The organism is uncultured Phascolarctobacterium sp., from assembly GCF_937920985.1.
Lineage (GTDB): Bacteria > Bacillota > Negativicutes > Acidaminococcales > Acidaminococcaceae > Phascolarctobacterium_A.
The window spans coordinates 1-115,343 of record NZ_CALDXR010000043.1; the positions used below are offsets into that span (position 1 = coordinate 1).

Genomic DNA, 115,343 nt, shown 5'->3' on the forward strand with positions numbered 1-115,343 from the left:
CGCAATGGCAATGGCTCTTGGTGTAACCGCATCCGCTTACGCTGCTAACCCGTTCTCTGACGTTCCTGCTGGCCACTGGGCTTATGACAGCATCAACAAGCTGGCTGCTGCTGGCGTAATCGAAGGCTACGGCGACTCCACCTTCGGTGGCGACAAACTGATGACCCGTTATGAAATGGCTCAAATCGTTGCTAAAGCAATGGCTAAAGGCGCTAACGTTGACAAACTGGCTGCTGAATTCGCTGACGAGCTGGATAACCTGGGCGTTCGCGTTGCTAACCTGGAGAAAAAAGCTGACAATGTAAAGATCACCGGTGAAATCCGTGCTCATTACGAAGACTACAAAGATACCGCTAACAAAGATAACTCCAAACTGCGTTCCCGTATTTGGATTAAAGGCCAAGTAAACGATGACTGGTCCTACACCGCAATGCTGCAAAACGAGCAAACATTTGTAAAAGATGGTAACAGCGATAACAAAGGTGACGAGGATACCAAATTCCAACGTGCATTTGTAAATGGTCGTTTGGGTGGTCTGGCTGTTGAAGCTGGTCGTAACAATGCTTCTCTGCTCGGTGGCGAAGTTCTCTCCAACCGTGCTGACCGCGTAAAGGTTACCTATGGTAAAGATGTAAAATTGGCTGCTGAATATGGTAAGCTGGCTAATAAAGATAAAGTAGAAGATCTTGGTCATGAATACGCTGCAGTATCTCTGTCCGGCAAACTTGGCAAACTGGGTGCTGAAGCTCTGTATGTTGATGTAAACGAAGATCTGAAACTTGAAGAAGATAACGATATTTGGGCTATTGCTGCAAACTATGCATTCGATAAGAATGTTGCTGTAAAAGCTGCTTACCTGAAGGGTGACGTAGAAAACACTAAAGGCGAAGATGACGGCTGGTTCGCAGTTCTGAACTACAAAGGCGCTAAAGCTGCTAAAGCTGGTTCCTTCGGCGTATATGCTGGCTACTATGACATGGCAGCATCTACCTTGATTGCTAATGGCTGGAACACTTCCTTTGCTAATACTCTGCGTAACGATAAAGGCGGTTTCGAAGGCTGGAAAGCTGGCGTAAACTACACCTTCGCTAAGAACATCGTTGGTACCGTTGAATATGTTGACCTGGATGGTAAGGACGATTCCACGAAAGACGACAAGACTCTGTGGTCTCAAGTAGTATTCACTTTCTAATTCCAACCACATACAACAACTTAACATTTAACACGCGCGTATAAGAAGACGGCCGCCCGCATGGGCGGTCGTTTTTTGATGTGGTGGGGGTGGTTTTGGGTAATGGGGATTTTAGTTAACAAGTGAAATAAGAACTGAAATAAGAAGTGAAATATTTCAGTTCTTATTTTACTTGTTGCAAAGAACTGAAATTAATGCTAAAATCTAAAATATAATAGTAAAATGTGAAATTTTGAAAGGAGAATCTTAAATGACAAATGAAGAACTCTTACAACAACTAAAGTACATTCAAAACATAAAGTGTGAAACACAGACTTTAGAATTGAAAAGTGCTGAAAAAGGCTGTCCTACTCGCTTGTATGATTCTTTATCAAGCTTCTCCAATCAGGATAATGGTGGCATAATTATCTTTGGTGTTGATGAAGCACAAGGCTACAAAGAGGTAGGCGTTTATGATGCGCAGGATATTCAGAAAAAGATAAATGAGCAATGTCTGCAAATGGAGCCGATTGTTCGTCCTATTTTGACAGTTGTTGAAAAGGATGGCAAGACTTTTGCTGCTGCTGAAATACCAGGTGTTGATCTTGCAGAACGCCCCTGCTATTACAAAGGTAAGGGACGCTTGAAGGGTTCATATACCCGCATTGGTGATAGTGATGAGCCAATGACGGAATATGAAATATATAGCTATGAAGCTTATAGGAAAAAATATCAGGATGATATACGCGAAGTAAAACGCGCTTCGCTGCAAGCACTCGATAAAACTGCTTTGAGTAAGTATATACTTTTGCTTAAAGAGGGCAAGCCCAAGTTGGCTGCTATGGATGAACAAAGCATTTATGAACTGATGAGTATAACCCGTAATCGCAATGTAACCTTGAGCAGCGTGCTTTTATTTGGTCTTTACCCTCAAGCTTATTTTCCGCAATTTTGTATTACTGCTGTGGTTGTACCGGGAAAAGAAATTGGCGAGGTTGATAGTGAGGGTGCACGTTTTTTGGATAATGCGCGGATAGAGGGAACAATACCTGAGATATTGGAAGAGGCTATCGCATTCGTAAAACGAAACATGCGCAAAAAAACAATAATAAACCCTGAAACAGGCAAAAGAGAGGATCGCACTGATTATCCTGTTACCGCAATCAGAGAAGCAATTTTGAATGCACTTGTTCATAGAGACTACAGCATACATACAGAGGGAATGCCCATACAGGTTTTAATGTTTGAAGATAGAATAGAAATACGTAATCCTGGTGGAATTTATGGGCGCATGAGCATAGACCAGCTTGGCAAGGTTCAGGCAGATACAAGAAATCCGGTACTTGCTTTGGCATTAGAGGTTTTAGGCATAACTGAAAACAGATATTCCGGCATACCAACCATCAGACGTGAAATGAAGGCTTATAATTTAGTGCCAGCAGAATTTTTGGATGAACGAGGTAATTTTATCGTCAAGTTTTACAAAAAAATGCTGGAAGAATCTAATGCTGATAATAATCTAATTGATTTTTGCCGCACGCCCAGAAGCAGAAAGGAAATATGTGAGTTTCTTGGGGTAAAATCTGTATCATACGCTATGAAAAGATACATCCAGCCATTAATTGAAAGAGGAGAAATAAAATTAACTATGCCTGATACTCCTAAAAGCACTAAGCAAAAATATTTCAGTTAAAAGTTTTACTCCCCATGACTCCCCAGTCAGAAAATTTTTAGCAAACACTGTATTTTTCTATAGATTTATGTTAAAATATACCTATATTCTGCATTACAATAATGCGTCTGGAGGAATAAGAATGAAAAAGGTTTTACGTTATTTATTGATGACTGTTATGGCTATCTGCTTCAGCATCCCCTGCTTTGGTGCAGCTGAAGCTGCCAGCGTTGCCCTGCTGCCCTTAATCAACAATGTTGAAGGTGGCGACGAGCTGGCAAACCAGGTTTTCTACAAAAACGCTCTGGCTGTGCTGAACAGCAAAAAAGGCTTTGTAGTAGTAGAAAACGACAAACTGACCGCTGTTATTGATGCTGCTAAGATCGGCAACAAGGTTCCTGACGCTGCAACCCTGGCAAAGATTGCTAAAGATGGCGATGTTGATATCGTTATCGCTGTTCAGCTGGACAAGCTGGATGACAAAGCTATCGATTCCAGCGAAGAGCGTAAACTGCAAATCGACCTGCAAGGCTATGCAGTTGCTTACAACAAGCTCACCGGTAAAGCTTACGAGCACCGCATTTACAGCGACAAAACCATTCCTGAAGCTCTGACCAGCCGTTGGGATTGGACTCATGAAGAATTTGGCCGTGCAGTACGCATCGAAGTAGACCGTGCTCTGCGTGTTAAATAATTCCACATTAGCTTAAAGCATCAGGCCGCTTCTGCAAATCTTGCAGAGGCGGTTTTTGTATTGCGAAGAAAGGCTTGCAGATAAATGATTGTTTGAAAAATAAAGTTTCTTTATTTGCATGAATTAAGAAAATTTTGTGAAGGACTTGTAGAGTTATTAAAAAAGTGGTACAATAGAGTCATGAAAAATTTGCTTATGCTAACTGCTGAGGGCAGCGAAAAATGCAGGCTGCAAAGAGTATGGTAGAGGAAACAAGGCAACTCTTACTGAAAGCTGCGGCGAGCCGAGTATCAAAGCCAAGGCGAAGAAGCATAGCAGAGTTTTTCAAATGTATTTTCCTAAAGGAGGAAATTAAAATGAAAAAATCTTTAGTATTAGCTATGGCTATGGCTCTGGGCGTAACTGCTTCCGCATACGCTGCTAACCCGTTCTCTGACGTTCCTGCTGGTCACTGGGCTTATGACAGCATCAACAAACTGGCTGCTGCTGGCGTAATCGAAGGCTACGGCGACTCCACCTTCGGTGGCGACAAACTGATGACCCGTTATGAAATGGCTCAAATCGTTGCTAAAGCAATGGCTAAAGGCGCTAACGTTGATAAACTGGCTGCTGAATTCGCTGACGAACTGGACAACCTGGGCGTTCGCGTTGCTAACCTGGAGAAAAAAGCTGACAATGTAAAAGTAACCGGCGAACTGCGTTACAAATACATGAGCAAAGAAAAAGATGCTGATGATGCAAACGGCAACTGCAAATCTTTTGAAAATGATCTGCGTTCCCGTATTTGGGTAACCGGTCAAGTAAATGATGACTGGTCCTACACTGGCATGATTGAAAATACCCAAGATTTTGCTGGTACCCCTAACTCCGGTGACGAAGAAACTTCCTTTGCTCGTGCATATGTTGAAGGTAAAATCGGTGGTTTGAACGTAACTGCTGGTCGTTACAATGCATTCCTGGCAAACGGCAACATCTATGATGCAAAAGCTGATGGCGTTGAAGTTTCCTATGGCGATAAAGTTAAAGTAACTGGCTTTGCTGGTAAAGGTACTGATGATGCTGAAGATGGTGCTGTTTCTTATGGTAACTACTGCGGTGGTGAACTGAGCGGTGCATTTGATAACCTGAATCTCGCTGCTGGTTATGTAAACTTTAAAGACATGGGTACCGATGGCACTGATACCAATGTTGATAATGCTATTTGGTATGTTGGCGCTGATTACACCATGGGTGATGTAAATCTGTCTGCTATGTACCTGAAAGGCGATATGAGCGAGAATGATAAAGATGTAACTGGCATTGATGACGATGGTTGGACTGCTGGTCTGACCTACAAAGGTGCTGAAGCTTCTGAAGCTGGTTCCTGGGGTCTGTTCGCTAACTACTATGATCTCGGCGGTCAAACTTATGTTGCACATACCACTGATGCTAACAGCTTTGGCGATTATGGTGTTAAAAACCAAGGCTTCAAAGGCTATGGCGTTGGCGCTAACTATACCTTCGCTAAAAACATCGTTGGTACTGTAGTTTACTACGACACCGAATCCAAACTGGACAGCAAGGTTGATGACCAACTCGTTTGGGCTGACCTGACCTTCACTTTCTAATTTAACGATTAGCAAGTAACACAAAATAATACACGCGCGTATAAAGGCCCCCTCGCCGCAAGGTGAGGGGGCTTTGGTTTGCAAAAATATTTGAATGTGGTATAATAAAAATAGAAAGACAACCGCCCACAAGGTGGGTTGCCGGTTCAAAGTGTAAAGAAAATCCGCCTCGGTGAACAGCAAATTACAGAGGCGGTTTTTCTATGTGCCTAGATTACTGTATTGCAAAAATATATGAATGTGGTATAATAAAAATAGAAAGACAACCGCCCACAAGGTGGGTTGCCGATTCATAGAGTAAAGAAAATCCACCCCGCTACCGGCAAGTTTTGGGGTGGTTTTCTTATGTCTGGATTATTTGCTGAACTGAAATATAAATGTCAGTAACGCCAGAATAAATACGCCAAAGGCCATAAGATCTTTGAAGTCGTAATTTTTCATAAGCATCACCTCCATTCCAACGGAATTTCGGCAACGCCACCCTGCAACACGGTTGTCTTTATTATTGTACCATGTAAACAAATTTTTGACAAGCAAGACAAAAAATGACCGTCCTCGCAGCTTTTGCTGCGCAGGACGGTCGTTTTGCTTTGTCAAATTACAGGCCGGCCTGCTCAATACCGCTGAACAGGAAGCCTAAATGATTGGTGGAGTTCAGCAGCACTACGCGCCAAACGCCTTCGTTATATTCCAGCACATTAATGCAGGTGTTATCCTGCTTAATCTGCCAGAAGTGCGACATATCAAGACCCAGCAAATCGCAGATAATAGCCTTGTTTACTGCATCATGCGCAGCAACCAGCACAGTTTTGCCTGCATATTTTTCCGCATAGTCATCAAAGGCAGCGCGCGCACGCTTGCGCACATCCTCCAGACTTTCACCGCCGTCAGGCATCTGCACCAGGTGCGGCTTGGTGTGCCACAGAGCAAACTCCTGCGGAAATTGCTTGGCAATTTCCGGCGCCAGCACGCCTTCCCAGCTACCATGATTGATTTCCAGCAGACGCTCATCTGTTGCTACCGGCAGCTGGTGCAGGTCAGCGCAGAACTTGCAGGTCTGATAGGAGCGCTGCAGCGGGCTGGAGATGCACACATCAATAGGGATGTGGTGCAAGCCCTCGGCCAGCAGGTGGCCTTGGCGCAGGCCACGCTCGCTCAGCGGCGTATCCTCCTGCCCTTGGTATCTGCCTTCAATATTCCAGGTTGTTTCGCCATGTCGGACTAAAATTATTCTCATAAAACTTCCTCACTGTACTTTATTTGGCTGTTGACCTTAGCCTTCGCAGTTGATAAGCTTAACATCGATAATGCCTTCTACACCGCGCAGCTGCAGCATGATATCGTTCGGAATGTCGTCGCCAACAGCAATCGCCATAATGTTGGTGTCGGATTTAGGAGTGCTGCCAACCTGCATGCCGTTGATGTTGATGCCGGCGCTGCCTAAAATGGTAGCCATTTGGCCAATCATATTAGGCTTGTTGACGTGCGGTGCCAGCAGCAGATAGCCTTCGGGATTGAAGTCAACATGATATTGGTCGATTTGGACAATCTTAGGCTGCTTGCCATCGAACAGGGTGCCTTCGATTTTATGTGTGCCCTTGGCAGTAGCGATTTTTACATTGATAGCGGTAGTGAAGTAACCTGGCTTGTTAGCCTTAACCTCTTTAACCTCCAAATTGCGTTTTTTGGCAATGCCGGGAGCATTGACAAAGTTAACGCTTTCCTGCAGAATCGGGTTCAGCAGGCCTTTGAGGAAGGCGGTGGTGAGTGCCTGGGTTTCGGTTTCAGCAAGCGCACCGGTGTATTCCACTTCCACGCTCTTAATCGGTCCGTCTGCCAGGTAAATGCCCACGGTACCCATGCGCTCTGCAAGCTTAAAGTAAGGTTGGATAACTGTTGCCACGCTTTTCGGGATAGGTGCCATGTTAACTGCGGTCATAACCGGACGTCCTTCGAGTGCATCGATTACGCCGTAAGCAACGTCAACAGCTACGCCGATTTGCGCTTCAATGGTGGAAGCACCAAGGTGCGGAGTTTGGACAACATTGAACAGTCCCAGGAAGGGGTTATTTTCTTTGGTAAGCGGTTCGGTCGGATAAACGTCGATAGCGGCGCCGGCAATTTTACCTGATTTAACGCCCTCAGCAATAGCCTCGGGATCCATGCAGCCGCCGCGGGCGCAGTTGACGATGCGCACGCCGTCCTTCATTTTGGCAATAGCTTCGGCATTCAGCATCTTTTCCGTTTCCTTGGTGAGCGGAGTGTGAATGGTGATGTAGTCGGATTTAGCCAGCAGAGTGTCAAAATCAACCAGCTCAACGCCAACCTGATGCGCACGTTCTTCGGTAATATAAGGGTCATAACCAATGGTAGTCATTTCCATAGCCTGCATACGTTTGGCAACGCGGCTGCCGATACGGCCAACGCCGATAATGCCCAAGGTTTTGCCCTGTACCTGGATGCCGTCAAAGGATTTGCGGTCCCATTTACCTTCCTGAATGGATTGATGGGCCTGCGGAATGTGACGAGTCATAGCCATCATCATAGCAACGGTGTGCTCGGTAGCTGCCATGGTGTTGCCTTCCGGGGTGTTGAGTACAACAATGCCTTTAGCAGTAGCGGCGGGGATGTCGATGTTATCAACGCCAACGCCGGCGCGGCCAATAACCTTCAGACGAGTGGAGGCTTCGATAACCTCCTTGGTTACCTTGGTCATGCTGCGGGTTACCAGGCCATCGTAATTATTGATAACCTTGATAAGCTCCTCCGGCTTCATGTTGGGCATTACATCTACATCAAAATGTTCGCGCAGCAGAGCTACGCCTTTTTCGCTGATATCGTTGCTGACAAAAATTTTCATGGTGATTTATCTCCTTTATGTATAATTTGTAGGTTATTGAACAACCCTCAGTCATCGCCTTTTGCGATGCCAGCTCCCTTGACACTAAGACCCGGTTTGCCGCAAACACAACCCTCAGTCAAAATCACTGCGTGATTTTGCCAGCTCCCTTTCATGGAGCATATAACAGATAGGCGAGCTTGTGAACGTCAATATTGGGCAAGAAGTTTATATCTTCCCTGAAAGGGAAGGTGGCTGCGAACGAAGTGAGCAGACGGAAGGGTTGTGTATATCTGATAGATTATGAATTGAAAATTATTTATTAGTTTTGTTTGCTTTCATATACTCTTCCATAAACTTCGCCAACGCCTTGCAGGCCTCCAGCGGCACAGCATTGTAGGCACTGGCGCGGCAGCCGCCTACCAGGCGGTGACCGCCGATGCCTACGAAGCCGGCAGCCTTGCCCTTAGCCACGAAATCCTTCTCCATTTCCGGTGTAGCCAGATTAAAGGTAATATTCATGTTGCTGCGAGCTTCGGGAACCGCATGGCCCTTGTAAAAACCATTACTGTTGTCGATAACGTCATAAATGAGCTTAGCCTTCGCTGCATTATTTTTGGCAATAGCATTTACGCCACCCTGCTTTTTAATCCAGTGCAGAGTTTTGTTAACCATATAAATGGCGAAGACAGGCGGTGTATTGTACAGCGAATCGTTATTGGCGAAGGTGCTGTACTTCAGCATCGTGGGCAGCTCCTCACGTGCTGTTGCCAAAAAGCTTTTTTTGGCGATGACGATGACTACACCTGCAGGACCAAGGTTTTTCTGCGCTCCTGCGTAGATGAGGTCAAAAGCCTTGACGTTCACCTTGCGTGAAAGAATGTCGCTGGACATATCGCAGATAACAGGAACGTCGAACTTGGGGAAATCCTTGTACTCGGTGCCGTAAATCGTGTTGTTGGCAGTAAGGTGTACATAAGAAGTGTCGGGGCGGAGATTGAACTCCTGCGGAATGTAGCTGTGGTTTTTATCGGCGCTGGTAGCAGCCTCGTAAACCTCGCCGTAGAATTTTCCTTCCGCCATTGCCTTCTTGGCCCAGACGCCAGTGTTGACATAAGCGGCGTATTTTTTAGTGTGGAAATTAGCCGCTGTCATCAGAAACTGAGTGCTGCCGCCGCCCTGGATAAACATAATCTCGTAATCCTCAGGGATTTCCATCAGCTCACGCAGCAGCTGCTTTGTTTCAGCATGCAGGGCAGCGTATTCGTTGCTGCGGTGGCTCATTTCAATGATGCTCATGCCGGTGTTTTTGTAGTTTAAGAACTCCTCCTGCGCTTCCAGCAGTACCTCGAGCGGCATAGCGGAGGGACCGGCGTTAAAGTTATATGCTCTTTTCATTTGTTTCTTCCTTCTTCCTGAAAATAAATATGGCAAGCACATCCCTTTGGGACGAGCTTGCCTTTATCTCGCGGTACCACCCAAATTGCCACAGCTAAATTGCTTCACCTAAAAAAATAAGCCCTTCATCCCTATCTTGGGACGAGGACTGCTCGCGGTGCCACCCAATTTGCCTATGGCCAACTCTGAACGCTGTATCGGGCGCACCCGTCAAATTCGTCATTTGCCGCTTCGGAGCGGAACTAGTGTGCTTCGCTGCTGCCTTGCATCAACCGCCAGCTTTCTGAAAAGACCTGCACATTGCTTCTCCATCATTGCGTTGCGTAATGTGATTTGTAGATGATTATAGCACGCCTGCTTTTAGAGTCAAGTGTTTTGGTAAAGATTTTTTATGTATACAATTTTTTAAGCTGTTTTGTAACGTAGGTTACAGAGTGTTGCTAAAAATATGTTTATATGATAAAGTGATTTTGACAACCGTGGTACAGGGTGGCGTTGCCTTCATTCTTAAAGAATGGAGGTGATGTCTATGGTATATTTTACATTCCAGGATCTTATGATTTTCGGTATGTTTATACTGGCATTGCTGACGTTCGTGTTTCAGAACCGTAAGTAAAATGCACATAGAAAAGCTGCCCCAATACTTTGACCGGTAAGGGCAGCTCTTCTGTTTCTTAGCGGGCAACCCACCTTGTGGGCAGTTGTCACTTTTCATCTATAATATAGCACACTGCCGTTTTTTTTGCAAGTTGTGCATATTTAACTTGCGTATTTTCGCTGTTCATGTTAAAGTAAGCATGTAAACAAAATAACGTAACCGCTAGGGGCGCAATTTGCTGAGAGGACTGACATCCGACCCTTTGAACCTGAATCTGGTTAAAACCAGCGTAGGAAAGCGAGCAGATTTCTGCAAAAAGATAATTCAACCGCTTTCCGACAGGAAGGCGGTCTTTTAATTATAAGGAGGAAAAATTATGGCAACACAAATGCAATTGGCACGCCAGGGCGTGATTACCGAGGCAATGAAAATTGTCGCAGAGCAGGAGCATGTAACTGCAGAATTTATTCGCGAAGGCGTAGCAAACGGTACTATCGCCATTCCCTGTAACATCAATCATAAAAATATTATTCCTCGCGGTGTAGGTACCGGTCTTACCGTAAAGGTTAACGCTAACATCGGCACCTCCAGCAGCTATCCTGATCCGGAACCGGAGCTGGCAAAGCTGCAGGCTGCAATTGATGCAGGTGCAGATTCTGTAATGGATCTTTCCACCGGCAACAATATCAGTGCCTCCCGCCAGGCAATTATTGCGGCTTCCACTGTAATGGTTGGTACTGTGCCGATGTATCAGGTAACGGTAGAAACTATCAAAAAGCGCGGCGCAGTAGTTGAAATGACCAAAGAGGATATTTTCGATGTCATCCGCCAACAGGCTGCAGATGGCGCTGACTTCATGACCATTCATTGCGGTATCAACAAAAATGTGCTGAAGGCACTTATTGACGAGGGCCGCGTTATGGACGTTGTCAGCCGTGGCGGCAGCTTTATCACCGGCTGGATGCTGCACAATGACGCTGAAAACCCGCTGTATGAATACTATGATGAAATTCTTGATATCTGTGCTGAATATGACGTAACTATCAGCCTGGGTGATGGCCTGCGTCCCGGCTGCATTGCTGATGCTACCGACAGAGCGCAGATTCAGGAGCTGCTGAACCTGGGCGAATTGACACAGCGCGCCTGGGATAAGGGCGTACAGGTTATGGTGGAAGGCCCCGGCCACGTGCCCTACAACCAGATTGCTGCCAACATGCAGCTGCAAAAACGCCTGTGCCATGGAGCACCGTTCTATGTGCTCGGACCTCTTGTAACTGACGTTGCTCCCGGCTATGATCATATTACCAGCGCTATCGGCGGCACTCTGGCTGCAGTAAGCGGTGCTAATTTCCTGTGCTACGTAACTCCGGCGGAGCATTTGGGCCTGCCTGACTTAAATGACGTGCGTGAGGGCGTCATCGCTACCCGTATCGCTGCTCATGCTGCTGATTTGGCTAACGGCAACAAGCAGGCATGGGAGTGGGACCTGAAAATGGCCAAAGCACGTAAGGTTCTGGATTGGCCGGCGCAGCTTGATCTGGCGATTGATCCGGTGAAGGCTAAGGAGTATCGTTGCCGCAAGAACAAATCTGATGACGAAGCTTGCTCTATGTGCGGTGATTACTGCGCTGTTAAAATTGTCGGTCAGTACCTGGAAGAGCATATGAGAAAGAACTGAGCCGTTACTTGAAAAAATAATATGAATGTGCTATATTAAATATAGAAAATGACAACCGCCCACAAGGTGGGTTGCCAGTTGAATTGACTTGAAAAGCCGCCTCGGAATCTGGTAAATTACAGGGGCGGTTTTTCTATGAGCAAATTACTTTTTGTTCTGAAAAATGAACGTCAGTAATGTCAGTATAAACATACCGAAAATCATAAGATCCTGGAATGTAAAATATACCATAGACATCACCTCCATTCGTTAAGAATGAAGGCAATACCACCCTGTAAAACGGTAGTCATGAAAATTTTAATACATAAACATATTTTTAGCAAGAATGCTTGGTGCTTATCATTCTGAATTATGCTATAATATAGGTAATAATAATATTTCTAGAGGTAACTGATGGAGAAAAATATTTTAGAATATGTTGGCAAAAGCTTATATCAGACACATATTTTGAAGGAAATGAAGCGTTACGTTGTATTCCGCACGCGTTGCGCTATGCATAGTGGCAAGGTTGACGAACTGCTGCAGTTTTTTGCTGCGAATAGCAAGCGTCAGGCGTGGCTGCAGGGAACACCTGCGCTTTTGGAACAGACTACCAGAGCGTTCTTCTATAAAGGCTCAACCTGGGATGAACGTGTAGAGCTGGTGCAGAATCATCTGCTGATTATGGAAGAGCTGTTCAAGCCGGAGCTGATGGATAAATTGTATAGCAAGGGTGAAATGGTGCAGCTGTGGGAGGACTCCTATGATGACAGACCGCTGACGCTGCAGCTGTGGTTTCATTCCGGTCAGCGCAAGGAAGGCTGCCTGTCACTGGCATTGTTTTATGAAGGTGAACCCTTATATCAGATTATGTTCTGGCTGGCTAAAAATAAAACAGATGGCAAGAACGTTATTTATATCGGCGCCCTGCAGGGACCGCAGAACGGCAGCGAGCTGATTAAAGGCATGACGAAGGCCTTCTTTGGCTATCGTACTAAAAACCTGATGTTCTATGGCCTGCGTTGCTTTGCTGATGCTGTAGGCATTGAAAATATTTTTGCTGTTACTAACGATGGTTACTATGCAATGAACCATCTTCGTGTAGACCGCAAGCTGAAAACAGATTTCGGCGCCTTTTGGCAGGAGTGCGAAGGCGTGATTTGCTCTGACCGCCGCTTCTATATTATGCCGACCGCAGAGCACCGTAAATCTATGGAGGAGCTGAAGCCGTCGAAGAGAGCACAGCACCGCCGTCGTTTTACTAAAATGGATGAGATGAAGGCAGCGGTTAAGACTGCTGTTGGCGGTTATAAAAAGTAAAGCTGGTGTGTTGCTTGTGATATAGAGGCGCAAGTTGCTTGTAATATTATTTATAGTAACAAACGATGCAAATTTTACATTGGATAAAGCAGAGGTTCAGAAGAGAACCTCTGTTTTTTTTAGACAAAACATGCTATAATAAAAATATATAGCTCTGATTGGAGGTAAGAAAATTGAAAAAACAGCTTGCAACTTTATTGTTGACCTTTATCTTTTGCTTTACAACGGTAATCCCGGGATTTGCAGCTGATGCTGCTGTTCCCATGGCTGAAAAAATTGGTGCTATGGAAAAAATGCTTTACGGTACAGAGCAAAGCGGTTCCCTGCTGCAGCGTATGGACAGCCTTGAGGATGACGTTTACGGCACTATTACAAGTGATGCAATAATCAACCGCGTTGATAATATGTACGATTACCTTGAGGGTACTCCTGATAACGGAGAGGCTTCCTTTGCTACTAAGCTTAATGTAGTAGAATGGAAGATGAACGAAAGCATGTCCGGTGGCGCAGCCAAAAACCGTATTGAAGCAACTGAAAAGCTTCTCTATGGTCAGAACCAGACCGGTTCTTTGAGCGGACGCCTGGAAAATCTGCTGAAGCTTGCTTCCTATGAAGATGGCAATGTGCCTGTACAGGAAGTGACTTTGCCGAAGGATTCTGTTTTGAAAATCACTTTTACTTCCGAGCTGAGCACTAAAATGAGTCGCCAGGGCGATACAGTGCACTTCAAAGCTGCTGATAACCTGTACGTAAACGATGTACTGGTGCTGCCGAAGGGTGCAACCGGTGTCGGTGAAGTAAAAAAGGTTGTTCAGCCTGGTATCTTTGGTAAGGATGGTCGTATTGATATCAACTTTACCTATATCTATGGTATAGATGGTACTAAGATTCCTGTTACCGTAGGCGAGCTGGCTAAACAAAAGGCTGAAAGCATCGCCGGTGCAGCCGGAGCCGCTATTGGCGGTATGATTATTCTTGGTCCTGTAGGCCTGGTTGGCGGTGCCTTTGTTAAGGGCAACAGTGTAACTATCCCGGTTGGCTGTGAAACCTATGTGCAAACTGCTGCAGATACTACCCTGCAGGGTGCAGTATATCAGGAATAAAATCGAAAATTATACGTGAAAAGCTCACTCTTTCGAGTGAGCTTTTGCTTTTTTTATGGTATAATGTTAAGTGGATTATTATGAAATTTTTCATTTGCAATTATAGAGAAGGAGTTTTTTCGTATGAATAAGACTTTTATAGCTGCCACATTAGCTTTGGGCATGTGCATGCCTGTTTATGCAGAACAGTTTAGCAACAGCAACAGCGATAGTATGCTGAGTCCGGTTTCTGTCAGTGAGCCGAATGCTGCATTGCCACATCGCGAAAAGCTGGATGCAGAAAAGCAGCAGGGACTGCCAATTCACCTGACAGGTGAGCATGCAGTATATGATACTGTCAGCGGCGATTTTCATGCCGAGGGTAATATCAGGGTATCACAAAATGGTCAGGATATTTATACAACGCAGGTAAAAGGCAACATGAAAACTGGCGATATCTGGTTATTAGAGGGTGGTAAGCTGGTAGAGGGAGAAAGTGAAACTCAGGCTGCCTGGGGCCATTATAACTTTAACAATAAGACCGGTGAAATGAAAAAAATGACCGGCAAGAACGGTAAGGACTTCTTTGCTGCTCCGCATGCTGCCATTTATCCGGACAAAATGATTCTTGATGAGGGTGGCTCTACCAGTCGCTGCCCTGCTGTAAAGCATCCTAAATGTTTGGAAATCAAGGCTAAGACCTTTGAAATTTATCCGCATGATAAAATGGTAGCACGCGACGTCAAGGTTTTTGTGCGCGGTAAGCATATCTATTCCCGTGATTATTGGGAAAACAGCCTGACGGAAAAATCCAAGGAACGTATCCTGCCGCATATCGGCTTCAAGGACAGCGATAAGGGAACTTATGTCAATGTTTCCTATGAGCGTCCGTTAGGTGACAAGGACACAATTTACGCTGATATAAATTATTACAGCAAGGCTGGCTATAAGCCTGTTTACGGCCTGGAGCATAACGAGCGTAACTTTAAGGTTACCTACGAAAACGGCTGGTATGAGGACGATGACGAATGGGTAGAGAAGCAGAACAATATACGCTTTAATTATAAAAATCATCATATCGCTCCTGGTTTACCTTTGACTTACAGTGCTTACTTTGAACGTGGCCTGTGGAAGAATGATGATACCGGACGTAAGAGCTGGCATACAGAATATGGCGCCTTCCTGAACCATGATCGTATTTATCTGTTCAACAGCAAGAATACATCTCTTGATCTGACAATCGGCAAGAAGTGGACACGTGAGAGTGCAGAGGATTCTTTGCAGTCTACCAATGTTTATTATGCAACCTTGGGACAGAAAATCAGCCCGAAGTGGAATACTTGGGTTGGCTATTATCGTGAAGATTTTACGACAGATGTATTCACCTATGATCAGCCTGATATGGCCAAAGAGCTGCGCAATGGTCTGCAATACATTATGGATGACAAGAACAGCTTTACCATTGTCAACCGCTATGATTTAGACCAAAAGGAAAATTACGAAACAAGATACAGCTGGACGCATAAGTTCTGCTGCTGGCAGCTTTCCTTGATTTATAAGCATAAAGATATTGATAGTAAAGACAGTGCTTTTGAAGCTAAATTTGATTTTGTAAACTGGTAATGAGGTAGAAAATGAAAGAGATTATTAAGCAACGCTTTCTGGACCATCTGCAGGTGGCAAATGCTGTGATGAACAGCGATATCCTGGCACAGATTGAGCGCATTGCTGTAGAAGTAAAAAAGGCGTTGGCCAATGGCAACAAGGTTTTCTTCTGCGGCAACGGCGGCAGTGCCGCTGATAGCCAGCATCTGGCTGCCGAATTTGTCGGCCGCTTCCAAAAGGAACGCGCTGGTCTGCCTGCTATCGCACTGACGGTGGATACCTCCATTTTGACTGCTGTCGGCAACGATTACGGCTATGATAAGGTTTTCGTGCGTCAGGTGCAGGCGCTCGCACGTCCCGGTGATGTGCTGGTAGGCATTTCTACTAGCGGCAACAGCGCTAATGTTGTGGAAGCTGTTGAGCTGGCCAAGAGCATGGGCGTGTTCTGCGTAGGCATGACGGCTGAGGGCGGCGGCAAAATGAAGCTGCTGTGCGACGAGTGCATCGCTGTGCCGGTGAAGGTTACTGCCCGTGCGCAGGAAATGCATATTTTGATAGGCCACATTTTATGTGAGCTGGTGGATGGTGAATAATTTGGCTGATTTAGCTGTAACAACTTTTTTAGCGGAACAGATTAAAAATGTACGTATTGCTGTTATTGGCGATGTGATGCTGGACAGATACTTCCAGGGCGAGGTAAAACGCATTTCGCCGGAAGCACCTGTACCGGTAACACGTATTACAAAGATAAATTCCGTGCTGGGCGGTGCGGCAAACGTTGCTGCCAACCTGGCACATCTGGAATGTCAGGTTTTTATGGGCGGTGTGACAGGTGATGATGAAAACCGTCTGCTGCTGGAAAAGCTGATGGATGATGCAGGCATCAATCATCAGGGACTGGTGAAAAGCAAACGCCGCAAGACCATTACCAAGCTGCGTGTTTTGGGCGGCAATCAGCAGATGCTGCGACTTGATTTTGAAGAAACCGGCGATTTATTCCCGGAAGAAATCATTGAGCTGCGTCATTGGCTGGCAGGACTGCTTGATGAAGGCTTGGATGGCATTATTGTTTCCGATTATGCCAAGGGTGTCTGCTCGGATGATTTTTGCCAATGGGTAATTGCTCAGGGCAAGGCCTATGATATACCGGTTTTGATTGATCCTAAGGGAGCAGACTGGTCTAAGTATGACGGCTGCGATTTTATTACGCCTAATCTAAAGGAAATGTGTGAGGCTGCAGGCTGTCAGCGTGAAAACTCTGATGAAGCCGTTGTCAGCATGGCGCAGACTGCACGCGAAAAATTTCATATTAAGAATGTTGTTGTTACCCGCAGTGAGCGCGGCATGAGTCTGGTTAATGCTGAACAGGTGCTGCACAGCCCTGCTACCGCCATTGAGGTGTTTGATGTTTCCGGTGCTGGTGATACGGTGGCGGCTACGCTTCTGGCAGGTGTTGCAGGCAAGCTTTCGTTGGCTGATGCTGTTTATATGGCAAACCGTGCTGCAGGCATTGTTGTGGCCAAGGTTGGCACTTATCCGGTGCACCGTGACGAGCTTTTGAAGGACCTACTGACGGAGGAACGCAAACAGGGCCGTGGCTATCGCACACTGAGCTGGCAGGAGATTGCATCTCTGGCAGCAACCTGGAGAGCATGCGGCGAAAAGATTGTGTTCACCAACGGCTGCTTTGATATTCTGCATGTTGGCCATGTAACGTATCTGGAGAAGGCACGCAATCTTGGCAAGCACTTGATTGTGGGCCTGAATACGGACGCCTCCGTTCGCCGACTGAAGGGTGAAACAAGACCTTTGGTGCATGAGCTGGACCGTGCGCGTGTACTTGCAGCGCTGGCCTGCGTAGATGCGGTAGTACTGTTTGATCAGGATACGCCTACCGAGCTGATTGAAAAAATTCGTCCCGATATTCTTGTCAAGGGCGGCGATTACAAGCCTGAGGAGGTTGCCGGACGTGAATATGCCGGCGAGGTGCGCATTATAGAATTTGAGGATGGTTATTCCACAACCGGTGTGGTGGAAAAAATTGCCAAAATGGTTAAGGAGGGCAAATTATGATTATCGTAACTGGTGGTGCCGGCTTTATCGGCAGTAATATTGTTAAAGGCTTAAATGACCGTGGTATTGATGACATTCTTGTTGTTGATAACCTGACCAACATGGTTAAATTCAAAAATATCCAAGGCCTGAAGGTTAAGGATTATATGGATAAGTATGCTTTCATGGATGCACTGAAGGAAGGCAAATTCAATCACGAAAAAATCGACGTTATATTCCATGAGGGCGCTTGCTCCGATACTATGGAATATAACGGCAAATACATGATGGAAAACAACTTTGAGTATACTAAAAACGTGCTGCATTTCTGCCTCGACAGAAAGATTCAGATGATGTATGCTTCCTCTGCTTCCACTTATGGCAGCGGTGCTCATGGCTTCCGTGAAGAGCCTGCGTGCGAGGAAGCGCTGAACGTTTATGCTTTCTCCAAGCTGTTCTTTGACAACTATCTGCGCCGTCTGCTGCCGCAGGCACAAAGCCAGGTAGTAGGCCTGCGTTATTTTAACGTATACGGTCCGCAGGAAAACCATAAGGGCAAAATGGCTTCCATGATTTACCAAATGTACAATCAGTGGAAGGCAGAGCACAAGGTGCGCCTGTTCGGTGAATACGCTGGCTATGGCCCGGGCGAGCATACACGTGACTTTGTGTATGTAAAAGATGTTGTTAAGGTAAACTTCTACTTCTGGGATCATCCGGAAATCAGCGGTATTTTCAACTGCGGTACCGGCCATGCGCATCAGTTCAATACTCTGGCTAAGGCTGTGCTGAACCATTTTGGTAGCGGCGAGCTGGAATATGTACCGTTCCCTGAAGTACTGAAGGGCAAATACCAGAGCTTTACCGAAGCAGATGATACCAACCTTTTGGCAGCAGGCTATGACGGAGGCTTTACTCCGATTGAAGAGGCTGCAGAGGAATATTGCCAGCTTCTCGACAAGACCGGCGGTTATTACGTTTATGAAGGCTAAGGCGGTATTTTTTGACAGAGATGGCGTGCTCAATGTTGATGTAGCCTATCTCTACAAAATTGAGGACCTGCGCTGGATTGAAGGTGCACGCGAGGCTGTGGCGTATCTGTCGCAGCTTGGCTATAAAATTTTTATTGTAACGAACCAGAGCGGTATTGCGCGTGGTTATTATACAGTAGAGCAGATGAATGAGCTGCATGCTTATATGCAAAGTGAAATTGCTGCGGCAGGCGGTAAAATAGAAAAAATCTATTACTGCCCGCATCATCCAGAGGGCAGCGTGCCGGAATATACCGGTGTGTGCGATTGTCGCAAACCCAAACCGGGAATGTTGCTGCAGGCGCTGGCAGAATATTATATCGACAAGGAGCAGAGCTTCTTGGTCGGCGACAGCAAGCGTGATGTGGAAGCAGCGGAGGCTGCTGGTGTAAAAGGCTATCTTTACACAGGGGGCAATCTGCTGGATTTCGTAAAAAATATTGTAAGCGAGAGATGATAATGGAGTATCAGAATATCCTGTTAATCAAAATGAGTTCGTTGGGTGATATCCTGCATACGCTGCCATTTGCGGCAGCGTTGCGCAAGCGTTATCCCAAGGCGAAAATCACCTGGCTGGTACATCCGCAGTTTGCGGGCTTTGTACCGGACCCGCCGGTGATTGACGAGGTGCTTTATTTTGATAAGGTAAAATTTAATAAGCTGGGCTTCAGTGATAAGCTGAAATATTTTTGCGAAATGCGCTCTTTGCTGCACAGCAAGCATTTTGACCTGGTGATAGATATGCAGGGCCTTTTCAAAAGTGCGATAATGGCTGCAATCAGCGGCTGTGATAACCGCATCGGCTACTGCGAGATGCGTGAGGGCAGCGGCTTTATCAGCAAGGCAATTGGTGGCAGTCATAGTAAGGACCATGTTATTGAGCGCTATCTTGACGTGGCACGTTATCTTGGTGCTAAGGTAGATTCGTTGGATGATGTGGAATTCCCAATGCCGGATTTGAGCAAGGAAACCGCTTCGGTGCAGCATAAGCTGCAGGAGGCAGGCTGGAAGGGCGGCGATTACGTTGTTATTGTCCCCGGTGCGCGCTGGTGGACGAAGGAATGGCCCGTAGAGCATTATATCGAGCTGGCGAAAAAGCTGACGGCTGACGGTACTGCTGTAGTGCTGGCAGGCGGACCTGATGATGCTGTCAAGGGGCAGAAGATTGCCGAAGGCACAGCGAGCTCACTGGTTATCGATTTGACGGGACAGACAAGCCTGCGTGAGCTGGCAGCGCTGATTAAGGGCTGCAGCTTCTACATCAGTGCGGATACCGGACCGCTGCATTTTGCGGCGGCTTTGAAAAAGCCTCTTGTGGCAATGTACGGCCCGACGAAGGCTGACCGCACAGGCCCGTATGGCAGCAAAAATTCCATGGTACTGCTTTCACCGGCTAAGTGTGCAGGCTGCTTGAAGAAAAAATGTGATAACTGGCATTGTATGCATGATATAACGCCGGAAATGGTTTATAAAATTTATCAGGAAAAGGTGGCAAAGGGCTGATGGCACAAGCTGTAGAATTAAATGGCAAAAAAATATTGGTAACATTTTTGATGCATCTGGGAGACCTGACGCTGACTACGCCTTTCATCCATGCGCTGCGTAAGGCAGCACCGGATGCGCATATTACTTTTCTGGCAGATGAGAAGCTGAAGGATGTAGTACTGCATAATCCGTATCTGGATGAGGTTATCACGATTGACAAGAAGGGCAAGGACAACAGCCTGCTGGCGCTGATGGCCTGCGCCCGTCGTCTGAGCAAGATGGATTTTGATGTGCTGATTAACCTGCATCCGAATGAGCGTTGCAGCTTTATTGACGCTTTCACCAAAGTGAAATTGCGTTGTGGTACAACACACACTTTGTTCAAACCGCTTTGGGATGTGTTTACACCGCTCAACCGCAAAATTCATGCGGCTGATATGTATCTTGATGTGCTGACGCAGCTTGGCGTACAAAAGCTGGAGCATAACGGTCTGGAAATTTTTCCGAGCGAGGAATATCAGCAGCATGCAGAGGAATTCTGGCGTGAGCACGGCGTGTTCGCTACCGATAAGCTGGTAGGCTTTAATATCGGCAGTGCTGTTGTTACCAAGCGCTGGGCGCCGGAGCGCTTTGCCAAGGTAGCAGATATTCTTGCGGAAAAGGGCTATAAGCCTGTATTCTTCGGCGGTACGATGGACGAAGAAATGGTGCAGGAGGCAGTCAGCTTTATGAAGACGACACCTGTGGTAGCAACCGGCAGCTTCCGTATTGGCGAGCTGGCGGCGGCAATGCGTCGCTGCAGCCTGATTATCACCAACGACAGCGGCCCGATGCACGTAGCAATCAGCCAGAAGGTGCCTATCGTAGCGATGTATGGCCCGTCCAGCCCGAAGCTGTACGGTCCTTATACCAAGGATGCAACTATTGTGACAGCGTTGCCGCCCTGCCCGGGCTGTGCAGGTGGCATGAAGCATAAGTGTGATGATATGCAATGCATGACACGTCTGACGGTAGAGCAGGTTGTGCAGGCTGCTGAGCAGATGCTGCAGCAAAAGGAGAAATAATATTGAGTAAGCAAAGCATTATTACCGGAGAGGTTTTATTGCTGTGTGAAAGAGTGGAGATGGCGCAGTTTATGCACGCTTATCTCCGGCATTTATTTAAGCAGGGTATCAGCTTGCCTAACATGCAGATTGTAAATTATCAGAGTATCGATAAGTTAGACTTGCTGACTAAACGCCTTATACAGCTGGAAGGCAGAGAAATAGTGCAAAAAGCAGTATTCTTTGCCGACGCGGCTGATGAGCGCGAACGCCGAATGCAGAAATTTTTTGCGGTGCGTGACAATACTTTCTTTAAAGGAGTGGAGTATTGCACGCACTTTTTCTTTCCCGGCAAAAAAGCTACTAAACGTTGGCAAAAGGGTTATCTTGAGGATATGCTGCTGCAGTCGCTGCGGCGGGAAAGCTCGGAGTGCAGTGATTATTATAATCTGTATAATATGAGCGCGGAGTATCTGCAGTCAGTAAATTGCTGCCGCGGGCGTGAGAACAGATTAGTGAATTATAGCAGGCATTTACTGTACACATATCTGGCAGGAACAGACAGGTATGTGGGCATGCGCTTGGGCGAGGCTGCCCTGGCAGGAGCCTTTGATTTGGAGCATCCGTGCTATGCAAGTCTTAAGGAATGCTTGCAAGGCTTAAACTAGAGCAGCAGAATGCGAGGTTATCAAAATCACTTAATTGATTTATTATATCGTGCTAAAGTGTTAGCTTTACAGGCCATCGTCCTTTCTGAATTTTGGAAAAGCAAATAAATATGTTATAATTAACAAACAAACTAAAAAAGGGGGAGCAACATTTATGTTCGGAGAAATCATTGGAGCAATCAGCAATTTTATGTATAGTTATTTGCTGATAATCATGCTCATCGGTGTAGGCCTGTACTACACTCTGCGTACTCGTCTGGTGCAGGCGCGTATGTTTAAGGAAACTATTCGTGTTATTTTGGAGAAGCCTGTTGAATCCGGTGCGGTATCATCCTTCCAGGCTTTGATGGTATCTACTGCGTCCCGTGTAGGTACCGGTAATATTATCGGCATTTCCACAGCTATCTGCCTCGGCGGTTATGGTGCTGTGTTCTGGATGTGGGTTATTGCTGTTGTCGGCGGCGCTTCTGCTTTTATTGAAAGCACCCTGGCACAGATTTACAAGAAACGTGGTCCGCACGGCAGCTACGGTGGCCCCGCATATTACATCGAAGCTGCTTTGGGCAGCCGCGGTCTGGCAGTGCTTTTTGCTGTGGCTTTGATTGTAACCTATGGTTGTGGCTTTAATATGCTGTGCTCCTACAATCTGCAATCCACCTTTGCTGCTCTGAGCTTCTATAATCCGGATACAACTCCCTGGATTATCGGTGCTGTAGAGGCTGTGCTCGTAGGCTATTGCCTGCTGGGCGGTGGCAAGCGCGTTATCAAAGCAACCTCTACTCTGGTTCCTTTGATGGGCGTTATCTACATTTCTGTAGCATTTATCCTTACTATTATGCATATCAACCTGGTTCCTGGCGTTGTAGGCAGAATTTTTGCTGAAGCATTTGACTTCACTGCAATTTTCGGCGGCTTTGCCGGCAGCTGCATGATGTTCGGTATCAAGCGCGGTTTGTACAGCAACGAAGCAGGTGTTGGTTCTGCGCCGAACGCTGCTGCTGCTGCTGACGTTTCTCACCCGGTTAAGCAAGGCCTGGTACAGATGCTGTCTGTATTTATTGATACTCTGCTGATCTGCACAGCTACCGCTTTCATGTGCCTGAGCTCCGGCATCGAGCCGACTAAAGAGCTTGCCGGTGCGCCCTATGTACAGGCAGCTTTGGCAGCAAGCATGGGCGATTATGCTAAGCTGTTTATCACTGTATCCATGGTACTGTTTGCCTTCACTACGCTGCTGGGCAACCTGTATTATGTAGATAATGCTTTTGCTTATGTTCTGAAGCATGTTCCGGGCAAAACCTTTACCCTGTGCTACCGCATTCTGGCTTGCGTACTGATTTTCATCGGTGCCGGCTCCAGCATGGGCACCATGTGGGATCTGGCAGATGTTACCATGGGCTTCATGGCAATTATCAACTTGCCGGTTATCTGCATTCTGGGCGGTCCTGCTCTGCGTGCTCTGGATGATTACACCGAGCAGCGCAATGCCGGTAAGAATCCTGAGTTTAAGGCCAGCAAAATCGGTCTGACTCAAAAGCTGGACTACTGGCAGGATTAATATTTGTTTATTGGAGCTGTTACGAGATTTCGTAGTAGCTCTTTTTTGCTTGTAAAGTTAATTTGGATATAGGATTAGCTTCTCCTTAGGGAGATGTGGACGTCGGTATATAACAAAACTTCGGTGAAAACAACATCGCGATGTCATTTTCACCGTAAAATAGTGATAAAAGCTTTGCTTGCTAATTATCATAGTGAATGATAAAATCATAAGTAAGAAGAATTTTTAGGAGGGCATGATGGGCAGATTTGTAAATCCTGATAATAGTGCGTTTCAGGTAGCAGTTGCTTCAGAAATATATATAGATAAAACTGGTATGCTGGCTTATACTAATAAAGTGCTGGGTACGAAGCAGGCTCTTATCTGCAACAGTCGTCCGCGGCGTTTTGGTAAATCAACCACTGCAGATATGCTGACAGCATATTATAGTAGAGGGGCTGATTCTAAGAAGTTGTTTGCTGGTTATGAGATTAGCAATGACAAAAATTTTTCTAAATACTTGAATAAATATGATGTGATTCATCTTGATATTCAGTGGTGTATGATGGACGCTGGTTCAGCAGAGAATATAGTTAGTTATATAAACAAAAATGTCATTGGTGAATTGAAAAAATTATATCCGGAGATAGAGTTTGCGGATGTTCAGCATCTTTATGGTGCGCTTTCCAAAATAAATGCTGCCTTAAAGCAGAAATTTATTATTATTATTGATGAATGGGATGTTTTGGTGCGTGATGAAGCCACAAATACTGCTGTTCAGGAAGAATATATTAATTTTTTGCGAGGCTTGTTCAAAGGAGCAGAACCGGAAAAATATCTTGCATTAGCTTATCTTACAGGTATTTTGCCGATTAAGAAAATTAAAACACAGTCCGCATTAAATAACTTTGAAGAATTTACTATGCTTGCACCTGGCGGTTTAGCTTCCTATTTTGGCTTTACGGAAGCAGAAGTACAGGGATTGTGCGCTAAATACAATGTTGATTTTACAGAAGTAAAGCGTTGGTATGATGGTTATTTTTTAGGCAATGAGCATATCTATAATCCTAAAGCGGTTGTCAGCGTGATGCTGCGCAAGGAATTTCAAAGTTATTGGTCACAGACAGGAACTTATGCAATGATAGTTCCATTGATTAATATGGACTTTGATGGCTTAAAGGCTGCTATAATAGAGATGCTGTCAGGAGATATTGTTAGCGTCAATGCTAAAACTTTCCAAAATGATATGGTTAACTTTACAGATCGTGATGATGTGCTGACGGTTTTGATTCATCTTGGCTATCTTGCTTATAACCAGAAGCTCAAGGTGGCGTTTATTCCTAACGAAGAAATTCGCGAGGAGTTTTTGGCAGCAGTAAAGCGAAAAAAGTGGAATGAGTTAGTTGATTTTCAACGTGCTTCAAAAGCTCTTTTAAATGCTACGTTGGATATGGATGCAGAAGCAGTTGCAAAATATGTTGAGAAAATTCACCAGGAATATGCGTCTGTTATTCAATATAACGATGAAAACTCTCTTAGCAGTGTTCTGGCGATAGCTTATCTGAGTGCTATGGAGTATTATTTTAATCCAATTAGAGAGCTGCCAACTGGTAGAGGGTTTGCTGACTTTGTGTTTTTACCGAAAGCAGAGTATGCTGAAGGCTATCCTGCGCTATTGGTAGAGCTTAAATGGAATCAATCTGCTGAAGCTGAGCTTGCACAGATAAAAGAGAAGAAATATCCTGAGTCACTTGTGCAGTACACAGGAAATATTTTGTTGGTAGGCATTAATTACGATAAGAAGAACAAAAAACATCAATGTTTGATTGAAGAGATGAAAAAATGATTTTCGCTGCGGCTTATGCCGCAGCTTTTTTCTTGCAAAAGTAAACTTTAGCTATACTGTTTTTACCATATCACTTATCGTATACTATTTTCACAAGGTTCTTTGAAAACTAAATAGCACAAAACATATTTAGTGAACTACTATTTTTGCCCTAGCCTGCTTGTTATAATGAATGCAAGAAGTAAGACAAATACTGAGTTGTTGGTAGAAGTTTTATATGTATGAGATAAGAGAGGGTGCAAAACATGAACTTAAAAAAGGCATTTCAATATCAAAAACAGATTGGCAAACTTATGACTGATATTGTTGGTGATGACTTGGAGATTATAAAAACACCTGTTAACACTAAAACAACAGCAGCTGCTAATCCCAATAAGTTTCTAGTGAATAAGGAAGTTTATAAACGTAGCGAATTAAACTACCTTTTTCCTACGGAGCAGCAAATCTATAAGGATGAAGTAAAGGTATTAAAATCATATAATACCAAAGGTTATGCATTGCCAAAACTGATTGCTGTTTATAATTATTTGGCAGATTGCCGCAGACTTTTGGCGGAAGCGATTGCTAAAACTAAGCTTAGTTTAAAGATTGGTGCTAATGCTTACAGTTATGATGCAGCAGTTATTTATGCTAATGATTTGCGTAAGACGCTTACATTATACGATTGTATTGCAAATATGGGCGAAACGGAAAAGGACGAGGTTCAAAAGCTTGCCTTTAGCCGTAATAATGAGAAGCTGATAGCAGAATATACAGTAACGCATGTTAAAACGCCTATACTTGAAGCGGTACAGGCTGCTAAAACTGAATATGACCGTCTTTTAGAGCTGACGAGTGAGTTGAGTGATGCGATTGAAGCAGCTGCGCTCACAAGCAGGATAGATAACAAGGCTGTACCTGCTTTCCCTGTTACTGCTGATCTTGATTATATTTACACACATCTGGAGAAGCTGCAAAATAAATAAACTTGTTTATACGTAGGCGTAATTTGTTTATGTCTGCAAGCAATTAAATATTGATAGTAAAGCTAACTGCAAACAGCTTTTGATTTATAGATTGCAACCATATTTCTTCCTAAATTATGGGAAACAAAGAAATTTTGGCTATATTAAGCTGTCTTGGCGGAGAGGTTAAGATACCTATGCTATGATTATTGGTCGTTAAAAGTGCAGAGCTAGGATAAAAATCGCAACTTGCTTGATGATATAATAAATATGCTGGATGCATATTATTATACTGCCAAACACCAAGCGACTAAACACGATAATCGTTATTCGTAGTTACGTTAAGCGTAAATAGCTAATCTTTGGTTTACATGATATACAGAGGCTGTTTTGCAGAGGACTTTATTATAACTGCTGGACGTGGGATGGGCAAGTCATCCTGCGTCTGGCTTTTGTTATTTTGCGGATTGCGTTTTGTTTACCGAAAATAAGCAAACATTATACACGTTACATCGCGCCATTTTTGCCACAGCTGTTGCGCTAAAATGAAGCTATAAAAATTTATTGCAGAAAATAGCTCAAGGAGGTCGCGCAATGCTGATTAAAGGTTTAGGACGTGTAGAAGGAACGGTAGAAGATTTACAACCTGTAACATTGAAGCAACTTATTCCGCTAGATTTGCTTGATTCGTTTATAGGGATTTATTGGCACGTAGGCAAGGGTAAGTTTATCATTTATAAAGCTCCATTGCTTGATGAAAAGTATGCTGTGGTGGAGAGGGGGCAGGATTATGATGAGCAGAGCAATACAGATGATTTGCAGATAGATTATAATGTCTTTCACATGGATATTTGGTATGAAGATGTATTAAAAAAATATCCTGAGTTTACAGGTTACGAGTTTGACTATCTTTCGCGTGGCAGAATACTTTACGAAGTGCAGCAGAAGAAGTTTGTGATTTATGGCTCTAAGAGGTTGTTAAATTCTGCAAAGGTAGTGGAATTTTTGGCGCGGGAGTTTATGCTGCCAAAAGGCGGATTTTTGGTTAATGATAAGATTTATAAGGATAAAGATGATGTGAGAAGTGTGGGAGATGGGGAGTGTGGGATTTATTCTTGAGAAAAGAGTACCTCCGCAAAATATAGAAGCAGAGCAGGCTGTATTGGGTGCAATGCTTATTGACTTGGAGCAGGATGCAGACATTGTTACTTTTCTTTATCGGGAGGATTATTATAAACCAGATACGGAGAACAAGCATACAGAGCTGATTATCGCCAAGCATCGTAATGGACCTGTTGATACGGTTAATTTGTTTTTCGATAAGAAGTGTACTAAATTTGTAGGATTTAGTAAAAGAGATGAAGCTTGTTAAATTAATAAAAGTGGAATGGTGGCAGGAGTTCCAGTTGATTGCGGAGAATATGTAAGTATCTTAGTTGTGATTGGAGGTTTTGAAGATGGCAAGAGCGATTTCTAAAGATTTTTTAGATGATTTGTTAACTGGTGAGTTGAAACCATTGTTAGATATGGTGCATATTGATGATACTTTGGATTTAGAGTTGCGTGGGAAATGCATCAATATTTATTATCGTGGTGGCAGCCTTTTTAGAATTACAGAAAAGGTGAGCAGAACGTATGAAATTTTTTTTGATTTAAATTATTGCGATACAGAGGCTTGGAGAAATACTGGGATTATAGTAATTTGTAACCCTACAATACAGCAAGCTGTCAAGGATATTCCGTATTATAAACAAGCGATGGACATGTGGCTTCATAAGAATCCTAAGTACGAAAGGGAATGTCAGCAGTTATTAGTGAGAGAAAACAATAACCAAGGAGATATTTCCAAATCAACAGACTATTATATACTTGATATTGAATATACAGATGATAGCGATAGAAGTAAATCACGTTTTGACATTGTGGCATTAAAATGGGAATCAAAGTCTTGGATTCGTAAAGATAATAGGAAATGTTCTGTTGTGCTGATGGAAATGAAATATGGAGACAAGGCTTTGGATGGGACTGCTGGTATAGAAAAACATCTTGAAGATTTTAAGAATTTTTTTGCCAAACCGTTAAGTGAGCGTCAAGCGATATATACGGACTGGGAAGAAGTATTTAAGCAAAAATGTAAGTTAGGTTTGGTTGATGGGCTTCAAGAGAAGCAATATGATGTAAAAATAAAATTCAATGAGCCGGAAAATGAGTCGGAAAATAAGCCTGAAGTAGCTTTGATTTTTGCGAACCATGACCCTGATAAAACGAAACTGGGAGATGTGTTATCTAAAATAGATTGTAATAATTACACGTTTAACATTTTGATTGCTAATGCGTCTAATGTCGGATATGGATTGTATGTTGATAAAATGCGTGATATTACCGAATATCAGGCATAAATAAAAGCAAGTATGAACTTCATTCGCTGCGGCTTAGTGCCGCAGCTTTTTTCTTGCAAAAGTAAACTTTAGCTATACTGTTTTTACCATATCACTTATCGTATACTATTTTCACAAGGTTCTTTGAAAACTAAATAGCACAAAACATATTTAGTGAACTACTATTTTTGCCCTAGCCTGCTTGTTATAATGAATGCAAGAAGCATAAATAAACTGTTCACGTGCAGGCGTGAGGGAGAGGGAGTGCAGAAGTTTCAGTTGATGGTGGAGAATATGTAAGTATCTTAGTTGTGATTGGAGGTTTTAAAGATGGCTAATCAAGATGCAGTTAAAATTTTGAAAGAAAATCTAGGAGTAAAATTGAGGGCTTTCCCTAGAGATATTACGATAGCTTATGATGATTCAGAGCATATTTTAACTATGACTCTTTTGCCTAAAGCTGTTGGATTAGGTAAAGGAGATGCTGTAAATATGCAAGATAATGCAGCAGCATTTGAAGCATGGTGCTTTATTATAAAAGCTTATACCAATATTAAGAACTTAAAAATTATGCTAGATATAGATGGCGTAGTTAATGATAGATATGTTGGTGGAATACCATCGAATGGGCATTTAGGCAGATTTTTGTATCGTATTTTAAAATTTAAAGAGCAATATGGCAAATGGTTTTTCTTATCTGATGAATTAGAAGCTATGAGAAAAAATTTTGCTGATTTTTTAAGTAGTGGTAAATTTGTCAATAATGAACCTTCAAAAGAAGCAGAAGATGATGAAGATGTGTTGGGTACAGAGGGCTATGTTGAAAAACGTTTTTGTGATGATGATAGTCTTGGAAAGTTGATATTAGATTTTTCAGATAAAAATGTTGTTATGAACAGACAACTGCCTGTAGGGTTGTTTAAAGATAAAAAGTCTGATGCAACTGCTGTTTTTACTGGTAAAAAGTCTGCAATAGATTTTTGGGTATTAGATGGAAATGAATTTAATATCTATGAGTTGAAGGCTAAAAACAAAATGGTGGGGATTTTGACAGAAATATTTTTCTACAGCAATTATATGCGCGATGTGTATTGGCATAATAGCTTGGAAACAAAACAAAATGTAACGATTCGTAGTCCTAAAAAGACAGATAGAAGCTACAATAAGCTATGTGATGGAATTAAAAATATTACAAAGATAACAGGCTGGATTTTAGCTGATGAGTTTCATCCTCTTATTACAGATGCTACAGATGCTGTGATAAATATTATGAACGATAATGGAATAGAAAGTGAATTACAGTATAATAAAAAGCAATATGATTTAAAGATTGATATAAACGTTCATAAATAAGAATAGCCACTCGCCCCGCGCTCGGGGCGTTTTCTTTACCCAAAAACAAGCATCAGCTATACCATTTTTGCCATATCACTTATCGTATACTATTCTCACAAAGTGTTTTGAAAACAGCATAGTTGATGCAACTACTAAAATGTTTTTTGTTAGGAAGGATGGAGCTAAAATGCAAAAGATAAATTTTCATAAAAATGATAATACAGAACAAAAATGTGAGCCTGATTATATCACAGCGCATGAATATTCTATGTTTAACAGAAGAATGCTTGAACATGATAAAAGATGTGGATGTTTTCATTGTCTTAAAGTTTTTGACACTAAAGAGTTAGAATAGGTTGATTTTGGCTTAACTGCACTGTGTCCATATTGTGGCATAGATGCTGTTATAGGCGAGAGTGCAGGCTATCCATTGACAGAAGAATTTTTGCAGAAGATGAGAGATTATTGGTTTAGCTGCTAAGATACAATGATAGTTTGAGATAAATAATAGGGAGCAATAAGATGTCTACTAACATAGAATTTCTTCATGCCGACCAGATTGGCGGCTGCGTTACTTTAATTAGCACAGACACAACGAAGATTTGCATTGATTTTGGCGAGAATCTGCCGGGCAGCAAGCATAAAGAAGAGCTGGAGGTCGAAGGCTTGACTTCTGGCGAGGTGCAATACGATGCGGTATTCTTCACGCATTATCATGGCGACCACATCGGGCGGTTCGATAAAATACTGCCTGGGATTCCTCTGTACATGAGTCAGATGTGCCGCTATGCGCTGCTCAATATTTACCACGCTTTGGCGAAGCACGATGCGCAGTACAAGAAGCAGATTGAGATTTTGGAAGACAAAACGCGTAATCATGTGCTTTGGCCCCAGCAGGCTGTGCAGGTTGGCGATATTAAAGTCACGCCTTACACCATCGATCATTCGGCAGAGGCGGCGATGATGTTTCTGATTGAAACGCCGGATAAGCGTATTTTGCATATGGGCGATTTCCGCACGCATGGCTTTATGGGCGAGAAGCTTAAAAAGCTGCTGCTGCATTATGTCTTGGGCTTGGAGCTGCGTTCTAAGCCTGTAGATATTCTGATTACCGAAGGCACAAATATGACGCGCGAGGAGGGCGAGCTGCTGACGGAAGATGAACTTCTTACGCAGGCTTGTGCGTTGATGCGAGAGCATAAGCTGGTCTTTTGCATCTGTTCGTCGACGAATTTTATCCGCCTGCGCAATTTTTATCGTGCTGCACGGGATGCGCATAAAATTGTGCTGGCAAGCAGATATATGCTGGAGCAGGTGAAGAGCTATTATCAATATAAGCAGGATTTGTATGCTTATCTGAATAATTGCCAACAGGACAGTCATGTCAGATTGCCGGGAATGTACAGCCTGCTGCTAGACAAGGAAGTGTTAGAGGATAAACTGGCCTACAAGTTGCAGGAAAAAAAGCTGCGTGAACGTGGCGCACTGATTTTTCTGAGCGGAACGCAGGCTGCGGAGAAGCTGCAAAAGCTGGCGACGCAATATAGCGACCTGCAGCCACTCGTGATTTATTCCCAATGGTCAGGCTATATTAAGGACAAAGGTGCAGAGTATTATAATGCGGAGCTGGCTGAGGCCTGTGCTGCTTGCAATACAGTGCAGCTGCATACGAGCGGGCACGCGTCAAAAGAGGTAGTGGAGGAGATTATCAGGTTTGTGAATCCACGCGAGTATGTGGCGATAATTCATTCAGAGCAGGCGGAAATCAGGTACAGACAGTATTGATTTTCTTAGCAGTTGCGTATATTATGAAAAGCAGAGTAGTGTGTTATTATCTACGCAGAGCGTTTCACTGGAAGTGAGGTTGATAGCATGGCAGAGCAGAACGCAAAATATCTTAACAAATGCCGCTTATTGCGCGTGTTTGAATATATGCAGAATACGGATGAGCAGCATCCGCTGAACATTACGCAGATTATTACGAAGCTGCTGGAGGACGGTGTGTGCGATCATGAGCCGGACCGCAAGTCGATTATGCGCGATTTGCAGACTATTGAGGCGTGTGGTTACAAGCTGGAAGCCTGTGAAAACCATAACGATGGCAAGTATCTAAATTATGAGAATAAGCCGTTCGGGTGTGACCAGCTCAAGATGTTGGCAGACGCAGTTGCTTCAGCCCGCTTTTTGACAGCGGAGGATGCGAAAAAGCTCGTGAATAAGATTTTTCAGTTGGGTACACCTTCTGACAGAGAGTTCCTGAAGGAGGTTGTTATTTGTGACGAAAGCTTGAATGTGGCTCTAAGTAAGACGAAGTATAACTTTGATAAGATTATGGAGGCGATTAGGGATAAAAAGCAGATTAGCTTCCAATATAACTATAAGTTTGTGCCCAATCCCCAGCAGAAGGATTTGAGCCATGAGGGAATGGAATATTTTGTGAGTCCGTATTATTTCGTGCCAATGAATGATGATTATTATGTCATTGGCTGCACGGGGGAATACAAAAATTTCAGTCACTACCGCCTGTCGCGTATGGTAAATGTGCGGGTGCAGGGAAAAGCAGCGAATAAGCTGACGGATAGCACGGATTACAAAATGCTTAAGGATTCTTGCAAAAATATCTGCGATTATCTGCGCGAGCATATTAATATGCGTTATGGTACGACGCAGCGAGTTAGTCTGCATTGCAAGCAGAAATGTCGCCTTGATATTCTGGCAAGGTTTGGTAATAGGATTAATATGTACGACTGCCCGGATGATAAGGCTTATTTTTCTACGAGCGTTGAAGTGCAGTCTGACGCGGGCTTTTTTGGCTGGGTGGCAGGTTTTGCCGGCGATGTAATTATCGCTGGCCCAGACAGCGTACGCGAGTCGTATAGGGAATATTTGCAAAAGCAGCTTGAGCTGTATAACAGCTAAGCTAAATAATTTTATCAATAAAGCATCGTTTGTACTGCGTTTTTGCAGTGCAGGCGGTGCTTTTTTGCTGTGGATAATTTGCGCTTTTACAAGCTTATAGCAATCACGTGTAGTGCTCCTATATGTTGCAGGCATTATTTCAGAAAATTTTTCTTTGCTACTAGCAGTATTTTCAGAATTAATGTAGAATAGATACGTAATAAAGCAATTTTTTGGTCAAGGTTGTTTTATGTCCTTTGCGAAGGAGGGAAAGACGATGATTTATAATTATTATCCTGGCTGTACGCTGTCAACGAAGGCGAAGCAGCTGGATATGGCAGCACGACGCTGTGCTGAGGTGCTGGGCTTTCCGCTGGTGGAGCTGCCAGAATGGCAGTGCTGCGGCGCGGTTTACCCGATGGCGCCTGATGCTATTGCCGAACGCCTGAGTGCGGTGCGTGCGCTTGTGGCGGCGCGTGAAAACGGCGGCGTTCTGGTGACGCTGTGCAGTGCGTGCCACCATGTCATCAAACGTGTGAACCACGATATGGCAACGAATGCGGAGATTCGCCAAAAGGTGAATAATTATCTGCAATTGGAGGAGCCTTATGCCGGTGAAACACGGGTTTTGCATTACCTGGAGGTTTTGCGTGATGAAATCGGTTGGGAAAAGCTGGCGCAGCTGGTGAGCCATCCTTTGAAGGAACGCAGGGTTGGCGCTTATTATGGCTGTTTGCTGCTTAGACCGGGAGCGGTTTTGGCCCTCGATGACGTAGAGGGTCCAACTGTTATGGAAGGCTTTATTAAAGCGTTGGGTGCAGAGCCGGTTATCTACAGCATGCGCAATGAATGCTGCGGCGGTTATCTGGCGCTGAAGGATAAGGCGCAATGCGAAAAGCTCGTCAGCGAAATTAAAAATAATGCTGCAAGCTGTGGTGCGCAGGAGCTGGTTACGGCCTGCCCGCTGTGTACATATAACCTGACGGCTAATGGTGCCGCAGGCAGCCTGCCGACGCGTTACTTTACGGAGCTTCTTGCTGAAGCACTTGGTGTTGCGGAGAGCGAAGGAGGTGCGGAATAATGGCTGTTGATGAAAAGCAATTGACAGAAGCTATTTTGCGCCTTGCTGCTACCGACGTGCGTCGCTGCATGCAATGCGGCCACTGCAGTGCGAACTGCGAAGCTGCGTCTAAAATGGACCTTTTGCCTCACCGCGTAGTGTGGGACTTAAACAGTGGTCATGCGTCCGAGCTGCTGGAGGCTGACGCACCGTGGCAATGTCTGTCATGCATGGCGTGCGAGGAGCGCTGCCCGCGCGGCGTGAGCCCGGCGCGCGTTATGGAGGCGCTGCGCCTGCTGCAGATTCGTCAGCAGGGCAACAACAAGCTGCCTGCCGAAAGCGTAGAGCATTATCCAAGCGATATGCCGCAGCAGCTTTTGGTGGCAGCCTTTAGAAAATACAATAAATAGGGGGAAGCTACGTGCAAAAGATTGGTGTTTTTGTTTGTTGGTGTGGCAGCAACATCGCCGGCACGGTAGATGTTGCCCAGGTGGTAGAGGCAGTGCGCCAGATTCCGGACGTTGCTTATGCCATCGATTATAAATATATGTGCTCCGAGCAAGGCCAGGAGCTGATTCGCAAGGCTGTTGCTGATTATAAGCTGGACAGAATTGTTGTCTGTAGCTGCTCGCCGCGTATGCACGAGGCAACCTTCCGCAAATGTGCGGAGGGCGTTGGCATCAATCCCTACATGGTGGAGATTGCCAACATCCGTGAGCAATGCTCCTGGGTGCTGAAGGATAAGGCCGAAGCGACAGCGAAGGCGATTAAATTAGCCAAGGCGGCAATTGCCAAGGTGCGCTTTAATGGAGCGCTGAAGCCCGGCGAAAGCCAGGTAGTGAAGCGCGCACTGGTTATCGGCGGCGGTATTGCCGGTATTCAGACGGCGCTGGATATTGCGGAAGCAGGATATAGGGTAGATATTGTGGAGAAGGAGCCGACAATCGGCGGCCGTATGGCGCAGCTCGACAAAACCTTCCCGACACTCGACTGCTCTGCCTGCATCCTGACACCGAAGATGGTGGATGCGGCAAATCATGAAAATATTACGCTCTATACCTATAGCGAGGTAGAAAGCGTAAGCGGCTTTGTGGGTAATTTTGATGTGACCATCCGCAAAAAAGCACGCAGTGTGAAGGCTGATATGTGCAGCGGCTGCGGTATCTGTACCGAAAAATGTCCGTCACGCAAAACTCCGAGTGAATTCGATATGGGATTGAAGAATCGCGGTGCAATTTATATTCCCTTTGCGCAGGCGATTCCCAAGGTGCCTGTTATCGACCGTGAGGCCTGCATCAAGTTTAAGACCGGTAAATGCGGTATTTGCTCCAAGCTCTGTCCGGCAGGAGCCATTGATTACACGCAGCAGGACGAGCTGATTACGGAAAAATACGGCGCGATTGTACTGGCAACAGGCTTTAAAACGATTCCTCTCGACAAGTTCGGTGAATATGGCTACGGTGCCAGCAAGGACGTTATCACCTCGCTGGAGCTGGAGCGTCTGACGAACGCGGCAGGACCGACCGAAGGTCATCTCGTTTGTCCGTCTACCGGTAAGGAGCCGAAGAAGGTTATCATCGTTTCCTGCGTAGGCTCGCGTGATGTGAGCGGCCGCGGCAAGAGCTATTGCAGTAAAATCTGCTGCATGTATAATGCCAAGCATGCGATGTATATTCGTGAAAAATATCCTGATGTGGATGTAACTGTATTTTATATAGATGTACGTACTCCTGGCAAGGGCTTTGACGAGTTCCAACGCCGTGCGGTGGAGGAATACGGCGTGCATTATGTACGTGGTCAGGTGGGCAAGGTTGTTGTCGACGGCGATGGCAAGCTGACGGTTTTCGCCAGTGATTTGAACAGCGGCCGTAAGCTGATGTTGAATCCTGATTTAGTAGTGCTGGCAACGGCTGTGCAGCCTTCTCCTGATGCACGTAAGCTGGCAACGATGCTGACTGCCAGCATTGACAACGATGACTTTTACGTAGAGGCGCACCCGAAGCTGCGTCCGGTTGAAAGTCCGACAGCAGGCATTTTCCTCAGCGGCATGTGCCAGGGACCGAAGGATATTCCGGAAACTGTTTCGCAGGCCGGTGCGGCGGCTGTTAAGGTTGTCGGCCTGCTGGCGAAGGATAAGCTGTTGACGAACCCCTGTACTGCGCAGTGCGATACAAGCATTTGCAGTGGTTGCTTGGCTTGCACGCATGTCTGCCCCTACGGCGCAATTACCGGCGAGAGCAAGCAGGTTATTACTAAGTTGGGCGTGCGCGAAACACGCACCGTTGCGGTGGTAAACAATGCGCTGTGCCAGGGCTGCGGTGCCTGCACGGTAGCCTGCCCCTGCGGTGCTATGGATTTGCAGGGCTTTACTAATCAACAAATTCTGGCAGAGGTGGATGCATTATGCTAGAGAAGAAAAATTTTGAACCGAAAATCGTTGCCTTCTGCTGCAACTGGTGCAGCTATGCCGGTGCTGACGGCGCCGGAACGGCCCGCAAGCATTATCCTGCTAATATCAAAATCATCAAGGTTCCCTGCTCCTGCAGAGTGAATCCGCTCTTTATCCTGCGCGCGTTTCAGCGTGGTGCGGACGGTGTCATCATGTGCGGCTGTCATCCCGGTGACTGCCATTATTCGACAGGCAACTATTATGCGCGTCGTCGTATGACGCTGCTGCTCAGTATGCTGGATTATCTGGGCGTGGCCGGTGAACGCTTCCGTGTAGAGTGGGTAAGTGCGGCTGAAGGCGCACGCTTTGCACAGGTGATGAACGATTTTGCCGAGCATATTGCGGCATTGGGTGAGAATGTAAAGTTGAGGGATTTGCGATGCAAAAAATAGAAAAGCTGCTGCAGAAGCGTGCAGCCGAACTGTTGGCAGAGGGCACAGTAGAGTGTGTGCTGGCTTGGCAGGCAGGCGAATTCTTTTACGATAACGCACCTGCTGCTGTAAGCAGCGCGGACGAATGCGACAAGCTGGTTTATAACGAGTTCTGCCCTGCCAATCTCTGCAAATATTTAATCGAAACAAGCCATGCAGGCAAGAAGACGGCTGTTTTCTTAAAGCCTTGCGATACATACGGAGTAAACCAGCTGCTGAAGGATAACCGCATTAAGCGTGAGCTTGTTTACGCCATCGGCACACCCTGCAGCGGTATGCTGGATATCAACAAGATTAAGGCTGCCGGTGCTAAGGGTATCATCAGCGTGAGCGTAGATGGTGAAGAGGTTGTTGTCAACACTGCTTATGGTGAAAAGCGTCTGGCGAAGGCTGACGTGCTGCTGAACAAATGCCTGATGTGCAAGGGTGCTGCTTATAAAATTGCGGACGAGGAGCTGGCTGAGCCGTTGCCTGTACCGCAGTTTACCGGTGATAAATTCGCTAAGGTCAAGGAGATTGAAGCGATGAGCGCTGAGGAGCGTTTTGCCTTCTGGCAAAGCGAGCTTTCCAAGTGCATCCGCTGCAATGCCTGCCGTGATATCTGCCCGGCGTGCAGTTGTGAGCAGTGCATTTTTGATAAGCCCGATACTCCGGTAGCAGGAAAGGCGTATGCCGACGAGGTTGAGGAGCAGATGTATCATATTATCCGCGCTTTCCACGTTGCCGGTCGCTGCACCGGTTGCGGCGAATGTGCGCGTGTTTGTCCGCAGGGAATTCATCTGGAGCTGCTGAACATGAAATTTATGAAGGATATCAACAGCTTCTTCGGTCAGTATCAGGCCGGAGCGGACAGCGAAACGCCTGCACCTCAGGTAAGCTTTAAGCAGAATGATCCTGAGGCCAACAGTGCGGTAGAAGGGAGGGAGCAGCATGTATAAGATAGCAAAGGATAAGCTGCCAAAGTTATATGACGCCCTGCAAAATATCGGTATACTGCTGCTGCCCTGCAAGAATAAGAGCGGTCATGCGGACTTCGCACCGTATCGCGAGGATGCGGAGATTGCGCTGGATGCATCGCTGACAAACCGCAGCGCGAAGGATGTTTTCTTCCCGCAGGTAGAAAATCTGCTGACCTTTAAGACGAGCGGCAAGGAGCTGGCGTTGGAGCAGAATGTTCCGCCTGCCGGCGTGACGATTGTCATGGGTGTGCGTGCCTGCGATGCGCGCAGCTTTAAGATTTTAGATAAGGTGTTTTTGAAAGCACCTGTTGATACATATTACAAGACAAGACGCGAGCAATGCGTGCTTATCGGCTTAGGCTGCAGTGCTCCCGAAGAAACCTGCTTCTGCCATGCCTTTGGCATTGACGCAGGCGCTCCGGAGACGGATGTGCAGACCTGGCTGGTGGGTGAGGAGCTTTGCTGGCAGGCTGTAACAGCTAAGGGCGAGGAGCTGACAGCGAAGCTTGTCGATGGCGGTGTGCTGGTTGAGGCAGCTGCGGATGCTGCGGCAGCGGTCAGCGAGCAGCAGGAGCAGACGCAAAAGATTTTGAGCGTGCTGCCCTTGCATGATTTTAAAGTAAATGACGAGCTGACGAAGGATGAGCTGAAGGCTTTCCACAGTAAAATATGGGAGCAGATGGCCGCAGGCTGCCTGTCCTGCTGCACCTGCACCTATGTGTGCCCGACCTGTCATTGCTACGATATCCGCGATTATCAGGAGACAGAGGAGCGCACGCAGCGTTATCGCTGCTGGGACAGCTGCATGGCGAAGGATTTTACGCTGATGGCGCATGGCAGCCCGCGTAAGACGAAGGTGGAGCGTTTCCGCCAGCGTTATATGCATAAGCTGGTGTATTTCCCGGAGAACAACGAGGGTGAATATGCTTGCGTCGGCTGCGGACGCTGCCTGCAGAAGTGTCCGGTGCAGCTGAATATTGTCAAGGTAGCCAAGGCCTTGGAAAAAGCGGAGGTGAAGCAGGATGTGTAATTGTCAGGATACCTTGATTCCGCAGATTGGCGTGGTGACGGATATCGGTACGGAAACAGCCGATGTAAAGACCTTTCGCGTGGAGAAAATCGGCGGCGGTAAGCTGTTTGAGCATCTGCCGGGACAATGCGCTATTCTTTCCGTTCCCGGTAAGGGTGAGGCGATTTTTTCCATTACCTCCTCTCCTACGAACGAAAAATATATGGAGTTCAGCATTAAACGCTGCGGCTCAATTACGAACTTTTTGCATTTTGATATTGAACCGGGCCAGCAGATTGCTGTGCGCGGACCTTACGGTAATCATTTCCCTGTTGAGGATAAATTGAAAGGCAAGGATTTGCTCTTTATCGCCGGCGGTATCGGTTTGGCGCCGCTGCGCAGTGTAATCAATTATATGCTGGATAAGCGTGAGGATTACGGCAGCATTGATGTTGTTTACGGCGCACGCAGCAAGGAAGATTTTGTGCGTTACGATGAGCTGACGAATGTGTGGCCGGCGCAAAAGGATACGCGCGTGCATCTGACGATTGACCGTGCGCAGGAGGGCTGGACGGGCAATGTCGGCTTTGTGCCGAACTTCCTGAAGGACCTGAAGTTTACGCCGGATAAGACGGTGCTGCTGTGCGGTCCGCCGATTATGATTAAGCTGTGTCTGGCGGCGTTGATTGAGATGGGCTTTGAGAAGAATCAGGTTTATACGACGCTGGAGCTGCGCATGAAGTGCGGTGTGGGCAAGTGTGGTCGCTGCAATATTGGCAAGAAGTATGTGTGCAAGGACGGGCCGGTGTTTACTTGCGATGAGCTGGACGAGATGCCGGACGAGTATTGATTATTCGCATACTAAAATTGCTATGCATGCCCCCTTTAGTCGCTAGCGCGACAGTTCCCCCGAGGGGGAACCAAGAATGTGCTAATGAAGTTTAACGAAAAAGCTATTAGTCTTGCCTGCCCCTTGGGGAAGGTGCCGAGCGTAGCGAGGCGGAAGGGGGCGTTACCATAAATATATCGTTTCTATCAGAAGCAATCCACGATATATTAATGGCTCATAACAAAACTGTTTCGTTTATAGCGGATTTTAGCTTTGTAATTCTGAAATACATTTTTTGGAGAAGAAAATATAAGGAGCAAAAATATGGAAGAAATGGTAACTGTTTACCTGCTGGGCAAAAAGTACAGTGTCCCGGCAACCCTGACCATTATGGATGCCATGGAATATGCAGGCTTTAAGCTGGTGCGCGGCTGCGGCTGCCGCAGCGGCTTTTGCGGAGCCTGCGCAGTAATTTATCGTCTGAAGGGCAGCACTGAGCTGAAGGTTGTGCTTTCCTGCCAGACGAAGGTTGAGGAAGGTATGTGCGTTGGCAAGATTGATTCCTTCCCAATTAACAAGCGCACCTTTAATATCGAAGAGATTAAGGCAAGCGATAATATTGTCGGTCAGCTGTATCCGGAAATTTTCAGCTGCATAGGCTGCAATGCCTGCACCAAGGGCTGCCCGCAGGGGCTGAATGTTATGCAGTATATTGCTTACGCTCAGCGCGGCGAATACGAGAAAGCAGCACATGCTTCCTTCGACTGCGTTGGCTGCAATATCTGCGCATCCCGTTGCCCGGCGCAAATCAGCCACAGCGCTGTCGGCCTGCTGTGCCGTCGCCTGACGGGCAAATATATTGCGCCGAAGTGCGAGCATCTGGCCAAGCGTGTTGCCGAAATTGAAAACGGCGATTATGTAACGCTGCTGGAAAAGCTGAAAAAGATGCCTTTGGACGAAATCAAAGACCTGTATAACAAGCGTGAGATTGAAAAATAAGGAGGTGCGGCAAGGTGAGTGCATTTACTGAAGATATGTTAAAATCTATGGCTAAGGTTGAAGCTACCCGTGCCCAACGTCTGCACGCTTCTATCGAACGCTTTACGGCAGAGGAAAAGGACGAGCTGCTGAAGGAGTTCCATCCGGACTACAGCTCCAAGGGCTTCAAGGTGCTGGAGGTTGGTCCCAACAAGGGACAGAAGGTGCCGGTAGAATTGGCACTGCTGTTGGAGGGCAAAAGCCGCCTGCAGGATGTAGAGCTTGATTTGGAAAAAGTGGACTATGACGTTGATGTGCTGGTTATCGGTGGCGGCGGCGCCGGTGCTTCCGCTGCGTTGGAAGCACATAACGGCGGTGCTAACGTCCTCGTAGTTACAAAGCTGCGCATGGGCGATGCCAACACGATGATGGCCGAGGGCGGTATTCAGGCTGCGGATAAGGGCAACGATTCCCCGGCGCAGCATTATCTGGATGCCTTTGGCGGCGGTCACTACAAAAATATTCCTGAGCTTTTGGAAGAGCTGGTAAGCAACGGACCTTTGGCGATTGACTGGCTGAGCAAGCTGGGCGTTATGTTCGATAAGGAGCAGGACGGCACTATGGTGACGACGCATGGCGGTGGCACGAGCCGTAAGCGTATGCATGCCTGCGCCGATTACACAGGTGCGGAGATCATGCGCGTGCTGCGAGACGAGGTGCAGAACTGTGGTATTCCGGTGCTGGAGTTTTCGCCCGCAGTCGAGCTGCTGCTCGACGAGGAGGGCAAAACTGCCGGTGCGGTGCTGTGGGATTTTGATGCGCAGGAGTACAAGGTTGTACGTGCAAAATGCGTAATTATGGCAACCGGTGGTGCAGGACGCCTGCATTATCAGGGCTTCCCGACCTCCAACCATTACGGTGCTACTGCCGACGGCCTTGTTATGGCATACCGTGCCGGTGCGCCGCTGATTTATGCGGACGCAATTCAATATCATCCGACCGGTGTTGCTTATCCGGCGCAGATTTATGGCGCGCTGGTTACCGAAAAGGTGCGCTCGATTGGTGCGCAGCTCGTTAACAGCGAGGGCGAAATTTTTATGCATCCGCTGGAAACTCGTGATGTGGCGGCTGCATCTATCATCCGCGAGTGTACTGCCCGCGGCAAGGGCGTGAAGGCTCTCGATGGCGTGGCGCTGTGGCTCGATACGCCGCTGATTGAAATGCTGCATGGCGAAGGCACGATTGCCAAACGCATTCCGGGTATGCTGCGCATGTATGCTAAGTTCGGCATTGACCTGCGCAAGGAGCCGATTTTGATTTATCCGACGTTGCATTACCAAAATGGCGGTATCCTGATTGACAAGGATGCGGAAACCAAGCTGCCGGGACTGTTTGTTGCCGGTGAAGCTGTTGGTGGCATTCATGGTACCAACCGTCTGATGGGCAATAGCCTGCTGGATATTATCGTCTTTGGCCGTATTGCCGGTACGAAGGCTGCCGAAGCGGCGAAGTCTGTTAAGCTGGGCAAGCTGAGCCTGGAGCATGTACGTCGCTACGCTGAGGAAGAAAAGGCTGCCGGCGTGCAGGGCGAGCTGTCGCCGAAGCTGCTGCCGGTTTATACTCATGGCAGAGATGTAAGGTAAAAACAAGATATAAATAAAAAACATACAACGGCAAACTTCACAGCTTGTTCGTTGTATGTTTTTGTTTTATATGCTAAAATATGTTTTAAGACAACCGTGTTGCAGGGTGGCATTGCCGAAATTCTTCGGAATGGAGGTGATGTCTATGGTATATTTCAGTTTTCAGGACTTAATGTCTTTTGGATTTTTTATCGTAGCATTGCTGACGTTCATTTTTCAGAACAGAAAGTAATCTCGGACATAGAAAAACCGCCCCAAAACTTTGCAGGTTTGGCGGGGCGGCTTTCTAGCTAAACACCAACAAGCAACCCACCTTGTGGGCGGTTGTCTTCTTTATTTATAATATAACATGAAGCAGAGTTTTTTTCAAGGAATTACTTGTGAACTTTTGGTTGCGCGGCGTATCATGATATGGTGCGCCGATTTTTTGTATATGATATAATGAGAAGAGGATAGGAGGATAGGTTGTGAATAGTATAGATTGGAATAATATAGTTATACGAGAAGATTGTCCTGTAAGATTTGAAGTTTTGCCGCGAGAAGCAGGTTGGGCTGATGTTAAGTGCTGCATAAATGCTATAGAATTTACGTCATATGTTGCTACAATTTGGCATACTAGTATTCCGACTGGTTTATTAGAAGCAGCTTATTTTTTCTTTGACTATGATAACCAGCATGAAAAATTTTTTATTGAAACAGAAGAATATTAAGGTCCATTTATCGATAATGATGGCAATGAATGGGCTAGCGTCCCTGAAAAAGTTAGCTTTATGTGGGACGAAGAGCCTGGAACTTATGAATGGAATATAAATTTTGATTTGCATTATTTTAATAAGCCTGATGCTATGCTGAATATTAATGTTAAAAGATCTAGTGATAGTGAAAACAAGGCGTATAAGACTAAAATTTGGTTAAGCGATTTTGCGTATGCTGTAGCGAAATGTTTTACGGAGTGTTTGAAGAAATATGGAATAAATACCTATCATTTTTATACTTGGACTGATGATATAAATATACGGCAACTGTTAGTTGTTAAAGCATTTGCTTTAGGCTTATTATCTAAGGGTGATGAAGTGCTTAATTTGAATTTTGAGGATGAGCTTAAGCTTTTGCAGATGGATATGTAACGTATTGAGGGAGCGTTTTATGGCTAACAAGATAAACATACCTGAATCTGAAGAGTATATCTTAATAGATGAGGATCGTATACCGATATATACCGGAGAACACGATGAACATTCTTATGTGTGGTACGGAATATCTGATGGTAATAGTGGTGAAGTCAATTTTAAGGTTCATATTTCTATAGATGAAGATGATTCAGCCTTTTTGCTAGAGGATATTTTTGTACGTTACTTTGATGCAAAATATAATCAAGACATTTATATGCCTGCTGATGAATTTGAGCATTGGGGTGATAATTTTTATCCGTTAAGTGTAGTTAAGCAGATATTACAAGAGCTGGAAGAGCTTGTGATGTTGTTGGAAGGTAATCCTCATAGTTCACGAATACATGAGATTATTGATTTGAATCGTGCCATTAAGGCTTATCGTAATATCAGCTTACGAATATGCTTTGATGATACAATACCTCTTGAAGAAAAATTAATATATATGCTTCCTAAAAAAGTCGTGCTTATAGATTTTTATAGTCGTTTTATTCATTATGTAAGAAAAATGATAGATGAAAATCAGAATGCGGAATTTTTTATAGTATCGGGACCTTGAAAAAACATAAACAAAAGAGATGTAAGGTAAAAATAGAAGATAAATAAAAAACATACAACGGCAAACTTCACAGTTTGTTCGTTGTATGTTTTTTGTTTTATATGTTAAAATATGTTTTAAGACAACCGTTTACGGGGTGGCATTGCCGAAATTCTCTAAGAGAATCGAGGTGATGTCTATGAGGAACTATGATTTCAAAGACCTGATGGCTTTTGGCATGTTCATTCTGGCATTGCTGACTTTTATCTTTCAGTACAGCAGATAGTCTAGACATAGAAAAACCGCCTCTGTAATTTGCAGCTACAAGGCGGTTTTTCAAACCAAATTCAAACGGCAACCCACCTTGTGGGCGGTTGTCTTCTTACTCATAATATAACATAAAGCGGAGATTTTTTCAAGGAATCACTTGTGAACTTTTGGGGGATGGCGTATCATGATATGGTGCGCCGATTTTTGTTAATCTAGTTTTTTATGAAGCTGGTATTTTTTTGGACTTACAAAGTAATTTTTCATTTGTAACTGATTATGGTGAATTTATTCATAAATCTTGAATTGTTTTCATGAAAAATATATAATATATTTAGAGGTGATTTTTATGATTTATTTCTTCGGTATAGTCTCTGGAATATTATTCTTGATTTTCGTTGCAATATACGCAATGATAGAAATGCATATTAATTACAAAAGAAGCATTCCGAAACTAAAAAAATTCACCCGAATCAATCCGGATGGTACAACGTCTACATATTATCGTAGAGTTGACAAATAAGAATTTTGATATGTCTTTGGCAGATAATTTTTCTATAAGCTAGTCGGCGCATTACGAGATGGTGCGCCGATTTTTGGTATATGATATAATGAGAAGAAGATAGGAGGGATAGGTAATGATTATCAGAAATGCAATCAAGTGTAAAATATGTGGCGATATAATAGAGTCATTTTCTGTTCATGACTATAAAGTTTGTTCCTGTGGCGCTTGTGCAGTAGATGGTGGTCATGAATATCTAAGACGTTTGGCAAAATCATTCGATGATATTATTGAGTTGAGCGAAGTTGTGAAAAATGATTTGTACTTTATGTGTTATATGGTGGAGCGTGTGGCCCGTAAGCTAAAGCAGCATAACGCTTATGTAGTTAATACTATAGGCGAGGCTGAGCTGCGTCATTTAATCAGCGTAGCCAACGTGCTGCACAGTGTTAATCCTATGCAGGTTGAAGCTGATTGGATTGCAGCTTATCACCTGCAACAGGGTATTTTTGATATCACTGCGGTTGATAAGGATTTATGCGAGCAAATTCCGGCGGCTACTGCGATGGGCAAGGTATATATGCGTCTTATTCTTGCTACATTGCAGCCTGATGAGGATTACGTTCAGGGCATGCTGCGGGTATATAATAATCCTATTTGTGAAGTGATTGATAATTATAATGCCAGTGCCTATTATGAGCCTTCGTATGTAATCGCAAGAGCTTATAATGATGGTGGTTTTTAAGAAAGGAGCATTCTTATGCAAAAACTTTTAGCGTTCTTCCTAGCGATGCTGCTCAGCGTCAGCATAATTGCCGGCTGCGGCAGTAACAGCCCTAAGACCAACGATAAGCAGACAACCCAGACAACAAATGTTAATACAACCAAAAGCAACAACGGCCAGAATACTGCGGCCAACGTCAAAGCAAACAGCGGCAAAATCAAAATCAGCGAAAGCGCTGCTTACACCGACAAGGTGCACGTTGCTGCCTATATCAACGAATATAAGCGCCTGCCACACAACTATATCACGAAAAACGAGGCCAAAAAGCTGGGCTGGCAGACAAAAGGCACCCTCGACAAGGTTGCACCGGGTAAATCCATTGGTGGAGACCGCTACGGCAATTACGAGGGCAAGCTGCCGAAGAAAAACGGCCGTAACTGGAAGGAATGCGACATTGATTATGTGAAGGGCAATCGTAATGCGAAGCGCATCGTCTTTTCCAACGATGGCCTGATTTACTACACTGGCGATCATTACAAGTCTTTCAGCAAGCTTTACGTAAAATAAGGAGATTATCATGAGAACAATTACATTAGACCTTGAGCGCATGACCTCTGTGCCTGCGCTGCATAAATATCTGCGCAGCGCGCTAGCATTGCCTGTGTACTATGGCGCCAATTTAGACGCACTGTATGATTGCCTGACGGAGATTGCCGAGCCGACGCAGCTCATTGTGCCTGCTGATATTACCGACAATGAAAAGCTGGGCCGGTATGGCGAGCAGCTGCTGCAGGTTTTGCAGGACGCAGCGGAAGAAAACGATAATTTACAGGTAACGGTAAAATAGCAATACGAAGGGCGAGCCTTGGCGGTTCGTCCTTTTTACTTTTATTCGCAGGCGTGATATAATTTTAGAGTGTAAATTTTTTACAGGGAGATAAGTAAAATGATTTTAAGTGCAGAGGATTTGTCGTACAGCTATGGCGACAGATTGTTGTTTGAAAATATTACATTTAACGTAGAAGAGGGCGACAAGTACGGTATTATCGGCGTCAACGGTACCGGTAAAAGTACTTTGCTGCGCATGATTGCCAATCACGAGGCCGGTGACGGCAAGCTGACGATTCCCGGCGGCGTGGTGATGGAATATCTGCCGCAGGATCCGCCGTTTGAGGCAGATGCAACTGTGTTGGAGCAGGTTTTTAAAGGCGATTCCCCGCTTATGGTGCTGTTGCGCGATTACGAAACTGCGGTGGAGCAGGCTGCAGCAGAGCCTGATAACAAAAAACTGCAGAAACATTTGCTGGATTTGCAGCAGCAGATGGATGATAAATATGCCTGGCAGCTGGAAAGTGAAGCGAAGGCGGTGCTCACGCAGCTTGGCATTACTAACCTGCAGCAGCAGATGGGCGAGCTGAGTGGTGGTCAGCGCAAGCGCGTGGCCTTGGCCGGCGTGCTGGTGCGTCCTTCTGACCTGCTGATTTTGGACGAGCCCACCAACCATATGGATAACGCTACTGTTGCCTGGCTGGAGCAAAAGCTGTTGGCGCGCAAGGGCGCTTTGCTGATGGTAACCCATGACCGTTATTTCTTTGACCGTGTTGTTAACCGCACCTTGGAGATAGATGGTGGTAAGGGCTATGTTTATGTCGGTAACTATAGCCTCTTCCTGCAAAAGCGTGAGGAACGCCGCATTGCGGAGGCCTCTGCTGCGCAAAAGCTGCGCAATATCTACCGCCGCGAGCTGGCGTGGATCAGTCGTGGTGCGGAAGCACGTCGTACCAAAAAGAAGGACCGCGTGGAGCGCTTTGCTCAGATTGAAGCGGAAGTGAAGAATGTGAAGACGGAAGCAAATCTGGAGATGTCCTCTGTCAGCAGCCGTCTTGGCAAAACTATTATCGAGCTGGAAGATATCGGTATGGTGTGGGACGGCAAGGATTATATCAAGGATTTCAGCTATATCCTGCTGCGTAATGACCGCATCGGTATCGTCGGTCCTAACGGCGCAGGCAAATCAACGCTGATGGATATCATTGCCGGTAAGCTGCAGCCTACGAGCGGCGAAATGCGCGTAGGCCAGACTGTTAAGATTGGCTATTTTGCACAGCACAGCGAGTTTCCCGACAGCAATATGCGTGTGTTGGAATATATCAAGGAAGCAAATAATTACATTGAAACGGCCGACGGTCAGCGCATCAGTGCGGCACAGATGCTAGAACGCTTCCTCTTTCCGCCGGAGCTGCAATGGGTGCCGGTGTCCAAGCTCAGTGGTGGCGAAAAACGCCGTCTGTATCTGTTGCGTGTGCTGATGACGGCACCGAACGTGCTGCTTTTGGACGAACCGACAAATGACCTGGATATTCCGACACTTTCTGTTTTGGAGGATTATCTGGACAGCTTTGCTGGTGCGGTTATCGCCGTTTCCCATGACCGTTATTTCCTCGACCGCTTTGCGCAAAAGATTTTCGCGTTGGAGCAGGATGGCAGCATAAAGCCGTATATCGGCGGCTACAGCGATTATGTAGAAGCTCTGCAGGAGGAAAGCGCGCAGCAGGCGCAGCCTGTTAAGGCTAAGCCGGTGGCTGCGGCGAAGCCTGCCGAAGAGCCTGCCAAGAAGAAAATGACCTACGGCGAGCGCCTGGAGCTGGAGCGATTGGACCAGGAGATTGCGCGTAGTGAGGCGGAGCTGAAAATGCTGGGTGCGGAAATCAACCAATGTGGCAGTGACTTCACCCGCTTGGCAGATTTGACGAAGCAGCAGGAGGCGGTGCAGCAAAAGCTGGATGAGATGGTGGATCGCTGGGCTTATCTTTCCGAATTGGCAGAAGCAGAAGGCTGAGCTTGACAAGCAGGCTGCTTATTGTTAAAATTAAATCTGAAAAATTGTTGTGGATTTTTTCTGATTCAAGAGTCATCTTTTCGCCACACGACTGTGTTTGCAGCCGTGTGGCTTTTGTTATATTAGGGAAAATGGGAGTAAGGATATGCTAAAAATTTTACACAAGGATTATAAGGATAAGGTTAAGCGTCTGCTGAGCGTTATGCTGCCGATTATCGGTACGCAGATTGCGATTATGGGCATGAACTTTTTTGATGCCAGTATGTCCGGGCAGGCTGGCGATGCGGATTTGGCCGGCGCTGCGATTGGCGGTAATATCTGGATGCCGGTGCAGACCTGCTTTGCAGGCATTCTGCTGGCGGCGATGCCTTTGATTGCCAACCTGTTGGGTGCAGGCGAAAAAGAAAAAATCTCTACGGTAGTACGTCACGGCATGCTGTTGGCTGTAGCCTTTTCCGTGCTGATAATTGTCGGCGGCGTTATCTTCCTGCCGCCGTTTTTGCAGGGCATGGGATTGGCGCCGGAGGTTTATAACATTGCGCTGTGGTATATGGCCGGCCTGGGCATAGGCGTGTTGCCGTTCTTTCTCATTACGCCGCTGCGCAGTCTTGTCGATACACTTGGCTATACTAAGCTTTCGATGAAGATTTATCTTTTGGCGCTGCCTGTCAACGCCTGCCTGAACTATGTGCTGATTTTCGGCAAGCTTGGCTTGCCGCGCCTGGGCGGCATTGGTGCCGGTGTAGCAACGGGCATTACCTTTTGGCTGCTTTTGGTGATGTTCGCGGTGGTGGTGATGAAGCTGCAACCGTTCAGGCAGTACGATGTGCTGGGCTTTGTGCGTCCTGTTAAGCATTTGGTGGCAGAATATCTGCGCATTGGCGTGCCTATGGGCGTGGCCATTTTTATGGAAACGAGTATTTTTGGTGTTGTGGCGCTGTTCATTGCCAAATTCGGCACGGAGGTGATTGCTGCGCATCAGGCGGCACTTAACTTCTCGTCGCTTATTTACATGTTCCCCATGAGCTTCTCGTTGGCGCTGACGATTGTGGTGGGCGTTGAATATGGTGCGAAAAACTATCAGGGAGCGCGTGATTACACTGCCCTGGGCCTGGAGCTGAGCCTTTTTATCGCTATAGTTTATATGGCACTAGAGCTGGTGGCACGTGAGTATATCGCGCTCATTTATACAACGAATCCGCATGTTATTGAGCTGGTGAAGGTGTTTATTATTTACGCTTTGCTGTGGCAGGGAGGCGACGCAATAGCGGCGCCGATTCAGGGTATTTTGCGTGGCTATAAGGATGTTAACGCTACATTTTGGTGCAGCATGCTGGCCTATTGGGCAATCTGCCTGCCGGTGGGCCTGCTTTTGGATTACAAGTTTAATAACGGTGCCTTTGCTTATTGGCAGAGTTTAGATATCGGTGTAATCTGCAGTGCTGTCGTTTTGTCGTTGCGTCTTGTTTTGCTGCAGCGCAGGATAAAGAAAGATGAAGAATAGATAGGGAGCGGCGTAAGCTGCTCCTTATTTTGTATTTGAAATGTAGTTGTATAATAGAATAATGTGCGCATACAATATTCGTTAGAAAAAATGATAGAATATTAAACAATGCCAATAGTTTAGACTTTGGGTGAAAAACGCCTAAACGCACTTCTAGTAGCAGGCAAAAAAGCAAATTTGAAATTTTATATGCCGTTTTCAGTAAAACATTTTCTAAAACAGGCTTATAAAATTGATTTTTAGCGTTTTTAATGTTACAATGAGCATGAAAGGAGTTGATTTCATGCTCTGTCAATTTTCATTTAAAAATTTCAAATCATATAAAGATGAAACAGTTTTTGATATGCAGGCAGCTAATCTGCCTGAGTTTGCCGAAAATATTATTTACTGCAAGCCAGCGAGTAATCTTTTACCTGTAGCAGCTATCTATGGACCTAACGGCGGCGGTAAAACAAATATGCTGCAGGCTTTAACCTGCCTTATCTCCACCGTGGTAAAACCCATCTACGATATGGAAAAAACTCGTACTAAGCTTATAGTACAGCAAAAAGTATCTTGCACGCCCTTCCTGTTTGATGAAAAAACCTCTAGTGAGCCTACAGAATTCCTGCTTTACTTTCGTACCAATGGCTATGAGTACCGCTATTATCTTTCTATGCTTCATGATGAAATCATGGCCGAAGCACTGGACAGAAAAAAAATAGGCGGCAAACGCACCGCCCATGTTTTTGACCGAGAAGAAAAAGTTATTACTTTAGGCTCCAGTATAAATAAAGCATCTATCAATAGAAACGTAAATCCCAAAATGCCCTACTTATCGTTCTTGGCAATCAACTATGATATACCTGCCATCAATGACGCCCAAAAATGGTTTGAAAGCTGCATTATCCGCAGCTATGCTAATCCTGAAGCTGAATTACAGATAATGCTGTCTGATAACAAAACCATACGCCGGCAATTTATCAGTGCTTTAAATGATATGGGTATTGATATCAACGGCTATCGCTACGACAACGATAGCAAACAACTCATCATGCAAAGAACGCTGCACGGCAAAACCTACGAGTTATCCTATAAAGATGAATCCGATGGTACTAAAAAGCTCATTGCTGCATTGCCGATACTACTGATGGCTTTAGCAGAAGGCAGACTGGCTGTTATTGACGAATTAGATGCCAAGCTTCATCCGAAGCTGCTGCGTTACATTATAGCTCTGTTTAAAAATCCTAAGCTAAATACGCATGGAGCGCAACTAATCTTCACCTCTCACGATATAGCAACTATGAAAAACACTGTTTACCGCCGTGACGAGATTTGGTTTGCCGCTGAAGGAGATAAACACAGCAGCGAGCTGTACTCGCTCTATGAAATCCGCAAAGAAAACAACGAGCGTATCAACAATACTGCAGCTTATGACAAGCAGTATCTTGAAGGACGTTACGGTGCAGACCCATACTTGCAGAATATGCTGAAGGATGGTGAATGGCAATGAGCTTAAAACCTCCGAAAAAAGGCGACTTGAAGAAATCCTGGCTTAAGCCTAGACGTGACACTCCTAAAAAGATTCAACCTGAGTATCATCTTATAACTACCGAAGGTATAAGCACAGAGCCGGCTTACTTCCAAGGTGTCAAAAACACTATCAACAGCAAATATCGTGGCAGAGTGCAGTTAGATATCATCGGTGTAGGTGATAATACTCTCAACCTTTTACAGAAAGTAAAGTAAAAAGTTGCCAAAAGCTCCAATATCTATAAGCACGTATGGATTGTCTATGATACTGACGATTTTCCTGCGCAAAACATTGATAAGGTTGTCGACCTTTGCCATACTTATAGTAACGAAGAAACTACTTATCACGCGCTTTGGTCAAACCAATGCATTGAACTATGGTTCCTGCTGCATTTCTCGTTTATTCATTCCGATTTACATCGTCAGGAATATTGGGCAAAGCTCAGTTCATGCCTGGCTAAATTAAATACAAGTGAATATAAGAAAAATAGGTCTGATATGTACCAGCTTTTGGAACCTTATATGGAGCAGGCTATTAGCAATGCCAAGAAACTTGCCAATATCAATAAAGGCAAGAAGGCTTCTCAATCCACGCCCGGAACAGAAGTATATCGCCTAATAGAAAAGCTGCTTCCGTATCTGAAATAATATAAGTTTATACAGTATTATCCCCTTGGCATTGATTTGTCAGGGGGATTTTTAGTACGATTGGCATTGGAGAGAGGTAAACGGAGAGATTTAGTAGTGATTAAATTTATTCCTTAATGAAAATATCTGTTTTGACGATTGGTAGTTAATTTTCCAAATTCATTATTTTTAAATTCAGAATGTAGTTGTATAGTAGAACAATGTACGCGTATGATATTCGTTAGGAAAAATGTCAAAAATTGCATTTTTTCGTAGGAAAAAGTGCAATAAATTACATTTTTCTTGACGAATGGGAGCGTCTGGTCTAGAATGATGAATATAGAAGGATAAAGAAATAGAGAGAAAGAGGGTGAAGTGATGCGCCGCAAGATAATGGAGCGCCTAAAAAAATGGCAGAATGATAAAAATAGATTGCCATTACTGTTGTATGGAGCAAGGCAGGTAGGTAAAACATATATTCTTCGTGAATTTGGCCGAAGTTACTTTGAAAATATGGTGTATGTTAATTTTGAAGAGGATAAAGCATTAGCCGGATATTTGGAAGTGAAGCTGACACCTGCCTATATTATCAAGGTTATTGAAGAACAGTACGATGTTAAAATTTTTCCGCAGAAGACGCTGATTATTTTTGATGAAATACAAAGCTGCGAGCATGCCTTGACTTCCTTAAAGTATTTTGCGGAGCAGGCTCCAGAATATTGTGTCGTTGCGGCAGGCAGCTTGCTTGGCGTAGCCATTAATCGTCAGCAATTTTCGTTCCCCGTAGGCAAAGTGCAATTGGAGAACTTGTATCCATTGGATTTAGAGGAATATCTTTGGGCAAGGGATAAGGATATGCTGGTAGATTTGATTCGCCAATGCTATGCTACCAATAAGCCTTTGCCGGAGACCTTGCATAAGGAAGCTTTGAACTTATATGAGGATTATTTGCTTACCGGTGGTATGCCTGCTGTTGTAGCTGCTGCCTTGAATGATGGCGATGCAGATGAGCTGAAGCGCCTGATTTATAATTCTTATGTAGCGGATATGGCCAAATATGCAGGCAAGGGAGATAGCGTGAAGATTGCAGAAGCCTATGATTCCTTACCGGTGCAGCTTGCCAGGGAAAATAATAAATTTCAATATAAGCTTATTCGCACCGGTGCGCGCTCTTCGCTTTACGGAGCATCTATTGATTGGCTGATTCAGTCAGGCATAGTTTTAAAATGTACTAAGTGTGAGCAGGGGTTAATGCCTTTAGCTGCTTATGAGGATTTAAGCTCGTTTAAGTTGTACTTTAGTGATACCGGACTTTTTAACAGCCGTCTGCAGCTTACAAAGCAAAGCCTGGCGGCAGCTCAATATATGGGTGCTTTAACAGAGAATTATGTGGCAATCCAGTTAAAGGCGAACGGGTATAAGCTGAATTATTGGACCAGCACAGCAACTGCAGAGGTTGACTTTGTTATTGTGCAAAACGGAGAGGTTGTGCCTATAGAGTGCAAGGCGAATATTCATGTAAAATCCAAAAGCCTGGATTCGTTTGTGAAGCGATATGGGATTAAGCAGAGTATACGTCTTTCAATGCGTAATTTTGGCTTTGAGAATAATATTAAGTCTGTACCGCTTTATGCTGCGTTTTGTGTGTAGAGGTGGATGGCAGGTTTAAATGAGATTGTCCGATAGTATGAAAAGGAGCAAACAATGTTTAATCAAGAAGAGTTTGAAAAAAATCAGTTTATAAAGGAAAAAATAAATTATGAATGCTTAGCCAGTAAAGCTGCTGATAAAATCATTCATATTGCATTTAATATCAACGATGCTTTTTTTATGCAGATGGGAGTAACAGTAACATCTGTTTTGGAAAATAATCCAGATAAAGACTTTGCTATCCACATTTTTTGTGATGGTGTAAGCAAAGAGAATTTGGCTAAGATAAAACAGATGGCAGAAAAATATCAGCAAAATTTTTATGTATACATTATGGATATGCAGCCGTTCCAGACGTTTCATATTAAAACAAGGCATTTTTCACGAGTGACTTATTTACGCTCAGTAATGCCTAAAATTCTTAAGCCTTTAACTGATAAGTATTTGTACATGGATGCAGATATGCTCTGTGTTGGTGATATCAGTGAAATCACTGATATAGACCTGCAAGGTTATCCCTTTGCTGCTGCCAGTGAAACACCTCAGGCAGTGGCATACAAAACAAATTTCCTGCATCAAAAAAGTGGTAAACATTTTAATGATGGCCTGATGTGGATTGATATTGCTGAATGGGAAAGAGAACAGATTACGGAGAAGGTTTTCTCCTATCAAGGTGCGGATCCTAGTCGTTTTTCCGGGCAAAGCCAGGACATTATGAATCTCGTTTTAGATGGGGATATACTATTTATTGACAGGCGCTATAATGGCGGTTCTGATAAGGGAACGTTAATTTATCATTTTTGCGGTAGGAATAAACCATGGCATATGGTTTTAAATGATGCTGATGCATTATGGCGGCATTATCTGGATTTATCTCCCTGGGACAGCATGCCAGATCCGTTGCCACCAAAAACTCCACAGCATTATTTTAATTATAAGCTGTTAATGGAGCGCTCGTGGCAAAAGAAGGAGTTAGCTAATTGCCTGCAGTATCTGTTTTGGTATGCGGTGCTGAAAATCGAATTAAAATTGGGCTTAAAGTAAATGTGAACAGGGAGTGATATACTGAAGAAATAGTGCTGGACGTAATGTTTAGCACTTTTTCTTTGGATAAAATATGTAGCTATGGTATAATATATTTACCTTAAAAAGTATACAGTAGTAGAATAACTACTATTTGCTAATATGTTTATTTTAAAATAAAGCAACTTTTGAACATGAGGAAAAATGAAAATGATTGACGTTACTGTAGTTATCTTAACTAAAAACGAAGAAAAGAATATAACTGCTGTTGTACAGAATGCTAAGAAAGTAGCGAAAGAGGTGCTGATTGTTGATTCAGGCAGTACTGATAAAACAGTTCAATTAGCAGAGGAAAATGGTGCAAAGGTTGTTTACCGTGCTTGGGATAATGATTTTTCGGCGCAACGCAATTTTGCTTTGCAGCATGTAAAGACTGAGTGGATACTGTATCTTGATGCAGATGAAAGAATGAATGATGAGCTTTGCTGCGCTGTAGAAAAAGCATTGGCAACAAAAACACAAAAGCAGTACAGCATTATGCGTCGAATTCATGCCTTTGGCTTTAATTATAAGCATGGCATTTTTAAACCGGATGAGGTTTTACGCCTTTTCCCTGTAAATAAGGTACATTGGGAAAATAAAGTGCATGAAAGACCAGTATGCGATTTGCCTAAAGAAAAGATGGCAGGTTATATCGAACATTATACCTATGATTCATGGCAGCAATGGTGGGATAAGGCAGGGCATTATACTACCATTTGGGCAGAGGATAATTTTGCCAAGGGTAAGCGTACATCGCTTGCAGCATGCTTTGCACACTCTGCTTATGGTTTCCTAAGAGCTTATATACTGCAGCTTGGGTTTATAGATGGTTGGAGCGGTTTGTATTCCAGCCTGCAGCATTTTATTTATACTATGCTGAAGTATTTGAAGCTATATGAGCTTCAGAAAGCAAAAAGCAAGTAAATCAGAATATTATATTTAATAAACTTGCGTTTTTAAAAATCTGATTTATAGTTTTCACTTTATAATTTTCCAATGATTATCGAATGTTTGAATTTAAGTCAAAATACAGATTGGCTAATGTTTAATAATTACGAAAAAAACAGCATGATAATGCTGTTTATAGTATAATAAATAAAAACCATGAGGAGATTCGTTATGGAGACGATAAATATTGCGTTAGCAGCAGATAATAATTACGCACAGCATGTTGCTGTAGTCATGGAATCAATTTTAGAGAATACTGACGAAGCAAATAAAGTGCGTTTTTTCTTATTGAGTGACGCTATTACTGCTGAAAAAATTACAGGTTTACAACAGACGATTTCTGGCAAGAACGCAGAGCTGGTTATTTGCGATTTATCTGCATATAAGGGCTTTGAAAAGTTGTATACAAGCGGACATATCAGTAAAGCTGCATATTTCAGATTAGATATGGCTAATATATTGCCTGCAGATGTGCAAAAGGTAATTTATCTGGATGTAGATTTGCTGGTCCTGCAGGATATAGCTGGTTTATGGAACATTGATATGCAAGGTAAAGCCATAGCTGCTGTGCCGGATTATGGCATTATGGCTTCCAAGCGACTGATGCAGCAGAAGCATGAGGTTATTGGCTTGCCATTAGATAAAAAGTACTTTAATTCCGGTGTTGTTATAATGGATTTACAGCAGTGGCGTAACAATGATTATTCTGCTAAAGTGATTGAGCTTGCTGCAACAGGCAATTTTCCACATCATGATCAGGATGCTTTGAACAAGCTCTTTATGTATAACTGGACGGAATTGCCGTTATCGTGGAATGTCATTCCGCCTATTTTTGATTTATTGCCGAAGGTTTTGCTTAATAACAGGTTTAGAGCTTCAGCTATTAAAGCAAGAAATAATATTGCTATTTTACATTACGCAGGGCGCTATAAGCCTTGGGAATTTGCCTTAAAGCCGGGCTTTAATGATAAGTATTACAAATATCTCAAAAATACTGCCTTTGCTGATGTAGATATGCCTCAGCCTGGCAAAAACATGCAGGGAAAATCGCTTGGCAGGCAGATGTTCAGAATACGTATTGCTGATTTCATTAGTCATTTTTGAGTTTGTGAAGGGTGAACATCACGAATATGAGCTTTTTATCTAAATCTAAAACATTTTTTATTAGTTTGATTATAACTTACATTTTACTGGTGGGAGTTTATTATTTTACTTCCGTTGGTATTCGTCCAACTACGTTATTTTTACAAATGCGTCGTTATCTTCCGTGTGCCTTGGCGGTAGCTATAGCTGTTTCGGCGTGGAAGCATGCCGGGTTGAATTTAAATAAATTGTTGCCTCATGCAATAGTTGGCGTTGCATGGGTTCTAGTGTATCCTATCTGCTATTGGCTGACTTATCATAGTACGTTGACTTTTATTGATAAGCATTATGATGAATCGTTTGGTGCGTATTTTTTTGCCTTTATCGTTTGCTTGCGCCTACTTTTAATTAAGTGGCAAGATAGCAGGATAATAGTCTTTGGTTTTGGATTGGTGGATACAATGGCAGCTTTAATACCATGCCTCCAGTTAGTTTACTTTGCAAACTATCAGTATCCTATTACAGAAGCTGCTTCTATTGCGTTATTGCAGACTAATCCTGAAGAAGCTAAGGAATATTTGTTGCTGAATCTTGGCTATTTTGGCATTACGGCGACAGTAGTTGTTTTAATTTTAATGCTGTTATGCTTTGTGCATTTAAACAAATTTCATAATAACAGTGCTGTAACTCTAAGCAAGAAGTATATTGCTGTAGCGATGCTTATATGCTTAGCTACCGTTGTTTATGGCAGTAAGATGTTTTTCAATACCGGTGTAATGCAGACATATGTGTTTGCCAAAGAGTATTTTGAAGGTGCTAATCGGTTTAAAGCTTATCATGAGCAAAATTTTGCTGATTTGACTGTATCGCCCTCTGAGCCTGTGTTCTCCAAACCTTCTACAGTGATTATGGTTATTGGTGAATCAGCTTCTGCTTATTATATGAGTGCGTATAGTGATGTAAAAAATGATAATTCGCCTTGGCTGAAATCTATGCGTGGCAACGATAATTTTATCCTGTTCAACCATGCTTATACAAGCAGATGTCAGACGGTACCGGCGTTAGAGCGTGCTCTGACGGAGAAAAATCAGTATAATAATAAAGAATTTAATCAAAGTGTTACGGTAATTGATATTGCTAAAAAGGCCGGTTATGAGACCTATTGGTTCAGCAACCAGGGCTATATCAGTGATGCAGATACTCCTATAACGATGGTGGCTAAAACGGCTGACCATGCAGAATGGCTTAGCGAGGATAAAAGTTTAAAGGGCAAGTATCAATATGACGGCGATTTGCTTAATTGCTTAAAAAAGGTTGATCCGACGAAGAACAACTTTATTGTTTTGCATTTTATGGGTAGTCATGAGGATTGCATTAATCGTTATCCGCAAACCTTTGCCAAATTTAGCAAGCCTGGTGAATTTGATATGGTATTGAACTATGATGACAGCATTGCTTATACAGATTATGTTTTAAGAGAAGTTTATAAGTATGCTAATGCAAATCTGAATTTACAGGCTATGCTGTATTTTAGCGATCATGGTGCTGATCCCTATCGTAAACGTAATCCTGACGCTGCTGGCTTTAAAGCATTGCAGATTCCTATGTTTATTTATGTATCTGATGAATACAAGCAGCTTTTTGGTGACAGTGTTGCTGCATTTAAGGAACACAGAAATGCTTACTTTACGAATGATTTGATGTATGAGGTTGTTTGCAATTTGCTGCAGATTAAATCTAATCATTATAATGAGGATGAAAGCTTATTAAATAGCTCATATAAGTATACAAGAGAGGATTTGACGACAGAGTTAGGAAAAATGAGATTAGTAGATGATAAAGAGCCGCGAAAGGCGCAATAGAGTATAATGAGTAGGTAACAATAAGTTGATTTGTCAGAAGTGAGCGTTCGCTATGCATCAATCTCAAAGTTTGGCAAAAATATGTCCTTGTAGATTTTAATAAGGCAGATACTGAGATTGAAAGCAACGTACTGTTGGTGTAAAATATTCTAATAGAAAAGGATGCTTGTATGGGAGTAGAGGGTATGAAAAATAATAATAAAACATTGATACTTGGATGGCCTGTAAAGCCGCCGCAAAAATGGTTACAGCGTTATGCAGATATTGAAGTAGCACGCATTTATAATGAGAACGTTAATTGGTGTGAAAAAAAATTTAAGGACTTGTCTTTTCATATGCCTAAAAGCATACAAGTATGTGACTGCATTAAGCCCAGCACCTGGTATGGTGCTTGGAAAGAGAAAATCAATGAATTTGACACAGTAATTCTTATAGATGAGATACGTGGAAGAGATGTTTTTGAATATATTTTGGAAAAGAATCCTCAATGTAATTTAAATGTTTTCATCGATTCACCTATAAAAGAAGGCTCAAAAAAAGAACCATTTTTGTACAAGGATTTGCCGGTAAGATTTTTTACCTGCGACAGAAGAATTGCAGAAAGATATCACATTGAATTTGCACCGTACTTTTATATTTTTTCACCATACGATTTTGATGAGTATCTTAATGACAGCTGGCTTGAAAACAATAATGATGTATTTTTCGTTGGGGAAGAAAAGGGTGATCGTGCGCAAAGAATTGCGCAAATTAAAAAAATCCTTGCTAAAGCGGGACTAACGCATGATATTCACCTTGTGCCGCGAAACAGGCGTGGCAAGAAGAAAGCTACCTATATGACATATGGTGATGTCATTGAACATGTTAAGCAGAGCAAGGCTATCTTGGAGCTTATTTCTGACGGACAGACAGGCATTACCCAAAGGCCTTATGAAGCACTTTTCTTTAAGAAGAAGCTTATTACGACAAGTGCGGAAATCAAAAATTACGATTTCTACTGTGAGCAAAATGTGTTTGTTTTAGGAGAACGTAATGTTGAGGAGCTGCCGGAGTTTTTAAATGCGCCTTTTAAAGAAATTGACAAGGAGATTGTTGACGAATATACGCTGAAAAGCTGGGTGGAGAGGTTTAAGAAGTAAAGATATTGTTGGGGGATTTAGTTAATGTCTAAAGATGATAATAGGAACAAATTAAAGTATGTTATAGTTTCTCCTAGAAATAATGGTGGTGGAGCTATAGTATTACACGTATTATGTAAGTACCTTAATGCTTTAGGGTATGAAGCAGAGATGTTTTATTCTGGTTATTTTAGTAAACCTGGTATCTTCTTTTTCTGGTATAAGTGGATAATGTTTACGATTAAAGACCTATGGAAATTGGCTTCAGCACCGTTATTGGCAAAAATGTTTAAAAGGTATTATTTTAATTATATCGATGTACCAATCAGGGGCTTGCCAAGAAAATATTTGCCTTGGGTTGATGATAATACAATAGTGGTATACCCAGAGATAGCTAAAGGGAACTTTTTGAAGGGAAAACATGTTGTAAGATGGCTATTATACCATCATACATACAAGGATGGAGAATATGACAAGGAAAAGGATCTGTTTGTATGTTATAGACATGTATTTAATGATCATAAGCTTAATCCAAAAGAAATTACGCTTTGCTGTCCATATTTTAATCTTGATTTATACAAACGAACGAATTTTGGAGAGAGGAGTGCAACTTGTTATATCGTAAGAAAAGGTCGCAATAGAAGCGATTTGCCTGCATCGCTTGATGGAATTATAATTGATGATCTGCTGGAGCAAGAAAAGGTTGAGGTATTTAATAAATGTAAGTACTGTATTAGTTTTGATACAGAGACGGCTTATTCGAGGATTGCTGCATTGTGTGGCTGTATATCAATAATTGTTCCTGAACCAGGAAAAAGTGTATCCTATTATCGCAATGAGTATAATAAAAGATATGGCATTGCCATAGGATTTACTGATACAGAAATTGATTATGCAAAAAGTACCATTGGATTATTGCAAAAAGAGCACGAAAAAATGAATGAAACGTCTAAAAATAGTGTCAAGGATTTTACGGAATATTGTTGTAAACATTTTGATAATAAATTAGGAAAAGATTAATAAAGGTGATTATTATGAAGAAAATCTTACTTTTAGGTGGCTCCGCGCAGCAGGTTATAGCTATAAAAACTGCCAAGCGTTTAGGGTATTACACAGTATTGTGCGATTATCTTCCGGATAATCCCGGTCAATACGCAGCAGACAAATACTACAATGTCAGCACAACGGATGTTGAGGCTGTGTATAAGGTTGCCATGGATGAAAAGGTGGATGGCATACTTGCTTACGCTTCTGATCCTGCAGCTTTGCCAGCGGCTATAGTTGCAGAACGTCTTGGCTTACCCTCGAATCCGTCTGCATCTGTTGCTGTTTTGGGTGTAAAGCATAATTTTAGAAAGTTTTTGAGTGAGAACGCCTTTGCTTGTCCTAGAAATTTTACCTTTAATGTTGGTGCGGATATCGAAGAAGTAAAAGAAAAAATTCAAGAGCTGGATTTCCCGATTGTTGTAAAGCCAACAGATTCATCTGGATCTAAAGGCGTTACTGTTTTAAAGTCCGCTGAAGGACTTAATGCTGCAATAGCATGGGCTGAAAGCTATTCTCGCAATAAGATTCTTATTGTGGAAGAATTTATTGAAAGTAACTTCCCCGCTGTAATTGGCGGCGATATTTTTGTTTGGGATGGTCAGATAATTTTATATGGTGAAATGAGCTGTTTACGTGGTAATCATGGTAATGGTTTAGTACCAATAGGCGAAAGATATCCAGGTGGTATGAATGAGAAGCAGATAAATAATATACATACTGAACTGCAGCGTCTTATCACAGCTTTAGATATAAGATTTGGAGAATTGAATATAGAAATTCTCTTGGATAAAGAAGATAACGTACACTTCTTGGAAGTTGGCCCTCGTGCTGGTGGCAATATGATACCGATTCAATTATCAGATATTTTTGCTATTGATTTAGTAGAAGCTAATGTTTTGGCTGCTATGGGTAAAAAACCTTCGATAAATCAACAAAAGAAAAAAGGATATTTCGTTACCTATGTGCTTCATAGTTATCAGAATGGTAAATTTGATGGGGTTTTTATTTCTGATTTAATTATAGATAATGTTTATCGTAAAGAAATTTATAAAGAAAAAGGGGATTTGGTTGAGCCTTTTGATGGGGCAGGAAAGGCTATTGGCATATTGTTTTTACGTTTTGATACAGAAATGGAATTAAATTTGTTCTGTGCTAATACAGAAAAGCTGATATCGATTTCTTTGATGTAGAGGAGGCAATAAAATGACATTAAGAAGAATTTATGCTCATTATTTGAAGATACGTTGGAAAATGAAAAGAGATGGAGCTAGACTACTTAGTGAAGAGTTTTTGCAAGACTATAAAAATCATAAATGGTCATTTTTTTCTGTTATGAAGATACATAATAAAGGTTTTTCTTGGGAAGATTGGAATATAAATGATTTTGGTAGAAAAAAATATGATAACTATTTAAAAACTACGGAATACTATGCTATGCATCCATTGAATGGCCAATATAGTCATTGGATTGATGATAAATTGACTTTGAAATATTTATGCGTTGGAACAAGCCTTGACAAATATATGCCTAAATATTACTTCCAGATAGATTCTTTAGGGAATGTATTGGGGTTATCTGATTATCAAGAGAAAGGAAAGCTTTCGATTGATGTACTCATAACCTTCTTAGAAAATATTGGGGAGTTAGCATTTAAGCGAGCAACTGGTTCTTTAGGAGAAGGATTCTACAAAGGTGTATATGTGGGGGGGATATATATGCTAAATAATAAGGCCTTTACTAGAGAAGAATTAAAGCATGAGTTGCAGAAGCTTCGTGATTATTTAGTTACGGAGTATTTGCATCCGCATAAAGATATGATTCCATTTTGTTCAGATACGGTGAATACTATAAGGTATTTAGTTGGCAAGAACGCAAACGGAGAGATGAGTTTGATAAAGAGCTTTATTCGTTTTGGTACTATAAAGTCAGGTTTCGTTGAAAATTACAATGCTGGTGGTGTGCTTTGTTATATAACTGATAATGGTGCTTTTGAAAAAGGAAACTTATATGATTTTGAGCTGAAGAAGAATAAAATGATTACTCATCATCCAGATACAGGAGTAGAATTAAAAGGTATAATACCTCTTTGGAATGAAGTACAAAAAGCTTCTGTGGAGTTTTGTGAGCACTTTCCTCAATTAAATTACTTAGGAATTGACTTTGTAGTTACAAGTAAAAATGAAGTAAAAATTTTAGAAATTAACTCTTTGACATCATTAGATTGTTTGCAGTTAGCAGGCTCTATTTTGGATAGTAAAAATGGAAGCTTTTACAAGGATAGGATGAGAGAAAGGCTTGTGAATGCTGATGCGTGAATATGGCGGATACATAGAACTAGAATCATTTCATGGGACCATGCTGCATGAAAAAGCAATAGCGCTGAACTGTGGACGCAGTGCGTTGGCATATCTTTGTGAAGCAAAGCATATAAAAAAGCTGTATATACCATACTTTCTTTGTTCTTCTGTGATGGATTTATGTGATAGAGTTGGTGTTAAGTATGAGTATTACCATATTACTGAGAGCTTTATGCCAATTTTTGAGCAAAAGCTTGCTGAAGACGAATATCTTTATATCGTAAATTTTTATGGACAGTTAAGCAATGAAGCTATTAGTGAATTAAAGCAGGTACATGACAGAATAATTGTTGACAATGCACAGAGCTATTATCAAATTCCTGTAGAGAATGTTGATACGCTTTATACATGCCGTAAATTTTTTGGTGTTGCCGATGGTGCTTTTCTTTATACAGATAGCTTTATTGAACGAGAACTGCCGTTAGATGAATCGTTCGAGCGAATGCATTTTTTACTGGGACGTTATGAACGCAGTGCAAATGAGTTTTATGGCGAGTATGTAGCGAATAACAAGTTATTTGCACATGAGCCTGTAAAGCGAATGTCTAAATTGACGCATAACCTCTTACGTGGAGTTGATTATTATGCTGTTGGCAAGAAGAGAGAAGCCAACTTTAAATTTTTGCAAGATGCTTTCAGAGATGTCAATAAGTTAAAGTTAACTGTTCCTTATGGTGCTTTTATGTATCCGTTACTGATTGCTGATGGTATGAAAGTACGAAAGCAATTACAGCAGATGAAAATTTATATTCCGACCTTGTGGCCTAATGTTTTGGAAGAATGTGAGACTGGTACATTGGAATATAATTTTGCAGCAGATATTTTGCCTATACCGGTTGATCAGAGATATGGCATTGAAGATATGAAGTATTTAGTTGATAAGATAAAAATGGAGGGCAATTATGGGAGCAACTAATAAAATTGCTATTATAGGAGCTGGCTATATGGCGAGAATTTTTTCAGACAATGCTCATCAACTAGGTATTGAGACGCATTGTTTTGCGTGGGAAAAGGGAGCGGTTGCAGCAGATTTTGTAGACTATTTTTATCCAATATCTATATTTGAGAAAGATCAAATATTAGAAAAATGTAAGGAAATAGAAATAACGGGCGTTGTTGCAACGACCGAATTAACAATACCAATTGCAGCATATATCGCTGAAAAACTAAATTTAAATGGTATCTCTTATGATGATGCTCAAAAGATAACTAATAAGTATCGAAACCGAATGTGTACTTTAGATGTTCAGAATTTAAACCATCCGAGATTTGCTTTGGTATCTACTAAAAATGATATATTTAAATTAGATTTTAAATTACCTTTTGTATTAAAGCCAAGTAATTTGGGGGGGAAAAGAGGCGTTTCGGTTGTTAAGAATTTAGATGAATTAGATTTGGCATTAAAATATACGTTTCAAAATGTAAATGATAACACATGTTTAATTGAAGAATATTTGGATGGTGGAATTGAATATTCTGTAGAGAGTTTAACATATCGTGGAACAAGTTATATAATACAAATTACTGAAAAAATTAGTTCTGGTCCTCCGCATTGTGTAGAATTAGGGCATAGTCAACCAGCTTGCATTTCTAAAGTTTTAAAGAAGAAAATTCTAGAAACGATTAGTGAAGCTTTAGAGAAAATAGGTGTTACTAATGGACCTTGCCATACGGAAATTAAAGTTATAAAAGATGAAATTTATTTAATCGAATTTAATGCTAGACCAGGTGGCGATCATATAGCGTGGCCATTAGTAGATTTAAGTACAGGTTTTCATTATATACAAGCAGCAATAAAAATAGCTTGTAATGATTTTACTGGAGTTGATTATGAAAAATTAAAGCAAAGATATGCTGGGGTAAGATTTATTACTGAGCAAACTTCATATCTTAAGCCACTGTTCGATGTTTGCGAAAAATTTGAATGGTGCTATAAGAAGAATGAAATAAATGAAGATTTGACTTGCTTAAAAAATAATAATGGCTATAATACTAACTATTTTATATATGCTTCAGATAAACCAGTTGATATAGATAAAATAAACGATGATATTTGTTGATAATATGAGGTGAAATGATTGTGGTAAATAATATTCTCGTCACTCGTTCTTCAATGCCTAGCCTTGAAGAATACGTAAATGAAATAAAAGATATTTGGCAGTCGCACTGGTTGACCAACATGGGTGTAAAGCATCAGCAGCTGCAAAAGGATTTAGTCGACTACATGGGTGTGGACAAGCTAGATTTGGTGGTTAATGGTCACTTGGCATTGGAGCTTTCTTTGCAGGCGTTGAACCTACAGGGCGAAGTAATAACCACGCCGTTCACCTTCGCTTCGACAACACATGCTATTGTGCGTAATGGCCTGAAGCCTGTGTTCTGCGATATTGATCCGGTGACATACTGCATGGATGCAAAAAAAATCGAAGCTCTGATTAATGATCGCACCTGCGCAATCATGCCAGTTCATGTATATGGTCATATCTGCGATGTAGAAGAGATCGAGCGCATTGCCAACAAGTATGGCCTAAAGGTTATTTATGACGCAGCGCATGCCTTTGGCGTGAAGTACAATGGCCGCGGTATTGGCAGCTATGGCGATGTTTCCTGCTACAGCTTCCATGCCACTAAGGTGTTCAACTCTATCGAGGGCGGTTGTGTATGTCATCATGATGATGAGTTTGGCAGAAAGCTGTACGAACTGAAAAACTTTGGTATTCATGGACCGGAAAGTGTTGAAGCAGTTGGCGCTAATGCTAAAATGAATGAGTTCTGCGCTGCAATGGGTTTATGTAATCTGCGTCACGTAGATGGCGAGATTGCTAAACGTAAGGCAGTAGTAGAACGCTATAGAAGCTATCTGGAAGGCGTGGAGGGCTTGCAGCTTAGTCCGCTGCAGGAGGGCGTACAGCCGAACTATGCTTACTTCCCGGTAATTTTCGATGAGAAGGTCTTCGGTGCAAGCCGTAACGAAGTGTTCGACGCTTTGGCAAACATCGGCGTAGGCGCGCGCAAGTATTTCTATCCGCTGACTAGCAGCTTTGAATGCTTCCATGGCCAATATGATGTTATGGAAACTCCTGTCGCCGTACATATCAGCAAACGTGTGCTGACGCTACCGCTGTATGCTGATTTGGCGCTGGAAGATGTTGACAGAATTTGTGAAGTTGTCTTGGATTGTAAAAAATAGAATATCTAATTATAGAATAAAGAGCATTGCTTTAAAAGGAGTAGATATGAGCATAAGGCGAAAATTAAAACAATTATGCAGAAAAATAAAGAATACCTTTAAAATCGCCAATGATAAAAGTAATATCATCAATATAGATACTGAGATTATGGGAAATATTAAAATGAAAATAGGGGGGGTAAATAATACAATAATATTAAAAAATATTCGAGTAGGGCAAGACTCTAGAATAAATATAGAAATCTATGGTAATAACAATATAATTTCGATTAATGATATAAGTTTAAACCAAAATATTTCAATTCAGATGGGACAACGACATGACTATTTTGGCGATATAGAAAATGCCCAGTTTACAATAAACAAGAATACTAGTATTGAAGATATGAAGTATATTACTTATAATTCTAATTCCAAATGTATTATAGGTGAAAAATGCATGTTTTCATTTGGAATTACAATTTATAATACAGATGCTCATGCTATATTAGATTATAAAACTAAGCGATTAGTAAACTTTGTTGATGGAATTTACGTTGGTAATCATTGTTGGGTGGGAATGAATGTAACTTTATTAAAAAATACAATTATACCGAATGATTGTATAATTGGAGCACAATCTGTAGTGTCTGGCAGATTGCCTGTTGAACATTCTGTTTATGCAGGCAATCCAGTGAGTTTAGTTAAAGAAAATAGAACTTGGGATGCTAATGGTAAAAAGTATGGGTATATAGAGAATGCTTACGCATCTAGTTATAAAAATTTATATAAATAAATCTGTAATAGTATTGAACAAGAACATTAAATGAAGATGGTGGAAGGATATCATTAATGGCGAGTATCAGAATTATTATGAGAAGATGTATGGAAATAGGTGCTCTCCAGGCGCTGAATATCCTGTATGCTTGAGATAGGCCTACTAGTAGCAAGGACATGGACTAAATACTTAAATGAATCCAAAGTAATGTTATTGAGTATGCTAAGTATTTTGAAGCTGATTTCTGATGTACAGGCCGGTATTACCTAAATCCTTAAGAAGCACTTTTCTTTTAAAAGAGGCTTATTACAACAAGCGCGGAAATAAAAAATTACGATTTCTACTGCGAGCAAAATGTGCTTGTTGTAGGAGCTGCCGTAGTTTTTAAATACGCCTTTTAGAGAAATTGACAAGGGGATTGTTGACAAATATACGTTGAAAAACAGGGTTGAGATATTTAAAAAGTAAGAGGATATTGTATGGACTATAAAATAGCTGGATGTGTAATTTTATATAATCCTAAAATAGATACTATCGATAATATATTAAGCTATATTAGATATATTGAACAGTTATATATAGTTGACAATAGTAATGGAGAGATAGTATGTTCACGGTTCGCTGATAATCCAAAAATTAAATTTATTCAGCATAAAGAAAATATGGGAATAGCGCACTCATTTAATGAAGTACTTAAATATGCAGATGGTAAGTATGATTTATTACTTACGATGGATCAAGATAGTTGTTTTTTTGATGATTCAATGGAGACTTATATTAATGAAATTTATTTGATTGGAGTAAGACATTAGCTATAGGACCGAAAATTGTAGAACCTGATTTTTGTATACTCGCTGATAGTAAAAAAAGTAGTACTAAATGGACTTTGGCGGAAAACATGATTACTAGCGGTAATATTATTTCTGTAAAAAATGCTTTACTTATAGGTGGTTTCGATGAAGATTTATTTATAGATGAAGTCGATTCAGATTTTATTTATAAAGGAAGAGAAGCTGGGTTCAATATATATACCAATGAAACCGGTATATATTTATTACATTCGTTAGGTAATCCAAGTTATCACATGTTTTTAGGACGAAGAACCAAGGTGCAGAATCATAATAAAATCCGTAAATATTATATGTTTAGAAATCGCTTTGTGGTGCTGAAAAAACATTATAAAATAATTGGCGTAAAAAGAGCGTGGAATTATTTTATAAAAGCTAATATAAGTTTGATAAAAGATGTATTGTTTTTTGAAGATGACAAATGGAATAAGCTTAAGTATATGGCAACGGGTTTTATTGATTTTATTATTGGCAGATTAGGGAAAAAATATTAATGATTTGCAACTATCGTTTTAATTATTTGGGAGATATACATTATGAAAAAATTGAGTATAATAGTTCCTATTTATGGGGTAGAAAAATATATTGGCAAATTTTTAGAATCACTAGTACCTAATCTATGTTCAGAAATAGAAGTGTTTTTGGTTGATGATGGTAGTAAAGATAATTGTGCTGCTATTATTGATGAATTTGCAAAAGCACATGATAATATAGAGGTAATTCATAAAGAAAACGGAGGAGTAAGTAGTGCCAGAAATGCTGGAATTGAAAAGGCAACTGGTGAGTATATTACTTTTCTAGATCCAGATGATTATATAGCAGAAATTTACGCAAGTACATTACTGGAGGCAGTAAAAAAATATGAAAGCCCTGATTTTTTGATTTATGATTACTATCGTGTGGAATACGATGGAGAAGTAAAAGATAAGAGTATCACTATATTTAAAGAAGGAAGAATTGAAAAGAATATCTTTTTAAAGGAGCTAATAAAACAAAAACATATTAATTGTTCTGTTTGTACCAGCATTATTAAAAGGAAATTTTATAAATCATTAAGGTTTGATGTTAAAACTAAATATGTAGAAGACTATTTGTTTTTGACAAATATTGCTTTGAACGTAAATGATATTGTATATTTAAAACGAAATTTATATTACTATGTTGGAAGGAAAAATAGTTTGTCAACAGGAGAGAGTTTGAGAGACAGGATTACTGCCTTTGAAATAGCACTAGATAGATATAGAAAATACAAGGATGTGTTAGGCGATGCAAGTATTGTTTTTCCGACAAACTTGGCTTATACTGTTTTGCAAAGAGGTTATTTGGGAGAATGGGATTCTCTAATTTCTGAATGTGAAGAGTTTATAAAAAAGAATATTGGTGAGATTTTATTTGATAAAGATATCAGTTTTGGTACAAAGCGGCAGTGTATGATGGTTTATTTAGGTGTTGCTGAAAGATATATAAAATTTAAATATAAGCGGAGAGAATAACAACCTTGTTGATAAACCGAGATATCATTTTATCAAAGTAAGTTTCGATATTTAGGAGTGGCTTTTAATGGATTATAAAATTTCTGTTTGCGACAAAATTTATTGTTTTTTAATACGCATAATTATAGGAACTAATAAGATACCTAAGTGTATTCTCAAACGTTCAAAAAAATATGGTAGAATAGATACACTGGGAAGATATTATTTCGATAAGTATAGCGGGATACCTGTAGGTAAATATACTTATGGTTATGAGCATTTATATAGAGATAGTGTAAAAAAGATAGGGGCTTTTTGTTCTATTGCTGAAGGACAGCTTTTAGTAGCAAACGACCATAGGTTAGATTGGGTTACAACTAGTCCAATTGCCGCGCTCAAGGAATTTTCGTTCGTAGAAAAAATTATATGAATAACTACATATCAGAAAATGATAGAGAAATTATAATTGGTAATGATGTTTGGATTGGAGCGGGATGCATTATTTTTGAAGGAGTAACTATTGGTGATGGCGCAGTGGTTGCAGCTGGTAGTGTAATTACAAAAGATGTTCCACCATATGCAGTAATAGGGGGCGTTAATCGTATACTTAAATATCGTTTTTCCAAAGACATTATAGAAAAATTGTTAAAAATACAATGGTGGAATTGGGATGATGAAAAAATACGAGAAAATGTTGTGTTAATGCAAGATGTAGAGGCTTTTATTGCAAAAAATTATAATGAATAAAAATTGGAGATTATTAATGTCGCAATAGTAATGAACGCAATAACCGTATGATTAAATAATAAAGAGGAGTGAAACTTTATGAAAGGCATAATTCTCGCTGGAGGTTCTGGCACACGTTTATATCCAATTACAATGGTAACAAGCAAGCAGCTGTTGCCTATCTATGACAAGCCGATGATTTTTTATCCGCTGTCTACATTGATGCTTGCTGGCATCAAAGATATTTTGATTATCTCTACGCCGCAGGATCTGCCAAATTTTGAACGTCTTTTAGGCGATGGCAGCAGATATGGTATTAATCTTAGCTATAAGGTTCAGCCTTCCCCAGATGGCTTGGCGCAGGCGTTTATTTTGGGTGAAGAATTCATTGCAGGCGATAAGTGCGCTATGATTCTGGGAGATAATATTTTCTATGGTGCAGGCATGACGAAGCATCTTCAGCAGGCTGTAGCCAATGCAGAAGGTGCAACGGTATTTGGTTATTTTGTTAATGATCCTGAGCGTTTTGGCGTGGTCGAATTCGATGCTGAGGGCAAGGCTATTTCGCTTGAAGAAAAACCTGCACAGCCTAAGAGCAACTATGCTGTTACTGGTTTATATTTTTACGATGAAAAGGTTTGTGAGTATGTAAAAAGCTTAAAGCCTTCTGCTCGTGGTGAGTTGGAAATCACAGATTTAAACAGAATCTATTTGGAAGATGACAAGCTTTCGGTAGTAACCTTAGGTCGGGGATATGCTTGGCTTGATACTGGTACTGTAGCAAGTCTTAATGAAGCTTCAGACTTTGTAAAAGCAGTACAAGAAAACGCAGGTATTCCTATTGCGGTTCTGGAAGAGATTGCATATCTGCATTGCTGGATTACGAAAGAGCAGCTTTTGGATGCAGCAAAAATGTATGGTAAATCTCCGTATGGACAGTATTTACAGAAGGTTGCAGACGGTAAGATTATTTATTAAGAAAGTGTGAAGCATATGCAATTTGAAAAAACTAAGTTAGATGGGGTTGTTATTATTACACCGGATGTTTTTGGTGATAACCGAGGATTTTTTATGGAAAGCTGGAGCCAGAGAAAAATGGAAGAGGCTGGTCTGTTCTATGATTTCGTCCAGGATAATCATTCCTTGAGTAGCAAAAAAGGTGTTTTACGTGGCATTCACTTCCAAAAGGGAGATAAAGCACAGGCTAAGCTTGTGCGCTGTGTACGTGGCGCTGTGCTTGATGTGGCGGTTGATTTGCGTCATGATAGTCCGACCTATAAGCAATGGGTGGCGGTAGAACTGAGTGCTGAGAATAAAAAACAGCTTATGATTCCGCGTGGCTTTGGTCATGGCTTTGTGACCTTGACTGATGAAGTAGAATTTTTGTATAAAGCAGATAACTACTATGCGCCTGAAGCTGATGGCGGTATTCGTTGGAATGATCCAGAGATTGGTGTTGATTGGGGTATCGAGAATCCTATTCTTTCTGCCAAGGATGAAAAAAATCCGTTCTTGAGTGAATTAGGTGAAGTATTTTAAGACTAACTGATTCGTAATCAGTAGGTAGTGAGGTGTAAATTATGAATATTATCGTAACCGGTGGTGCTGGCTTTATTGGCAGTAACTTCATTTTTCATATGCTGAAAAAATATCCGGATTATCGCATTATTTGTCTGGATAAGCTGACTTATGCAGGTAATCTTTCTACGCTTGAACCTGTAATGGATAATCCTAACTTTCGCTTTGTAAAAGCAGATATCTGTGACAGAGCAGCAGTGAATAATATTTTTGAAGAAGAAAAGCCTGATATCGTAGTAAACTTTGCTGCGGAGTCGCACGTTGACCGCTCTATTGAAGATCCCGGTATTTTCTTGCAGACGAACATCATGGGCACAGCAACCTTGATGGATGCGTGCCGTAAGTATGGCATTAAGCGTTATCATCAGGTGTCTACAGATGAAGTGTATGGCGATTTGCCGCTTGATAGACCTGACCTGTTCTTTACGGAAGAAACGCCGATTCATACCAGCAGTCCGTACTCTTCTTCTAAAGCAGGAGCTGATTTGCTTGTTATGGCATATCACAGAACCTATGGTTTACCTGTGACTATCTCCCGTTGCAGCAATAACTACGGCCCTTATCACTTCCCTGAGAAGCTGATTCCGCTGATGATTGCTAATGCTTTGGTAGATAAGCCGCTGCCGGTGTATGGAGAAGGCCTGAATGTACGCGATTGGCTGTATGTTGAAGACCATTGCAAGGCTATTGATTTGATTATTCATAAAGGCAGAGTAGGCGAGGTATATAATATCGGCGGTCATAACGAGATGCGCAATATAGATATCGTTAAGCTTATTTGTAAGGAACTTGGTAAGCCGGAGAGCCTGATTACGCACGTAACTGACCGCAAAGGCCACGATATGCGTTACGCAATAGATCCAACTAAAATTCATAATGAGCTTGGCTGGCTGCCGGAAACAAAGTTTGCTGACGGCATCAAAAAGACCATTAAATGGTATTTGGAAAACCAAAAGTGGTGGAAAGATATCATTAATGGCGAGTACCAGAATTATTATGAGAAGATGTATGGAAATCGTTGAGGTAATCTTATGAAGGTTTTAGTAACAGGCGTAGGCGGACAGCTTGGCTATGATGTTATGCGTGAACTGCATAGCCAAGGCATAGATTGCTGTGGAGCAGATAGAGCAGAATTTGATATTACTGATTTTGCTGCTACGAATAAATTTATTACCAACTATATGCCGGATGCTGTAATTCACTGCAGTGCTTATACTGCTGTAGATAAAGCAGAGGATGAAACGGAACTGTGCAGCAGAGTAAATGCTGATGGTACAGAAAATATTGCCAAGGTCTGCAAAGCAATTAATGCTAAAATGATTTATATTAGTACGGACTATGTTTTCCCTGGTACCGGAGAGCAATTTTACAAGCCTGACGATGTAACTGCTCCGTGTAATGTTTATGGTCAAACCAAGCTTATGGGCGAGCTTGCAGTAAAAAAATTATTGCATAAATACTTTATTGTTCGTATCTCCTGGGTGTTTGGTGTAAATGGCAACAATTTCGTCAAGACAATGCTCAAGCTGGGAGAAACCCGTAAGGAGCTGAATGTGGTTGCCGACCAAGTCGGAAGTCCTACCTATACAGCAGACTTGGCAGTGTTGCTTGTTGATATGGTGCAGACTGAAAAGTATGGGATATATCATGCTACAAACGAAGGAGTTTGCAGTTGGGCAGACTTCGCAGAGAAGATTTTTTCTGTAGCAGGTATGGATGTAAAGGTCAATCATATTACAAGTGCTGAATATCCTACGAAGGCTGTCAGACCGAAGAATAGCAGAATGAGTAAGGATAAGCTTGTGGAAAATGGGTTTGCACGTTTGCCGAAGTGGGAAGATGCTGTAGAGCGGTATGTAGATTTATTAAAAAATATTTAATAAAATAAAGTTTATCCCAATTTTGTGATTTATTTTACATAAATTGGGATAATATATTTTTTTGTAAGAAAAGGTAACTTGAAAGCAAGATGGTGATTAAAAAGTTATATGACTTAATGTTATATATGTTGTAAAAAACGATAGTATTATCAATTGATTGATTTGTGTTATTTATGGTGGCGCAGGATGAAAATCTTATTATTTAATTTATTGCCCATGATAGATTCCAAAGGTGGAGCGGAAAAAGTATTTTGCAATATGGCGAATACAATGGTAGAAAGAGGTCACGATGTAGTTGGAGTTTGCTTGGAAAATAAAGAAGGCAAGCTGTTTTATCCGCTAGATAGAAAAGTAAAGTTTATTAATGCGGGAATAGGTTTTAAAGCATCATTAAATGTATTTGAAAAACTAAAGACTTTTTTCATAATTGATAAAAATAAACGTGGTTTGTATCGTGAACGAATTTATGATTTAAAAAAAGCGAAAAGAATAGAAAAGATTATTGCAGAAGAAAATCCGGATGTCATTATTTCGTTTAATGATACCGCAACACGCATATTAGAAAATAATCTTCAAACTAGAATACCTGTGATAACTATGTTTCATAATAGTGCTGAGCTTATCTTAAAAAATGCCTCTGCAGATACGCTTAAAGCTCTTGTGAAGAGTAGTGCAATACAAGTTCTTATGCCAAGCTACCGTAAGGAAGTATTGAAGTATATTAAACATGAGAATGTCATTTACATACCTAATGTTGTGCCTCGGTATTCAGCCGGTGAATTCATAGGCGCTAAAGAAAATGTAATTATCAATGTTGCAAGATTTGATAAAGTACAGAAAAGACAATATTTGTTGGTAGAGGCGTTTAGTTTAATTGCTGCAAAGTATCCGGATTGGAATTTAGAGCTTTACGGGCAAATTGATTGGGATGCAAATTATTTTAAGGATATAAAGAGATTGGTTTCTGAGAAAAAATTAGAGAATAGAGTTTTATTTAAGGGAACAACAATTAATATTTCACAGGAACTTTTCAGAACTAAAATTTTTGCTTTCCCAAGTACTTTTGAAGGTTTTCCTCTTGCTTTAACTGAAGCAATGAGTGCAGGATTGCCTGCAGTTGGTTATAAGAATTGTACTTCTGTTAACGAACTTATCAAGGATGGTGAGAATGGCTTTTTATGCGAAGATGGAGTAGATGCATTTGCGCAAGCTTTAGAAAAGCTTATTAGTGATGAGGAATTGCGTAATAAGATGGGAAAAGCTGCAAAAGAAGACATGAAACAATATGATTCTGAAAAGATTTGGGATATGTGGGAAAAGCTGATTAAGCAGGTCGCACAAGGAAAGCTCTTAAATCATTAAATTAATGACATTTAAGAAAATGTTATTTAAAATTGTAAGGAGCTGTTGTTCACGCTAATAGGTGAGGTGCGGTAATATATCCTTTTTCCAATTGTCCTTTTTGTTAACATTATCGTAACCGACGGCGTTGTATTTATAGTAAGTAAAAGCAAGGGTGACAACGTGATGTTGGCTCTTGCGGAACATATAACACGTAAGTATATCGCATTGAAGATAACCGGCAAAACGTTAAAGAAGGCATTACTTACATAAAGGAATACTATGGTACTAAATTAAGCCAAGTGGTTAAGATATTTATTAGCGATAATGGAAGGGAGTTATCGGAACTCTCGCAAATGGAGAAAGACACTTCTACAAAGATAGGATTAGTGCATCATTACAGTTCTTGGGAAATAGGCAGTAATGAGCGCTATAATGGTTTGCTCAGAAGATTCATCCGTAAAGGAAAGAGGATGGACAATTATAGCCGCGAAGATATTATGTTTATAGCTGATTGGTGTAATGCACTTTCTAAAAAGAAAATATCAGATGAATTATTTGACCGTGAGCTAGATAAAATCTATGCATCCTATTTTTCAAAAAGTGTGCAACTGCTTATTGTAATTTAGAAAAAATTTTAATATAATAAAAATCGAATACATGCTATACTATTATGATTAGTAGAAACGTGAGTGAAAAAATGTTGTTATTACATTAGTATCTATATTATGGTCATATGAGGATTTAATCGATAAATAGATTTTAGAATGGAGATAGTATTAATGTTAACAGTAGACTATTTAAAAATAAAGGCTTTTCGTAAATTTGAAGAAGATTCAAAAATAACAATTGGCAAAAATATTACTTTGATAGTAGGTCAGAATGCAACATCTAAATCAACTGTTTTGGGAATGATTTGTCAGCCTTTTGAATTCACGCAGAAATATAAATCCTACACAAATGTTTATGATGGTATAGAGAAAAGTAAGACTAGAACAATTTCTGGTGATACATTTGAATCTGATTATTCCAAGGTATTTCGTATGTCTCTAAAATATGATGATCCTGAAGTAAGACAATATATATATGAAGTTGGCTTAAAATCAAATGAACAAGAACAAGTTTTAGAAGTAAAGTCTAATAAAAGAACCGATCAAACCAACAATAAATTAAGATTTGTTGTTGGTAGAACGAGAAAGAAAGGTGAAGGTAATTATCCACACCCTGTTATATATTTAGGGCTTAGCAGATTGTTTCCTTTAGCTAATTCTAAGAATGTATCTTTAAATGAAAATTTTAATCTTACTGATGATGAAAAGGAGTTTTATTCAAAGTGGATGGCTTCGATAACAGTTGTTCAAGAAAACACTACACCAGAATATGTATCTACAGAGTATAAGGAATTTTTAGGTTTTAAAACAGACTGTTATGATGCTGAAGCTATTTCTGCTGGACAAGATAATTTAGGACAATTTATTACAGCTGTATTATCATTTGATAGACTAAAAAAGAAGTTGGGCGAAAATTATCAAGGTGGATTATTAGTTATTGATGAGTTGGATGCTACACTGCATGTTTTAGCGCAGGAAAAGCTGTTAGAGTTTCTTATTTGGGCGTCTGAGAATTTACAACTTCAGATTGTTGCTACTACTCATTCTCAACATATAATTAAATTATGTTGTAGAAACTATAAAAATATGTCTAAAGTAATATACTTATTTAAACGTGAGGGAATTGTAAAAGTAGCAAACAATCCAACATTTGAAGCAATGTCTGCGGATTTAGAGGCTATAGTAGCTAAAAAAGAAGTTGCAAAGACAACAGTTTTATTTGAAGATGATAGGGGCGCAGAATTCTTTAAATTTATAACACAGAATAAATTTAGTGCTTACTTAAATATTCCATCTTATTCAAAAGGTAATGAGGTGTCATTATCATCAGATGTTTTATTAAAACTGGCTGCAAAGCGAATTAAAGAATTTGAAAATATTATTTTTGTTATAGATGGAGACAAAGGTAATGAAATAACACGTGCTCATAGAAATCTTTTAGCACTACCATGCAAATTAGCACTCGAACACCAAATGTATTTGTTGTTAAAGGATTTGCCTGAAAATGATTCTTTTTGGGGACAAGAGCTTGGGGAATATAATAAACAGATTTGTTTTAGAAATTTTGGTAGTATTCCTAGTGCAAGTCACACTCAAGAATATAAAAACTGGTTTCTTTCACAAAAAGCATATTGGGGACGTGCCAATAATAAACTTTATAAGCGCTGGCAGATAGATCATAAAGATGAGTGTGTGACATTTATAAAGAAATTTGTAGAAAAACTTAAAAAAGTATCTGTTTACTCCAAACAGTTAGAGGAAATTGAAAAAGATTTACTCAAAAGCCTAGTACAGTAATTCTAATATAAGGAGCATAAAAAAATGCCTACAACACCTTCACCGTTACGATATCCAGGTGGGAAAACAAAACTTTACGATATCGTGCGTGATATTATCAATAAAAATAATTTACATAATACGTATATTGAACCATTTGCTGGTGGTGCTGGTTTGGCATTAAAGTTACTTTTTAAAAATGATGTAAAAAAAATTATTATTAATGATTCAGACTTAGCTATATATGCATTATGGTATTCCGTTTTGAATCATACTGATCAACTTTGTGATTTTGTTAAAACAGTAGAGTTTAGTGTAAAAAAATGGCGTGATATGCAAAGAATATATTATAACAAAGAAGAATATGATTTGTTAACAATCGGTAAGGCAACTTTGTTCTTAAATCGCGTTAATGTATCAGGAGTATTAAAGGGAGGACTGATTGGAGGGATTAACCAAGAAGGAAACTATGGCATGGATGCAAGATTTAATAGAGTATCACTTGTAGAGAAAATTAGAGAGATAGGGGAAAAAAGGGATAGAATTTTAGTATATGGACTAGATGTATTTGATTTTTTGGATTCCGATATTTTTAAAGGACAGAGTAACGGATTGGTAAATTTTGATCCGCCTTATGTTGGTAAAGGCGGACAGTTGTATTTAAATTACTTTACGGAAGCTGATCATACTAGATTAAAAAAACGAATAACTAAGATAAGAAAAAAATGGATTGTAACCTATGATAACTGTGAATTTATTGAAAAACTATATTCTAACTATCGAAGTTCTCTTATTGATGTTACTTATGGTACTAATGTAGGTAAAAGAGATAAAGAATTTATGTTTTATAGCCATAATTTGATTATTCCTTGACATAATAGTGGTTTTTATTTTTTGTGAAAGTGAAACCACATTAAATATTGTGTTTAGGAGGGAGATATTATAGGGAGGTAGAAGAATGAAAAATAGGCACATAGATCGATGTTCCATGTGCCTATTATATATTATTGAATTGAGATTTTATATTCGCGTCATATTTGATGATTACGACCAAACTGCAAGTAATAGACTAATGCAAAAAACTTCCGCTCTTGATTATTTAAACATCAAAAGGTTTAACTTGTAATACTTGACTCTGTTGACAGTAGTAATTAGCAAATGTTCCCTAGGCATTGACTCAAGGCGTATTTTTATAGTTTTTTGAGATTTGTCAGTCATTTTTACTAGTTGAGCCATCGGGACACCTTGACCATAAAATAAAGCTGCCTGCAAGAGAATGTAGTAAATATTTTGCAGTAAATCATCATCACTGATAAATTTATCAACTTTAGCTCTGTATGTTTCCAACTGAGCCTCTTTACGTTGAAGTACTGCAATTGTATCATTGAAAGTAGATAACAAGAGTCGCATAAAGCCAGTGACAAACGGAGTCATATCGCCTCTATTTCTTTCACTGTCAGCTTCCTTGAAAAGAGCGTAATAAGTTGCACGATTTTTCTTTATAAAAATAGATAACCTTAATGAAGCTAATGGGTGGAAGTGTTTAGATAGAAAATAAGAAGTAATAAATCTATCCGTTCTGCCATTACCATCATAAAAGGGATGGATATAAGCGAAAAAATAATGGAATATACTTACCCTAACAAGTAATGGAACGCTTTCATCGTTTAAAAGCTCCAAAGCATAATGCATTAAACTTATAATTTTTTCTTCAGGCATAACTCCTTGATGAATGGTTTTGCCAGTACCTGAATCAATATCAACAGAAAACTTTCGGAATAATTTACCGTCTAATTCGTTGTCAGAATTTTCTGCAATAACTTCAGCATGTGCAAAATCATCGTAAAAAGCTCTTACGTCTTCACATGTTTTGAATTCTATATCCGTTCTCCCCAGCAAATCTTGGTACTTATGAATTACTGAAGTGAAACGTGCCGAACGTGGTGCCGTACCGTCAATGATATCCCGCAATTCTTTCCTTGTGCTATGGATACCTTCTATTTCATTGGTAGATTTAACTTCTTCAAGTATAGATAATAACGTAAATTGGTCTAATACTACATTAGGTACAGAATGTATTACATACAGCAGCGTTTCGTATGATTTGTATATTTGCTCCGTGAGCAACGCTATTTCTTGCGTGTAAATGAGAAATGCTGAATAAGTATTTTTGCGATTATATTCTTTGATGGGCATATCAAAATGTTGGGTAAAAGGTGCGGCATAGCGTTTTGAATACTCTAATTCATAGCCGCTTTCGTTGGTGTAATATACTTTTTTTAGTGGTTCGTATTTCATATTTACTCCTAACGTCTTTGGTAAAAAAGGCCGATTTTCCAAAAGACAGCAAACGTCTTTGGTAAAAAAGGCCGATTTTCCAAAAGACAATTAACGTCTTTGGCAAAAAAGGCCGATTTTCCAAAAGACAGCAAACGTCTTTGGTAAAAAAGGCCAATTTTCCAAAAGACAATTAAAATCTTGCGAATTGATGTGCATACCGTAGAAAGAAGATATTAACGGCATACTGTTTTCTCTCCTTTAATTATAATATTTGCTTCAGCAAAATACAACATAAGCTGCCAAACAAAAAAGCAGTACACATAGCATCCGGAAAATCCGGATACCATAGGTACTGCTGCTAATAATATTATGCTAATTTCTGTAACCTACTTTACAAAAATTAGCGTATTTCCTTTTTTTTACGAGAAAACTGCAACTTTTTGTTGACAGTTACAAAGAATTACTGTATTATCATGCCTATAGCTTAATATTGAGCGATGAAGAGAAGAGTAAATGTACGAGCCTGGCAAAGAGAGCCTTCGTGACGGTGCAAGAGGGAGCAGGTGGTGACATTGAAGATGGTCTTGGAGCCGATGGGCTGAGATGCTTGCATTTAGGCCGTCCGGGTGCACCCGTTACAGTGCTGGAGTATTAAAGGGTAAACAACCCCTGCGTACTTGATGAGGTCCGTGTGGTGACATATGGATGAATTAGGGTGGTATCACGAAGCAACGCTTTCGTCCCTGTATTTTTACAGGAACGGAAGCTTTTTTATTGCTCTTCCTCCTGTAGCAAGTCGAAAATCTAAGTTAGGAAATGTAGGAGGAACAAACAATGCCGATTAAAATCAATGACCATTTATCCGCTATCTGCCAACTGCAGGAGGAAGGAATTTTTACCATGACTGAGCAACGCGCGACGACGCAGCGTATTCGTCCGCTGAAGGTGTGTGTGCTGAACCTGATGCCGCTGAAGAAGCCGACGGAAATTCAGCTGCTGCGTCTTTTGGGGAACTCTCCACTGCAGATAGAGGTTGATTTCTGCCGTACTGTGAGCCGCGAAACTACGCATACCGATAATTCGTATCTTGACCGCGCTTATCTGGAGTTTGACGATGTTAAGGACCGCTATTACGATGCGTTCTTGATGACGGGTGCGCCTGTAGAAACTATTCCCTTTGAGGCTGTAGATTACTGGAAGGAAATCGAAGCTTATCTGGACTGGGCGGAATATCACTGTTATTCTACGATGACACTTTGTTGGGGCGCGCAGGCTGCCTTGTATCATTATTACGGCGTAAACAAAACGATTTTGCCGGCGAAGATGTTTGGCATCTTCCCCTACGGCCTGACGGTGAAAAATCATCCGCTGCTGCGTGGCTTTGACGACAGATACTTTATTCCGCAGTCACGTCATACTGCTGTGGATGATGATGCGATTGATGCCTGTAAGGCACTGCAGGTGCTGTCACGTTCGGTAGAAAACGGCATCAACATCTGTGCTACCAAGGATTTGCGCCGCATCTTCGTTTTAGGCCATTTCGAATATGATCGCTATACTTTGGCTAATGAATATTTCCGCGATAAGAAAAAGAATTTGCCTATTGATTTGCCGGAATTCTACTTCCCTGATGGCGATACAACGCAGGAGCCGGTATTTAAATGGCGCAGCTACGCGCATTTGTTCTATATGAACTGGCTGAACATCGTTTACCAGGATACGCCGTATGACTTGCACGAGCTGGCACCGGCGAGCGGTAACAAGCTGGATAAGGCTATAGGCGAATATAACAAAATTCTTTTGCAGCTGCAGCGCATGGGTGCCGCAATTCCTGCCAACCAATAATTTGAAGATGATAAATTGTTAAAGGAGCGATAGAAAATGAGTGATCTTAAAATCAATACCAAATGCTTAGTAGGCGGCTACAAACCGGGCAACGGCGAACCGCGCCAGATTCCGATTATCCAATCCACTACCTTTAAGTATGATACAAGCGAGGCGATGGGCAAGCTGTTCGACCTAGAGGCTACAGGATATTTTTACTCCCGCCTGCAAAACCCGACCTGCGATTTCGTAGCAGCTAAGATTGCGGAGCTGGAGGGCGGCGCTGCAGCAATGCTCACATCCTCCGGACAGGCGGCGAACTTCTTTGCCCTGTTCAACATCTGCGAGGCGGGCAGCCATATTGTTGCTTCTTCTTCGATTTACGGCGGCAGCTATAATCTGATTGACGTAACGCTGGCGAAGATGGGCGTAACAGCGACATTTGTTTCTCCCGATGCTACGGACGAGGAGCTGGACGCTGCTTTTCAGGATAATACTAAGGCTGTGTTTGGCGAAATTATTGCTAACCCCGCATTGACGGTGCTGGATATTGAAAAATTTGCCAACGCTGCGCATCGTCATGGTGTGCCTCTGATCGTGGATAACACCTTCCCGACACCGATTAACTGCCGCCCGCTGGAATGGGGCGCAGACATTGTAACGCATTCTACTACGAAGTATATGGATGGTCATGCTGCCTGCCTGGGCGGTGCTATTATCGACGGTGGCAGGTTCGACTGGCTGGCGCATGCCGACAAGTTCCCCGGTCTGTGTGCACCGGATGAATCCTATCACGGAATTACCTACGCCGAAAAGTTTGGCAAGGAGGGTGCTTTTATTACCAAGGCTACGGCGCAGCTGATGCGTGATTTCGGTGCTATGCAGTCGCCGCAAAGTGCGTTCATCCTGAATCTTGGCTTGGAATCGCTGCATGTGCGTATGCCACGCCATGTAGAAAACGCTCAGGCTATAGCGGAATTTTTGGAGCAGCAGCCGCAGGTTGAATATGTCAATTACCCCGGACTGAAGTCCAATAAATATTATGCTCTTGCGCAAAAATATCTGGGCAACGGCGGCTGTGGCGTAGTTTCCTTCAACCTGAAGGGAGGACGCAAGGCGGCGGAAGCATTCATGAAGCGCTTGCAGCTGGCGGCAATTGAAACGCATGTTGCCGACGCGCGTACCTGCTGCCTGAACCCGGCAACTACAACGCATCGCCAGATGACGGATGAGCAGCTGGCGGCGGCCGGTATTCCTGCAGGCTTGGTGCGTCTGTCCTGCGGTCTGGAGGATAAGGAGGATTTGCTGGCAGATTTGCAGCAGGCTTTGGCAGGCATTGAGTAAAAAGTATTAAAATTTCTAGCGGTACGGAAAGCAGTACATATTTTGCGGCTTTCCGTATCTTTTTTATTTTTATAATGGTATAATAGAGTAAAAATATTTTTATAGGAGGGCGGCTCGTGTTTTACAAATTAATTGAGCGCAAGCGTGATGCGTGGCTGGCGGATAGGCTGTGCCCTGTTGCTGATTTGCTGAAATATATTTTGCAGCGTGGAATGTTGCGAGATGTGCAAATAGAAGCGATAAAGACATATCTTTATTTGAAAATAGCCTGTGGCAATAAAAATTTAGCTCAGCTTTTTATTGATGGAACATTTAATACGCTGACGGAAGCAGAGCTTGATGCCATGCCATTATCTGTTGCTGCGCGCAGCTGCTTGCAGAAGAATAAGGCGGCGCTGGCTTTATATGAATATGCTTCGCTGAAGGATGATAGCGGAAATATGCTTTCGGCAAAGGTCGTTCAGGCAATCAAGGATACACCGGAGAGCATTGATTACGCAAAGGTTTGGCGAGATGCTTTCTATGGCGTAAGCTATACGGATTATCTTTTTAGTCTGCCTATGGGTGCAGGCAAAACGTATCTGATGGCCATTTTCATCTATCTTGATTTATATTTTGCTATGAACGAGCCGTCAAATACTGCTTTTGCACATAATTTTATTGTTTTTGCTCCTTCTGGGTTAAAATCATCTGTTGTACCAAGCCTGAAAACAATTAAGAATTTTGATACTTCATGGATAATTCCAGAGCCTGTAGCTTCTAATTTGCGCAAGCTGCTTATTTTTGAGGTACTTGATCAGAGCAAGACGGAGAAAAAATCTAATAAGGTTAAAAATCCTAATGTACAGAAGCTAGCCTTACATCAGCCATTTGACGATTTGTTTGGTCTGGTTGCGGTGACTAATGCGGAAAAAGTTATCTTAGACAGGGTTCAGGCGGACAAGGGCGGAAATATTAATTTGTATGTTGATTCCGCTGATGAAAAAGACAGGCTGGCGAATGAGCTGCGTAATCTTATCGGTAAAATTCCGCAATTAGCGATTTATATTGACGAGGTGCATCATGCTGTGAGCGATGAAATTAAGCTGCGTGCTGTCGTCAATAAGTGGGCGGAGAATGGCTCATTCAACAGTGTAGTCGGCTTTAGCGGAACGCCATATCTGGATAAGAAGGAGAAGCTTGCCGTTACCGATACCCTTGCCATCGGTACTCAGGAAATTAGCAATATCGTTTATTATTATGCTCTTGTTAATGGTATTGGCAACTTTTTGAAAAAGCCTGAAGTGAAGATTGCCAAAAATGCTGATAGCAGCGAAATTGTAGAGGCCGGTGTGCGTTTATTTTTAGACAGATACAAGGATAAGGTGTACAGCAATGGCTGCTGTGCCAAGCTGGGCATTTATTGCGGACGTATTGAAAAGCTGGAGGAAGAAATCTATCCTGTAGTGGAGCGCGTGGTGCGTAATTATGGCTTGAATCCTGAAGAAGTCGTTTTGAAATTCCATGAAGGAAATAAGGAATACAAGGCTCCGGAGCGAGCACGTCTGGAGTTTGCGACATTGGATAATCCAATTAGCAAAATCAAAATAATTCTTCTAGTACAGATTGGTAAAGAGGGCTGGGATTGTACAAGCCTTACTGGGGTTGTTTTGTCGCAGGCCGGTGCTTGTCCTAATAACATGGTGCTGCAGACAAGCTGCCGCTGCCTGCGTCAGGTGGATAAGCATACGCAGGAAACAGCGCTTATTTATCTAAATGAGAGCAATGGCGATTTGCTGAACAAGCAGCTTAAAAAGCAGCATCATATTGATATTACGGAATTTGAACGTGGTGGCCTGGCCAATAATATTATTTTAGACCGCTTCGACCGCACGCAATATCTGCATTTGCCTAAGGTGGAATTTTGCCAGCTGAATGTGCGCTACGAAACCTTTACGCAGGATGAGGATGCACATACGGCTGAGCGTATTGCTATGGCGGCAGGTGATGCGCTGGCGCAAGAGGTTTATGTGACGACGCAGACTGATTTCAGTGGCAGGGGCGTTAATGATGTGGTGGAGCGTTATGGTTATGACAAACGCCCTGAGCATGATGAAGAGTATTTTGTCCGCTATGGCAGGGTGACAACCTTTAATAATTGGCTTTATGCTATATCTAAGGGCAGCTTTGGCAGCGTTACAATGAAAATGCTGCGTGCCTATGAAAAGGAGCTGCGTAGCTTATTTAGCAAGATAACCGTCAAGGAGGGCGAGGTTACGCGCTTCAGTGGCAGGTTTAATATTGAAGCTGTCAACAGCAATATCAGAAAGGCTTTTTATCCGGTGCGAGATTTTGTTGTGAAGGAAGAAAAGCTGCCGCAAGAGGCAAGACTTTTACAGGTGGAGCACTTTACGCCTAAGGTTATGACGAATGCTGTGGATGTTGCGAGGTTTATACCGGAGCAGCAGCTGGTGCAGAAAATTATGGAGGCAGACAAGGGCATTTTGGCGCTGCCGGAGGATAAACAGAAGAAGATAGATTTGCTGGAATCCTTGGGAGAGCATGAGCTGGCGGAAAAAGTGCGTCAGGAATATACTAACGAGCCTGATGCCAGACGTTTATGCAGCTATCACTATCTGCCCTATAAGACAGACAGCAGCTTTGAGCAAAGGTTCTTTGATGAGGTCTTTAAATTAAAAACCGTGCAGCATAAAAGGCTGGAGGTTTATTATAATGGCGATGGCGAGCTGACGGAGTTCAAAATCCGCTGCTATGAAGGTGGCAAGGGACATTGGCGTTACGTTGGCCTATATACGCCGGATTTTTTGATCATCGAGCGCAAGGAAAATAAGATACACAAGGCGCTGATTGTTGAAACAAAGGGCATCCTTTATGCGCAGGATAAAAATTTTTTGAAGCGCCGAGCTTTTGTGGAAAAGTATTTTACGCCGGCAAATAATGCTGAATATGGCTATAAACGCTTTGATTATTTGTATCTGGAGGACAGCCTGAGCGAAAATGCGCGCTGGGAACGCATGGCGACGATGGTGGACAGCTTTTTTGAGGAGGCGGACTGATGGCAGTTGAGTATATACCGTTTTATCCTGAACCGATTGAAGGTCAGGCGATTTTAAATAATTTCCGGCGCACGCTGCGCTATAAGGGAGCGAACGACATCAACGCTCACCTTTTGCGCGGAATGCCTTTGTACGAGGTGCAGGAAACAGAGCAGGTGGGCAGCGACAGCGGGAATATGGTTATTCGCGGCGAGTGCGTGAGCACCTGCGCTTATCTGAAGGAGCAGGGAATCAGCGTCGACCTTGTGTATATTGATCCGCCCTTCGCCAGTGGTGCTGATTATGCCAAGAAAATTTATCTGCGCCGCAATCCCAAGGTAGCCGAGTCTATCGCGCAGGCCGAAACGCAGGTGGACAGCGAGGAGCTGCGCACCTTTGAAGAGAAGATGTACGGCGACGTTTGGGATAAGGAAAAATATCTGAACTGGATGTACGAGAATCTGCTGGCGATTAAGAGCGTAATGAGCGATACGGCGAGCATTTATGTGCATTTGGACTGGCATATCGGACATTATGTGAAGATTTTATTAGACGAGATTTTTGGAGAAGAGAATTTTAGAAACGAAATTACGTGGGTCCGTACAGCATCTCATAACGATAGTGTGGGAAACTATAGTAGAGTAAAAGATTATATTTTTTTCTATACAAAGTCGGATGATTATAAATTTAATGTTCAATATACAGATTATACAGAGGAGTATATTGATAGTGAATGGACTAAAGCTCCGTCAGGAAGATATTATAAATTTGAAAATATGTTAGATCCGCAAAATAGAATGAATGCTTATGACTTTCATGGAACTGTGGCAAGGTGGAGAACAACTCCTGAAAAACTTGAAGCAATGTGGAATGCTCCACAAACAGAAGTACCTAATAGTCATGGTAGAATTCGTTTAGGTAAAGACGGAAAGCCAATAAAGCGTTGTAGAATAGTATTTATGGATGAATTACCGGGAGTGCCTTTAAGCGATAATTGGACTGATGTTTCTTATGTTGCTGGTAGAGCAAAAGAGGCTGTTGGTTACGCAACACAAAAACCCGAAGCTCTGCTTGAACGCATCATCAAAGCGAGTAGCGACGAGGGCATGGTCGTAGCCGATTTCTTTGGCGGCAGCGGCGTGACGGCGGCGGTGGCGAACCGCTTGGGGCGCAGCTTTATTCACGGTGACATCGGTATCAACAGCATTCAGACAGCACGCGACAGGCTAGCAGCGGCGAAGGCAGCCTTTAAGGTGCTGGAAATCAAGGACGGCGTGTCGCTGTACCGCAATCCCGTACAGACGATGGATAAAATCAAAAGCCTTATCCCCGGTCTGCGCAACGAGGACGCAGTGGATGAGTTTTGGGAGGGAAGCATTCATGACAGCAAGTTGGGCATGGTTCCTGTATATGTGCCTAACCTGATGGACAGCGCAAGTCGTGTGTTGGACAAGGTGCTGGTCAACCGCATTATCCACGAAGCGATTCCTGACTTGCCGGACAGTGTGCAAAAGGTTATCGTTTATTATGTGGACATTGAAGATAAAGTAGGCGTGCAGAAATTTATCGCTGATGATGACAGCACGCTGGTTAAGATTGAGTTGCGCGATTTGAAGGCTGTGCTTGACGATGTTGTTATTGCGGATGAAGCAGAGTTTACGGTGAGCGAAACGGTGGAAGGCGTTTTGCCAATTTATAGGGTGAGTGTGGATTGCTTTGCGAGCGACAGAGTACAGCAAAAAATTGACGCTTATAATCAAAAGGGCAAGCTGAACCAGAAAAAGCCCGGGGCCTTTAAGCCATTGCTGCTGAGCGAGGAAGGCCTGGAGCTGATTGAATACATAAGCGTGGACTGCGAAAGTGCCGAGAAGGGCGCTGTCTGGCATTCAACGACGGAAATCAAGCTGGATAAGTTTGGCTACGTCATTCGCGACGGTGTAAAAACAAAGGAGCTGTGGGACGGAAGCATTACGTCTGCTAATAAACCTTTGCGCATAAAGCTGCGTAATATTTGCGGTGATGAAAGCCTGTGGCTTTTATAGTGAAGTTTGAAGGCTGGTCCTGTGGGCCGGTCTTCTTTTTTGCGTAGTTATGCTATACTATTTATTTACATCTTGCTTATTAAAGTGTACAATAAATGTAATCAAGTCTGGCAAAAAACAGATATTTTGCTTAGATAAAGCTGTAATAAATGGAGGAAGGGGCTATGTGTATGGATTTGTATAATGTACAAAAGCTGCTGCAGGCCAAGGTTCTGACCGGCAGTGAGCTGATGCACCGCAAAATTGAATCCTGCTGCGGCAGTGACATGATGAGCGATGTTCTGGCCTTTACCAAACGCAACACCTTGCTGTGCACGGGACTGACGAATATGCAGGTAGTGCGCACCGCCGATATGACGGAGCTGAGCGCACTGGTATTTGTGCGTGGAAAGGTGCCTGATGCTGATATTGTGGCAGCGGCGGCGGAAAATAATCTGCCGGTTCTGGCTACCGATTATACCTTATTTGAAGCATGCGGCATTCTTTACGGAGCAGGTATCCGTGGCTGCAGCAAAAAGGAGTAAGAAAAATGACAGACAGTAAATCAGTAAAATTAGCATTTGACTGCGTGGGCGGCGATTTTGAACGCGCAGGCGAAGCTTCTTCTAAAATAAAAAAAATGCTGCAGCGCCTGGGAATTCCGGCAGATATTGTGCGTCGTATTGCCATTGGTACCTATGAAGCGGAGATGAATGTTATCATTCACGCCGGCGGCGGCAATGTAGCGGCTGAGGTTTTCCCGGATGCTACGGTTATTACTGTAACCGACCACGGCCCCGGCATCCCTGATATCAATAAGGCCTTGCAGGAGGGCTGGTCTACTGCGCCTGATTATGTGCGTCAGATGGGCTTTGGCGCCGGCATGGGCCTGCCTAATATGGTAAAGTGCTCCGATAAGTTTGATATTCAGTCCAAGGTGGGTGAAGGAACCTGCATCACGATGCAGTTCAAGCACCAGAGCGAGGATTTGTAAGAGATTTTAGGAAACGAGGTGATACGCAATGGCTCCTCAACCAACAACATATTTCCATTCGGTGGAATTGCAGCGGAATAAATGTCAGGGCTGCGTATCCTGCGTCAAGCTGTGTCCGACAGAGGCCATCCGCGTACGCAACGGCAAGGCGGAGATTTTGGGAGACCGCTGCATTGACTGCGGTGCCTGTGCTGCAGGCTGTCCTTACCATGCCTTTAGCGTGAAAACAGATACGTTGGAGGGCTTGGCTGATTATGCTTATAATATTGTGCTGCCCGCACCCTCTTTGTATGCGCAGTTCCCGGATAATATACCGTTGGAAAGCATATGGCAGGGATTGCATAATATAGGCTTTGATGAAATTTTTGATGTTTCACTGGCTTCGGAGTATATCGCCCTGGAAATAGAAGAATATGTAAAAAAGAACAGCAACGGACGCAAGCCGTTGATTTCATCTACCTGTCCCGCAGTTATGCGCCTGATTCAGGTAAAGTTCCCCGAGCTGATTAAGCAGGTGGTGCCTGTGCTGCCGCCGGCAGAGGCTGCCGCAATTTATGTGAAGCGTGAAGCGGCGGCGCGCAAGCAGCTGCCGAAGGAGCTGATAGGAGTATGGTTTATCTCGCCCTGTCCTTCCAAGGAAACTAATATCCGCCAGTCGGTAGATGTGCATCATACAGAGCTTACCGGCAGCTTCAGCCTGTCGGAGATTTACGGACTGCTACTGAAGAATCTTGGCGGCACGCATGAGCTGAATGTGCGCACCGGTTCTTCCTATGGCATGGCCTGGGGAACCTATGGCGGCGAAATTGAAAGCGCCGGTATTACCAATGGTCTGGCAATTCATGGCATTGATAATGTGTATGACCTGCTGGAGCAGGTTTCTATGAATAAAATGCCGCAGCTTGATTATGTGGAATGCAGTGCCTGCAAAGGAGGCTGTCTGGGCGGCCTTCTTGCAGCAGAAAACAAGTTCGTGGCAGAATGCAATTTGCGCAGGCGTATCGCAGGCCTGCGGGAGCAGGAGCCGGCGGACAGGCGTGAAGCTATGGCGCGCACGATGGTGCTGGAGGATTTCCCGCATTCGGAGGCCTATCGCAAGAAGCTGGTGGCGCGTCCGATGATGCAGCTTGATGATGATATCATGGAAGCGATGAAAAAGTTCGAGCGCATGGAAGAGGTGCTTTGCTCCTTGCCTGGTCTGGACTGCGGTGCCTGCGGTGCGCCCAGCTGCCAGGGACTGGCGGAGGATATCGTGCAGGGCAAGGCGCATGAAATAGATTGTATTTTTAAATTGCGTGCCAGTGTACATAAATTGTCACAGGGCATGTTGGAGCTGGCTAAGCAGATACCTATTTATCACGAGCCGGCAGAAATAAATAAAACGGAGGCAGACAACGATGAAGGTTAAAGAAATGATTGAGAAGCTTGATTTGAAGCTTCTGACTAAGGATGTAAGCGAAGACGCTTTATATGCAGAGGTAGAAGGCGGTTATGCTTCCGATTTACTGAGTAATGCAATGGGCCAGGGTCAGCCCGGTATGGTTTGGGTAACGATGCAGGGACATCAGAATGTTGCTGCCGTTGCTTCGCTGATTGGCTTTGCGGCAGTTATCGTAGCAGGCGACGGTCCGGTAGCGGAGGATACACTGCATAAGGCAAATCTGAATGATGTAGTTGTTGCAGCAACCGAAGAGCCTGCCTTTGAGGTTATCGGCAAGCTGTACGAATTGGGTGTTGGCAAGAAGGACTAAGCAATGCAGACAGTTCTGGCGGATTTACATGTACATACGCTGCTTTCGCCCTGTGCCGAGGTAGAGATGACACCGCATCATATTGTGATGCGTGCCGCCGAGTATGGCATTGGCGCTGTTGCTATTACCGATCATAACGCCAGTGCCAACGTGCCGGCTGCGCTGGAGGCAGCGCAGCGCTACGGCGTGAAGGTATTTCCCGGTATGGAAGTGGAAAGCAGTGAAGAGGCGCATATTGTGGCGCTGTTTGACACGCTGGAGCAGCTGAAGAGCTGGCAGCTGGTAGTTGATGAGCATATGAACGGTATGCTGAATGATGCGGAACGTTTCGGTGCTCAGTATGTAGTAGATGCCGAGGACGAGTTTGTGCGCGAGGAGCAGCGCCTGCTGCACGCACCGCTGTCACTGACAGCGGCGCAGGTGGTGCAGCAGGTTGCAGCCTTGGGCGGCCTTACCATTGCCGCTCATATCGACCGTCCTTCCTACAGCATTTTGGGACAGCTGGGCTTTATTGAGCCGGACTTCGGCTTTGCTGCTGCCGAAATTTCTGCAGCAGGCTGGCAGCGCAAGCTGCAGTCGAAGCTGCAGCGTCTGGCAGGCTATCTGCCGTTTATTACGGATTCCGATGCACATAATATTTATGATTTTGTGCAGGGACCGAAAAACCTGCTTCATGTAGAGGAATTAACGATAGCAGAGCTGAAATTGGCCTTGGCAGGTAAAGGGATGCGTTCTGTCCTGGTGGGACAATTTTCAGATTTTTGTAAAGAATAATGCAAATAGAGTATGCTATATAGCGAAAATAACATAAATAGTATTGTGCATTTGCTTGTAAAATGGTATACTGAGTTGGTAAGTTTACAAAAAATCCTTTAGAGGAGGGGTAGTATGAACAATAGTGAAAACCGTCTTGAGCGTAAATGTAGCTGCTGCGGCGGCGATAATCCGGAAAAGCAGCGTATAGATGCCATTCTGGAAAAATACGCAGATGTTAAGGGACCGTTGATTCCTATTCTGCAGGAAGTGCAGAACCTGTACAACTATTTGCCTAAGGATGTACTGGAGTATATTGCCGATAAAACAGGTACGCCGATTTCCGAAATTTACGGCGTAGTAACCTTTTATTCATTGTTCCATCTTAATCCGCGCGGACGCAATGTTATCCGCGTCTGCCAGGGAACTGCCTGCCATGTGCGCGGCGGCAAAACAATTCTGCAGGCCTTGGAAAAGCAGTTGGGCATTAAAGCAGGACATACGACCGATGACCTGCGCTTTACACTGGAAACCGTAGCCTGCATCGGTGCCTGCGGTTTGGCGCCGGTTATGCAGATTAACGACGATACGCATGGACGCCTGACTACCGATAAGCTGGCAGGCATCTTGGCAAGGTATAAATAAAATGCGGGAGCTGGCATTACACATCTTGGATATAGCCCAAAATTCTGTGGCTGCCGGTGCCCGTCATATCTGGCTGACTGTCAGCGAAAATGAACAGGGGTACTTTGTTTTCAGCGTCCGCGATGACGGCAAGGGCATGGATAGCGAGATGCTGCAGCGGGTGCGCGACCCCTTTGTTACCAGCCGTACTACCAGAAAGGTAGGCATGGGAATTCCCTTTATCGATATGGTTACGCAGCAATGCGGCGGACACTTGGAGCTGCAGTCTGCGCCCGGAAAGGGAACTGAGCTGACTGCATATTTTGTGGCAGATAATATTGACCGGCCTCCGCTGGGAGATATTGTGAGCAGTGTGCAGGTGCTGTTGGCGGGGGCGCCGCAGCTGGAGCTGGAATTTGCCTATAACGGCGCCAACGGCTCGCTGGTGTTCAGAACGCAGGAGGTCAGAGAAATATTAGGCGAAGCGTGTGACTTTGCCAATCCTGAAATATATGCCTGGCTGGGAGCCTATTTGCAGGAGCAGATGGCACAGGTGCAGGGTAAGGAGGTATAAACGAATGAAAAGCTTAGCGGATTTACACGCTTTGAGAGATAAGCTGAAAGCAGATATCAAGCTGCGTCAGAGTTCAGGTACAAAAATTATTGTAGGTATGGGTACCTGCGGCATTGCTGCCGGTGCGCGTGAGGTTATGAGCGCTATCCTGCAGGAGCTGAACAAGCGTCATTTGTTTGATGTGCAGGTGCAGCAGACAGGTTGTATCGGTATGTGCGAAAAAGAGGTGCTCGTGGATGTAGTGCGTCCGGGTGAAGCACGCATTACCTATGGCAAGGTAACCCCGGAGGCTGTGCCCAAAATTATCGCAGAGCATGTAGTAAACGGTCACATTGTGGAAGAGCTTGTCGTAGGCAGGCTGGATCAGGAATAAGCCGCAGGCAGGGTACACAGTAGTTGGAGAAGCTGATGTATCATAGCTTGTAAACAAAACAGGTGGAGGAAAAATATTATGCAGCATATAAGAGCTCACGTTTTAGTGTGTGGCGGTACGGGCTGTAAGGCTAACGGCTCGAAGGAAATCCAGCTGACTTTTGCCAGAGAGCTGCAAAAGTTCGGCCTGCAGGATGAGGTTATGGTTGTTGAAACAGGCTGCCATGGCTTTTGCGAGCACGGACCGCTGGTTATCGTTTATCCGGAAGGCACCTTCTATTGCGGTGTAAAGCCGGAGGACGTTAAAACCATCGTTGAAGAACATTTATATAAAGGACGCATCGTACAGCGTCTGCTTTATCGCGAACCCATCAATCAGGAGCAGGTTCCGCGTTATTCTGAAATCGGCTTCTACAAAAAGCAGCATCGCCTGGTATTGGCTAACTGCGGTGCGATTAACCCGGAGGCTATTGAAGAGTATATCGCTGTAGGCGGTTATGAGGCATTGGCTAAGGCTGTTACGCAGATGACTCCGCAGGAGGTTGTGGACGAGGTCAAAAAATCCGGCCTGCGCGGTCGTGGCGGCGGCGGCTTCCCGACCGGTATGAAATGGCAGTTTGCCAAAAACTCCGAGAGCGATAAAAAGTATGTTATCTGTAATGCGGACGAGGGCGACCCGGGCGCATTTATGGACCGCAGCGTTCTGGAGGGCGACCCGCACCGTGTATTGGAAGGCATGGCTATCTGCGGCTATGCTATGGGTGCGGATGAAGGCTATATCTATGTACGTGCGGAATATCCGCTGGCTATCAAACGCTTGCGTACCGCCATTGCTCAGGCTGAAGAAATGGGCCTGTTAGGCGAGCATATTTTTGAAAGCGATTTCAGCTTTACTATTCATATCAAAGAAGGCGCCGGTGCCTTTGTTTGCGGCGAAGAAACTGCCCTGATGGCTTCTATCGAAGGCAAGCGCGGTATGCCGCGCCCGCGTCCGCCATTCCCTGCGGTCAGCGGCCTGTGGGGCAAGCCGACTAATATCAACAACGTAGAAACCTTTGCCAATGTTGCGCAGATTATCGTTAACGGTGCAGACTGGTACTGCCAGCTTGGTACCGAAAAATCCAAAGGCACCAAGGTTTTCGCTTTGACCGGCAAAATCAATAACACCGGTCTGGCAGAGGTGCCGATGGGTATTACCATGCGCGAGATTATTTATGATATCGGCGGCGGCATTACCAACGGCAAAAAGTTTAAGGCTGTACAGATCGGCGGTCCGTCCGGCGGCTGTCTGCCTGAAAGCATGCTGGATTTGCCGGTCGATTATGATTCCCTGATTGCTGCCGGTGCTATGATGGGCAGTGGTGGCCTTGTTGTTATGGACGAGGATACCTGCATGGTTGACGTTGCCAAGTTCTTCTTGAACTTTACGCAGTCGGAATCCTGCGGTAAATGTACTCCCTGCCGCGAAGGCACGAAGCGTATGCTGGAAATCCTTACCCGTATTACGGAAGGACAGGGACGCGAGGGCGATATCGAGCTGCTGGAAAACCTTGCCAAGAATATCAAGGAAACAGCTCTTTGCGGCTTGGGACAAACCGCTCCCAACCCTGTTTTGAGCACCCTGAAATATTTCAGAGATGAATACGAGGCGCATATCAAAGAGAAGCGCTGTCCTGCAGGCGTCTGCGAAAAGATGCTACATTACGAAATCAGCGATGCCTGCCGCGGCTGCGGTCTGTGCGCCCGTCAGTGCCCGGTACAGGCTATCAGCGGTTCACCGAAAGCAAAACATGTTATTGATCAGAATAAATGCATTAAATGCGGTGCCTGCATGACGGTGTGCCCGTTTAAGGCAATCAGCAAAGCATAAGGAGGGGACTGATGATGCAGATGGTTAATTTGACAATAGATGGAAAACAGATTCAGGCCCCCGCAGGCTCCAGCGTTCTGGAGGCTGCACGCAGCGCAGGTATTTATATTCCTACACTGTGCTATCATCCGGACCTGCGTCCGGAGGGTGCCTGCCGCCTGTGTATGGTAGAAGCTAGCGGTGCGCGCACTCTGGTTGCTTCCTGCGTATATCCTGTAAGCGAGGGTATGGTAGTAAAAACCAATACATCTAAGGTACGCGAAGCACGCAAAACTGTGCTGGAGCTGCTTTTGACCAATCACCCGAAGGACTGCCTGTGCTGTCAGAAGAATGGCGACTGCGAGCTGCAGAAAATTGCCGCTGATCTGGGCGTGCGTAAGCTGCGCTTCGAGGGTGGCGAAACAAGGGCGCGTACTATTGACAACAGTAATCCTTCTTTGGTACGCGATCAGGAAAAATGCATTCTCTGCGGACGCTGCATTCGTGTTTGCCGTGATGTGCAGGGCATGAGCGTTTACAGCTTTGCCGGCCGTGGCTTCAATACCATGGTATCCACAGCCTTTGAGCATGACCTGCTCAACAGTGCCTGCACCTACTGCGGCCAGTGTGCTGATGTCTGCCCGACAGGCGCTATCGTGGAAAAAGATGATACCGACAAGGTTTGGGATGCAATCAACAATCCTGAGAAGGTTGTTGTAGTACAAACTGCTCCGTCAGTGCGTGTTGCTCTGGGCGAGGAGCTGGGCATTCCGGCAGGTCAGGTTGTTACCGGCAAAATGGTAGCAGCATTGCGTCATTTAGGCTTTGATAAGGTTTTTGATACCAACTTCTCTGCCGACCTGACGATTATGGAGGAAGGTCATGAGTTCCTGCAGCGCTTGCAGAACGGTGGCGTGCTGCCGATGATTACCTCCTGCAGTCCGGGCTGGGTAAATATGATTGAGCTGAAATATCCTGAGCTGCTGCCGCATCTGTCTACTGCCAAATCTCCGCAGCAGATGTTTGGTGCTGTTGCCAAAACCTACTTTGCTGAACGTGCAGGCATTGATCCGGCAAAAATAGTCAGTGTGTCCGTAATGCCCTGTACTGCGAAAAAGGCGGAGGCTGCACGTGAGGAAATGTGCGCCAGCGGCTATCGCGATGTAGATGTGGTTATCACTACACGCGAGCTGGGACGCATGATCCGTGAGGCTGGTATTGACTTTAATGCGCTGGAGGAGGCAGAGTTTGATTCTCCGCTGGGTACCGGTACCGGCGCTGCCGTTATCTTCGGTACGACCGGTGGCGTAATGGAAGCGGCTCTGCGTACTGTGGCCGAGGTTGTTGCCGGCAAGGAGCTGCCTAAGGTTGAATATAATGAAGTACGCGGCATGGAGCAGACACGCGAGGCGGTTATTGATGTTGCAGGTACAGCTGTAAAGGTTGCTGTAGTACATACGCTTAAATCTGCCAGGATGATGCTGGAACGCATTAAGACAGGAACTGCAGACTACCAGTTTATTGAGGTTATGGCCTGCCCGGGTGGCTGCATCGGCGGTGGTGGTCAGCCTGTGCCGGTGGATGCTTCCATCAGGGAAAAACGCCGTGAAGCGATTTTTAACTGCGACCGTACAAGCGAATTACGAAAATCGCATGAAAACCCGGAAATAAAAACACTTTATGATACGTGGTTAGGCAAACCTCTTTCTGAGAAGGCTCATAGTCTACTGCACACACATTACCACGCGCAAAATCGTTAATTGTTCTATCTGGATAATACAAAACCCCCTTTTTTTCCGCAGAAAGAAGGGGGTGTTTTGTAAATTTGTAAAGAAAAAGCTTGCAGTGTTACAATTTTGCTGGTATTATATATAGCGTTGAGTGCATTTTACCTGCTATGTAAAACACAGGAAAAATTTGACAGAAAAAAGTGAAGTTTTTCTGAAAATGTGTTATAATTGTAGCAGAACAAAAGAAGCATTTAAAAAAATATTTATAGCATAAGCAGGAGTTTTCTGTTATATGTCGAAATGACTAAATAGTCAAGTATGAAATATTTGTGAAGTGCTTGAAAACAGGTAATATCTTATTTGTAATGTCACAAGGCATTGCTGATAAGTTATATGCACAGGGGTAACACCCTTATAAAACACAATGTCCTAATTAAAAGGAGGAAGGTAAACATGATCGATATTAAAGATCGCATTTGTGACGTAGTAGCTGATAAAGTGATGAGCGCTGAAGCTGCTGCAGAATTCGTAAAAGATGGTGACAATTTAGGTGTCAGCGGTTTCACCCCGTCTGGCTATCCGAAAGCTGTTCCTCTGGCTCTTGCTGAAAAGGGCAAAAAAACTCCTTTCAAAGTTAACGTTTGGACTGGCGCATCTGTTGGTCCTGAAATTGACCAAGCAATGGTTGAAGCTGACATCATTGACCGTCGTCTGCCTTACCAGACCAACGGCACCATGCGTAAAGCTATCAACGCTGGCAAAGTAAAATACGCTGATATTCATCTGTCTCACATGGCTCAAATGGTTCGCTATGGTTACATGGCTGGCCGTCCGACCGGTCCGGATGTTGCAATCGTTGAAGTTTGCAAAATCAATGACCTCGGCAATGGCATGGTTGGCTTGATTCCGACCACTTCCATGGGCAACAGCTCTTCCTATGTAGCTGGTGCTAAAAAAGTTATCGTTGAAGTTAACACCACCCAACCGGTAGGCCTGGAAGGCATGCATGACTCCTATATTCCTCTGGATCCTCCGAATCGTCAACCGATTCCTATCACCGCTCCGGAAGACCGCATCGGTACTACCTACATTCCTTGCGAAGTAGAAAAAATCGTTGCAGTAGTTCCTTGCGACCGTCCTGACATCGTTCGTCCGCTGGGCGAAATCGATGACGACGCTAAACATATGGGCGCTAACCTCGTTAACTTCCTGAAAAACGAAGTTAAAGAAGGCCGTCTGCCGAAAAACCTGCTGCCGTTGCAATCTGGCGTAGGTTCCGTTGCTAACGCAGTTATCAATGGTCTGGTTAACTCCGATTTCGAAGACCTGACCGTTTACACTGAGGTTATTCAAGATGGTATGTTCGACCTGATCGACGCTGGTAAACTCCGCGTTGCTTCCGGTACCGCTCTGACTCCGTCTCCTGAGTGCCAAAAGAAATTCTACGAGAACGTAGAACACTACAAAAAATACTTGCTGCTCCGTCCGCAAGAAATCTCCAACAGCCCTGAAGTTGCTCGTCGTATCGGCGTAATTGCAATGAACACTGCTATTGAAGTTGATATCTATGGTAACGTAAACTCCACTCATGTTTGCGGCACCAAGCTGATGAACGGCGTTGGTGGTTCCGGCGACTTCGCTCGTAACGGCTACCTGACCGTATTCTTCACCAACTCCCTGGCAAAAGGCGGCAAGATTTCTTCCGTAGTTCCGTTCTGCAGCCATATCGACCATGCTACTTTGGACGTTGACGTTATCGTTTCCGAACGTGGCGTTGCTGACCTGCGTGGCCTGAGCCCGAAAGAAAAAGCTCCGATCATCATCGATCAGATTGCTAACCCGAAATATCAACCTTGGCTGTATGACTACTTCAAACGCGCTTGCGAAGCTTGCGGCAACAGCCAAACCCCGCACATCCTGGCAGAAGCATTCGATTGCTACAAACTGTTCGCTGAAACCGGTTCCATGGAAGGCATGGTTGAAGGTAAATAATTTTAAAAAAACTTTGCGAAACCCCTTGTTAAGTTTTGCAAAATAGGTTAAACTATGTAATGTGCTTGCCGGTGGGTGAGATTCCCGCCGGCAGGTATATATAGACAGAGCCTCACCCAAGGCTTTGCCTGATAAATTCAGTTGACGAAGTCTCACCCTAGACTTTGCCATATATAGCCGTCATAGACGGAACACTCTCACCATCATTTCGGAACCGTCCAATCCGAAATATGAAACACAAATATTTTAAGGAGGATTTGAGAATGGCATTTGAAGAAATTAAAGCTGGTTTAGAAAAATATCATGCTGAAGTTGAAGCTAAACTGGTAAAAAACCCTGAACGCGCAAACCTGGTTCCTAACAGACTGTACACCCCGGTAGATCTTGGTGAAAACTTTGACTACATGACTAAACTGGGCTTCCCCGGTGAATATCCTTACACCCGTGGTGTTCAACCGACCATGTATCGTGGCCGTTTCTGGACCATGCGTATGTATGCTGGTTTCTCCACCGCTGAAGAATCCAACAAACGTTATCGTTACCTGCTGGCTAACGGTGGTTCCGGCCTGTCCTGCGCATTCGACCTGCCGACCCAGATCGGTTATGATTCCACCGATCCGATGGCTGAAGGCGAAGTTGGTAAAGTAGGCGTAGCTATCGACTCCCTGGCTGATATGGAAATCCTGTTCGACCAAATTTCCCTGGATAAAGTATCCACTTCTATGACCATCAACGCTCCTGCTTCCGTACTGCTGGCTATGTACATTGCAGTAGCTGAGAAACAAGGCGTTTCCGCTGACAAACTGCGTGGTACCATTCAGAACGATATTCTGAAAGAGTATGCTGCTCGCGGCACTTACATTTTCCCGCCGAAACCGTCCATGCGTTTGATCACCAACATTTTTGAATATTGCTCCAAGAACGTACCGCTGTGGAACACCATTTCCATCTCCGGTTACCATATCCGTGAAGCTGGTTCCACCGCTTCTCAGGAAATCGCATTCACCATTGCTGATGGTATCGCTTATGTAGAAGCTGCTATCAAAGCTGGTCTGGACGTTGACGCATTTGCAGGCCGTCTGTCCTTCTTCTGGAATGCTCATAACAACGTACTCGAAGAAGTTGCTAAATTCCGCGCTTCCCGTCGTGTATGGTCCAAAGTTATGAAAGAGCGTTTCGGTGCTAAAAAACCGAAATCCATGATGCTGCGTGTACATACCCAAACCGCTGGCTCCATGCTGACTGCTCAACAACCGAACAACAACATCGTTCGTGTTGCTCTGCAAACTGCTGCTGCTGTAATGGGTGGTACTCAATCCCTGCACACCAACTCCAAAGACGAAGCTTTGGCACTGCCGACCACTGAGTCTGTAACCATCGCTCTGCGTACCCAACAAATCGTTGCTTACGAATCCGGCCTAGCTGACACCGTTGATCCGTTGGGCGGCTCCTACTATGTAGAAGCTCTGACCGACAAGATCGAAGCTGAAGCTTGGGAATACATTAAGAAAATTGACGAAATCGGTGGCGCTCCTGAAGCAATCGCTAAAGGCTACATCCAAAAAGAAATCCAAGACTCTGCTTACAAATGGCAGATGGAAATCGAAAAAGGCGACCGTATCATCGTTGGCGTTAACAAATTCACTCAAGAAGAAGAAGCTCCGAAAAACCTGCTGCGCGTAGACGGTTCTGTAGGCAAGCTGCAAGCTGAAAAGATTGCTGCTCTGAAAGCTCGCCGTGACAACGCTGCTGTAGAAACTGCTCTGAAAGCTCTGGAAGCTGGCTGCGCAGATGAAAATGTAAACCTGATGCCTCTGATTCTGGATGCAGTTCGTGCATACGCAACCGAAGGCGAAATCTGCGGCGTAATGAGAAAAGTATTCGGCGAATACCAACCTCATACCACTCTCTAATTTGTAATTTGTAAACACAACCAATATACGGAGGTAAACTATAATGGCTAACGTTAAAGTTTTAGTTGCTAAACCGGGTCTGGATGGCCATGACCGCGGTGCTAAAGTTGTAGCTCGTGCTCTGCGCGACGCTGGTTTTGAAGTTATCTACACCGGTATCCGTCTGACTCCGGAACAAATCGCTGAAGCTGCTCTGCAAGACGACGTAAACGTTGTTGCACTGTCCCTGCTGTCCGGCGCTCACAACACCCTTTTCCCGAAAGTAGTTGAACTGCTGAAAGAAAAAGGCCTGACCGACGTTCTGGTTATCGGCGGCGGCGTTATTCCTGACGCTGACATCCCTGGCCTGAAAGCTGCTGGCATTGCTGAAGTATTCACTCCGGGCACCCCGACCAGCAAAATTGTTGATTTCATCAACGCTAACGTAAAATAATTTTATCCCTTAAAGCAAGCCGGGTTTGTCCCGGCTTGCCTTATAAAATATTCACTATCCAAAACAAGGCGGTGTGAATTATGGAAATAGTAGATAAGTTATTAAATCATTCTCGTCTTGCATTATCTAAAGCAATCACTGCTGTTGAAAATGAATACGATGATGCTGTCAAAATTATGACAGAGATTTATCCTCATACTGGTAATGCTTATGTAATTGGTATCACCGGCCCTCCGGGTGCTGGTAAAAGTACTCTGACTGATAAATTGGCTAAGGAATACCGTAAACGCGGCAAGACCGTAGGTATCGTAGCAATTGACCCCACTAGCCCGTATTCTGGCGGCGCTATCTTAGGCGACCGTATCAGAATGATGGATCTGACCGCAGACGAGGGCATTTTTGTACGCTCTATGGCAACTCGCGGCAGCCTTGGCGGCCTGTCTCAAAAAGCAGGTGACGCTGTTAAATTAATGGATGCTTTCGGCATGGATGTAATTATCGTTGAAACCGTAGGCGTAGGACAATCTGAGGTTGACATTGTAAAGACCGCAGATACTACTATGGTAGTAGTAATTCCTGGCATGGGCGACGATATCCAAGCTATTAAAGCAGGTATACTTGAAATCGGTGACCTGTTCACGATTAACAAAGCTGATCGTGAAGGTACAGACAAGCTCAACATTGAGATTGAGATGATGCTCGAATTAAATCCCGAACATGTTGGCTGGCGTCCTCCGATTAACAGGACCATTGCCAGCAAGGGTGAAGGTATAGAGGCTGTTGTGGACTCTATTGAGGCTCACAAGGCATATTTGATTGAGAGTGGTAAATTAAACGATATCCGTAAAGCTCGTATTAAAAACGAGGTTACCGCTATGCTTAATGACCATGTAAATCGCTACATCGACAAGAACGTCATTCAAACGGATGAATTTGACAACCTGGTTGTTAAAATGCAGTCCCGCGAGATTGAGCCGTACTCTGTCGTTGATGATATTGTTGGTAAGGTTTTAAAATAAACCACCAATAAAAACAATTTTAGGAGGAATTTATTATGGCATTCAAAACTATTTGTGTTGACCATGTAGGTATCGCTTGCGCTGGTACCTTGGAAGAAGCTGCAAAAATTTACACTGAGGTACTGGGCCTGAAAGCTACCGGTACTGAAGAAGTTAAAGAACAAGGTGTTGCTACCGTATTTGTTCCCTGCGGCGAGACCCTGATTGAGCTCCTTGTTGATATCACTGAAAACAACGATGGTCCTATCGGCAAATACATTGCTAAAAACGGCCCTGGCATCCAACATATGGCTCTGCGCGTTGACGACATCAAAGCAGCTATCGCTGACCTGACCGAAGCTGGCGTTCGCATGATCGACAAAGCTCCTCGTAATGGTGCTGGCCAAATGAAAATTGCTTTCGTTCATCCGAAATCCGCTGGCCTGCTGCTTGAGCTGTGCCAACCGGCTGCAACCTACAAAGACTAATTTATTAGCTGCGTAGATTTAGGGCGATTTAAGGTCCCATAATTTAAGCTACATAATGCTGGAGATATACAAGTGATATATCTTCAGCATCTGTGTATAAATTTGTTCTCCCAATAATGATGGAGGTGTAAGATTTGTCTACTCAAGAAAAAATTGAGAAAATGCTCAAAAAAGCCGAAGTAATTCTGGCTGCTGGTGGCGAAAAACGTGTTGCTAAACAACATGAATCCGGCAAAATGACTGCTCGTGAAAGAATCGCTGCTCTCCTCGACGAAGGTTCCTTCGTAGAACTCGACCGTTTTGTACGTCATCGTTGCTACAACTTCGGTCAAGAAAAGAAAGAACTGCCTGGTGAAGGCGTAACCACCGGTTACGGCACCATCGATGGCCGTCTGGTTTATGTATTCGCACAGGACTTCACCGTTGAAGGTGGCTCCCTCGGCGAAATGCATGCTGCTAAAATCGTTAAAGTACAACGCCTGGCACTGAAAATGGGTGCTCCGCTGGTTGGCCTGAACGATTCCGGCGGTGCTCGTATCCAAGAAGCTATCGACGCTCTGGCTGGCTATGGTAAAATCTTCTTCGAGAACACCATTGCTTCCGGCGTAGTTCCTCAGATTTCTGCAATTATGGGTCCTTCCGCTGGCGGCGCTGTATACAGCCCGGCACTGACCGACTTCATCTACATGGTAAAGAACACTTCCAAAATGTTCATTACCGGCCCTGCAGTAGTTAAATCCGTTACCGGTGAAGATGTAACCCAAGAACAACTGGGTGGCGCTATGACCCACAACAGCACTTCCGGTGTTGCTCACTTCGCTGCTGAAAACGACGAAGACTGCCTGCAACAAATCCGTTACCTGCTCTCCTTCCTGCCTTCCAACAACGTTGAAGGTGCTCCGATCGTAGAGACTGGTGATGACCCGATGCGTACCGACGACAGCCTGAACACTCTGCTGCCGGACAACTCCAACCACGCTTACGATATGTATGATGTAATCAGATCTATCGTAGATAACGGCGAATTCTATGAAAACCAAAAATACTGGGCAACCAACATCATCACTTGCTTCGCTCGTATGGATGGTCAAACCGTAGGTATCATTGCTAACCAACCGAAAGTTATGGCTGGCTGCCTGGATATCAACGCTTCCGATAAATCCGCTCGTTTCATCCGCTTCTGCGACGCTTTCGGCATTCCTCTGCTGAACCTGGTTGACGTTCCTGGCTTCCTGCCTGGCTGCAACCAAGAATACGGCGGCATTATCCGTCACGGCGCTAAGATGCTGTATGCTTACTCTGAAGCAACTGTTCCTAAAATCACTCTGGTTACCCGTAAAGCTTACGGCGGTTCCTATCTGGCAATGTGCTCTCAAGACCTGGGCGCTGACCAAGTTATCGCATGGCCGACCGCTGAAATCGCAGTTATGGGTCCTGCTGGTGCTGCTAACATCATCTTCCGTAAAGATCCTGATGTTGAAGCTAAGACTAAAGAGTACATCGACAACTTCGCTACTCCGTACCAAGCAGCAATGCGCGGCATGGTTGACATGGTTATCGAACCGAAAAATACTCGTCCCACCATCATCAACGCTCTGCAAATGCTGGAAAGCAAACGCGAAACCCGTCCGGCAAAACGCCACGGCAACATTCCTTTGTAATTCACAAGCAGTTGCTTAGTGCTTAAACAACCTATTTTAAGATAAGATGAGGTGAAATAAATGGGTCCTGTTACTACTAATCCTTGGTTGATTGCTTTAATCAATATGACCATCGTATTCGGCGTACTGATCGCTCTGGGCATATTGATGAACTTACTCCAAGTTATCGATCCGACTAAAAAAAAAGTTGCTAAACCGGCAGTAGCTCCTACACCGGCAGCAGCTCCCGCTGCAGCTCCGGTTGCAGCAGCTCAAGATGATAGCGAAATTATCGCTGTTATCGCTGCAGCAGTAGCAGCTTGCGGCGTTAGCGCAGACCAAATCGCTTGCGTACGTCGTATTGATGCTAAATCTGCATGGACTGTAAGCAGTCGTGTTGAAGCTATTAGCGTTCGTAAAGAATGCTTCTAATGCATATAGTTTGCAATTTTAATTAAAAAACGAGATTTTAAGGAGGATTATATCCATGAAAAAGTATACTATCACCGTAAATGGTACCGCATACGAAGTTGAAGTTGAAGAAGCAGGCGTTGTTGCTTCCGCTCCGAAAGCTGCTCCGAAAGCTGCTCCGGCTCCGGCTGCTGCTCCGGCTCCGAAAGCTGCTCCGGCTCCGGCTCCGAAAGCTGCTGCTCCGGTTGCTGCTGGTGCAACCACCGTTTCCGCTCCTATGCCGGGCAAAGTTCTGTCCGTTAACGTAAAAGCTGGCGACGCTGTTAAATCCGGCGACGTTCTGCTGATTCTGGAAGCTATGAAAATGCAAAACGAAATCATGGCTCCGGCTGATGGCACTGTTTCCGACGTTCGCGTTTCCGCAGGTCAAACTGTTGCTACCGGCGACGTTATGATCGTTCTCTAATTCTTACTCGATAGTTCGCAATATCAGTAAGTCTTAAATACCCTTGATCTTTGGAGGGGGCTTTTCGCAGAGCCCCTTCCACAAATTGAAAATTGGGAGGATATTAAATGGAAGCATTTCTCGTTGCTTTGTCTTCCGTATGGGCAGATTCCGGTTTCTCCGCTTTGACCAGCGGTCACGTAATCATGATCGTTGTAGGTCTGGTTCTGCTTTATATGGCTATTGGTAAAGGTTTCGAACCTTTGCTGCTGTCCCCGATCGCATTCGGTTGTATTCTTGCTAACATTCCTAAAAACGGTTTCGAAGAACCTGGTGTTATGTCCGTTATCATGTATGGTATTCACCACGAAGTATTCCCTCCGTTGATCTTCTTGGGCGTAGGCGCTATGACCGACTTTGGTCCTCTGCTGGCTAACCCGAAAACCCTGCTCCTGGGCGCTGCTGCACAGGGCGGTGTATTCGTAGCTCTGCTGGGCGCTATGCTGCTCGGCTTCACCGTACAAGAAGCTGCTGCTATCGGTATCATCGGTGGTGCTGACGGCCCGACTTCCATCTACTTGGCTGCTAAAATGGCTCCTCAGCTGTTAGGTGCAATCGCAGTTGCTGCTTACTCCTACATGTCTCTGGTTCCGCTGATTCAGCCTCCTATCATGAAACTGTTCACCACTGAAGCAGATCGTAAGATCGTTATGCAACAGCTGCGTCCGGTTTCTCACTTTGAAAAGGTTGCTTTCCCGATCATGTGCACCATCGTTATTTCTCTGCTGTTACCTTCCGTAACCGCTCTGATTGGTATGCTGATGCTGGGTAACCTGTTCAAAGAAGCTGGTTGCCTGGATCGTCTGTCCGACACCGCACAAAACGCACTGATGAACACTGTTACCATCATGCTGGCTACCGGTACTGGTCTGACCATGAGCGCTGAATCTTTCCTGAACGCTAAGACTCTGCTGATCATCGTTCTCGGCCTGGTTGCATTCGTAGCTGGTACTGCTGCCGGCGTTATCTTCGGTAAGCTGATGTGCATGATAGACGGTGGCAAGACCAACCCGTTGATTGGTTCCGCTGGCGTTTCCGCAGTTCCTATGGCTGCTCGTGTATCTCAAAAAGTTGGTCAGAAAGCTAACCCGGCTAACTTCCTGCTGATGCACGCTATGGGTCCTAACGTAGCAGGCGTTATCGGTACTGCAGTTGCTGCAGGTACCATGCTGGCTATGATCGGTCCTGTTGGCAAATAATCATTAGCTAACTTCAAGAGCTCACACATTAGTGTGAGCTCTTTTTTGTATCTAAAATGTAAATTTTATTGTTGGCGATACTCTTAGGCTAATATTTATAGTATAATAAAAAAGAACTGTTCAAGAATTGAATAGCATTTCTTTACAAGAGGAGTCTTGAGTATATGCAACGATTTAATCTGACCAGACAGTTTTTTAGGGATGTCTGGTATCTTACTAAAAGCTATTGGCAATCCGAAGAGAAGAAAAAGGCTTTCTTTTTATTGGGCTGTATTATAGCACTTACACTTGGCGTGGTTTATATGCTTGTTTTGCTTAACCAGTGGAATAACAGCTTCTACAGTGCCTTGCAAAACTATGATGCTAAGAAGATTTTTGATGAACTCATTCATTTTTCGTGGTTAGCTGCCATTTATATCTTATTGGCAGTATACTCATATTATCTGCAGCAGACATTGATTTTGAATTGGCGTCGTTGGCTGACAACGCGTTTTATCGACATCTGGCTGCAAAACAAAACATACTACAATCTGCAGATGTTCGGTAAGGATACGGATAACCCTGACCAACGTATCAGTGAGGACGTGCGTCAGTTTGTTGAAATGACCTTGAGCTTTGGCATAGGGATCCTCAAGGCGTTTTGCACGTTTGCATCCTTTGTTGTCATTTTATACAATCTTTCCGGCAGTCTTAGCTTTACCTTTATGGGCAAAACGTGGACTATAAATGGCTACATGCTGTGGGCATCATTACTTTATTCTGTCATTGGTACCTATATTACCCACATTGTTGGCCGCAAGCTGGTAAAAATCAACTTCATCCAACAGAAATATGAGGCGGATTTCCGTTTCAGTATGATTCGCCTGCGTGAAAGTGCGGAAAGCGTTGCCTTCTACCGTGGTGAAGCGCAGGAGGGCAGTGTATTTAAGCTACGCTTTAAAATGCTCTTGGATAACTTCTGGAAACTGGTTAATAAACAGAAACAGCTTGTCTTTTTAAATTCCGGTTATTCTCAAATCGCTATCATTTTTCCCTTTGTTGTAGCCATGAACCGTTATCTTACGAAAGAAGTAACACTAGGCGGACTGATGCAGGTTGCCAGTGCCTTTGGCCGTGTGCAGGATTCGCTTTCGTATTTTGTTGATATGTATAGCAGTATTGCTCAATGGCAGGCTGTTGTAATGCGTTTAACTTACTTCGGCCATCATATGCACGAGGTTTCTCAGCAGGCGGAACGCTTTCATGTGGAACGCTTTGCTGCTGCCGATGTGGTCGAGGTTAACGATATGCAGATAAATCTGCCGGACGGAAAGCCGCTTCTGGAAAATATCAGCTTTACTCTGCATCCGGGGCATAATGTTTTGATTAAGGGTGTCAGCGGCAGCGGTAAAAGTACCTTGCTGCGTGCTATCGCCGGTATCTGGCCCTTCGTCGACGGCAAAATCTTTCTTCCGTCACGTGATAAGCTGATGTTTATTCCGCAGAAGCCTTATCTGCCATTAGGTACACTGCGTGCTGCGCTTAATTACCCGGGAAATAAACCGATAGATGATACTGAATTGATTTATCTGATGGATTTGTGCCAGATTGGTTATCTTAAGGATAAACTTGATTTGGAGGCTGACTGGAGCCATGTGCTTTCTGTCGGTGAGCAGCAGCGTTTGGCCTTTGTACGTGCCCATATCCAGCAGCCACAGTGGCTTTTCCTGGATGAAGCAACCTCTGCTTTGGATGAAGACACTGAGGCGACTATGTACAGCCTGCTACAGGAGCGTTTACAGCAGACTACTGTTGTAAGTGTCGGTCATCGCAGTACGCTGAATAAATATCACGAGCTTGTTTTACGCTTAAATAAATTAACTCATCAAGTTACTTTTGAAAAATTATAAGGAGGTTTTCAGATGCTGCCGGTACAAATTGCAGAAAACATTTATGACGTTGGTGTTCAGGATTGGGCTGTGCGTGATTTTCACGGCTACAAAACAGAGAGAGGTGCAACCTATAACTCTTATCTGATTATGGATGAAAAGATAACCTTGATTGATACTGTTAAAGCGCCCTTTACCGAAGAGCTGTTTGCTAATATCAGTAAGGTAACACCGTTGGATTCCATTGACTATATTGTCATCAACCATGTTGAGCCTGACCATTCCGGTGCTATGCCTGCGTTGGCCAAGGCTTGCCCCAAAGCAAAGTTCTATATTACGATGCAAGGTAAAAACGAGGCGATTCAGCATTACGGAGATATTTTTGCTTTTGAGGTTGTAAAAGACGGAGCAACCTTAAATATCGGCAAGCGCACCTTAACCTTCGCTTCCATGGCAATGCTGCATTGGCCTGACAGTATGGCTACCTATAGTGAGTATGATAAAATACTTTTCTCTAATGATGCCTTTGGTCAGCATTATGCTACCAGTAAGCGCTTTGACTGTGAAGTAAATCAAGAAGAGCTGTTCTACGAAGCTAAAAAGTATTTTGCCAACATTCTCTGGCCTTATGCCAAGCTGATTGGCAACGCGCTGAAAAAGCTTGGCGGTTTAGAAATTAAAATGATTGCTCCCTCGCACGGTGTCATCTGGACCGAGCATATTCCCGACATTCTGCGCTGCTACAGCGAATGGGGCAGCGGTGTACAGGACGGCAGTCTTGTTATTGCTTATGACAGCATGTGGGGCGGTACAGAAAAGTTGGCGCGGGCGATTGCGCGTGGTGCAGCTAATGCCGGCATTGTTGTTAAAGTATTTAAAATGGGCGCTACACCTAACAGTACGGTAGCAGCAGAGCTCTTTACTGCCTCCGGTTTTTTGGCAGGCTCTTCAACTCTTAATTGCAGCATGCTGCCGAATATGGGTTCCCTGCTGATTTATCTTAAAGGACTCGGCGCTAAAGGTAAAAAAGCTGCAGCCTTCGGTACCTTTGGCTGGGGCGGCGGTGCGCAGAAGGATATGGAAGAGCTGCTTGCAAAAAGCTGCTTCGATGCTGTAGAACCCGGTTTTAACTGCAAATGGACGCCGCAGAAGGCTGAGCTTGAAGCTGCAGAAAAGTATGGTTATGAATTTGCGTTAAAAATAAAAGCTGAATAAGCTGTGAATTTTGTGTAAAACAAATATATTTACTAATAAAAAAAGTACACAAATAACGATAATAGTGTATAATAGTATTATAACAATGAAAGCGAGGTCTTATGATGAATAAGAAAGCTGAAGTTTACAAGAAATTCCTTGAAGAAAACAAAATTAACTGGGGCGATGTATTCGAAGTTCCGAAGGCAGACGAGGTTCCTGAAGAAAGCTTCATGCATCCCGTTGTTTTCCGTTCTGCTATCGGCATCCAAGGTCAAAACCTGCCGACTATGCTGGTAATTGACGACAGCATCTATGTAATGCTGCAGGTTCGCGTAGGCGCTGGTCTGGTTAAAGAAGCTAACAAGGCTGCAGTTCTGGCACATTTGAATGCTCTGAACGAAAACTACAAGGTGTTTAAATATTATGCTGATGAAGCTGGCAATATCATCATTGAAAGCTGCATTCCTTCTACCGATGAGCAATTCGTACCGCAAATGATTCATGCAGTAATCGACGTTATTGTTGACCACCTTAACACTGAATATCCTAAGCTGATGAAAGCTGTTTGGGCTGAATAAGCTGAATAAAAAATATGGTGCTTTCTTAGATAAGGGGAGTAGCCGGCACAAGCCTTAGGGCTGGTGTTTACACTGCCGTCAGTACGATTCGGAAGAATCCGGCTTTGTAATTAAGTGGCGAGACTTTGTTGTAAAATTTTTATTTTACAGCATTGTCTCGCCCTTTTTTAATATATAATATAAGGTGAAGAGTGTACTTGCACGATTTACCGCAATTTTCGACAAGTAGCAGACGTAAGGTCAAAGGAGAAAGAAAATGAGTAAATATGGCTTAAGCAAGGAGCAGATTGAAGAGTCACGGCGCAAGTACGGTGATAACACGTTGACGCAGCCGCCGCGGGAAACCTTTTGGAGCAAGCTGCTGGGGAATTTTCAGGATCCCATTATTCGCATCCTGATAGTAGCGCTGCTGGTAAATGCTTTTTTCGTGTATCTTGGCCATGGTGATTGGATTGAAACAATAGGCATTTTCCTGGCAATTATTTTGGCAACCTTTGTTTCCACATGGTCCGAATACAGCAATGAGAATGCCTTTCAAAAGCTGCAGGAGGAGGCGAGCCGCATTCGCTGCAAGGTGTGGCGTGACGGCGAGCCGTTGGAAATCGCTATTGATGATGTTGTAGTTGGTGATGCCATTATCCTGGAGGCAGGTGATAAAATTCCGGCAGATGGTATTTTGCTGGATGGTACGCTGAAGCTGGATCAGGCAGCGCTGAACGGTGAAAGCGAGGAAGCTAAAAAAACTGTTGCACCTGCTGAGTTCCAATGGGATGACGGTAAAATTGATTTTCTGGATGAACATAAGCTGTTTCGTGGCAGCGTTGTGGTAGAAGGTACTGCTGTGATGCAGGCTGTGAAGATAGGTGATAATTCCGTTTACGGCCAGCTTACGCAGGAGCTGAAGGATGATGAACGTGACAGTCCGCTGAAGCTGAAGCTGAAAGGACTGGCAGAGCAGATAAGTAAATTCGGCTATGCCGGCGGTGTTCTGATAGCAGTTGCGGTAATACTGCATAAGATATATCTGGCAGGCAGCTTTGCAGTATATTTTGCTGATATGACAACAGTAATTGCCGATTTGGTGCAGGCTGTAATCTTGGCGATTATTATTATTGTTATGGCAGTACCGGAAGGCCTGCCGCTGATGATTGCGATAGTTTCTTCGCTTAATATGCGCAAAATGCTGCATGACCATGTATTGGTGCGTAAGCTGGTCGGCATTGAAACTGCAGGAAGCTTAAACCTGCTGTTTACCGATAAGACAGGTACTATTACTAAAGGACAGCTGGAGGTAGTACGCTTCTTAACCGGCGATTTACAGGAAATTACTGATTTCACATCATTGCCTGCACGTCTTAAGGAGCTGACCTGCCAGCAGGTTTTAATCAATACTTCGTCTACCGTTACCGACGGCAAGATTGTCGGAGGTAATATGACGGAAGCAGCGTTAAACAATTATGTCGGTACCTATCGTTTGCCGCAACTGCCGCAGCGCCGACGTTTTATTCCGTTTAACAGTGCCAATAAATATTCCTGGGCGCAGGTTGCTCCTGCTGATGGCTGTGCGGAATATTGCCTGATTAAGGGTGCACCGGAAAAGCTGCTGCAGGCTACCGATTGGTATTGGTCCAATGACGGTCAGCGTTTGCCGTTGACTGATGAGATGAAAGCAGCTCTGGATAACAGAATGCTGGAGCTTGCGGGACAGGCAATGAGAATGCTGGCCTTGTGCACCTATGAGGGAGTACCTGCTGATAACCTGCCGGATAAAGGACTGACGCTTGCCGGTGTTGTTGCCATCCGTGATGACGTGCGTCCGGAAGCAGTGGAGGCTATTAAGGCTGTACAGCAGGCTGGTGTGCAGGTAGTAATGATTACCGGTGACCGTAAAGAAACTGCAGTTGCCATTGCCAAGGATGCAGGCCTGCTGCAAAGCGCGGAGGATGTAGTCTGGACCTCCGACGAGCTGGCACAGATGAGTGATGATGAGGTCAAGGCTAAGCTGACGCATCTGCGTGTAGTGGCACGTGCTTTACCGATGGATAAATCGCGCCTGGTGCGCTTGGCGCAGGAGCTGAATCTTGTAACTGGTATGACCGGTGACGGCGTAAATGATTCGCCGGCGCTGAAAAAGGCTGATGTCGGCTTTGCTATGGGCAGCGGTACAGAGGTGGCCAAGGAAGCAGGCGATATTGTTATCATGGACGATAATTTCCTCAGCATCAAGCAGGCAATTTTGTACGGAAGAACGATTTACAATTCTATCTGCAAATTTATTGTTTTCCAGCTGACGATTAACTTCTCAGCTGTGGCAATTAACTTTATTGCTCCCTTCATCAATATTGATGAACCGCTGACGATTACACAGATTCTATGGATTAACCTGGTAATGGATACCCTTGCTGCGCTTGCTTTCGGCGGCGAGCCTGCATTAGCACAGTATCTGCGCGAGGCGCCTAAGCGCCGCAGTGCACCGCTTGTCAGCAAAAAGATGCTTACGAGCGTTATTGTAAGTGGTCTTTATATGACGATTGTGGGCATTGCCTTTTACAAGAGCGCGTGGGTTGACCATCTCTTCCGTGATGCCGATAACCATATCTATACCTATACAGGCTTCTTCTGTGCCTATATTTTTATGGCGGTAGCCAATGGCTTTAATGTGCGTACCGACGGTTTGAATCTTTTGAAGAATGTCAGCTTGAACAAGGGCTTCTTACAGGTAATGGCGCTGATTGTTGCAATTCAGGTGCTGCTGACCTTTATCGGTGGGCGTGTATTGCGTACAACGCCGCTGAATGCGCATGAATGGGGCGTTGTCGTCCTGTTTGGCGCTTCCATTATCGTTGTTGATTTACTGCGCAAGCTCATCAGCAGCAGGTAAAGTTATACACAACTGTTGATAACTCTGTTGATAAACTGTGGGTAAAATACATAAGCTGTGGATAACCTTTGGTGGATAGAAGCACACAAATTGCTGTTACATTGTTTACAATATTGCTGTTAAAAAATTAATTTCTAAAAGAATGTTGACAATTAAAAGCAGAGTGCGTATAATAGCATTCAACGAATCAAATATCGTCCCTAAAAAAACGGTGAAGGGAAGAAGATATGACTGGATGGGCTAAGAGAGTCGCTGGCTGGTGTAAAGCGATGCCAATGGTTATATGCATACTGATCCCGGAGTTGCCTTTCTGATATGTAGGGAAGGACGTGTGGTCACGTTACAGGCAAAGGCCTTGTTGGAGGCTGAGAGGACAGTGCTGTTGAGGTACTGTTGAAATAGGGTGGTACAGCGTGGAATTGTTCCCCGCCCCTAATTGTGTTATTAATAAATAACACAGGTTAGGGACGGGGATTTTTGTTTATAATTGTTAAGAAAAGCTAGGGGGAAATTAATCATGCAGCAGGAGAAAAAATATATTCCGTTTGAACAAATAAAAATTACCGACCGTCAATGGCCTGATAAAACGATTACTAAAGCACCTGTATGGTGCAGTGTTGATTTGCGCGACGGCAACCAGGCATTGGTAACACCGATGGGCATTCCGGAAAAAATTCGCTTTTTCCATACCTTGGTAGATTGCGGCTTTAAGGAAATCGAGGTTGGCTTTCCTTCCGCATCGGAAACAGAGTACGAAATTCTGCGTACCTTGATTGAAGGCGGCCATATTCCTGATGACGTAACTGTGCAGGTTCTGGTGCAGGCGCGTGAAGAGCTTATCCGCAAAACCTTTGAGGCAGTACGCGGTGCGAAGAATGTTATCATCCATTTTTATAACTCTACTTCAACACTGCAGCGCAAAATTGTTTTTGGCAAGGATATGGACGGTATCACCGATATCGCTGTGCAGGGCGCACGCCTTATCCGCCAGCTGACGGAAGAAGAGGTTGCCCGCAGCGGTATGAACATCCGCTATGAATATTCTCCGGAAAGCTTTTCCGGTACGGAAATTGATTTTTCTGTGGCAATTTGCGAGGCTGTAATGCAGGAAATGGGCTCTAGCAAAGAAAACCCCATTATCCTCAACCTGCCTTCTACTGTTGAAATGTGTACGCCGAACACCTATGCCGATCAGATTGAATACTTCTGCCGTCATATTAAAAACCGTGAAGCAGCAATTGTCAGCGTGCATCCGCACAATGACCGCGGTACCGGCGTTGCCTGCGCTGAGCTGGCACTTTTAGCCGGCGCTGACCGTATCGAAGGTACCTTGTTCGGCAATGGCGAGCGTACCGGTAACCTTGATATCGTAACTGTAGCCCTCAACATGTTTACGCAAAATGTTGATCCCGAGCTGGATTTCTCGCATATCCTGGATATCAAAAAGGTTTATGAGGAATGCACAAAAATGCATGTGCCTGAGCGTCAGCCGTACGCCGGTGAGCTGGCCTTCACCGCCTTCAGCGGTTCGCATCAGGATGCTATCCGCAAGGGCTATGAGTACATGAAAAACAGCGGTACAGAATATTGGGAGGTACCGTATCTGCCGATTAATCCTGCGGATATTCATCGTGAATACGAGCCGGTTATCCGCATTAACAGTCAGTCCGGTAAGGGCGGCGCTGCCTTCGTGCTGCAGCATACCGTTGGCTACAATCTGCCTAAGGAAATGCATCCGGAATTTGGCAATATCGTGAAGGCTGCGGCTGACGAATACGGCGACGAGCTTTCCAGCGAGCAGATTGTGCAGCTCTTCCGCAAGGAATACATCGACTTTGCCGGCAAATATCAGCTGCTGCGTCATCGCTTCACCGAACTGAACGAAGCTGATGGCAGCATCCACAGCCGTTTTGAAGGTGAAATTTCGGTTGCAGGCGAAAATAAGAGTGTAGTTGGTGTAGGTAATGGTCCTATCGATGCCTTCTTCCAGGCGCTTACCGGTGTCGGAATTAATGGCTACGAATTTGTCAACTATCATGAGCATGCAATTTCCAGAGGCTCTGACGCCAAGGGCATTTGCTACATCGAGCTGAAGCAGAAAAACAATGGTCATATCTTCGGTGTAGGCATTCACTCCAACATCAACGTGGCAGCGCTGCGCGGCATTATCTGCGCTATCAATCGCGCGGAGAAGTGATTAATAGTTATCAGTGAATAGTGTTTAGTGGTTAGTAAACAGTTGGCAGTACGGGGCGAAGAGAAAATATATTAGAAAATCGCTCCTGCAATATATTATTTTGCTAAAGGCCGGCGCCAGAAAAACAGATAAGCCGGCTTTGATAACCTCCAAAATAAGGGAAAGATTTTTTGGAAAAACAAGGGAAAGAACTAAAAATAAGGGAAAGAAGCAAACGCCGCTGGCCGTAAGGCTGGCGGCGATTTGATTTAATAAAAACATATTGCGGAATTTTCTGAATTATGATAAAATACGTCTTAGGTACTGGAGATGTATCTAAAGCGTTAAGGAGTGATACTTGTAGTGAGTGTTGCTCCAAATTTTTTAACGAAAAATGCAACTAAAAATAGTTGCATAGGTACTCGGAAAAGTTTATAATAGAGGTGAAAAGATGGGACAAAAAGAAAAGCTCATAAAAAAGTTAATGAGTAAACCAAAAGACTTTACGTTTGCGGAAGCAGAAACATTGCTTAATTATTTTGATTATGTGAGAAGTAACAAGGGTAAAACAAGTGGATCACGGGTAATATTTATTAAAGAGGGATGTCATGCTATTTTATTGCATAAACCGCATCCCCGCAAGGAGTTGCTGGCATATCAGATAAAAACTCTGATTTCTGCATTAGAACAGGAGGGATTAGTG

General features: G+C 43.5%; 108 protein-coding genes, 1 riboswitch and 2 other annotated features (2 of these 111 only partly in view). Of the genes, 102 read left to right on the forward strand and 6 right to left on the reverse strand.

The features are described from left to right. The 4 genes from Q0612_RS07435 to Q0612_RS07450 form a co-directional block, all read left to right on the forward strand. The coding region (locus Q0612_RS07435; protein WP_298882807.1) for an S-layer homology domain-containing protein at nt 1–1,192 on the forward strand (1,192 nt) is incomplete at its 5' end. Nucleotides 1,193–1,442: 250 nt separating this feature from the next. Further along, on the forward strand, nt 1,443–2,864 hold the full coding sequence (locus tag Q0612_RS07440; RefSeq protein WP_298882811.1) for an ATP-binding protein: 1,422 nt from the start codon (nt 1,443–1,445) through the stop codon (nt 2,862–2,864). Nucleotides 2,865–2,985: 121 nt separating this feature from the next. Then, a complete protein-coding gene (locus Q0612_RS07445) occupies nt 2,986–3,537 on the forward strand; it encodes a hypothetical protein (protein WP_298882814.1) in 552 nt (183 codons plus the stop codon). Nucleotides 3,538–3,893: 356 nt separating this feature from the next. Continuing rightward, entirely contained in the window at nt 3,894–5,144 is a 1,251-nt protein-coding gene (locus Q0612_RS07450; protein WP_298882817.1) for an S-layer homology domain-containing protein, read from the forward strand. Nucleotides 5,145–5,498: 354 nt separating this feature from the next. Here Q0612_RS07450 and Q0612_RS07455 read toward each other — a convergent pair whose 3' ends face one another. From Q0612_RS07455 to serC, 4 genes are all read right to left on the reverse strand, one after another. After that, nucleotides 5,499–5,741 (reverse strand): hypothetical protein, encoded by a 243-nt coding sequence (locus Q0612_RS07455; RefSeq protein ID WP_298882820.1) that lies wholly within the window; start codon nt 5,739–5,741, stop codon nt 5,499–5,501. 1 nt (nt 5,742) lies between these two features. Then, nucleotides 5,743–6,381: a histidine phosphatase family protein gene (locus tag Q0612_RS07460; RefSeq protein ID WP_298882822.1), complete on the reverse strand. Its 639-nt coding sequence runs from the start codon at nt 6,379–6,381 to the stop codon at nt 5,743–5,745. 36 nt (nt 6,382–6,417) lie between these two features. Continuing rightward, a complete protein-coding gene (gene serA / locus Q0612_RS07465; RefSeq protein ID WP_293827726.1) occupies nt 6,418–8,004 on the reverse strand; it encodes a phosphoglycerate dehydrogenase in 1,587 nt (528 codons plus the stop codon). A 294-nt stretch (nt 8,005–8,298) separates the two neighbouring features. After that, nucleotides 8,299–9,381, reverse strand: a complete 1,083-nt coding sequence (serC, locus tag Q0612_RS07470) for a 3-phosphoserine/phosphohydroxythreonine transaminase (protein ID WP_298882825.1) — start codon at nt 9,379–9,381, stop codon at nt 8,299–8,301. Nucleotides 9,382–9,949: 568 nt separating this feature from the next. Here serC and Q0612_RS11945 point away from each other — a divergent pair. Next, a complete protein-coding gene (locus tag Q0612_RS11945) occupies nt 9,950–9,997 on the forward strand; it encodes a hypothetical protein (protein ID WP_366517714.1) in 48 nt (15 codons plus the stop codon). A 196-nt stretch (nt 9,998–10,193) separates the two neighbouring features. After that, a riboswitch (TPP riboswitch) is annotated at nt 10,194–10,292 on the forward strand. Between the two features lie 63 nt (nt 10,293–10,355). Next, nucleotides 10,356–11,657 (forward strand): phosphomethylpyrimidine synthase ThiC, encoded by a 1,302-nt coding sequence (thiC, locus tag Q0612_RS07475; RefSeq protein WP_298882827.1) that lies wholly within the window; start codon nt 10,356–10,358, stop codon nt 11,655–11,657. 144 nt (nt 11,658–11,801) lie between these two features. Here thiC and Q0612_RS11950 read toward each other — a convergent pair whose 3' ends face one another. Beyond that, nucleotides 11,802–11,903: a putative holin-like toxin gene (locus Q0612_RS11950; protein WP_366517709.1), complete on the reverse strand. Its 102-nt coding sequence runs from the start codon at nt 11,901–11,903 to the stop codon at nt 11,802–11,804. Between the two features lie 147 nt (nt 11,904–12,050). On the opposite strand from Q0612_RS11950, the gene Q0612_RS07480 reads away from it, so the two are divergent. From Q0612_RS07480 to Q0612_RS07805, 66 genes are all read left to right on the forward strand, one after another. Then, the gene (locus tag Q0612_RS07480) at nt 12,051–12,956 is read left to right on the forward strand and encodes a VirK/YbjX family protein (RefSeq protein WP_298882829.1); all 906 of its coding nucleotides are present in this window, start codon (nt 12,051–12,053) and stop codon (nt 12,954–12,956) included. 173 nt (nt 12,957–13,129) lie between these two features. Further along, the gene (locus Q0612_RS07485; protein WP_293724974.1) at nt 13,130–14,059 is read left to right on the forward strand and encodes a hypothetical protein; all 930 of its coding nucleotides are present in this window, start codon (nt 13,130–13,132) and stop codon (nt 14,057–14,059) included. A 123-nt stretch (nt 14,060–14,182) separates the two neighbouring features. After that, a complete protein-coding gene (locus Q0612_RS07490; protein ID WP_298882834.1) occupies nt 14,183–15,661 on the forward strand; it encodes an OstA-like protein in 1,479 nt (492 codons plus the stop codon). Between the two features lie 11 nt (nt 15,662–15,672). Then, nucleotides 15,673–16,236: an SIS domain-containing protein gene (locus Q0612_RS07495; RefSeq protein WP_298882839.1), complete on the forward strand. Its 564-nt coding sequence runs from the start codon at nt 15,673–15,675 to the stop codon at nt 16,234–16,236. Next, entirely contained in the window at nt 16,226–17,716 is a 1,491-nt protein-coding gene (gene rfaE1 / locus Q0612_RS07500) for a D-glycero-beta-D-manno-heptose-7-phosphate kinase (RefSeq protein WP_298882844.1), read from the forward strand. Before Q0612_RS07495 ends, rfaE1 begins: the two co-directional genes overlap by 11 nt. Further along, entirely contained in the window at nt 17,713–18,687 is a 975-nt protein-coding gene (gene rfaD, locus Q0612_RS07505; RefSeq protein ID WP_298882847.1) for an ADP-glyceromanno-heptose 6-epimerase, read from the forward strand. The genes rfaE1 and rfaD overlap by 4 nt, the downstream gene beginning before the upstream one ends. After that, nucleotides 18,677–19,183, forward strand: coding sequence for a D-glycero-beta-D-manno-heptose 1,7-bisphosphate 7-phosphatase (gene gmhB / locus Q0612_RS07510; protein ID WP_298882850.1), 507 nt, complete (start codon nt 18,677–18,679; stop codon nt 19,181–19,183). Before rfaD ends, gmhB begins: the two co-directional genes overlap by 11 nt. 2 nt (nt 19,184–19,185) lie before the next feature. After that, on the forward strand, nt 19,186–20,229 hold the full coding sequence (waaC, locus tag Q0612_RS07515; protein ID WP_298882853.1) for a lipopolysaccharide heptosyltransferase I: 1,044 nt from the start codon (nt 19,186–19,188) through the stop codon (nt 20,227–20,229). After that, nucleotides 20,229–21,275: a glycosyltransferase family 9 protein gene (locus Q0612_RS07520; RefSeq protein ID WP_021719467.1), complete on the forward strand. Its 1,047-nt coding sequence runs from the start codon at nt 20,229–20,231 to the stop codon at nt 21,273–21,275. Before waaC ends, Q0612_RS07520 begins: the two co-directional genes overlap by 1 nt. Before the next feature lie 2 nt (nt 21,276–21,277). Then, entirely contained in the window at nt 21,278–21,922 is a 645-nt protein-coding gene (locus tag Q0612_RS07525) for a hypothetical protein (RefSeq protein ID WP_293827744.1), read from the forward strand. Nucleotides 21,923–22,076: 154 nt separating this feature from the next. Then, complete coding sequence (locus tag Q0612_RS07530; protein WP_293827747.1) at nt 22,077–23,480, forward strand: sodium:alanine symporter family protein; 1,404 nt, start codon at nt 22,077–22,079, stop codon at nt 23,478–23,480. A gap of 238 nt (nt 23,481–23,718) precedes the next feature. Continuing rightward, nucleotides 23,719–25,305: an AAA family ATPase gene (locus Q0612_RS07535; protein ID WP_298882861.1), complete on the forward strand. Its 1,587-nt coding sequence runs from the start codon at nt 23,719–23,721 to the stop codon at nt 25,303–25,305. Between the two features lie 245 nt (nt 25,306–25,550). Then, nucleotides 25,551–26,270, forward strand: coding sequence for a hypothetical protein (locus Q0612_RS07540; protein ID WP_277250000.1), 720 nt, complete (start codon nt 25,551–25,553; stop codon nt 26,268–26,270). 573 nt (nt 26,271–26,843) lie between these two features. Next, a complete protein-coding gene (locus Q0612_RS07545; protein ID WP_298882867.1) occupies nt 26,844–27,368 on the forward strand; it encodes a hypothetical protein in 525 nt (174 codons plus the stop codon). Further along, entirely contained in the window at nt 27,343–27,621 is a 279-nt protein-coding gene (locus Q0612_RS07550; RefSeq protein ID WP_366517715.1) for a DnaB-like helicase C-terminal domain-containing protein, read from the forward strand. The genes Q0612_RS07545 and Q0612_RS07550 overlap by 26 nt, the downstream gene beginning before the upstream one ends. 85 nt (nt 27,622–27,706) lie before the next feature. Beyond that, nucleotides 27,707–28,648 carry a hypothetical protein gene (locus Q0612_RS07555; RefSeq protein ID WP_298882870.1) on the forward strand — a complete coding sequence of 314 codons (942 nt, stop codon included), beginning with the start codon at nt 27,707–27,709 and terminating at the stop codon, nt 28,646–28,648. Nucleotides 28,649–28,957: 309 nt separating this feature from the next. Next, on the forward strand, nt 28,958–29,980 hold the full coding sequence (locus tag Q0612_RS07560) for a hypothetical protein (RefSeq protein WP_298882873.1): 1,023 nt from the start codon (nt 28,958–28,960) through the stop codon (nt 29,978–29,980). A gap of 169 nt (nt 29,981–30,149) precedes the next feature. After that, nucleotides 30,150–30,317 carry a hypothetical protein gene (locus tag Q0612_RS07565; RefSeq protein WP_298882876.1) on the forward strand — a complete coding sequence of 56 codons (168 nt, stop codon included), beginning with the start codon at nt 30,150–30,152 and terminating at the stop codon, nt 30,315–30,317. 167 nt (nt 30,318–30,484) lie between these two features. Further along, entirely contained in the window at nt 30,485–31,747 is a 1,263-nt protein-coding gene (locus tag Q0612_RS07570; protein WP_298882879.1) for an MBL fold metallo-hydrolase, read from the forward strand. A gap of 87 nt (nt 31,748–31,834) precedes the next feature. After that, nucleotides 31,835–32,881: a YafY family protein gene (locus Q0612_RS07575; protein WP_298882881.1), complete on the forward strand. Its 1,047-nt coding sequence runs from the start codon at nt 31,835–31,837 to the stop codon at nt 32,879–32,881. A gap of 256 nt (nt 32,882–33,137) precedes the next feature. Further along, nucleotides 33,138–33,941 (forward strand): CoB--CoM heterodisulfide reductase iron-sulfur subunit B family protein, encoded by an 804-nt coding sequence (locus Q0612_RS07580; RefSeq protein WP_298882883.1) that lies wholly within the window; start codon nt 33,138–33,140, stop codon nt 33,939–33,941. After that, nucleotides 33,941–34,330, forward strand: a complete 390-nt coding sequence (locus tag Q0612_RS07585) for a 4Fe-4S dicluster domain-containing protein (RefSeq protein WP_298882885.1) — start codon at nt 33,941–33,943, stop codon at nt 34,328–34,330. The genes Q0612_RS07580 and Q0612_RS07585 overlap by 1 nt, the downstream gene beginning before the upstream one ends. A gap of 11 nt (nt 34,331–34,341) precedes the next feature. Then, on the forward strand, nt 34,342–36,330 hold the full coding sequence (locus Q0612_RS07590; RefSeq protein ID WP_298882888.1) for a CoB--CoM heterodisulfide reductase iron-sulfur subunit A family protein: 1,989 nt from the start codon (nt 34,342–34,344) through the stop codon (nt 36,328–36,330). Further along, the gene (locus Q0612_RS07595) at nt 36,321–36,761 is read left to right on the forward strand and encodes a hydrogenase iron-sulfur subunit (RefSeq protein WP_345740549.1); all 441 of its coding nucleotides are present in this window, start codon (nt 36,321–36,323) and stop codon (nt 36,759–36,761) included. Before Q0612_RS07590 ends, Q0612_RS07595 begins: the two co-directional genes overlap by 10 nt. Continuing rightward, the gene (locus tag Q0612_RS07600; protein WP_298882893.1) at nt 36,749–37,738 is read left to right on the forward strand and encodes a 4Fe-4S dicluster domain-containing protein; all 990 of its coding nucleotides are present in this window, start codon (nt 36,749–36,751) and stop codon (nt 37,736–37,738) included. Before Q0612_RS07595 ends, Q0612_RS07600 begins: the two co-directional genes overlap by 13 nt. Beyond that, entirely contained in the window at nt 37,731–38,789 is a 1,059-nt protein-coding gene (locus Q0612_RS07605; protein WP_298882896.1) for a 4Fe-4S dicluster domain-containing protein, read from the forward strand. The genes Q0612_RS07600 and Q0612_RS07605 overlap by 8 nt, the downstream gene beginning before the upstream one ends. Next, nucleotides 38,782–39,618, forward strand: a complete 837-nt coding sequence (locus tag Q0612_RS07610) for an FAD/NAD(P)-binding protein (RefSeq protein WP_298882899.1) — start codon at nt 38,782–38,784, stop codon at nt 39,616–39,618. The genes Q0612_RS07605 and Q0612_RS07610 overlap by 8 nt, the downstream gene beginning before the upstream one ends. A gap of 303 nt (nt 39,619–39,921) precedes the next feature. After that, nucleotides 39,922–40,596 carry a 4Fe-4S dicluster domain-containing protein gene (locus tag Q0612_RS07615; protein ID WP_298882902.1) on the forward strand — a complete coding sequence of 225 codons (675 nt, stop codon included), beginning with the start codon at nt 39,922–39,924 and terminating at the stop codon, nt 40,594–40,596. 35 nt (nt 40,597–40,631) lie between these two features. Then, nucleotides 40,632–42,218: an FAD-dependent oxidoreductase gene (locus Q0612_RS07620; RefSeq protein WP_367181710.1), complete on the forward strand. Its 1,587-nt coding sequence runs from the start codon at nt 40,632–40,634 to the stop codon at nt 42,216–42,218. 467 nt (nt 42,219–42,685) lie between these two features. Then, a complete protein-coding gene (locus tag Q0612_RS07625; RefSeq protein WP_298882908.1) occupies nt 42,686–42,928 on the forward strand; it encodes a hypothetical protein in 243 nt (80 codons plus the stop codon). Between the two features lie 60 nt (nt 42,929–42,988). Beyond that, complete coding sequence (locus tag Q0612_RS07630; protein ID WP_298882912.1) at nt 42,989–43,345, forward strand: hypothetical protein; 357 nt, start codon at nt 42,989–42,991, stop codon at nt 43,343–43,345. 19 nt (nt 43,346–43,364) lie between these two features. Then, nucleotides 43,365–43,946 carry a hypothetical protein gene (locus Q0612_RS07635; RefSeq protein WP_298882915.1) on the forward strand — a complete coding sequence of 194 codons (582 nt, stop codon included), beginning with the start codon at nt 43,365–43,367 and terminating at the stop codon, nt 43,944–43,946. Nucleotides 43,947–44,830: 884 nt separating this feature from the next. Beyond that, a complete protein-coding gene (locus Q0612_RS07640; RefSeq protein WP_298882917.1) occupies nt 44,831–45,439 on the forward strand; it encodes a hypothetical protein in 609 nt (202 codons plus the stop codon). A 15-nt stretch (nt 45,440–45,454) separates the two neighbouring features. After that, nucleotides 45,455–45,985 carry a ribonuclease domain-containing protein gene (locus tag Q0612_RS07645; RefSeq protein WP_298882919.1) on the forward strand — a complete coding sequence of 177 codons (531 nt, stop codon included), beginning with the start codon at nt 45,455–45,457 and terminating at the stop codon, nt 45,983–45,985. Nucleotides 45,986–45,995: 10 nt separating this feature from the next. Beyond that, nucleotides 45,996–46,265, forward strand: coding sequence for a barstar family protein (locus tag Q0612_RS07650; protein WP_298882921.1), 270 nt, complete (start codon nt 45,996–45,998; stop codon nt 46,263–46,265). 99 nt (nt 46,266–46,364) lie between these two features. Next, nucleotides 46,365–48,257 carry an ABC-F family ATP-binding cassette domain-containing protein gene (locus Q0612_RS07655; RefSeq protein WP_293827798.1) on the forward strand — a complete coding sequence of 631 codons (1,893 nt, stop codon included), beginning with the start codon at nt 46,365–46,367 and terminating at the stop codon, nt 48,255–48,257. A 145-nt stretch (nt 48,258–48,402) separates the two neighbouring features. After that, complete coding sequence (locus tag Q0612_RS07660) at nt 48,403–49,761, forward strand: MATE family efflux transporter (protein ID WP_298882923.1); 1,359 nt, start codon at nt 48,403–48,405, stop codon at nt 49,759–49,761. Between the two features lie 283 nt (nt 49,762–50,044). Next, nucleotides 50,045–51,253, forward strand: a complete 1,209-nt coding sequence (locus Q0612_RS07665) for an ATP/GTP-binding protein (RefSeq protein ID WP_298882925.1) — start codon at nt 50,045–50,047, stop codon at nt 51,251–51,253. Beyond that, nucleotides 51,244–51,489, forward strand: coding sequence for a hypothetical protein (locus Q0612_RS07670; RefSeq protein WP_298882927.1), 246 nt, complete (start codon nt 51,244–51,246; stop codon nt 51,487–51,489). Before Q0612_RS07665 ends, Q0612_RS07670 begins: the two co-directional genes overlap by 10 nt. Nucleotides 51,490–51,510: 21 nt before the next feature. Then, nucleotides 51,511–51,921, forward strand: a complete 411-nt coding sequence (locus Q0612_RS07675; RefSeq protein WP_298883084.1) for an RloB family protein — start codon at nt 51,511–51,513, stop codon at nt 51,919–51,921. 357 nt (nt 51,922–52,278) lie between these two features. Further along, nucleotides 52,279–53,550 (forward strand): ATP-binding protein, encoded by a 1,272-nt coding sequence (locus Q0612_RS07680; protein WP_298882929.1) that lies wholly within the window; start codon nt 52,279–52,281, stop codon nt 53,548–53,550. 54 nt (nt 53,551–53,604) lie between these two features. Continuing rightward, complete coding sequence (locus tag Q0612_RS07685; RefSeq protein ID WP_298882931.1) at nt 53,605–54,594, forward strand: glycosyltransferase family 8 protein; 990 nt, start codon at nt 53,605–53,607, stop codon at nt 54,592–54,594. Nucleotides 54,595–54,783: 189 nt separating this feature from the next. After that, on the forward strand, nt 54,784–55,539 hold the full coding sequence (locus Q0612_RS07690; protein ID WP_298882933.1) for a glycosyltransferase family 2 protein: 756 nt from the start codon (nt 54,784–54,786) through the stop codon (nt 55,537–55,539). A 195-nt stretch (nt 55,540–55,734) separates the two neighbouring features. Next, nucleotides 55,735–56,667 carry a glycosyltransferase family 8 protein gene (locus Q0612_RS07695; RefSeq protein ID WP_298882936.1) on the forward strand — a complete coding sequence of 311 codons (933 nt, stop codon included), beginning with the start codon at nt 55,735–55,737 and terminating at the stop codon, nt 56,665–56,667. 26 nt (nt 56,668–56,693) lie between these two features. Next, nucleotides 56,694–58,508: a phosphoethanolamine transferase gene (locus Q0612_RS07700; RefSeq protein ID WP_298882938.1), complete on the forward strand. Its 1,815-nt coding sequence runs from the start codon at nt 56,694–56,696 to the stop codon at nt 58,506–58,508. Between the two features lie 185 nt (nt 58,509–58,693). Further along, complete coding sequence (locus Q0612_RS07705; protein ID WP_298882941.1) at nt 58,694–59,647, forward strand: hypothetical protein; 954 nt, start codon at nt 58,694–58,696, stop codon at nt 59,645–59,647. Nucleotides 59,648–59,671: 24 nt separating this feature from the next. Further along, nucleotides 59,672–60,646 (forward strand): hypothetical protein, encoded by a 975-nt coding sequence (locus tag Q0612_RS07710; RefSeq protein ID WP_298882943.1) that lies wholly within the window; start codon nt 59,672–59,674, stop codon nt 60,644–60,646. Between the two features lie 14 nt (nt 60,647–60,660). Next, entirely contained in the window at nt 60,661–61,863 is a 1,203-nt protein-coding gene (locus Q0612_RS07715) for an acetyl-CoA carboxylase biotin carboxylase subunit family protein (RefSeq protein WP_298882945.1), read from the forward strand. A gap of 13 nt (nt 61,864–61,876) precedes the next feature. Further along, nucleotides 61,877–62,989, forward strand: coding sequence for a sugar-transfer associated ATP-grasp domain-containing protein (locus Q0612_RS07720; RefSeq protein WP_298882947.1), 1,113 nt, complete (start codon nt 61,877–61,879; stop codon nt 62,987–62,989). Then, entirely contained in the window at nt 62,976–63,947 is a 972-nt protein-coding gene (locus tag Q0612_RS07725; RefSeq protein ID WP_298882950.1) for a hypothetical protein, read from the forward strand. The genes Q0612_RS07720 and Q0612_RS07725 overlap by 14 nt, the downstream gene beginning before the upstream one ends. Next, nucleotides 63,934–65,091 carry an acetyl-CoA carboxylase biotin carboxylase subunit family protein gene (locus Q0612_RS07730; protein ID WP_298882953.1) on the forward strand — a complete coding sequence of 386 codons (1,158 nt, stop codon included), beginning with the start codon at nt 63,934–63,936 and terminating at the stop codon, nt 65,089–65,091. Before Q0612_RS07725 ends, Q0612_RS07730 begins: the two co-directional genes overlap by 14 nt. Nucleotides 65,092–65,105: 14 nt before the next feature. Continuing rightward, nucleotides 65,106–66,221, forward strand: coding sequence for a DegT/DnrJ/EryC1/StrS aminotransferase family protein (locus Q0612_RS07735; protein ID WP_298882955.1), 1,116 nt, complete (start codon nt 65,106–65,108; stop codon nt 66,219–66,221). After that, nucleotides 66,178–66,996 carry a hypothetical protein gene (locus tag Q0612_RS07740; RefSeq protein ID WP_298882959.1) on the forward strand — a complete coding sequence of 273 codons (819 nt, stop codon included), beginning with the start codon at nt 66,178–66,180 and terminating at the stop codon, nt 66,994–66,996. The genes Q0612_RS07735 and Q0612_RS07740 overlap by 44 nt, the downstream gene beginning before the upstream one ends. A 461-nt stretch (nt 66,997–67,457) precedes the next feature. Beyond that, entirely contained in the window at nt 67,458–67,790 is a 333-nt protein-coding gene (locus Q0612_RS07745; RefSeq protein ID WP_298882962.1) for a glycosyltransferase, read from the forward strand. An 86-nt stretch (nt 67,791–67,876) separates the two neighbouring features. Next, entirely contained in the window at nt 67,877–68,320 is a 444-nt protein-coding gene (locus Q0612_RS07750; RefSeq protein ID WP_298882964.1) for a hypothetical protein, read from the forward strand. A 42-nt stretch (nt 68,321–68,362) separates the two neighbouring features. Continuing rightward, nucleotides 68,363–69,319: a glycosyltransferase gene (locus tag Q0612_RS07755; protein ID WP_298882966.1), complete on the forward strand. Its 957-nt coding sequence runs from the start codon at nt 68,363–68,365 to the stop codon at nt 69,317–69,319. Nucleotides 69,320–69,386: 67 nt separating this feature from the next. After that, nucleotides 69,387–69,728: a hypothetical protein gene (locus Q0612_RS07760; RefSeq protein ID WP_298882968.1), complete on the forward strand. Its 342-nt coding sequence runs from the start codon at nt 69,387–69,389 to the stop codon at nt 69,726–69,728. After that, complete coding sequence (locus Q0612_RS07765) at nt 69,725–70,045, forward strand: CatB-related O-acetyltransferase (RefSeq protein WP_298882970.1); 321 nt, start codon at nt 69,725–69,727, stop codon at nt 70,043–70,045. Before Q0612_RS07760 ends, Q0612_RS07765 begins: the two co-directional genes overlap by 4 nt. Before the next feature lie 78 nt (nt 70,046–70,123). Beyond that, nucleotides 70,124–71,002 (forward strand): glucose-1-phosphate thymidylyltransferase RfbA, encoded by an 879-nt coding sequence (gene rfbA / locus Q0612_RS07770; protein WP_298882973.1) that lies wholly within the window; start codon nt 70,124–70,126, stop codon nt 71,000–71,002. A gap of 15 nt (nt 71,003–71,017) precedes the next feature. Continuing rightward, nucleotides 71,018–71,563 (forward strand): dTDP-4-dehydrorhamnose 3,5-epimerase, encoded by a 546-nt coding sequence (gene rfbC, locus Q0612_RS07775; protein WP_298882976.1) that lies wholly within the window; start codon nt 71,018–71,020, stop codon nt 71,561–71,563. A gap of 41 nt (nt 71,564–71,604) precedes the next feature. Continuing rightward, complete coding sequence (gene rfbB, locus Q0612_RS07780) at nt 71,605–72,624, forward strand: dTDP-glucose 4,6-dehydratase (protein ID WP_367181708.1); 1,020 nt, start codon at nt 71,605–71,607, stop codon at nt 72,622–72,624. 9 nt (nt 72,625–72,633) lie between these two features. Next, entirely contained in the window at nt 72,634–73,482 is an 849-nt protein-coding gene (gene rfbD, locus Q0612_RS07785; RefSeq protein ID WP_298882979.1) for a dTDP-4-dehydrorhamnose reductase, read from the forward strand. A 186-nt stretch (nt 73,483–73,668) separates the two neighbouring features. Further along, nucleotides 73,669–74,844 carry a glycosyltransferase gene (locus Q0612_RS07790; RefSeq protein WP_298882982.1) on the forward strand — a complete coding sequence of 392 codons (1,176 nt, stop codon included), beginning with the start codon at nt 73,669–73,671 and terminating at the stop codon, nt 74,842–74,844. Between the two features lie 335 nt (nt 74,845–75,179). After that, nucleotides 75,180–75,452, forward strand: coding sequence for a hypothetical protein (locus tag Q0612_RS07795; RefSeq protein WP_298882984.1), 273 nt, complete (start codon nt 75,180–75,182; stop codon nt 75,450–75,452). A 153-nt stretch (nt 75,453–75,605) separates the two neighbouring features. Further along, entirely contained in the window at nt 75,606–77,231 is a 1,626-nt protein-coding gene (locus tag Q0612_RS07800; protein WP_298882986.1) for an AAA family ATPase, read from the forward strand. 24 nt (nt 77,232–77,255) lie between these two features. Next, nucleotides 77,256–78,083 (forward strand): DNA adenine methylase, encoded by an 828-nt coding sequence (locus Q0612_RS07805; protein ID WP_298882989.1) that lies wholly within the window; start codon nt 77,256–77,258, stop codon nt 78,081–78,083. Nucleotides 78,084–78,305: 222 nt separating this feature from the next. Here the strand turns inward: Q0612_RS07805 and Q0612_RS07810 are convergent, their stop codons facing one another. Next, nucleotides 78,306–79,508: a Fic family protein gene (locus Q0612_RS07810; protein ID WP_298882992.1), complete on the reverse strand. Its 1,203-nt coding sequence runs from the start codon at nt 79,506–79,508 to the stop codon at nt 78,306–78,308. 470 nt (nt 79,509–79,978) lie between these two features. After that, nucleotides 79,979–80,238, forward strand: a binding site (T-box leader). A gap of 86 nt (nt 80,239–80,324) precedes the next feature. Between Q0612_RS07810 and metA the strand changes: the two genes are divergently transcribed. Continuing rightward, entirely contained in the window at nt 80,325–81,335 is a 1,011-nt protein-coding gene (gene metA, locus Q0612_RS07815) for a homoserine O-succinyltransferase (RefSeq protein WP_021719217.1), read from the forward strand. Between the two features lie 36 nt (nt 81,336–81,371). After that, nucleotides 81,372–82,658: an O-acetylhomoserine aminocarboxypropyltransferase/cysteine synthase family protein gene (locus tag Q0612_RS07820; RefSeq protein ID WP_298882997.1), complete on the forward strand. Its 1,287-nt coding sequence runs from the start codon at nt 81,372–81,374 to the stop codon at nt 82,656–82,658. Nucleotides 82,659–82,774: 116 nt separating this feature from the next. Then, nucleotides 82,775–85,714, forward strand: coding sequence for a DEAD/DEAH box helicase family protein (locus Q0612_RS07825; protein WP_298883000.1), 2,940 nt, complete (start codon nt 82,775–82,777; stop codon nt 85,712–85,714). Continuing rightward, nucleotides 85,714–87,735 (forward strand): DNA methyltransferase, encoded by a 2,022-nt coding sequence (locus tag Q0612_RS07830; RefSeq protein ID WP_298883003.1) that lies wholly within the window; start codon nt 85,714–85,716, stop codon nt 87,733–87,735. The genes Q0612_RS07825 and Q0612_RS07830 overlap by 1 nt, the downstream gene beginning before the upstream one ends. 170 nt (nt 87,736–87,905) lie before the next feature. Next, nucleotides 87,906–88,259: a DRTGG domain-containing protein gene (locus Q0612_RS07835; protein WP_367181711.1), complete on the forward strand. Its 354-nt coding sequence runs from the start codon at nt 87,906–87,908 to the stop codon at nt 88,257–88,259. Between the two features lie 5 nt (nt 88,260–88,264). Further along, nucleotides 88,265–88,708 (forward strand): anti-sigma regulatory factor, encoded by a 444-nt coding sequence (locus tag Q0612_RS07840; RefSeq protein WP_009145643.1) that lies wholly within the window; start codon nt 88,265–88,267, stop codon nt 88,706–88,708. A 28-nt stretch (nt 88,709–88,736) separates the two neighbouring features. Further along, the gene (locus Q0612_RS07845; RefSeq protein WP_293390651.1) at nt 88,737–90,116 is read left to right on the forward strand and encodes a [Fe-Fe] hydrogenase large subunit C-terminal domain-containing protein; all 1,380 of its coding nucleotides are present in this window, start codon (nt 88,737–88,739) and stop codon (nt 90,114–90,116) included. Further along, nucleotides 90,106–90,459 carry a serine kinase gene (locus Q0612_RS07850; RefSeq protein ID WP_210684901.1) on the forward strand — a complete coding sequence of 118 codons (354 nt, stop codon included), beginning with the start codon at nt 90,106–90,108 and terminating at the stop codon, nt 90,457–90,459. The genes Q0612_RS07845 and Q0612_RS07850 overlap by 11 nt, the downstream gene beginning before the upstream one ends. Before the next feature lie 3 nt (nt 90,460–90,462). After that, the gene (locus Q0612_RS07855; protein WP_298883012.1) at nt 90,463–91,233 is read left to right on the forward strand and encodes a PHP domain-containing protein; all 771 of its coding nucleotides are present in this window, start codon (nt 90,463–90,465) and stop codon (nt 91,231–91,233) included. 114 nt (nt 91,234–91,347) lie between these two features. Further along, the gene (gene nuoE, locus Q0612_RS07860) at nt 91,348–91,857 is read left to right on the forward strand and encodes an NADH-quinone oxidoreductase subunit NuoE (protein WP_249747318.1); all 510 of its coding nucleotides are present in this window, start codon (nt 91,348–91,350) and stop codon (nt 91,855–91,857) included. Nucleotides 91,858–91,882: 25 nt separating this feature from the next. Further along, on the forward strand, nt 91,883–92,410 hold the full coding sequence (locus Q0612_RS07865) for an ATP-binding protein (RefSeq protein ID WP_298883016.1): 528 nt from the start codon (nt 91,883–91,885) through the stop codon (nt 92,408–92,410). Nucleotides 92,411–92,414: 4 nt separating this feature from the next. Continuing rightward, nucleotides 92,415–92,783 (forward strand): ferredoxin, encoded by a 369-nt coding sequence (locus Q0612_RS07870; protein ID WP_293693534.1) that lies wholly within the window; start codon nt 92,415–92,417, stop codon nt 92,781–92,783. Nucleotides 92,784–92,861: 78 nt separating this feature from the next. Continuing rightward, on the forward strand, nt 92,862–94,652 hold the full coding sequence (nuoF, locus tag Q0612_RS07875; protein WP_298883020.1) for an NADH-quinone oxidoreductase subunit NuoF: 1,791 nt from the start codon (nt 92,862–92,864) through the stop codon (nt 94,650–94,652). Between the two features lie 14 nt (nt 94,653–94,666). Then, on the forward strand, nt 94,667–96,391 hold the full coding sequence (locus Q0612_RS07880; protein ID WP_367181712.1) for an NADH-dependent [FeFe] hydrogenase, group A6: 1,725 nt from the start codon (nt 94,667–94,669) through the stop codon (nt 96,389–96,391). 423 nt (nt 96,392–96,814) lie between these two features. Continuing rightward, nucleotides 96,815–98,353 carry a succinate CoA transferase gene (locus Q0612_RS07885; RefSeq protein WP_293722725.1) on the forward strand — a complete coding sequence of 513 codons (1,539 nt, stop codon included), beginning with the start codon at nt 96,815–96,817 and terminating at the stop codon, nt 98,351–98,353. Between the two features lie 263 nt (nt 98,354–98,616). After that, entirely contained in the window at nt 98,617–100,266 is a 1,650-nt protein-coding gene (locus Q0612_RS07890) for a methylmalonyl-CoA mutase (RefSeq protein ID WP_293827857.1), read from the forward strand. A gap of 43 nt (nt 100,267–100,309) precedes the next feature. Further along, nucleotides 100,310–100,699, forward strand: a complete 390-nt coding sequence (locus Q0612_RS07895) for a cobalamin B12-binding domain-containing protein (protein WP_293690592.1) — start codon at nt 100,310–100,312, stop codon at nt 100,697–100,699. 80 nt (nt 100,700–100,779) lie between these two features. Next, entirely contained in the window at nt 100,780–101,718 is a 939-nt protein-coding gene (meaB, locus tag Q0612_RS07900) for a methylmalonyl Co-A mutase-associated GTPase MeaB (protein ID WP_009145656.1), read from the forward strand. A 35-nt stretch (nt 101,719–101,753) separates the two neighbouring features. After that, nucleotides 101,754–102,185 (forward strand): methylmalonyl-CoA epimerase, encoded by a 432-nt coding sequence (gene mce, locus Q0612_RS07905; RefSeq protein ID WP_021719203.1) that lies wholly within the window; start codon nt 101,754–101,756, stop codon nt 102,183–102,185. Nucleotides 102,186–102,346: 161 nt separating this feature from the next. Then, nucleotides 102,347–103,846, forward strand: a complete 1,500-nt coding sequence (locus Q0612_RS07910; RefSeq protein ID WP_044483867.1) for a carboxyl transferase domain-containing protein — start codon at nt 102,347–102,349, stop codon at nt 103,844–103,846. Nucleotides 103,847–103,906: 60 nt separating this feature from the next. Further along, complete coding sequence (locus Q0612_RS07915) at nt 103,907–104,257, forward strand: OadG family protein (protein WP_021719201.1); 351 nt, start codon at nt 103,907–103,909, stop codon at nt 104,255–104,257. Nucleotides 104,258–104,312: 55 nt separating this feature from the next. Beyond that, nucleotides 104,313–104,702, forward strand: coding sequence for a biotin/lipoyl-containing protein (locus tag Q0612_RS07920; protein WP_021719200.1), 390 nt, complete (start codon nt 104,313–104,315; stop codon nt 104,700–104,702). A gap of 107 nt (nt 104,703–104,809) precedes the next feature. After that, entirely contained in the window at nt 104,810–105,940 is a 1,131-nt protein-coding gene (locus tag Q0612_RS07925) for a sodium ion-translocating decarboxylase subunit beta (protein WP_298883045.1), read from the forward strand. Nucleotides 105,941–106,104: 164 nt separating this feature from the next. After that, nucleotides 106,105–107,829 carry an ABC transporter ATP-binding protein/permease gene (locus Q0612_RS07930; protein WP_298883048.1) on the forward strand — a complete coding sequence of 575 codons (1,725 nt, stop codon included), beginning with the start codon at nt 106,105–106,107 and terminating at the stop codon, nt 107,827–107,829. Nucleotides 107,830–107,841: 12 nt separating this feature from the next. Further along, the gene (locus Q0612_RS07935; protein WP_298883051.1) at nt 107,842–109,023 is read left to right on the forward strand and encodes an FprA family A-type flavoprotein; all 1,182 of its coding nucleotides are present in this window, start codon (nt 107,842–107,844) and stop codon (nt 109,021–109,023) included. 101 nt (nt 109,024–109,124) lie between these two features. After that, complete coding sequence (locus tag Q0612_RS07940) at nt 109,125–109,583, forward strand: YbjN domain-containing protein (protein ID WP_293389607.1); 459 nt, start codon at nt 109,125–109,127, stop codon at nt 109,581–109,583. Nucleotides 109,584–109,839: 256 nt separating this feature from the next. Beyond that, complete coding sequence (locus Q0612_RS07945) at nt 109,840–112,464, forward strand: calcium-translocating P-type ATPase, PMCA-type (RefSeq protein WP_298883056.1); 2,625 nt, start codon at nt 109,840–109,842, stop codon at nt 112,462–112,464. Nucleotides 112,465–112,666: 202 nt separating this feature from the next. Next, nucleotides 112,667–112,901: a binding site (T-box leader), on the forward strand. Nucleotides 112,902–112,981: 80 nt separating this feature from the next. Beyond that, the gene (gene leuA / locus Q0612_RS07950) at nt 112,982–114,661 is read left to right on the forward strand and encodes a 2-isopropylmalate synthase (RefSeq protein ID WP_298883058.1); all 1,680 of its coding nucleotides are present in this window, start codon (nt 112,982–112,984) and stop codon (nt 114,659–114,661) included. A gap of 430 nt (nt 114,662–115,091) precedes the next feature. After that, nucleotides 115,092–115,343 carry the 5' portion of a type II toxin-antitoxin system HicA family toxin gene (locus Q0612_RS07955; protein WP_298883061.1) on the forward strand. 3 nt of this gene lie beyond the right edge of the window, so 252 of the gene's 255 nt are visible here — the first part of the coding sequence; the start codon lies at nt 115,092–115,094; the stop codon falls past the right edge of the window. After that, on the forward strand, nt 115,343 holds a 1-nt sliver of the coding sequence (locus Q0612_RS07960) for a type II toxin-antitoxin system HicB family antitoxin (RefSeq protein ID WP_298883064.1). It continues 341 nt past the right edge of the window; just 1 of its 342 coding nucleotides falls inside the window; the start codon is cut by the window's right edge — 1 of its three bases falls inside, at nt 115,343; its stop codon lies beyond the right edge, outside the window. The genes Q0612_RS07955 and Q0612_RS07960 overlap by 4 nt, the downstream gene beginning before the upstream one ends.

What these genes read in the sequence shown, in the direction of transcription:
- Q0612_RS07895 (WP_293690592.1), top strand. Translation starts at nt 100,310, where the DNA reads ATGGCTAACGTTAAAGTTTTAGTTGCTAAACCGGGTCTGGATGGCCAT.
- rfbC (WP_298882976.1), top strand. Translation starts at nt 71,018, where the DNA reads ATGCAATTTGAAAAAACTAAGTTAGATGGGGTTGTTATTATTACACCG.
- Q0612_RS07695 (WP_298882936.1), top strand. Translation starts at nt 55,735, where the DNA reads ATGGAGACGATAAATATTGCGTTAGCAGCAGATAATAATTACGCACAG.
- Q0612_RS07460 (WP_298882822.1), bottom strand. Translation starts at nt 6,381, where the DNA reads ATGAGAATAATTTTAGTCCGACATGGCGAAACAACCTGGAATATTGAA.
- Q0612_RS07660 (WP_298882923.1), top strand. Translation starts at nt 48,403, where the DNA reads ATGCTAAAAATTTTACACAAGGATTATAAGGATAAGGTTAAGCGTCTG.
- rfbA (WP_298882973.1), top strand. Translation starts at nt 70,124, where the DNA reads ATGAAAGGCATAATTCTCGCTGGAGGTTCTGGCACACGTTTATATCCA.
- Q0612_RS07800 (WP_298882986.1), top strand. Translation starts at nt 75,606, where the DNA reads ATGTTAACAGTAGACTATTTAAAAATAAAGGCTTTTCGTAAATTTGAA.
- Q0612_RS07450 (WP_298882817.1), top strand. Translation starts at nt 3,894, where the DNA reads ATGAAAAAATCTTTAGTATTAGCTATGGCTATGGCTCTGGGCGTAACT.
- Q0612_RS07520 (WP_021719467.1), top strand. Translation starts at nt 20,229, where the DNA reads ATGGCACAAGCTGTAGAATTAAATGGCAAAAAAATATTGGTAACATTT.
- Q0612_RS07575 (WP_298882881.1), top strand. Translation starts at nt 31,835, where the DNA reads ATGGCAGAGCAGAACGCAAAATATCTTAACAAATGCCGCTTATTGCGC.
- leuA (WP_298883058.1), top strand. Translation starts at nt 112,982, where the DNA reads ATGCAGCAGGAGAAAAAATATATTCCGTTTGAACAAATAAAAATTACC.
- rfbD (WP_298882979.1), top strand. Translation starts at nt 72,634, where the DNA reads ATGAAGGTTTTAGTAACAGGCGTAGGCGGACAGCTTGGCTATGATGTT.
- Q0612_RS07735 (WP_298882955.1), top strand. Translation starts at nt 65,106, where the DNA reads ATGATTGTGGTAAATAATATTCTCGTCACTCGTTCTTCAATGCCTAGC.
- Q0612_RS07940 (WP_293389607.1), top strand. Translation starts at nt 109,125, where the DNA reads ATGATGAATAAGAAAGCTGAAGTTTACAAGAAATTCCTTGAAGAAAAC.
- Q0612_RS07565 (WP_298882876.1), top strand. Translation starts at nt 30,150, where the DNA reads ATGCAAAAGATAAATTTTCATAAAAATGATAATACAGAACAAAAATGT.
- Q0612_RS07635 (WP_298882915.1), top strand. Translation starts at nt 43,365, where the DNA reads ATGGCTAACAAGATAAACATACCTGAATCTGAAGAGTATATCTTAATA.
- Q0612_RS07440 (WP_298882811.1), top strand. Translation starts at nt 1,443, where the DNA reads ATGACAAATGAAGAACTCTTACAACAACTAAAGTACATTCAAAACATA.
- Q0612_RS07870 (WP_293693534.1), top strand. Translation starts at nt 92,415, where the DNA reads ATGAAAAGCTTAGCGGATTTACACGCTTTGAGAGATAAGCTGAAAGCA.
- Q0612_RS07845 (WP_293390651.1), top strand. Translation starts at nt 88,737, where the DNA reads ATGGCTCCTCAACCAACAACATATTTCCATTCGGTGGAATTGCAGCGG.
- rfaD (WP_298882847.1), top strand. Translation starts at nt 17,713, where the DNA reads ATGATTATCGTAACTGGTGGTGCCGGCTTTATCGGCAGTAATATTGTT.
- Q0612_RS07550 (WP_366517715.1), top strand. Translation starts at nt 27,343, where the DNA reads ATGGGGAGTGTGGGATTTATTCTTGAGAAAAGAGTACCTCCGCAAAAT.
- Q0612_RS07535 (WP_298882861.1), top strand. Translation starts at nt 23,719, where the DNA reads ATGGGCAGATTTGTAAATCCTGATAATAGTGCGTTTCAGGTAGCAGTT.
- Q0612_RS07645 (WP_298882919.1), top strand. Translation starts at nt 45,455, where the DNA reads ATGCAAAAACTTTTAGCGTTCTTCCTAGCGATGCTGCTCAGCGTCAGC.
- Q0612_RS07915 (WP_021719201.1), top strand. Translation starts at nt 103,907, where the DNA reads ATGGGTCCTGTTACTACTAATCCTTGGTTGATTGCTTTAATCAATATG.
- metA (WP_021719217.1), top strand. Translation starts at nt 80,325, where the DNA reads ATGCCGATTAAAATCAATGACCATTTATCCGCTATCTGCCAACTGCAG.
- Q0612_RS07700 (WP_298882938.1), top strand. Translation starts at nt 56,694, where the DNA reads ATGAGCTTTTTATCTAAATCTAAAACATTTTTTATTAGTTTGATTATA.
- Q0612_RS07750 (WP_298882964.1), top strand. Translation starts at nt 67,877, where the DNA reads ATGATTACTAGCGGTAATATTATTTCTGTAAAAAATGCTTTACTTATA.
- Q0612_RS07740 (WP_298882959.1), top strand. Translation starts at nt 66,178, where the DNA reads ATGTTGACAGAATTTGTGAAGTTGTCTTGGATTGTAAAAAATAGAATA.
- Q0612_RS07850 (WP_210684901.1), top strand. Translation starts at nt 90,106, where the DNA reads ATGAAGGTTAAAGAAATGATTGAGAAGCTTGATTTGAAGCTTCTGACT.
- rfbB (WP_367181708.1), top strand. Translation starts at nt 71,605, where the DNA reads ATGAATATTATCGTAACCGGTGGTGCTGGCTTTATTGGCAGTAACTTC.
- Q0612_RS07930 (WP_298883048.1), top strand. Translation starts at nt 106,105, where the DNA reads ATGCAACGATTTAATCTGACCAGACAGTTTTTTAGGGATGTCTGGTAT.
- Q0612_RS07495 (WP_298882839.1), top strand. Translation starts at nt 15,673, where the DNA reads ATGAAAGAGATTATTAAGCAACGCTTTCTGGACCATCTGCAGGTGGCA.
- Q0612_RS07885 (WP_293722725.1), top strand. Translation starts at nt 96,815, where the DNA reads ATGATCGATATTAAAGATCGCATTTGTGACGTAGTAGCTGATAAAGTG.
- Q0612_RS07655 (WP_293827798.1), top strand. Translation starts at nt 46,365, where the DNA reads ATGATTTTAAGTGCAGAGGATTTGTCGTACAGCTATGGCGACAGATTG.
- nuoE (WP_249747318.1), top strand. Translation starts at nt 91,348, where the DNA reads ATGAACAATAGTGAAAACCGTCTTGAGCGTAAATGTAGCTGCTGCGGC.
- Q0612_RS07600 (WP_298882893.1), top strand. Translation starts at nt 36,749, where the DNA reads ATGCAAAAAATAGAAAAGCTGCTGCAGAAGCGTGCAGCCGAACTGTTG.
- Q0612_RS07720 (WP_298882947.1), top strand. Translation starts at nt 61,877, where the DNA reads ATGACATTAAGAAGAATTTATGCTCATTATTTGAAGATACGTTGGAAA.
- Q0612_RS07920 (WP_021719200.1), top strand. Translation starts at nt 104,313, where the DNA reads ATGAAAAAGTATACTATCACCGTAAATGGTACCGCATACGAAGTTGAA.
- Q0612_RS07560 (WP_298882873.1), top strand. Translation starts at nt 28,958, where the DNA reads ATGGCTAATCAAGATGCAGTTAAAATTTTGAAAGAAAATCTAGGAGTA.
- Q0612_RS07570 (WP_298882879.1), top strand. Translation starts at nt 30,485, where the DNA reads ATGTCTACTAACATAGAATTTCTTCATGCCGACCAGATTGGCGGCTGC.
- Q0612_RS07790 (WP_298882982.1), top strand. Translation starts at nt 73,669, where the DNA reads ATGAAAATCTTATTATTTAATTTATTGCCCATGATAGATTCCAAAGGT.
- nuoF (WP_298883020.1), top strand. Translation starts at nt 92,862, where the DNA reads ATGCAGCATATAAGAGCTCACGTTTTAGTGTGTGGCGGTACGGGCTGT.
- Q0612_RS07855 (WP_298883012.1), top strand. Translation starts at nt 90,463, where the DNA reads ATGCAGACAGTTCTGGCGGATTTACATGTACATACGCTGCTTTCGCCC.
- Q0612_RS07670 (WP_298882927.1), top strand. Translation starts at nt 51,244, where the DNA reads ATGGCAATGAGCTTAAAACCTCCGAAAAAAGGCGACTTGAAGAAATCC.
- Q0612_RS07935 (WP_298883051.1), top strand. Translation starts at nt 107,842, where the DNA reads ATGCTGCCGGTACAAATTGCAGAAAACATTTATGACGTTGGTGTTCAG.
- Q0612_RS07530 (WP_293827747.1), top strand. Translation starts at nt 22,077, where the DNA reads ATGTTCGGAGAAATCATTGGAGCAATCAGCAATTTTATGTATAGTTAT.
- Q0612_RS07810 (WP_298882992.1), bottom strand. Translation starts at nt 79,508, where the DNA reads ATGAAATACGAACCACTAAAAAAAGTATATTACACCAACGAAAGCGGC.
- Q0612_RS07630 (WP_298882912.1), top strand. Translation starts at nt 42,989, where the DNA reads ATGTGGGACGAAGAGCCTGGAACTTATGAATGGAATATAAATTTTGAT.
- Q0612_RS07730 (WP_298882953.1), top strand. Translation starts at nt 63,934, where the DNA reads ATGGGAGCAACTAATAAAATTGCTATTATAGGAGCTGGCTATATGGCG.
- mce (WP_021719203.1), top strand. Translation starts at nt 101,754, where the DNA reads ATGGCATTCAAAACTATTTGTGTTGACCATGTAGGTATCGCTTGCGCT.
- Q0612_RS07910 (WP_044483867.1), top strand. Translation starts at nt 102,347, where the DNA reads ATGCTCAAAAAAGCCGAAGTAATTCTGGCTGCTGGTGGCGAAAAACGT.
- Q0612_RS07890 (WP_293827857.1), top strand. Translation starts at nt 98,617, where the DNA reads ATGGCATTTGAAGAAATTAAAGCTGGTTTAGAAAAATATCATGCTGAA.
- Q0612_RS07945 (WP_298883056.1), top strand. Translation starts at nt 109,840, where the DNA reads ATGAGTAAATATGGCTTAAGCAAGGAGCAGATTGAAGAGTCACGGCGC.
- Q0612_RS07605 (WP_298882896.1), top strand. Translation starts at nt 37,731, where the DNA reads ATGTATAAGATAGCAAAGGATAAGCTGCCAAAGTTATATGACGCCCTG.
- gmhB (WP_298882850.1), top strand. Translation starts at nt 18,677, where the DNA reads ATGAAGGCTAAGGCGGTATTTTTTGACAGAGATGGCGTGCTCAATGTT.
- Q0612_RS07650 (WP_298882921.1), top strand. Translation starts at nt 45,996, where the DNA reads ATGAGAACAATTACATTAGACCTTGAGCGCATGACCTCTGTGCCTGCG.
- Q0612_RS07640 (WP_298882917.1), top strand. Translation starts at nt 44,831, where the DNA reads ATGATTATCAGAAATGCAATCAAGTGTAAAATATGTGGCGATATAATA.
- Q0612_RS11950 (WP_366517709.1), bottom strand. Translation starts at nt 11,903, where the DNA reads ATGGAGGTGATGTCTATGGTATATTTTACATTCCAGGATCTTATGATT.
- meaB (WP_009145656.1), top strand. Translation starts at nt 100,780, where the DNA reads ATGGAAATAGTAGATAAGTTATTAAATCATTCTCGTCTTGCATTATCT.
- Q0612_RS07705 (WP_298882941.1), top strand. Translation starts at nt 58,694, where the DNA reads ATGAAAAATAATAATAAAACATTGATACTTGGATGGCCTGTAAAGCCG.
- Q0612_RS07610 (WP_298882899.1), top strand. Translation starts at nt 38,782, where the DNA reads ATGTGTAATTGTCAGGATACCTTGATTCCGCAGATTGGCGTGGTGACG.
- Q0612_RS07445 (WP_298882814.1), top strand. Translation starts at nt 2,986, where the DNA reads ATGAAAAAGGTTTTACGTTATTTATTGATGACTGTTATGGCTATCTGC.
- thiC (WP_298882827.1), top strand. Translation starts at nt 10,356, where the DNA reads ATGGCAACACAAATGCAATTGGCACGCCAGGGCGTGATTACCGAGGCA.
- Q0612_RS07725 (WP_298882950.1), top strand. Translation starts at nt 62,976, where the DNA reads ATGCTGATGCGTGAATATGGCGGATACATAGAACTAGAATCATTTCAT.
- waaC (WP_298882853.1), top strand. Translation starts at nt 19,186, where the DNA reads ATGGAGTATCAGAATATCCTGTTAATCAAAATGAGTTCGTTGGGTGAT.
- Q0612_RS07690 (WP_298882933.1), top strand. Translation starts at nt 54,784, where the DNA reads ATGATTGACGTTACTGTAGTTATCTTAACTAAAAACGAAGAAAAGAAT.
- Q0612_RS07545 (WP_298882867.1), top strand. Translation starts at nt 26,844, where the DNA reads ATGCTGATTAAAGGTTTAGGACGTGTAGAAGGAACGGTAGAAGATTTA.
- Q0612_RS07685 (WP_298882931.1), top strand. Translation starts at nt 53,605, where the DNA reads ATGTTTAATCAAGAAGAGTTTGAAAAAAATCAGTTTATAAAGGAAAAA.
- Q0612_RS07540 (WP_277250000.1), top strand. Translation starts at nt 25,551, where the DNA reads ATGAACTTAAAAAAGGCATTTCAATATCAAAAACAGATTGGCAAACTT.
- Q0612_RS07830 (WP_298883003.1), top strand. Translation starts at nt 85,714, where the DNA reads ATGGCAGTTGAGTATATACCGTTTTATCCTGAACCGATTGAAGGTCAG.
- Q0612_RS07820 (WP_298882997.1), top strand. Translation starts at nt 81,372, where the DNA reads ATGAGTGATCTTAAAATCAATACCAAATGCTTAGTAGGCGGCTACAAA.
- serC (WP_298882825.1), bottom strand. Translation starts at nt 9,381, where the DNA reads ATGAAAAGAGCATATAACTTTAACGCCGGTCCCTCCGCTATGCCGCTC.
- Q0612_RS07585 (WP_298882885.1), top strand. Translation starts at nt 33,941, where the DNA reads ATGGCTGTTGATGAAAAGCAATTGACAGAAGCTATTTTGCGCCTTGCT.
- Q0612_RS07835 (WP_367181711.1), top strand. Translation starts at nt 87,906, where the DNA reads ATGGATTTGTATAATGTACAAAAGCTGCTGCAGGCCAAGGTTCTGACC.
- Q0612_RS07755 (WP_298882966.1), top strand. Translation starts at nt 68,363, where the DNA reads ATGAAAAAATTGAGTATAATAGTTCCTATTTATGGGGTAGAAAAATAT.
- Q0612_RS07620 (WP_367181710.1), top strand. Translation starts at nt 40,632, where the DNA reads ATGTTAAAATCTATGGCTAAGGTTGAAGCTACCCGTGCCCAACGTCTG.
- Q0612_RS07580 (WP_298882883.1), top strand. Translation starts at nt 33,138, where the DNA reads ATGATTTATAATTATTATCCTGGCTGTACGCTGTCAACGAAGGCGAAG.
- Q0612_RS07805 (WP_298882989.1), top strand. Translation starts at nt 77,256, where the DNA reads ATGCCTACAACACCTTCACCGTTACGATATCCAGGTGGGAAAACAAAA.
- Q0612_RS07490 (WP_298882834.1), top strand. Translation starts at nt 14,183, where the DNA reads ATGAATAAGACTTTTATAGCTGCCACATTAGCTTTGGGCATGTGCATG.
- Q0612_RS07840 (WP_009145643.1), top strand. Translation starts at nt 88,265, where the DNA reads ATGACAGACAGTAAATCAGTAAAATTAGCATTTGACTGCGTGGGCGGC.
- Q0612_RS07880 (WP_367181712.1), top strand. Translation starts at nt 94,667, where the DNA reads ATGCAGATGGTTAATTTGACAATAGATGGAAAACAGATTCAGGCCCCC.
- Q0612_RS07765 (WP_298882970.1), top strand. Translation starts at nt 69,725, where the DNA reads ATGAATAACTACATATCAGAAAATGATAGAGAAATTATAATTGGTAAT.
- rfaE1 (WP_298882844.1), top strand. Translation starts at nt 16,226, where the DNA reads ATGGTGAATAATTTGGCTGATTTAGCTGTAACAACTTTTTTAGCGGAA.
- Q0612_RS07665 (WP_298882925.1), top strand. Translation starts at nt 50,045, where the DNA reads ATGCTCTGTCAATTTTCATTTAAAAATTTCAAATCATATAAAGATGAA.
- Q0612_RS07925 (WP_298883045.1), top strand. Translation starts at nt 104,810, where the DNA reads ATGGAAGCATTTCTCGTTGCTTTGTCTTCCGTATGGGCAGATTCCGGT.
- Q0612_RS07760 (WP_298882968.1), top strand. Translation starts at nt 69,387, where the DNA reads ATGGATTATAAAATTTCTGTTTGCGACAAAATTTATTGTTTTTTAATA.
- Q0612_RS07555 (WP_298882870.1), top strand. Translation starts at nt 27,707, where the DNA reads ATGGCAAGAGCGATTTCTAAAGATTTTTTAGATGATTTGTTAACTGGT.
- Q0612_RS07795 (WP_298882984.1), top strand. Translation starts at nt 75,180, where the DNA reads ATGGAGAAAGACACTTCTACAAAGATAGGATTAGTGCATCATTACAGT.
- Q0612_RS07615 (WP_298882902.1), top strand. Translation starts at nt 39,922, where the DNA reads ATGGAAGAAATGGTAACTGTTTACCTGCTGGGCAAAAAGTACAGTGTC.
- Q0612_RS07680 (WP_298882929.1), top strand. Translation starts at nt 52,279, where the DNA reads ATGCGCCGCAAGATAATGGAGCGCCTAAAAAAATGGCAGAATGATAAA.
- Q0612_RS07745 (WP_298882962.1), top strand. Translation starts at nt 67,458, where the DNA reads ATGGACTATAAAATAGCTGGATGTGTAATTTTATATAATCCTAAAATA.
- serA (WP_293827726.1), bottom strand. Translation starts at nt 8,004, where the DNA reads ATGAAAATTTTTGTCAGCAACGATATCAGCGAAAAAGGCGTAGCTCTG.
- Q0612_RS07480 (WP_298882829.1), top strand. Translation starts at nt 12,051, where the DNA reads ATGGAGAAAAATATTTTAGAATATGTTGGCAAAAGCTTATATCAGACA.
- Q0612_RS07710 (WP_298882943.1), top strand. Translation starts at nt 59,672, where the DNA reads ATGTCTAAAGATGATAATAGGAACAAATTAAAGTATGTTATAGTTTCT.
- Q0612_RS07715 (WP_298882945.1), top strand. Translation starts at nt 60,661, where the DNA reads ATGAAGAAAATCTTACTTTTAGGTGGCTCCGCGCAGCAGGTTATAGCT.